94 protein-coding genes and 3 pseudogenes (1 of these 97 running past the window's edge) are annotated in these 115,343 nt (G+C 52.0%); 78 read left to right on the forward strand and 19 right to left on the reverse strand.

Annotated features, from left to right (window positions below; all coding sequences use genetic code 11):
* The first annotated feature begins 251 nt into the window (after positions 1–251).
* From FE784_RS02720 to FE784_RS02740, 6 genes are all read left to right on the forward strand, one after another.
* On the forward strand, positions 252–653 hold the full coding sequence (locus tag FE784_RS02720) for a GNAT family N-acetyltransferase (protein WP_139600597.1): 402 nt from the start codon (positions 252–254) through the stop codon (positions 651–653).
* A 527-nt stretch (positions 654–1,180) separates the two neighbouring features.
* On the forward strand, positions 1,181–1,675 hold the full coding sequence (locus tag FE784_RS02725) for an ankyrin repeat domain-containing protein (protein ID WP_246131876.1): 495 nt from the start codon (positions 1,181–1,183) through the stop codon (positions 1,673–1,675).
* Between the two features lie 54 nt (positions 1,676–1,729).
* Positions 1,730–1,936 carry an ankyrin repeat domain-containing protein gene (locus FE784_RS42580; protein ID WP_342779068.1) on the forward strand — a complete coding sequence of 69 codons (207 nt, stop codon included), beginning with the start codon at positions 1,730–1,732 and terminating at the stop codon, positions 1,934–1,936.
* A 308-nt stretch (positions 1,937–2,244) separates the two neighbouring features.
* Positions 2,245–3,033, forward strand: a complete 789-nt coding sequence (locus FE784_RS02730) for an ABC transporter ATP-binding protein (protein ID WP_139600598.1) — start codon at positions 2,245–2,247, stop codon at positions 3,031–3,033.
* A 24-nt stretch (positions 3,034–3,057) separates the two neighbouring features.
* Positions 3,058–4,038, forward strand: coding sequence for an ABC transporter substrate-binding protein (locus tag FE784_RS02735; RefSeq protein WP_139600757.1), 981 nt, complete (start codon positions 3,058–3,060; stop codon positions 4,036–4,038).
* Positions 4,035–4,805: an ABC transporter permease gene (locus tag FE784_RS02740; protein ID WP_139600599.1), complete on the forward strand. Its 771-nt coding sequence runs from the start codon at positions 4,035–4,037 to the stop codon at positions 4,803–4,805. The genes FE784_RS02735 and FE784_RS02740 overlap by 4 nt, the downstream gene beginning before the upstream one ends.
* 58 nt (positions 4,806–4,863) lie before the next feature.
* On the opposite strand, the gene FE784_RS02745 is transcribed toward FE784_RS02740, so the two are convergent.
* The gene (locus FE784_RS02745) at positions 4,864–5,316 is read right to left on the reverse strand and encodes a winged helix-turn-helix transcriptional regulator (protein WP_139600600.1); all 453 of its coding nucleotides are present in this window, start codon (positions 5,314–5,316) and stop codon (positions 4,864–4,866) included.
* Between the two features lie 140 nt (positions 5,317–5,456).
* On the opposite strand from FE784_RS02745, the gene FE784_RS02750 reads away from it, so the two are divergent.
* The 3 genes from FE784_RS02750 to FE784_RS02760 all read left to right on the forward strand — a co-directional run bounded on the left by FE784_RS02750 (position 5,457) and on the right by FE784_RS02760 (position 7,870).
* Entirely contained in the window at positions 5,457–5,990 is a 534-nt protein-coding gene (locus FE784_RS02750) for a DUF4242 domain-containing protein (RefSeq protein ID WP_139600601.1), read from the forward strand.
* Positions 5,991–6,020: 30 nt separating this feature from the next.
* The gene (locus FE784_RS02755; protein WP_139600602.1) at positions 6,021–7,109 is read left to right on the forward strand and encodes an acyl-CoA dehydrogenase family protein; all 1,089 of its coding nucleotides are present in this window, start codon (positions 6,021–6,023) and stop codon (positions 7,107–7,109) included.
* Between the two features lie 104 nt (positions 7,110–7,213).
* Positions 7,214–7,870, forward strand: coding sequence for a carboxylesterase family protein (locus FE784_RS02760; protein ID WP_139600603.1), 657 nt, complete (start codon positions 7,214–7,216; stop codon positions 7,868–7,870).
* 71 nt (positions 7,871–7,941) lie between these two features.
* Here the strand turns inward: FE784_RS02760 and FE784_RS02765 are convergent, their stop codons facing one another.
* The 5 genes from FE784_RS02765 to FE784_RS02785 form a co-directional block, all read right to left on the reverse strand.
* Positions 7,942–8,403: a hypothetical protein gene (locus FE784_RS02765; RefSeq protein WP_139600758.1), complete on the reverse strand. Its 462-nt coding sequence runs from the start codon at positions 8,401–8,403 to the stop codon at positions 7,942–7,944.
* Positions 8,403–9,197 carry a hypothetical protein gene (locus tag FE784_RS02770; RefSeq protein ID WP_139600604.1) on the reverse strand — a complete coding sequence of 265 codons (795 nt, stop codon included), beginning with the start codon at positions 9,195–9,197 and terminating at the stop codon, positions 8,403–8,405. Before FE784_RS02770 ends, FE784_RS02765 begins: the two co-directional genes overlap by 1 nt.
* Positions 9,198–9,345: 148 nt before the next feature.
* On the reverse strand, positions 9,346–10,752 hold the full coding sequence (locus tag FE784_RS02775) for an enolase C-terminal domain-like protein (protein WP_139600605.1): 1,407 nt from the start codon (positions 10,750–10,752) through the stop codon (positions 9,346–9,348).
* Positions 10,739–11,590 (reverse strand): sugar phosphate isomerase/epimerase family protein, encoded by an 852-nt coding sequence (locus FE784_RS02780; protein WP_139600606.1) that lies wholly within the window; start codon positions 11,588–11,590, stop codon positions 10,739–10,741. Before FE784_RS02780 ends, FE784_RS02775 begins: the two co-directional genes overlap by 14 nt.
* Positions 11,591–11,603: 13 nt before the next feature.
* Positions 11,604–12,587: a hydroxyacid dehydrogenase gene (locus tag FE784_RS02785; protein ID WP_139600759.1), complete on the reverse strand. Its 984-nt coding sequence runs from the start codon at positions 12,585–12,587 to the stop codon at positions 11,604–11,606.
* Positions 12,588–12,720: 133 nt separating this feature from the next.
* Here FE784_RS02785 and FE784_RS02790 point away from each other — a divergent pair, with 133 nt between their 5' ends.
* The 7 genes from FE784_RS02790 to FE784_RS02820 all read left to right on the forward strand — a co-directional run bounded on the left by FE784_RS02790 (position 12,721) and on the right by FE784_RS02820 (position 19,722).
* On the forward strand, positions 12,721–13,494 hold the full coding sequence (locus FE784_RS02790; protein ID WP_176705917.1) for a helix-turn-helix domain-containing protein: 774 nt from the start codon (positions 12,721–12,723) through the stop codon (positions 13,492–13,494).
* A 142-nt stretch (positions 13,495–13,636) separates the two neighbouring features.
* On the forward strand, positions 13,637–14,653 hold the full coding sequence (locus tag FE784_RS02795) for an ABC transporter substrate-binding protein (RefSeq protein ID WP_139600608.1): 1,017 nt from the start codon (positions 13,637–13,639) through the stop codon (positions 14,651–14,653).
* A gap of 122 nt (positions 14,654–14,775) precedes the next feature.
* On the forward strand, positions 14,776–16,434 hold the full coding sequence (locus FE784_RS02800; protein WP_139600609.1) for an AraC family transcriptional regulator: 1,659 nt from the start codon (positions 14,776–14,778) through the stop codon (positions 16,432–16,434).
* 119 nt (positions 16,435–16,553) lie between these two features.
* On the forward strand, positions 16,554–17,336 hold the full coding sequence (locus tag FE784_RS02805) for an alpha/beta fold hydrolase (protein WP_139600610.1): 783 nt from the start codon (positions 16,554–16,556) through the stop codon (positions 17,334–17,336).
* 332 nt (positions 17,337–17,668) lie between these two features.
* Positions 17,669–18,136 (forward strand): SRPBCC family protein, encoded by a 468-nt coding sequence (locus FE784_RS02810; protein WP_246131877.1) that lies wholly within the window; start codon positions 17,669–17,671, stop codon positions 18,134–18,136.
* 51 nt (positions 18,137–18,187) lie between these two features.
* The gene (locus FE784_RS02815; protein ID WP_139600611.1) at positions 18,188–18,880 is read left to right on the forward strand and encodes a DUF7002 family protein; all 693 of its coding nucleotides are present in this window, start codon (positions 18,188–18,190) and stop codon (positions 18,878–18,880) included.
* A gap of 107 nt (positions 18,881–18,987) precedes the next feature.
* Entirely contained in the window at positions 18,988–19,722 is a 735-nt protein-coding gene (locus FE784_RS02820; protein WP_139600612.1) for a class I SAM-dependent methyltransferase, read from the forward strand.
* Positions 19,723–19,809: 87 nt separating this feature from the next.
* Here the strand turns inward: FE784_RS02820 and FE784_RS02825 are convergent, their stop codons facing one another.
* Both FE784_RS02825 and FE784_RS02830 read right to left on the reverse strand, forming a co-directional pair.
* Positions 19,810–20,166 (reverse strand): hypothetical protein, encoded by a 357-nt coding sequence (locus FE784_RS02825; protein ID WP_139600613.1) that lies wholly within the window; start codon positions 20,164–20,166, stop codon positions 19,810–19,812.
* 33 nt (positions 20,167–20,199) lie between these two features.
* Positions 20,200–20,910 carry a pirin family protein gene (locus tag FE784_RS02830; protein WP_139600614.1) on the reverse strand — a complete coding sequence of 237 codons (711 nt, stop codon included), beginning with the start codon at positions 20,908–20,910 and terminating at the stop codon, positions 20,200–20,202.
* Between the two features lie 131 nt (positions 20,911–21,041).
* On the opposite strand from FE784_RS02830, the gene FE784_RS02835 reads away from it, so the two are divergent.
* From FE784_RS02835 to FE784_RS02930, 20 genes are all read left to right on the forward strand, one after another.
* Positions 21,042–23,045, forward strand: coding sequence for a GTP-binding protein (locus FE784_RS02835; protein WP_139600615.1), 2,004 nt, complete (start codon positions 21,042–21,044; stop codon positions 23,043–23,045).
* Between the two features lie 164 nt (positions 23,046–23,209).
* The gene (locus FE784_RS02840) at positions 23,210–24,214 is read left to right on the forward strand and encodes an Ldh family oxidoreductase (protein ID WP_176705918.1); all 1,005 of its coding nucleotides are present in this window, start codon (positions 23,210–23,212) and stop codon (positions 24,212–24,214) included.
* 782 nt (positions 24,215–24,996) lie between these two features.
* Positions 24,997–26,520: a spore germination protein gene (locus tag FE784_RS02845; RefSeq protein WP_139600617.1), complete on the forward strand. Its 1,524-nt coding sequence runs from the start codon at positions 24,997–24,999 to the stop codon at positions 26,518–26,520.
* Positions 26,517–27,755 (forward strand): Ger(x)C family spore germination protein, encoded by a 1,239-nt coding sequence (locus FE784_RS02850; RefSeq protein WP_139600618.1) that lies wholly within the window; start codon positions 26,517–26,519, stop codon positions 27,753–27,755. Before FE784_RS02845 ends, FE784_RS02850 begins: the two co-directional genes overlap by 4 nt.
* On the forward strand, positions 27,752–27,976 hold the full coding sequence (locus tag FE784_RS02855; RefSeq protein ID WP_139600619.1) for a hypothetical protein: 225 nt from the start codon (positions 27,752–27,754) through the stop codon (positions 27,974–27,976). Before FE784_RS02850 ends, FE784_RS02855 begins: the two co-directional genes overlap by 4 nt.
* 43 nt (positions 27,977–28,019) lie before the next feature.
* Positions 28,020–29,132 (forward strand): GerAB/ArcD/ProY family transporter, encoded by a 1,113-nt coding sequence (locus tag FE784_RS02860; protein ID WP_246131878.1) that lies wholly within the window; start codon positions 28,020–28,022, stop codon positions 29,130–29,132.
* 208 nt (positions 29,133–29,340) lie between these two features.
* A complete protein-coding gene (locus FE784_RS02865) occupies positions 29,341–29,580 on the forward strand; it encodes a YolD-like family protein (RefSeq protein WP_139600620.1) in 240 nt (79 codons plus the stop codon).
* Positions 29,581–29,902: 322 nt separating this feature from the next.
* A complete protein-coding gene (locus FE784_RS02870; RefSeq protein WP_139600621.1) occupies positions 29,903–30,922 on the forward strand; it encodes a LacI family DNA-binding transcriptional regulator in 1,020 nt (339 codons plus the stop codon).
* 124 nt (positions 30,923–31,046) lie between these two features.
* Positions 31,047–32,393 (forward strand): ABC transporter substrate-binding protein, encoded by a 1,347-nt coding sequence (locus tag FE784_RS02875; RefSeq protein WP_176705919.1) that lies wholly within the window; start codon positions 31,047–31,049, stop codon positions 32,391–32,393.
* Positions 32,394–32,411: 18 nt separating this feature from the next.
* Positions 32,412–32,873, forward strand: a complete 462-nt coding sequence (locus FE784_RS02880; RefSeq protein WP_139600623.1) for a hypothetical protein — start codon at positions 32,412–32,414, stop codon at positions 32,871–32,873.
* Complete coding sequence (locus tag FE784_RS02885; protein WP_139600624.1) at positions 32,874–33,929, forward strand: CehA/McbA family metallohydrolase; 1,056 nt, start codon at positions 32,874–32,876, stop codon at positions 33,927–33,929.
* 3 nt (positions 33,930–33,932) lie between these two features.
* Entirely contained in the window at positions 33,933–34,664 is a 732-nt protein-coding gene (locus FE784_RS02890; RefSeq protein ID WP_139600625.1) for a glycerophosphodiester phosphodiesterase, read from the forward strand.
* Between the two features lie 129 nt (positions 34,665–34,793).
* Positions 34,794–36,665, forward strand: coding sequence for a 3D-(3,5/4)-trihydroxycyclohexane-1,2-dione acylhydrolase (decyclizing) (gene iolD, locus FE784_RS02895; RefSeq protein WP_139600626.1), 1,872 nt, complete (start codon positions 34,794–34,796; stop codon positions 36,663–36,665).
* A gap of 38 nt (positions 36,666–36,703) precedes the next feature.
* Positions 36,704–37,600 (forward strand): myo-inosose-2 dehydratase, encoded by an 897-nt coding sequence (gene iolE, locus FE784_RS02900; protein WP_139600762.1) that lies wholly within the window; start codon positions 36,704–36,706, stop codon positions 37,598–37,600.
* 67 nt (positions 37,601–37,667) lie between these two features.
* Positions 37,668–38,678, forward strand: coding sequence for a 5-dehydro-2-deoxygluconokinase (gene iolC / locus FE784_RS02905; protein WP_139600627.1), 1,011 nt, complete (start codon positions 37,668–37,670; stop codon positions 38,676–38,678).
* 19 nt (positions 38,679–38,697) lie between these two features.
* Positions 38,698–40,143 carry a CoA-acylating methylmalonate-semialdehyde dehydrogenase gene (locus FE784_RS02910; RefSeq protein WP_139600628.1) on the forward strand — a complete coding sequence of 482 codons (1,446 nt, stop codon included), beginning with the start codon at positions 38,698–38,700 and terminating at the stop codon, positions 40,141–40,143.
* Positions 40,144–40,188: 45 nt separating this feature from the next.
* Positions 40,189–41,067: a class II fructose-1,6-bisphosphate aldolase gene (gene fba / locus FE784_RS02915; protein WP_139600629.1), complete on the forward strand. Its 879-nt coding sequence runs from the start codon at positions 40,189–40,191 to the stop codon at positions 41,065–41,067.
* The gene (gene iolG, locus FE784_RS02920) at positions 41,064–42,113 is read left to right on the forward strand and encodes an inositol 2-dehydrogenase (protein ID WP_139600630.1); all 1,050 of its coding nucleotides are present in this window, start codon (positions 41,064–41,066) and stop codon (positions 42,111–42,113) included. Before fba ends, iolG begins: the two co-directional genes overlap by 4 nt.
* A 44-nt stretch (positions 42,114–42,157) precedes the next feature.
* The gene (iolB, locus tag FE784_RS02925; RefSeq protein WP_139600631.1) at positions 42,158–42,973 is read left to right on the forward strand and encodes a 5-deoxy-glucuronate isomerase; all 816 of its coding nucleotides are present in this window, start codon (positions 42,158–42,160) and stop codon (positions 42,971–42,973) included.
* A gap of 81 nt (positions 42,974–43,054) precedes the next feature.
* Positions 43,055–44,062, forward strand: coding sequence for a LacI family DNA-binding transcriptional regulator (locus FE784_RS02930; protein ID WP_139600632.1), 1,008 nt, complete (start codon positions 43,055–43,057; stop codon positions 44,060–44,062).
* Positions 44,063–44,192: 130 nt separating this feature from the next.
* On the opposite strand, the gene FE784_RS02935 is transcribed toward FE784_RS02930, so the two are convergent.
* Positions 44,193–46,214 carry a penicillin-binding transpeptidase domain-containing protein gene (locus FE784_RS02935; protein WP_139600633.1) on the reverse strand — a complete coding sequence of 674 codons (2,022 nt, stop codon included), beginning with the start codon at positions 46,212–46,214 and terminating at the stop codon, positions 44,193–44,195.
* A gap of 108 nt (positions 46,215–46,322) precedes the next feature.
* Positions 46,323–46,487, reverse strand: coding sequence for a helix-turn-helix domain-containing protein (locus tag FE784_RS02940; RefSeq protein ID WP_246131879.1), 165 nt, complete (start codon positions 46,485–46,487; stop codon positions 46,323–46,325).
* 58 nt (positions 46,488–46,545) lie between these two features.
* On the opposite strand from FE784_RS02940, the gene FE784_RS02945 reads away from it, so the two are divergent.
* Positions 46,546–46,839, forward strand: coding sequence for a sulfatase/phosphatase domain-containing protein (locus FE784_RS02945; RefSeq protein ID WP_246131880.1), 294 nt, complete (start codon positions 46,546–46,548; stop codon positions 46,837–46,839).
* A gap of 415 nt (positions 46,840–47,254) precedes the next feature.
* On the forward strand, positions 47,255–47,878 hold the full coding sequence (locus FE784_RS02950; protein ID WP_139600635.1) for an FMN-dependent NADH-azoreductase: 624 nt from the start codon (positions 47,255–47,257) through the stop codon (positions 47,876–47,878).
* 814 nt (positions 47,879–48,692) lie between these two features.
* Here the strand turns inward: FE784_RS02950 and FE784_RS02955 are convergent.
* Positions 48,693–49,529: a helix-turn-helix transcriptional regulator gene (locus FE784_RS02955; RefSeq protein WP_139600764.1), complete on the reverse strand. Its 837-nt coding sequence runs from the start codon at positions 49,527–49,529 to the stop codon at positions 48,693–48,695.
* Positions 49,530–49,677: 148 nt separating this feature from the next.
* Here FE784_RS02955 and FE784_RS02960 point away from each other — a divergent pair, with 148 nt between their 5' ends.
* The 7 genes from FE784_RS02960 to FE784_RS02985 all read left to right on the forward strand — a co-directional run bounded on the left by FE784_RS02960 (position 49,678) and on the right by FE784_RS02985 (position 57,752).
* Complete coding sequence (locus FE784_RS02960; protein WP_246131881.1) at positions 49,678–51,273, forward strand: glycoside hydrolase family 43 protein; 1,596 nt, start codon at positions 49,678–49,680, stop codon at positions 51,271–51,273.
* A 647-nt stretch (positions 51,274–51,920) separates the two neighbouring features.
* Positions 51,921–53,237: an ABC transporter substrate-binding protein gene (locus tag FE784_RS02965; RefSeq protein ID WP_218103739.1), complete on the forward strand. Its 1,317-nt coding sequence runs from the start codon at positions 51,921–51,923 to the stop codon at positions 53,235–53,237.
* Positions 53,238–53,527: 290 nt separating this feature from the next.
* Complete coding sequence (locus FE784_RS02970) at positions 53,528–54,388, forward strand: MurR/RpiR family transcriptional regulator (protein ID WP_139600637.1); 861 nt, start codon at positions 53,528–53,530, stop codon at positions 54,386–54,388.
* A gap of 21 nt (positions 54,389–54,409) precedes the next feature.
* A complete protein-coding gene (gene menC / locus FE784_RS02975) occupies positions 54,410–55,516 on the forward strand; it encodes an o-succinylbenzoate synthase (RefSeq protein WP_139600766.1) in 1,107 nt (368 codons plus the stop codon).
* 69 nt (positions 55,517–55,585) lie between these two features.
* Positions 55,586–56,368 carry a GNAT family N-acetyltransferase gene (locus FE784_RS02980; protein WP_176705921.1) on the forward strand — a complete coding sequence of 261 codons (783 nt, stop codon included), beginning with the start codon at positions 55,586–55,588 and terminating at the stop codon, positions 56,366–56,368.
* Positions 56,369–56,410: 42 nt separating this feature from the next.
* On the forward strand, positions 56,411–56,533 hold the full coding sequence (locus FE784_RS42330) for a hypothetical protein (protein ID WP_281287009.1): 123 nt from the start codon (positions 56,411–56,413) through the stop codon (positions 56,531–56,533).
* A 40-nt stretch (positions 56,534–56,573) separates the two neighbouring features.
* Positions 56,574–57,752 (forward strand): M20 peptidase aminoacylase family protein, encoded by a 1,179-nt coding sequence (locus tag FE784_RS02985; protein ID WP_139600639.1) that lies wholly within the window; start codon positions 56,574–56,576, stop codon positions 57,750–57,752.
* Positions 57,753–57,810: 58 nt separating this feature from the next.
* Here the strand turns inward: FE784_RS02985 and FE784_RS02990 are convergent, their stop codons facing one another.
* The 3 genes and pseudogenes from FE784_RS02990 to FE784_RS03000 form a co-directional block, all read right to left on the reverse strand.
* Complete coding sequence (locus tag FE784_RS02990) at positions 57,811–58,845, reverse strand: ABC transporter substrate-binding protein (protein WP_246131882.1); 1,035 nt, start codon at positions 58,843–58,845, stop codon at positions 57,811–57,813.
* 124 nt (positions 58,846–58,969) lie between these two features.
* Positions 58,970–60,082, reverse strand: coding sequence for a helix-turn-helix domain-containing protein (locus tag FE784_RS02995; protein ID WP_139600640.1), 1,113 nt, complete (start codon positions 60,080–60,082; stop codon positions 58,970–58,972).
* A 132-nt stretch (positions 60,083–60,214) separates the two neighbouring features.
* Positions 60,215–61,260: pseudogene (locus FE784_RS03000) on the reverse strand (bifunctional transcriptional activator/DNA repair enzyme AdaA).
* Between the two features lie 574 nt (positions 61,261–61,834).
* Between FE784_RS03000 and FE784_RS03005 the strand changes: the two are divergent.
* Positions 61,835–64,120, forward strand: coding sequence for a PrsW family glutamic-type intramembrane protease (locus tag FE784_RS03005; protein WP_139600641.1), 2,286 nt, complete (start codon positions 61,835–61,837; stop codon positions 64,118–64,120).
* On the forward strand, positions 64,120–64,449 hold the full coding sequence (locus tag FE784_RS03010; protein WP_139600642.1) for a hypothetical protein: 330 nt from the start codon (positions 64,120–64,122) through the stop codon (positions 64,447–64,449). Before FE784_RS03005 ends, FE784_RS03010 begins: the two co-directional genes overlap by 1 nt.
* A gap of 166 nt (positions 64,450–64,615) precedes the next feature.
* Here FE784_RS03010 and FE784_RS03015 read toward each other — a convergent pair whose 3' ends face one another.
* Positions 64,616–65,245, reverse strand: a complete 630-nt coding sequence (locus FE784_RS03015) for a PadR family transcriptional regulator (protein ID WP_139600643.1) — start codon at positions 65,243–65,245, stop codon at positions 64,616–64,618.
* A 289-nt stretch (positions 65,246–65,534) separates the two neighbouring features.
* Here FE784_RS03015 and FE784_RS03020 point away from each other — a divergent pair, with 289 nt between their 5' ends.
* The 10 genes from FE784_RS03020 to FE784_RS03065 all read left to right on the forward strand — a co-directional run bounded on the left by FE784_RS03020 (position 65,535) and on the right by FE784_RS03065 (position 81,007).
* Positions 65,535–66,743 (forward strand): FAD-dependent oxidoreductase, encoded by a 1,209-nt coding sequence (locus FE784_RS03020; protein ID WP_139600644.1) that lies wholly within the window; start codon positions 65,535–65,537, stop codon positions 66,741–66,743.
* A 355-nt stretch (positions 66,744–67,098) separates the two neighbouring features.
* Positions 67,099–68,352: a nitrate/nitrite transporter gene (locus tag FE784_RS03025; protein WP_139600768.1), complete on the forward strand. Its 1,254-nt coding sequence runs from the start codon at positions 67,099–67,101 to the stop codon at positions 68,350–68,352.
* A gap of 49 nt (positions 68,353–68,401) precedes the next feature.
* Entirely contained in the window at positions 68,402–70,825 is a 2,424-nt protein-coding gene (gene nirB / locus FE784_RS03030) for a nitrite reductase large subunit NirB (RefSeq protein WP_139600645.1), read from the forward strand.
* A 26-nt stretch (positions 70,826–70,851) separates the two neighbouring features.
* Positions 70,852–71,208 carry a nitrite reductase small subunit NirD gene (gene nirD, locus FE784_RS03035; protein WP_139600646.1) on the forward strand — a complete coding sequence of 119 codons (357 nt, stop codon included), beginning with the start codon at positions 70,852–70,854 and terminating at the stop codon, positions 71,206–71,208.
* A 35-nt stretch (positions 71,209–71,243) separates the two neighbouring features.
* Positions 71,244–73,331 (forward strand): molybdopterin oxidoreductase family protein, encoded by a 2,088-nt coding sequence (locus FE784_RS03040; protein ID WP_139600769.1) that lies wholly within the window; start codon positions 71,244–71,246, stop codon positions 73,329–73,331.
* Between the two features lie 109 nt (positions 73,332–73,440).
* Entirely contained in the window at positions 73,441–74,712 is a 1,272-nt protein-coding gene (locus FE784_RS03045) for a molybdopterin molybdotransferase MoeA (RefSeq protein ID WP_139600647.1), read from the forward strand.
* A gap of 112 nt (positions 74,713–74,824) precedes the next feature.
* Positions 74,825–75,649, forward strand: coding sequence for a DUF2935 domain-containing protein (locus tag FE784_RS03050; protein ID WP_139600648.1), 825 nt, complete (start codon positions 74,825–74,827; stop codon positions 75,647–75,649).
* A 791-nt stretch (positions 75,650–76,440) separates the two neighbouring features.
* Complete coding sequence (locus FE784_RS03055; protein WP_176705922.1) at positions 76,441–77,448, forward strand: LacI family DNA-binding transcriptional regulator; 1,008 nt, start codon at positions 76,441–76,443, stop codon at positions 77,446–77,448.
* A 216-nt stretch (positions 77,449–77,664) separates the two neighbouring features.
* Entirely contained in the window at positions 77,665–78,960 is a 1,296-nt protein-coding gene (locus FE784_RS03060) for an ABC transporter substrate-binding protein (protein ID WP_139600650.1), read from the forward strand.
* Positions 78,961–79,105: 145 nt separating this feature from the next.
* Positions 79,106–81,007, forward strand: coding sequence for a right-handed parallel beta-helix repeat-containing protein (locus tag FE784_RS03065; RefSeq protein WP_176705923.1), 1,902 nt, complete (start codon positions 79,106–79,108; stop codon positions 81,005–81,007).
* A 448-nt stretch (positions 81,008–81,455) separates the two neighbouring features.
* Here FE784_RS03065 and FE784_RS03070 read toward each other — a convergent pair whose 3' ends face one another.
* Positions 81,456–83,165 carry a right-handed parallel beta-helix repeat-containing protein gene (locus tag FE784_RS03070; RefSeq protein WP_176705924.1) on the reverse strand — a complete coding sequence of 570 codons (1,710 nt, stop codon included), beginning with the start codon at positions 83,163–83,165 and terminating at the stop codon, positions 81,456–81,458.
* A 414-nt stretch (positions 83,166–83,579) separates the two neighbouring features.
* On the opposite strand from FE784_RS03070, the pseudogene FE784_RS42750 reads away from it, so the two are divergent.
* Positions 83,580–83,736 (forward strand): annotated as a pseudogene (locus FE784_RS42750) (PEP-utilizing enzyme); the annotation flags it as partial.
* A gap of 68 nt (positions 83,737–83,804) precedes the next feature.
* Complete coding sequence (locus FE784_RS03080) at positions 83,805–84,284, forward strand: DUF6530 family protein (RefSeq protein ID WP_139600653.1); 480 nt, start codon at positions 83,805–83,807, stop codon at positions 84,282–84,284.
* A gap of 78 nt (positions 84,285–84,362) precedes the next feature.
* Here the strand turns inward: FE784_RS03080 and FE784_RS03085 are convergent, their stop codons facing one another.
* Complete coding sequence (locus FE784_RS03085; protein ID WP_139600770.1) at positions 84,363–85,457, reverse strand: DUF3626 domain-containing protein; 1,095 nt, start codon at positions 85,455–85,457, stop codon at positions 84,363–84,365.
* Positions 85,458–85,823: 366 nt separating this feature from the next.
* Between FE784_RS03085 and FE784_RS03090 the strand changes: the two genes are divergently transcribed.
* Positions 85,824–86,327, forward strand: a complete 504-nt coding sequence (locus tag FE784_RS03090) for a VOC family protein (RefSeq protein ID WP_139600654.1) — start codon at positions 85,824–85,826, stop codon at positions 86,325–86,327.
* A 275-nt stretch (positions 86,328–86,602) separates the two neighbouring features.
* On the opposite strand, the gene FE784_RS40650 is transcribed toward FE784_RS03090, so the two are convergent.
* Positions 86,603–86,755, reverse strand: coding sequence for a hypothetical protein (locus FE784_RS40650; RefSeq protein WP_176705925.1), 153 nt, complete (start codon positions 86,753–86,755; stop codon positions 86,603–86,605).
* A 172-nt stretch (positions 86,756–86,927) separates the two neighbouring features.
* Here FE784_RS40650 and FE784_RS42585 point away from each other — a divergent pair, with 172 nt between their 5' ends.
* The 5 genes from FE784_RS42585 (at position 86,928) to FE784_RS03110 (ending at position 91,349) form a co-directional block, all read left to right on the forward strand.
* On the forward strand, positions 86,928–87,182 hold the full coding sequence (locus FE784_RS42585; RefSeq protein WP_342779069.1) for a hypothetical protein: 255 nt from the start codon (positions 86,928–86,930) through the stop codon (positions 87,180–87,182).
* A gap of 104 nt (positions 87,183–87,286) precedes the next feature.
* On the forward strand, positions 87,287–87,553 hold the full coding sequence (locus FE784_RS42590; RefSeq protein ID WP_342779070.1) for a hypothetical protein: 267 nt from the start codon (positions 87,287–87,289) through the stop codon (positions 87,551–87,553).
* A gap of 661 nt (positions 87,554–88,214) precedes the next feature.
* Positions 88,215–89,510 carry an ABC transporter substrate-binding protein gene (locus FE784_RS03100; RefSeq protein WP_176705926.1) on the forward strand — a complete coding sequence of 432 codons (1,296 nt, stop codon included), beginning with the start codon at positions 88,215–88,217 and terminating at the stop codon, positions 89,508–89,510.
* An 18-nt stretch (positions 89,511–89,528) separates the two neighbouring features.
* Positions 89,529–90,482 (forward strand): carbohydrate ABC transporter permease, encoded by a 954-nt coding sequence (locus FE784_RS03105; RefSeq protein WP_139600656.1) that lies wholly within the window; start codon positions 89,529–89,531, stop codon positions 90,480–90,482.
* Positions 90,483–90,515: 33 nt separating this feature from the next.
* A complete protein-coding gene (locus tag FE784_RS03110) occupies positions 90,516–91,349 on the forward strand; it encodes a carbohydrate ABC transporter permease (protein ID WP_139600657.1) in 834 nt (277 codons plus the stop codon).
* 110 nt (positions 91,350–91,459) lie between these two features.
* Here FE784_RS03110 and FE784_RS03115 read toward each other — a convergent pair whose 3' ends face one another.
* A complete protein-coding gene (locus FE784_RS03115; RefSeq protein WP_139600658.1) occupies positions 91,460–91,909 on the reverse strand; it encodes a DUF1569 domain-containing protein in 450 nt (149 codons plus the stop codon).
* Between the two features lie 287 nt (positions 91,910–92,196).
* Between FE784_RS03115 and FE784_RS03120 the strand changes: the two genes are divergently transcribed.
* From FE784_RS03120 to FE784_RS03175, 13 genes and pseudogenes are all read left to right on the forward strand, one after another.
* Entirely contained in the window at positions 92,197–93,648 is a 1,452-nt protein-coding gene (locus FE784_RS03120) for an extracellular solute-binding protein (RefSeq protein WP_176705927.1), read from the forward strand.
* 419 nt (positions 93,649–94,067) lie between these two features.
* Positions 94,068–95,375 carry an ABC transporter substrate-binding protein gene (locus FE784_RS03125; protein WP_176705928.1) on the forward strand — a complete coding sequence of 436 codons (1,308 nt, stop codon included), beginning with the start codon at positions 94,068–94,070 and terminating at the stop codon, positions 95,373–95,375.
* Between the two features lie 30 nt (positions 95,376–95,405).
* Positions 95,406–96,401, forward strand: coding sequence for a hydroxyacid dehydrogenase (locus FE784_RS03130; protein ID WP_139600661.1), 996 nt, complete (start codon positions 95,406–95,408; stop codon positions 96,399–96,401).
* 138 nt (positions 96,402–96,539) lie between these two features.
* On the forward strand, positions 96,540–98,501 hold the full coding sequence (locus tag FE784_RS03135; protein ID WP_139600662.1) for a chondroitinase-B domain-containing protein: 1,962 nt from the start codon (positions 96,540–96,542) through the stop codon (positions 98,499–98,501).
* A gap of 554 nt (positions 98,502–99,055) precedes the next feature.
* On the forward strand, positions 99,056–99,523 hold the full coding sequence (locus FE784_RS03140; protein WP_139600663.1) for a hypothetical protein: 468 nt from the start codon (positions 99,056–99,058) through the stop codon (positions 99,521–99,523).
* A 717-nt stretch (positions 99,524–100,240) separates the two neighbouring features.
* Positions 100,241–101,539, forward strand: a complete 1,299-nt coding sequence (locus FE784_RS03145; protein WP_176705929.1) for an ABC transporter substrate-binding protein — start codon at positions 100,241–100,243, stop codon at positions 101,537–101,539.
* 110 nt (positions 101,540–101,649) lie between these two features.
* Entirely contained in the window at positions 101,650–102,675 is a 1,026-nt protein-coding gene (locus FE784_RS03150; protein WP_139600665.1) for a LacI family DNA-binding transcriptional regulator, read from the forward strand.
* A 560-nt stretch (positions 102,676–103,235) separates the two neighbouring features.
* Positions 103,236–104,552 (forward strand): annotated as a pseudogene (locus FE784_RS42755) (alpha-mannosidase); the annotation flags it as partial.
* 168 nt (positions 104,553–104,720) lie between these two features.
* Positions 104,721–105,953, forward strand: a complete 1,233-nt coding sequence (locus FE784_RS42760; protein ID WP_425465527.1) for a glycoside hydrolase family 38 C-terminal domain-containing protein — start codon at positions 104,721–104,723, stop codon at positions 105,951–105,953.
* Between the two features lie 36 nt (positions 105,954–105,989).
* Positions 105,990–107,483, forward strand: a complete 1,494-nt coding sequence (locus FE784_RS03160; RefSeq protein ID WP_139600666.1) for a sulfatase — start codon at positions 105,990–105,992, stop codon at positions 107,481–107,483.
* A gap of 17 nt (positions 107,484–107,500) precedes the next feature.
* A complete protein-coding gene (locus FE784_RS03165) occupies positions 107,501–109,243 on the forward strand; it encodes a prenyltransferase/squalene oxidase repeat-containing protein (RefSeq protein ID WP_139600667.1) in 1,743 nt (580 codons plus the stop codon).
* A 2-nt stretch (positions 109,244–109,245) separates the two neighbouring features.
* Positions 109,246–113,184: a fibronectin type III domain-containing protein gene (locus tag FE784_RS03170; protein WP_139600668.1), complete on the forward strand. Its 3,939-nt coding sequence runs from the start codon at positions 109,246–109,248 to the stop codon at positions 113,182–113,184.
* Positions 113,185–113,463: 279 nt separating this feature from the next.
* Positions 113,464–115,343: the 5' portion of a glycosyl hydrolase family 28-related protein gene (locus tag FE784_RS03175; protein ID WP_139600669.1), read on the forward strand. The gene runs 412 nt beyond the window's last position; the window shows 1,880 of its 2,292 coding nt (coding positions 1–1,880); it begins with the start codon at positions 113,464–113,466; its stop codon lies off the right edge, out of view.

Below are 115,343 nucleotides of genomic sequence, written 5' to 3' on the forward strand. Positions count from 1 at the left end.
TACCGGGCAATAAATCCCGAAAGCGATACGTTGAGAAACTCGGAGCAATGTGCTCCGGGTTTTTCGTATTTTCTATGGTAATGGCAAGTGCGCCATTAACGAAACATTGAATTAAAACATTAAAGTGCTATGATAAACTTCTGCAAAATTGAACGGATGATTTCGATGTCATTGTATTCGGACCTTATCACTTGCATTAATGTTGTAATATTGAGTTAAAGGTTTTCATTTTACAATAGAAGGAGAAAAAAATGAATATTTTATATGAGGTTCCGGATGCCAAAGAGTACATTGCACTGAGAATAGCCGCGGGTATGAACGCTAAGGATGAATCGGTAGCGAAAACGGCTTTGAGCCATTCGATTTTCTCCGTGATTGTAAGGGGCGAGCATTCGGAGCTTATTGGAATGGGACGAATGATTGGCGACGGAGCTTGTTTTTTTCAAATTGTCGATATTGCCGTCAGTCCTTCTCACCGAGATCAAGAGTTGGATAAGGTCATAATCGGCGAGATCATGGATTACTTGAATCAAAATGCTCCGGAAGGCGCTGATGTTATTTTACTGACAGATGTACCGGCAATCGGTCTGTATCAGAAGTATGGCTTCGAGTTCACCTATCCAAAATCAATAAGCCTGTGTAAGACGATGTAGAACCGGATTGGGGTTCCTAGACTCATCCAATACAGATACAGATGTCCGGTTATGGACAGCTTATTGCGAATCGGCGGTTTCCTCTTCAATTAGCGGAGCTGGCGTATGTTATTGACCCGAAAAGCATTGCCGACAGCAAAATAACGGAAAACCATTCCCCTAATACGCTGTTCACTGCCCATTTTCACCCGAGAGAACGAAATAACGGAAGCCTGTGTCGTTATATTCAAGAGTGTAACGAAAATCGAGCCAATAACGGAATCCAGTGCCGCTAATTTCAGGCAACGCCATATTGAATTCGGGGTTGCATTGGGACTTAGCCCAAAAATATTTACTCCTCCAATGACGAAGTAACGATCTGGCTGCCACATGTACTTTTTATCATTTGGAGGAAGTCGAAGCATGTACCGGAACGATTGAGGAGGTTGCGGATTAGATTACGGTTTCTTTGCCTGTAGGCCAGGCGATGCGCAGATCCCTTAAAAAGCTCCTGTGCTTTGACATAATACGTTTGGAGGAGGTTGGACATGTACATTATACCCGAAGAGTCGCCGCTTGCCGTCGCCATAGTCGATGCGATCCGATCCGGCGATGTTCAAGCATTGAAGAAACTGCTGGCCGACAATCAAGGCCTCGCAACGGCGAGAATTGCCGGAAAAGAAGAAGACAAGTGCGACAAGGGCGGTATGTCGCGCACGCTTCTGCATGTAGCGACCGATTGGCCCGGCCATTTTTCGAATGGAGCGGAGACGGTAACCGTTCTGATCGAGGCGGGAGCCGATGTGAACGCCCGTTTTACCGGACCGCATACCGAGACGCCGCTTCATTGGGCTGCAAGCTGCGATGACGTCGAAGTGCTCGAGGTATTGCTCGAAGCCGGTGCCGACATCGAGGCAGACGGTGCGGTCATCGCCGGCGGTACGGCATTGGACGATGCGGTGGCTTTCGGTCAATGGCGTGCCGCGCGAAGTTTGGTCGAGCGAGGCGCGCGCACGAAACTTTGGCACGCCGCGGCGCTCTGACTGTCGGATCGGGTCGAAAGCTACTTTACCGGCAGCACTGCGCCCACGACAGAAGTGGTTACCGCCGCCTTCTGGCAGGCATGCCACGGGGGACAACAGCGAACCGCCGAATACCTTCTCGATAAGGGGGCCGACGTCGATTGGATCGGCTACGGAAGTCAGACCGCCCTCGATATCGCACGCCGTAGCAATGCCGATGAACTGGTAGAGTGGTTGCGTGACCGAGGCGCACGGTCGTCCGATGAGGTGCAGGGCAACTAACCGGGTACGTCTTGTACGCAGTACCAAGCTTTCAAGCAAGCTTCCGGGAGACGGGGGCTTGCTTTTTTCCGTTAATCGTATTGGATTCTGCATCAAGTGGATGGATCACGATGAGGCGGAGTGGATGGTTACATGGAAGCCGTGAACGGCTAAACTAAATATGATCAGGTTAATACAAGTATCCCTACAGAAATTGTATAAATTATTGGTTGTATTTTTAAACAAAGTATATTAAAATAACCATTAGTTAATTCATACTAAACAGCTTGGAAAAGTGCAGTTAATCGTGTCGAAGGGGAGGAACACCGTTGGTGCAATCGGAAGCGGTACAGGTTCTGAATGTCAGCAAAAGCTTCTCGCAGGGCAAGGAGAAGCCGGAACAGGTGCTGCGAAACATTTCGTTCCATGTAAAGAAAGGCGAGATCGTGACACTGCTCGGACAGAGCGGCTGCGGGAAAAGTACGCTGCTCAACATCATTGGCCGCTTTGAAAGGGAAGATAGCGGAACGGTGCTATTCGGCGGAAAAACCGTGGACCGACCGAACCGGAGCTGCATTATGATGTTTCAAAACTATGGACTGCTGCCCTGGCGCTCGGTGCTCGGAAATGTGGAGCTGGGCCTTGAAGAACAAGGCTTGAATGCGAAGACGCGAAGAACGCGGGCGCTCGACTACTTGCGCCTCGTCGGATTGGAGGATAAGGCCGATTCCTTTCCCCTTCAACTATCCGGAGGCATGCAGCAGCGCGTCGCGCTTGCCCGAGCGCTAGCTATCGAGCCGGAGCTGATCTTGATGGATGAGCCGTTCGCCGCGCTCGATACGTTTACGCGCTACCATTTGCAAAACGAATTGCTGCGCATCCAGAAGCAATCCAGGACAACGATTATCCTTGTCACCCACGACATTGACGAGGCGGTTTACTTATCCGACCGGATCTTGATCTTAAGCTCGAACCCCGGCACGATCCATAAAGAAATCGGCGTACATACGACCAAGCCGAGAGATCGCGGACACGGGGATTTCCAGCATTTCCGCAAGCAGATTCTCGAGCAGTTCCATTTCAACGGAGCCATATCCGCTGCGGAATTCAGTATTTGAGGAGGAACCGAAATGAGGTTTAACATGCGAAAAATCACCTTATCTGTATCCATCGTATCGTTGCTGACGCTAATTACGATTTTGACGGCATGCGGTCAAAGTAAAGAAACGGTGCAATCGAACGGCAATGAACAGAAACGAGTTATCAAGATCGGATATTTGCCGATCACGCACGCTGCTCCGTTATACATAGAAGAAGAGCTCGGGAAAGGAAAGTTTACCCATTTCGAATTGCAATTGGTCAAATTCGGTTCTTGGCCGGATTTGATGGATGCGCTGAATACCGGTAATATCGACGGGGCATCCGTCCTGATCGAGCTGGCCATGAGGGCCAAAGAGCAAGGAATCGATTTGAAGGCGGTCGCTCTGGGGCACAAAGACGGCAATGTAGTCGTGACGACCAACGATATCGAGAAAGTGAGCGATTTGAAGGGGAAAAACTTCGCCATCCCGCACAAGTTTTCCACGCATAACGTGCTGCTTTATTTAATGATGAAGCAAAATGGAATGAATTACGACGATGTGAATGTGGTCGAGCTGCCGCCTGCCGAGATGCCGGCCGCTTTATCGGAGAAAAGAATCGCCGGTTACGTCGTTGCCGAGCCTTTCGGGGCTAGATCGGTCGCCATCAAAAAGGGAAAGGTGCTGTTTCAATCCGAGCAGCTGTGGAACGACTCGGTCGATTGCGGACTCGTCCTGCGAAGCGATCTGATCCGTAAAGACCGGGAAGCCGTCAAGGAATTCGTGACGAAGTATGTGGAAGCGGGAGCGAAGGCGGAGCTCAAGGATGAGCAGGCCAAAAAAATATTGTCAAAGTATATGAACGTGGAGGATCAGGTGCTCGACTTGTCGCTGCAATGGATCAAGTATGACGAGCTGAAGCTGGACAAAGGTTCGTATGAGGAGCTGCGGAATTATATGACGGAGATGGGTTTGTCCAAAAATCCGCCGAGCTTTGAAGAGTTTGTCGACAATTCCTTTATCGAGGAAGCTTTGAAAAGATGACGAAACGACTGACGAAAACATCCAACATATTGATAGCCTTCATTCTGCTAGTCGCGGCATGGCAAGCCGCTGTGCTGATCGGACAATTCGAGGAATCCTTATTTCCGCCTCCGCTGCAAGTATGGAAGGGCATCGTATCCCTTGTGCGGGACGGCACGTTATTCATCCACCTGCAAGTAAGCCTATTCCGTTTTGCAGTCGGATATAGTACCGCGGTTATTTCAGCCGTGGCGCTAGGTCTTGCTCTAGGACTACTGCAACGGCTATGGGCGTATATCGATCCGATCATACAAGTGCTTCGTCCGGTATCTCCCATTGCGTGGTCGCCCTTTATCGTATTATGGTTCGGGATCGGCGACGCGCCGGCCATTGTCATTATTTTTTTGGCGGCCTTTTTCCCCGTGCTGCTATCGACGGTGGCGGCCGTGCGGAAGGTGGAGCCGATCTATATCAAAATCGCCCACAATGTAGAGATGACGCGCGGCAGCCTCATTGCCAAAATTATATTTCCGGCATCATTCCCGTACATTGCCAACGGGTTGCATATCGCCATCGGAACGTCATGGATTTTTCTCGTTTCCGGCGAGATGGTCGGGGCGCAGTCCGGATTGGGCTATTTAATCGTCGATGCCCGAAACTATTTGCGTCTGGATCTCGTGTTCGCCGGTATCATCTTAATCGGAATTTGCGGCCTTCTGCTGGATAAAGCCGTCGGACTGCTGGAAAGAGGTATCGAGCGGCAGTGGGGAATTGCGCCGAAGGAGTAAGCGGCACATGACAGGCAAGGAAACGGAAGCCGTCCGTCCTTGCCCGTATGGGTACGCGTCATGATTGTTGAAGCTGCAGATCGGAGGAAGCAAGCTCGGTTACTTTCAAATCCGTTACATTTTGTTCGCAGTGCGGACAGTAATAGGCGATTTGGACCTCGTGCCCGCAAGAGGCGTGTATCAGCTTCTTATAGCATTTCTGCAGGTGCTCCCGGCCCCATAGTACGAGCGAGTGGAACACGTTCTCCAAAGCTTTGCCGCTCTCCGTCGCGGTATAGCTGTAGCGCGGAGGGTGCTCGGAGTACAGCCGCGATTCGATCAATCCGGCCTCCTCCAAATATTTCAATCGCTCGGATAGAAGGCGGGAAGAAATTCCTTCCAACGATTTCTTGATTTCATTAAAGGTGGTGTGCCCTATCAGCACTTCGTGAATGATGAGCAGCGTCCAGCGGTCCCCGATAATGTTCAACGTTTGGGCGATATTGCAGGGCAAATCGTATCTGTCTTTCATGAATGTTACCTCCAAAAAACAACGTTGCTCTTATCATACCATATCTCGCCAAGGATCAAGTTGATTTTTTCTACTAAGTAAACTAATATTACTAAAGATTAGTGAGTTTTAAAAATATACTTACTTGGAGGAGAATGAACATGGCGTTGTATTTGGTAGAGTCCGCATTGAATGGTGCAGTGAAGGATCAAGAGGGGCTGAAGAGCAAGCTGGAAAGTCTTCAACGGGAGCTGGCGTCCCACCCCGTTGCCGTTATCGAGGTTCAAGTGTCGAAAGATTTCGGCAGAGCGTTTTTTATATTCGAAACGGACGAAAGGGAGCTTGTGCACGAAACGTTGCGGAATGCCGGAATACCGGTTATCTTGAGCAAACCCGTGCGGCTTGTAGGCCAAGATTTAGATGCGGTGAAACGGCAGTCCGATGCGGTTAATTATGTTGTGGAGTGGAATCTGCCCGAGCATTTGACGATGGATCAATACCTGGAGCGCAAAAGAACCAATTCGGCCCATTATGCGGAGGTGCCGGAGGTTCAGTTCTCCAGAACGTACGTATGCGAGGATATGACCAAATGCTTGTGCTTCTATGACGCTCCGGGCGAAGCGGCTGTCAAGAAAGCCCGGGATGCCGTAAAAGCGCCTATCGATTCGATAACGGAAATCATTCCGGGAAAATAAGCGCAGTTACAGATCAGGGGTTGAAACGAAATGAATAGAAGCGAGTCTGGCCACGGCAATCTCCTGAATGAAATCATTCATCGTACTTTAAAGCCAAGGATTAAAAAGATCGACGCGGCAGGATATTATCCGTCGGAGTATTTGAAGGAGCTCGGACGGGCGGGCCTGCTCCCGTCGCAGCGCGATACCGCGGCGGACATTATGTCCGGAGGCGTGCGTCTGGTGGAAGAAACGGCGAGAGCCTGCATGACCACCGCCTTCAATCTATGGTGCCATCTGGCTGCGACCACCTATTTGAGAGAGAGCGGCAACCCTTACTTGGTGCAAAATGTGCTGCCTCTGCTCGAAAACGGGGAAATGCTGGGCGGCACCGGGCTGTCCAATCCGATGAAGTATTACTCCGGACTGGAAAGTCTTTGCTTGCGGGCCGAAAAGGTCAGCAACGGGTACATCGTGACGGGCACGCTGCCAAGCGTGTCCAATCTGGGACCCGATCATGGATTCGGCATTATCGCATCCTTGGACGAGAACCGGCGGGTTATGGCGTTTGTCCCATGCTCCGCAGAAGGGCTAACATTGAGAGAAAAGTCCAGCTTTCTCGGCTTAAACGGGAGTGCGACATATGTCTGCGAATTCAACGGTGTGTTTGTTCCGGACGAATGGATGATATCGGAGCAGGCTGATGCGTTTGTGGCCAAGATTCGTTCCGTATTTTTACTGTTTCAGATCCCGCTGGGGCTTGGCGTAACAGACGCTGCGATCCGCTGCATGTACAAATCGAGGGGGAGACAGGACGGATGCAGCCGGTATATCCCGGACCAGCCCGAGACGCTGGAACGGGATCTGCAGCCGTTGAGGGAGAGAGCCTATCGGTTGGCTTCGTCCAAGGAAGCTCCTCCCGAATGGAACGATGCGGTGAATTTGCGATTGGAAGTAACTTATTTAACGTTGCGAGCCGTCCAAGCCGATATGCTTCATTGCGGAGGTCCCGCCTACTTGCAGCAAAGCGACCCGTCCCGCAGGCTGAGAGAAGCTTACTTCCTGGCCAATCTGACGCCGACGATCAAGCATTTGGAGAAAATGCGCAGCATCCAGGCTCGCGGCGGGCGAGGTTGCTAACCTTCTCATTCATCTCGATAAGTGGAAATTAGAGGAATACGCATCGTGCGGCTCGAATATAAACCACAACCAACGGCTTTATATTCCGGAAAGGGAGTGCACCGATGAGTCAATCCGCCTATCGGATGGAGAAGGAAATCAGGAAGAACGTGCAATTAAACTATTTGCTGCACTTGCCGGAACAATACGGGAAACAAGCGGGAGTGAAATGGCCACTGATCGTATTTCTTCACGGATCGGGCGAGCGTGGCGACGACATCGAGAAAGTGAAAATTCACGGTATCCCCAAAATCGCGGAGAGGGACCCAAGCTTTCCGTTTATTGCCTTATCTCCCCAATGCCCCAAAGATTCTTACTGGAATATCGAGCAGGATGGAGTTATGGCGCTGTTGGACGAGATTGTGACCGGCTATAACGTAGACACGAGCAGGATCTATCTGTCCGGGCTCAGTATGGGCGGATACGGCACCTGGAAGCTGGCTTGCGATTATCCCGACAGGTTTGCGGCCATTGCGCCGATTTGCGGAGGGGGAGACCCTTACCGGGCGAAAGCTTTAAAACATACTCCCGTATGGGCGTTTCACGGTGCCAAGGATAGTGTCGTGTCGATTGGCGAATCGGAACAAATGGTCGAGCGGCTAAAGGCTGGCGGGGGAAATGTAAGATTTACGGTCTATCCCGATGCCGACCACAATTCGTGGACGGAAACGTACGATAATCCGGAGCTGTATGAATGGATGCTCCGCCATTCGCGGACTTGAAATAAGGGGGGAGAAAGTCGCGCAACCGCGGCTTTTTTCGCGTTCCGGTGACCTTTCCAATCGATCTGTGCTCAGTTTTGAACTCTTGCTATTCCCAGCGCCAGGTGATGCCAGAGTATACTTTCGGCAAGATCGGCTTGCTGGTCTTCGCATTCCACGATCAAGATCACTTGCGAATTTTTCCCGCGTAAAAGCCGCTGGCGCTTTTTGATCACTTTGTAAACAAATAAATCAATCAGAAATCCCGATAAAAATCCTCCGCCGGCTCCGATAAGTCCCCAATAAATCGGACCCCATTTCAAAGAAAAGCCGACGCTTGCTCCAATGACGGATAGTGCGGTCCCCAGCGCCGCTCCCGTGCTGATAAGCGATACTCCATCTGAATTATGAGTGGAGTCGAATATTCTTCGTTCCACTTTGCGGTTCGTGAGGGGGACGGCAAAAATTCGTTCTTTTTTCACCCCTGCTTTTTCCAATTCCATTATCGCCAATTCCAAATAATTGGAATGTTCAAAGGTGGAAAAAACTTGTATCAACGATTTTGCACCGTCCCTTTTTTTACTTTGAAGTCGGCATGCTGATAATTGGATTTGAGAAAATCCTGTTGTTCTTTTTCAAACAATTTGTTGTTTTCCACGGTGTTGATATAGGAATCGTAAATCGCAAACCCCCACATGGAAGGCATATACAAAAGCCACTGCTTGTCCAACACGTCTGTCGCTTTCCGAATTTCTCCGAAGAAAAGAAGTTGGACGGCTTCGAGCAAATGGGAGAAATATAAGAAGGCGATCGTCCAGACCAGCGAAAAAAATGCCGTTATGATTCGATGAATATGCAATTGCCCGAGTCCCGGCATAAATATCGACCAAAAGACGGACATGATCGGACTTCGTTTGTCCAAATAGTTGATTTCCAGCGATCCGATGCTAAAGGAATTAAACGGTGCGTTTTCTTTCTCGGCGAGCAAGTACACTTTATTCATGTCGACTGCCGTGCGATAGCTGTCCCAAATGGCAAATAAATACACCGGGATGTACATAAGCATCCATCTGGAATTCAAAGCTTGCCTGGCCAGCTCAATATTGCCGCTAAAGGAATAAACCATCGCCAAATTGATTTTGGCGTTATAATTCACGAACACCTCCCATATGAAAAGGACCAATCCGCGCAAATACTTACCCAGCAGGAGATGGCCGAATCCGGGGAATGCGGCCGACCACCATGCCATAATGTACGGGTTACGCAAGTGGAATTGGGTTGTGCCGAAAATACTTACATGGGCCTTGTAGCGACGGTAAAGATTGTTTGAATTTTTATAGTTATCCATCCCGAAACGCCCTCTGTTTTTTGGTTTAGCAGCATACATGAAGTATTTCCAAATAATCGGCGTTTAAAATATCGGATTGGTTCGTATGCGAAAAGGGCTGTCCGGAGACAGCCCTTCCATAATAAGCGGACAAACCACGGGTAGTCGTTTAGGCTCCGCTACGCGGGTAGCTGACCACCGGTTCCGGAAGAGGTCTGCCGATCGCCTCCACCTTGTAGCCGAAACCGTATCCGCTTAGGCTGTCCAAAGAGACTTTTCCGTTTCTCCGCGTATATAGCCCGGGGTGAACCGCAGCTTCGTATAGGGAAGCTTCCGGATAAAATTGCATGCTGTTCGTTTCCACGCCCATGATCGTTCCGGCATGGTAGGCGAGCAGCGCATGGGGAATTTGCGCAAGCATCGGGTTCGTCAAGTCCTGAACCATCAGCGTCATGCCGTGCGCCTTAGCCCAGCATAGACTCAGCAGGGCGCCGGTCTGCGTTTTGCAGGTTTTCAAGGCGACCCCGCTCCAGCCGAGCTCCCGTCCCAGCTTCACGAGCTCCCAATCATGGGCGCTTTCGTCCATAAACAGCGGCTTTCTGGCACTGACGCTGCGGACGTCGAGCGGATTCGATTCCAGATCGTAAGGGAAGGGCTGCTCGATGTATAGAATGGATTTATAGATGTCCGGATGCTCGACCAACAGTCGATCCAGAATATCGTTGACGTAGCCGCAATCGGTAACCTGACAATTGAAATCCGCCGACAGCCATAATACCCCGTTGTCCAGTGCGAGCTGTCCCGCCTGCTGCATACGCCGGTAATCCCACTCGGGATCGTTGCCCGTCAGCTTGATTTTCAAGCAGGAAAGGCCGTCCCTGCGCATCCACTGCTCCAACGTATACGGATAGCCGTCATTCTCGTCATTCTCCGCCGGCTCGTGATCGAACAGTCGATCTTTGCCTCCGACCAGGTGCCACGCAATCAATTGCTTATGCTCCGGTATTACGAGAAAGTCGGCCGGATATTTGCCGGCAAAGGGATTGGGCTTACCGTGCAGAGACGGGAAGTAGGCGCTCAAGTCCCGGTTCATATAGTCGCCGCCATAGGTGGCATATACCGGAACCCGGTTCGCGTGGCCGTAAGCGTCGTGGATTGCGATATCGAACAGCGAGAAGCATACGAGCGCGGCCAAATAAGGGAGCTTGAGGCCGGAAGCTTGCGAGAACGATTCGGTCAATCCCGGCAAAGCCCGTTCCATGAACGAATGCCCCAGCTCAAAAGCATGTCCTTGCTCGTCCCAATCGGACAGCGCCGCCGCGATTTGGAGACAGAAGCTCTTCAAGGCTTGCTCCCTGACGCCGTATGGCAAATCGCCGGGCCATACCCACTGTACGCTCAGAGGCGTTTCGCCCCAGCCCGAGGCTGTCGCGCCATCACGATTCTCCACGTCTACGCGGACTCTGGCGCAAGTAACGGACGTCAACACTTCCGCTCCGAATTTGAGCGGCACCCGTGTCTGGACTGGCAGGAAATACAGCTCCAACCCCCGGATCCGAATGTCATGCTTGTTCATGCCGCTGCTCCTTCCCGAAAGCTTCCTGAATATAGGCCAGTTCTTCCCGCAAAGAGGCAAGATGGAGTGAGCGGTCGGAAGGATGGTAAAAAGGCTGAATGTTGACTGCGACCGGATGATCCAAAGCTCGCAGGCTTTTGCCGATATCGTGCCAATTGATAAGCCCTTCCTGACAAGGCGCCCACGACGCCGACCAGCCTTTGCCCGGCAAGCTGCGGCCTGCGGGATCTTGTCTCGGAGCGACATCCTTGACGCCGACCGCAGCCAAATAGGTCCCCAATAAGGAGAATGCCCTTCCGTAATGCTCTCTTCCTTCGTGGAACTGGTTGCCCGGATCCAGCATAATGCCGACATGCTCCGCCGGCAGACCCGAAACGATGTCCAGTGCCGATTGCGAATGCTGGATCAATTGCGAGGAGCCGTGGTGCACTTGATAAATCGCTTTCATCCCGAAGGTCGAGCATAGCTCCGCCAGCTTTTCCATCTGCGAGCGCGCTTCCGCCAATTGCCGGGACAACTCGATTGAAGGCCCATAGGGAAAATATCCGATGCGCAGAGCGTTCACGCCCAGCGACGATAAAATCCGAAGGGGATCGGGATCGTCCAGCAGCATCTTGGGCGTATACGAGGTTGTGGCGAGCTCCACGCCGATTCCATGCCCTCGCATGAACCCGACATAACGCGATGCTTCCCGTTCGAGTCCCGAGTGTGTGACCCAATAGCCGTCGCGAACGATCAAGTCCACGCAATCCGCGCCCGCCTCGGTCAACAAGCCGGCCAGCGTCTCGAGCGGTACGTCCTGAAGCAGCTTCGGGAACAAGCTGTAGACTGCTTTCATTCGAATCCGCCTCCTAAGCCATCCGCTCGAGCATATTCCAGTCCACGACCATCAATGGGCGCTTCCCGGTCACGTGAGCCTCGATGTCGGCAGCGACCTGATCGCCGATATGATAGCTCGCGCCGCCGGCAAGATGAGAGGTGTATACGACGTTCGGCAAAGAACGGATCGGGTTGTCCGGATGCGCCGGTTCAGGATCGGATACGTCGAGAAAGGCAAATAGCCGTCCTTGTTCAAGCTCGCGGATTAGCGCGCTTTCGTCAATGCAATCGCCTCTGGACGTATTGATGAAGACGCAGTCGTCCTTCATCGCTTGGAAATGCTCCGATTTCATCATCCGGTACGTTTCTTTCGTCCGGGGCGTATGAAGGGTTATCGCGTCACAGGCGGCGCACAATTCCGTAAGCGAATCGACTTTTTCTGCCCCCAGTTCCGCTGCCGCTTCACGTGTCATATACGGATCATACAGCAGCACCCGGGTCCGGAAAGGGCGAAGCAGCTTCATAACTTCCCGTCCGACCCAAGAAGCGCCGATGACGCCTACGGTCGCCCTGGCCGCGTACAATTTGTTGATCGGCTTCGCTCCCCGCACTGTCCGGTTTTGCTGCGAATTCGGAATGATTCTGCGCAGCCCGACGATGATTTCTCCCAACACCATCTCGGCAACCGTTCTGGCGATGGCGGGCGCGCACGAGGCGATGAGCAACTCCCGGCCCCGCAAATCGTCGGTGAAGAAATGCTTAACCGTACCGGCCGCATGCTCCCATAATTGCAGCTGCGGGCATTTCTCCAGTATCGCTTTTGTCGGAATCGCCGTTCCCCAGGAGCCGACAGCGATATGGCATGTTTGCAGAAAATCGCCGGCTTCCTCCTCGGTGAACGGTTTGTCCGTATCGTTCCAAATTACCTCGGCGACATTTTGCAGTCTTGCTCTGCTGTCCGCCGAGAACAGCTCCGCACACGCTTTCGATGGGATCAGTATGCCTACTTTAACCATATTGTTCACGCTCACCTCTTTGTTTTATAATACTATTACCCTATCATGAGCACGGTCGGAAGCGAATGTCAGAATCATCGGATTACTTGTCATTATGTGTGATCTCAATTCACGTCCGTCAGGGAGGATACCTATGAAATCAGCAGTGCTCTCCGTCTACTTCGGGGCCAAAACGGTTCCGTCTATCGTCGAACCGCACACGCACGAATATTGGCAGATGGAAATCGTAACGCAAGGCGTCATAGGCAGCAGTCTGCTTGGCGAAGGTCATCTCTTGGAAACGGGAGATATGCTGCTGATCCCGCCGGGCTGGGAGCACGAATTCATGTATCGCAAGCCAGGCGTCGCCTGGATTACTTTAAAGTTTGAACGGGAGAAGGACGACGATGTCGTATGGGGAGGGATCATCCGCGGCAACCAGTTCACGAACAGGCTCGTCTCTTCCTTTAAAACCGCGATTCACGGCTCGGCGAACAAGCAGTACGAAAAAGTATTCGTGAGCGGCTTCCTCGAAACGATGTTTCACTACATCCTGTCCGACGATTTCAATAAGACGGACGATGCGTCCAGTCTGATGCTCCGGCAAATCGAGGAGAAGGTGTTGAATCGGGACGGAAAAGCGGTTACCGTGAACGAACTTGCCGCCGAGCTGTCTTATACGCGAAGCCATTTATCCAAATCGTTCAAAGAGATTACCGGAGACAATTTGAAAGCCTATATTGACAAAACCCGCATCCGCAAAGTGGAGGAAATGCTCCGTTACAGGGAGCACAGCATAACGGAAATCGCCGCCGATCTCGGGTTCAACGATATTTTTTCGTTCTCCAAATTTTTCAAGAAGCATACGGGCTTCAGTCCAAAGGAATTCAAGAGAAAGGTGGCGGAGCGGAGGGACGAGTCGGATTGAGGCCGGATCGGCTTTGTACAAAAAAAATAAGCAAGATATTGATTTATCCATTGAGTTATGTCCGGTATTTTTGTACCCTCTTTACAGATAATGATAATCATTATCTGTATGCATGGCCACATGGCGGGAGGGAACTAGGTTGATGAAGATAGCAAGAAAAACCGTTGCGGCGATGGCGATGACGGCGGTTGTAGGAATGATGCTGCTGGCTTGCACGAACGGCAATACAGACGGGGGCTTGACCGGAACGGAAGCGGGAAACCGCACCGCAGCGGATACGGCTGCAAAGCAAGAAAGTCATGAACGGACGTCGTCGAGTGAAAAGGCCGCAACGCGCGTTTACAACGATTACAAGGGGCATGCGGTAACGATCCCGGCTGCGCCGAAGCGCGTCATATTCGCAGGAGAGACAACCGGCGATCTGATCGAGCTCGGTATTCCGCTGGTCGGCATTTTTGGAAATAACCTCGAAGGAAGAATATACCAGAAAGAAGCGGCCAAAATCGAAAACGTAGGCTTTCCGATCAGCTTGGAGAAAGTCGTCTCCTTAAATCCCGATCTTATCCTAGTAGCCAGCACCGATGAGAATGCATATGCCCAACTGGCCAAAATCGCGCCGACGATTATGTTCGATACGTTCGCCGGGCTCGACACGCGCATGAAGGAGCTTGGCCTTATTTTCGACAAGCAGAAGGAGACTGCGGACTGGCTCCAGAGCTATAACGCCAAGGCCGAGGAAATGTGGAAGAAGCTCTATGCCACCGTGCTGAAGCCGGGCGAGACGGCTTCCGTCTTTACTTTTTATCCGGGCGACCGGTTATTCGTAATGGCGAGAGCCGGATTGCCGCAGATGCTCTATGGAGAAGGCGGATTGAAGCCGACGGCTCCGATTCGGGAAGTTTTGGATTCGAACCAAGGCTTCAGGCAAATTTCCGCCGAAGCCATCGGTGATTTTGCCGGCGACCGCATCTTCATTCTGGACCCGGTTGCCGACGAAGCGAAGCAGTCGACGGAGAAGCTGCTGAACAGTCCGGTGTGGAAAAATCTCCCTGCCGTCAAGAACGGTCACGTGTACAGAATGTATATCCAGAAATCGGACTCGGATGCCGTTACGCGGAAATGGATGCTGGAAGAGCTGCCCAGAATGCTGGCGAAATAATACCCGGTCGCGATCGGGTGCATAAGCAAGCTTTTCAATCTTTGGGTTGAAAGGCTTGTTTTTTGTATTATATAATAGTAATTAATGATAATCATTCTCAATTGAAGGAGAGGCGTTTCGGCGTGAGCAACCCCATCATCCCTTCCATGTTCAGGCGATCCTTGCTGTTTCATTTGGAAACGGTCCGTATGCACCGGGTGCCCCCGGGAAAAGCAGAGTCGCCCGAGCCTCGGGACGCATATACGTTGTTCGTCGTATTGGAGGGAGAAACGGAACTGACCGAGGGCGGCAGACTCTTGCATATGCTTCCCGGCGCGGCATTCCTGTCAGGTCCGCAAAATCATATCGCCCTTCGAAATATCGCGGCCGGCTCGTTTGATTATTGCGTAATGACCTTTGCAGCAATAGAGGTAAGAGAACGAATTCCCCATACATACGCGGAAGAGCCGAAGGCGGGGGCGGGCTACCTGTTGGCAAGTCCGTTGAATCGCGTGCTGCGTCTAATCGAGCAGATCGTGAAGGATTCGCCGTCGCCCGGCGAAATAGACGAATATAGACGACAGGCTTGCTTTCAGGAGATGATGGCGCTTCTGATCGAATTCAATTACAAGTCGGAGAACCGCAGTGCGGCCAAGCTTGTCGACGATTCTCTCGCCTATATGCATGCTCACTATATGGAAGACATTAGCGTTCGGCAGCTTGCGAAGCTGGCCGACGTTCCTCAGCACCAGTATACGTCCGTATTTCAGCAGGCGACGGGCAAAAAACCGCTCGATTATTTAAACGGTCTCCGAATCGAACGCTCCAAAGAGCGTCTTCGGGCTTCCGATGCCCCGCTGCGGGAAATTGCCCGGCAGGTGGGTTATCGCGATGAATATTACTTTAGCCGCCGCTTCCGGCAGCTGACGGGGCGTACGCCGAGGCAATACACCCTGACGCCGCCAGAGCGCGTCAAGGTTCGGGACTGGCTGGGCAGAACCGTCGAAGTTCCGGAGAGCCCCCGCAGAATCGTTTACCATGGAGAGACGGTAGGCGACCTGCTCGCGCTTGGCGCGGAGGTGGTCGGCGGCAGCGCATTCTGGTCGCAGCGCTCCGTACTGGGAAATCTATTGCGCGATGTGGTCGATGTAGGGTTTATGATCGATGAAGACAAGCTGAGAGGGCTGAAGCCGGATTTGATCATTCTGGCGAGCAGCGACGAGAACAAATACGGCAAGGCCGCGGCTATCGCGCCGACGGTAACGTTCGATTCGTTCGCGCCTCTACGGGATAGAATGTCCGTTCTGGGCAATCTGCTCGGGCTCCGCCATTCGGCCGAGCAATGGCTGAATACTTATGAGGAACGCTCCGCCCGCATGTGGCATAGGCTGAGAGACGAGCTTGCTCCCGGAGAGAGCGCGTCGGTATTCATTGCCGACCGCTGCGGCAAGTTTTTCGTGATGGGCGCCATCGGGCTTCCCAAGACGTTGTATCACGATTCGGGCTTTCGGGCTCCGTCTTACATCGGGCAGTTGATAAGCCAGGGCAGATTCTATAAGGAAATTGTCCCTCGCGATCTGCCCGCGCTCGCCGGAGATCGGATCTTTATGGTGTTGACCTCGGAAGAGTCATCGCGGAAGGCTGCCTATGCGCTCGCGAACAGTAAGTTGTGGCAAGATTTGCCCGCCGTTCGCGCAGGCCGCGTTTACTGGGTAGAAGACGAGTCGTGGAATTACGGCGACGCTTTAACTTGCGACCGGTTGGTTGAACAGCTCCCGGCCCTGCTGCTCCAATCATCCTAATCCGCATTCGAGCAAAAATAGACGAAGACGATACAATCCTTCCACCTTCTCAAAGAATATAGTAATTCTGATACCGCTTATATGCGCGCGAGATTACGAAGCTGGGGAGTGGGACATGGATGAATAAAGTTTTCGTCAACGGCGTGAATATATGTTACGAATCGGCGGGGGAAGGATTCCCCTTGATCGGGATCACGGGGAAAGACAGCAATATGAACTGGTGGAACCCGACGATGAAGGCGGCGTTAAGCGAAAGGAACCGCTTCATCATGCTCGATAATCGGGGCTCGGGCCGAAGCGACGCCCCGACGGAAGCATACGGCATCTCGGACATGGCCAAAGATGTCGTAGGGCTGATGGACGCCTTGGGCATCGAGAAAGCGCATATTCTGGGCCAATCGATGGGCGGAATGATCGCGCAGGAAATCGCGATCGAGCATTCCGAGCGTGTGGCGAAATTAATCTTATGCTGCACGACGAGCGGGGTAACCCGGGTGGTGCCTTCTTGGCGGATGATAAAGTGGCTGTGGCGAAAAAAAGCGGGATTCTCCCCTCAAGACACGCTGAACATGCTGTTCTCCAAAGACTACATGCAACAAAATCCGGCGATGATCGCGGCACTCTTCGAACGGATGCAAATGGCGCCCTCGAACGCCAGAAGCATAGAGATTCATAAACTGGCGAACAAAAGCTTCGACTCGTATCAGCGACTCGGCGGGATCACGGCGCCGACGCTTATCCTTCACGGCGAAGAGGACTGGGTCTTCCGTCCGAAGCACGCCAAAATTTTGAACCAGCGTATCGCAGGCTCGGAACTGATCCTGTTTCCTCACGCGGGCCACGGCGTCTTCTCTCAGGAGCATCGCAAGGTGCTGGAGGAGATCCGCCGTTTTCTCGATTGACGCGTGCGGCTTTGATCGTAGCTCATGGCATATGTTTCAACTCGCTTAGTTACATGAAGGCTGCCTATTTGCAGAGCAGTCTTTTTTGTTTTTGTCGGAACGGGCACTCCGTACGCTTATCCCGAGATGGACCAAGGACACAGGGGATGCGCTAAACGGCGGGAAGGAATGCCTTTATCGCGTGCTTAACGTTTTTTGCGGAAATTCATCTTGGGTTTGCAATGGCGCAGTTCGATTTAGCGAAATTGAATTTTCTGTGGCGTCAAGAAATACTAACCCGCCGTAACATGGTATAATATAGGAAACACTTTATTATGAAAGGATGAATCCAAGTGGCTATCCTGAATCAAGTACCGATTGTAAAAGTAGAAATGCTGATACGCAAACCGGTTAACGAGGTGTTTGAAGCTTTTATCGACCCGGCGATTACTACCAAATTTTGGTTTACCAAAAGCAGCGGGAAATTGGAGACCGGCAAACGCGTCCAGTGGGAGTGGGAAATGTACGGCGCCTCCGCTGACGTGGATGTAAAAGATATCGTGCCAAACAAGCGAATATTGATCGAATGGTCGCCCAACAACACGGTGGAATGGATTTTTGCTCCCAGAGCGGATAACGAAACGTTTGTCACGATTACGAACAGCGGCTTTGAAGGAGATGGGGACGACATCGTAAATCAAGCCTTGGATTCAACGGGTGGCTTTACGATGGTACTATGCGGCCTTAAGGCGTTTCTCGAGCACGACATCGTCTTGAATCTCGTATCGGACAAAGCTCCGGACGCCCATGTGAAGCGTTAACAATCGACACTATGTTTTTGCGGAATATATCTACGGGTAAGGAGAAGGACAATGCGCGAAGATATTGTGGCGGCCATAACAAAAACAACGAACAGGCGTTCCTTGTTCCACTTTACAAGGGCTGACAATTTGCTGGCCATTGCCCGTCTCGACTCGTTGTTGTCCAGCAGCCGAATCGATCCCGGTCTGACAGGTGAGCGGCGACTGCAGGCGATGAAAGTAACGTCCGATAAATATTCCATTACTATAAATGCTCATTTGAAAATTCCCGACATCATGATGGACGCTTCGATTACTCAGGAGCAATTTCGGACATGCCTGGACCGGCATGTCTTTTTTTGGCCGACGCTCAAGGATTGTCGGAAGATGATGGATACGTACGCCAGAAGAGAACCCGAAGAAAGGTTCGCCGTGCTGGAATTTGATGCATATTTTTTGATGACCGGTCATTTTTCCGCCGTGAAGTTGTCCAAATACGATTCGGGGAGTGCGCCACGCTTTCCAAAAACATGCTCCTATAGGAAAAGCTTGGAGATGTTTCTGCCCCTGGATCAATTTAAGCTAGTATCGGGCAGCATTGTACCCACGAAGGCATCCGAAATACGCGAGGTACTGATCGAAGATCGGGTTATGAATGTCTCAGACTATTTGCAAGCGGTTTACGTCGATCGTTGTGAAGATGCGCCAATGCTTTGGAGGAAATGGATTCGGCCGCTAGCGGAATTGAGGGACAAGGGTAGGTGATTCAACATAAAAACCTCCAACCTGAGACTTTATCTGTGCTCGAGTTTCATTTTCTCGATTGCTTCTTATAAATTCTAAACAGATCAAATCAGGAGGCGTCGGTTGTTATGAAACAGAATAAATATGACGATCCCGGATTCTTCGAGCAATACAGCCGGATGCCTCGTTCGATCGGCGGGCTGAATGCTGCGGGGGAATGGCACGAACTCCGAGCGTTGCTGCCGGAGCTGCGCGATAGGCGCGTTCTTGATCTTGGCTGCGGCTTTGGTTGGCATTGCCGATATGTGCGCGAACAGCAAGCCCGATCGGCAGTAGGGGTCGATCTCTCGGAGAAAATGTTAGCCTATGCCCGTGAGAACACCAACGATTCCGCAATCGAGTATCGTCGGCTGGCAATCGAGGACATCGACTTTGCCGCAGGGGAGTTCGACGTGGCGATAAGCTCGCTTGCCCTTCATTATGTGGAGCGCTTCGACTTCGTTTGCCGCAAAGTTCATCATTGTCTCGTACCCGGAGGCACGTTCATACTGTCGGTCGAACATCCGGTCTTTACCGCTCTCGCTGCACAAGACTGGCATTATGGTCCGCAGGGCGAGCGGTTGCATTGGCCTGTAGACGACTACCAGAATGAAGGCGTGCGGCAGACAAGATTTCTGGACAATGATGTCGTCAAATATCATCGAACGATCGCAACCTACATCAATACGTTGCTTGATTCGGGATTCACGATAACGAAGCTCTCGGAACCTCAGCCGACGCAAGAAATGCTCGCCGCCAATTCCGAGATGCGAGACGAAACCCGGCGTCCCATTTTTCTCTTGATCGCAGCGGTCAAAAATTAGGGTTGCGCCAAAAGACCGCTTAGCGCATAACACGCGCAAGCGGTCTTTTTGGTATGCAGGTCAGGCGGAGAGAATGCCCGGCATTCGTCATTTCGACCAGTCTGCGCATTTGTCGCAAGTGGAGTAATCGTCCGGTATATACTCGATGCGCGATCCTGCATAAATTCGCAGTAGCCCCAGTTCCGCATCATAGTCGACCGGTCCGTCCTTCACGTAATACCAGGTCTTCAGCGTAGGCGCCTGTTCGTATTCCTGGAAAATAAAAACATTCAATTCTGTCTTGTGCCTCAGCAAGTGACTTGCCGGTTCGCCCGGGGGCAGCTCTACATCGAATTGCCAGCCTTCCCCTGAAGGAGAAACCGAGTAAGGAACCGGATCTACGCGTGTATCCACGTACACCATTCCGCCCACCGCATGTTTGATCAACAGCGTTTGTCTCATCATTTATCGTCTCCTTACATTAGCACCGGCCGGTTTCTACAGATCAATCAGCATGAAGAACGCATTTGCTTCCGCTGTCAGCTCAAGCCGCCGCTGGCTCTGCGCCTGCAAAACCTCCGATTCGGCAATCGAGGTTCGGTTTCCTTCGGATGGCAGGACGGCAAGCCGGCCTGAGATCATATACAGAAAATGTTTGCGCCCCGGTTCGGATTCGTAAGTTAGCGACCGTCCCGGTTCGAGCTTGCCCAGATAGATCGTCAAATCTTGGGCAATCGTTGCCGAGCCCGGAAGAGACTTGCCGGATACTACGGGCAGCAACGCGTTGGCCAATCCGTCAGGTTCGTAGCGGGAAGTTTCGTAAGAGGGGAGCAGGCCTCGTTCCCTAGGCATGAACCACAGCTGCAGCAGTCGTAGCTGTTCCGTATCCGAATCGTTAAACTCGGTATGAATGATTCCGCTGCCCGCCGTCATACGCTGTACTTCGCCGAATGAGGCCACAGCCCTGTGTCCCAGGTTGTCTTCATGGCGTATCCGGCCGTTCAGCACGATCGTAACGATCTCCATGTCGCTGTGCGGATGAGCGCCAAATCCGGTGTCCGGCGCCAGTATATCGTCGTTGCAGACGCGCATGACCCCGAACCCTTCGCGATCCGAATTCTGATAAGACCCGAATGAAAACACGGGTCTGGACTGCAGCCAGCCCAGGTCGGCAGAATGCCGTGCCGCTGCGGGGAAAATTTCGATCATGTGTCACACCCCCGATTTCCATTTTCCTCATTATAGCTTATGTCGTCACGTATCTCCACAGCGTGATGCGGGGCTGCGCGGAGAGATCTATGGTACAATGGGCGTACATGAACCCGGAGGTAACGCCATAAATGAACGAAGCACATCGGAATCCGATTCGAAATGTCGGTATTTTTGCTCACGTCGATGCAGGCAAAACGACGACGACCGAACATATATTGTTTGAGAGCGGTCGCATCCGCTCGCTTGGCAGCGTCGATACGGGTACTGCCCAAACGGACCGGATGGAGGTTGAGCGGGAGCGCGGCATTTCGGTCCGCGCGGCGGTGACCCGTTTCACCCGCAATGGCGTTCAGGTCAACTTGATCGATACGCCCGGACATGTGGATTTCCTCTCCGAGGTTGAACAGTCTCTCCGCGTCATGGACGGAGCCGTGTTGATCGTCTCGGCGGTCGAAGGCGTGCAGGCTCAGACGGAAGTCATATGGCAGGCGCTTCGCGATCTAGACATCCCGACAATCTTATATGTGAACAAGCTCGATCGGATCGGTGCTGATCCATTAGGCGTATTGACCCGCATTCGCAAGCTGATGTCCGCCCGGTCCGTACCGATTCAGGCGCCGATCGGAGTGGAAGAACAATATGTCGGAAACAACGATCTATTGATGGCGGAAAAAACGGATGAAGGTCCCATTGAGACACAATCGTACCGGGATCTCCTCGCTGAGACTATAGCAGAACGCAGCGATACGCTGCTGGAGAGTTATATCGAGAAAGGATGTCTGCACGCAGTCGAGCTGTTGCCCGCGCTCGAGGAGGGGATTCTCCGTTCGGAGCTCTTCCCTGTGCTGTTCGGCGCATCGAACAGGGGGTTAGGCATTCAACAGCTGATGGATGCGATCGTGCGATGGCTGCCGGGCCCTTCGGGGGATGCCGATTCTCCTGCGGCCGGTATCGTATTCAAGCTCGAGCGCGATCCGGATATGGGACGGATTGCTTATATGCGCTTATACAATGGTACGCTGCGCAATCGGGAGCTCGTACATAACTCGACGCTGGATATTCACGAGAAGATCACCCAAATTCGCAGGATCGACTTGGGTAAAGCCGAGGATATCGGTATAGTAAAGGCCGGCAATATTGCGGCGGTGTACGGAATGAATCGGACTCGCGTCGGCGACATAATCGGAGCGTCCTCCGGGGTCCCGGGGGAGAGAAGACTGGCAGTACCGCTATTAACCGTACAAGTCCGCTGGAACGATGTCGCCGACTCCCCGAAGGTGGTAGCGGCCTTTCAAGAGCTGGCCGACGAAGACCCGCTGCTTGACGTGCAATGGCTTCAAGAGGAAAGGGAGCTGCACGTGAAGGTCATGGGTCCCATACAAGTGGAGGTTTTGGTCTCGGTGCTGAAAACCCGTTTCCGGTTGGATGTCCGCTTCGACCCGCCGTCGGTTATATACAAGGAGACGCCGTGCGGCGTTGGAGAAGGCTTCATTGCATACACGATGCCTAAGCCGTGTTGGGCGATCTTGCGCTTCCGGATTGAACCCGGGTTAAGGGGGAGCGGTCTGCAGTACGTTTCCGATGTCAAATCGGAACGCTTGCTCGAGAGTTATCGGAACGAGGTTGCGCGTCGAGTGCCCGAGGCGCTGCAGCAAGGTCTGCACGGCTGGCAGGTGACCGATTTGAAGGTAACGCTGGCGGATGGCGAGCATCACGTTTGGCATACGCATCCGCTCGATTTCGTCATTGCGACTCCAATGGGCATTATGAACGGGCTCGCAAATGCGGGAACGAAGCTGCTCGAGCCGCTGCTGAGGTTCCGCTTGTCCGTTCCGGAGGAATTCGGCGGCAAGGTGATGAACGAGCTGATCCTGATGCGCGGCGAGTTCGACTCCCCCGTCATTCGCGGGGGGCGGTTTGAGATTGAGGGGGTATTGCCTGTAGCGACATCGATCGATTTTCCCGCCCGACTCGGTTCGTTGACAAAAGGTCGGGGAATCTTATCGACAATGTTCGAAAGTTATCGGGAGTGCCCTCCTGACGTTAAGGCGGAGAGGAAGCGAAGAGGCGTCAATCCTCTCGATCAGGCGAAATATATTTTGGCGGTACGCAATGCGCTGACCCAATCTTAATGGGAATTTTATCATTAATTAACCTTCTACATAATTTGTAGTTAATATAATAATTCGTATAATGTTAATATATTTTCACTACTTCTAATTATGTATCGGACGCATTAGAATAGGTGACAGAACGAAGGGGAGTAAATCGATAAGCGGGAGGCATGACTAATCCGATGAATAGTATTCCCGACAGCCAAATTCGGATAGCACCGGACGTTTTGAGAGATTTCGTATCAAGTCTTGCCCTTAAATCCGGGATGAAGACAGACAATGCCGAATTATTGGCCGACCTGCTCGTCAAAAATGATCTTCGCGGCGTCTACAGCCACGGTTCCAGACAGATTGCCACTTATGCGCGCATTATGCGTAACGGTTCGATTAATCCGAACCCCGAGACGCATATGGTGAGCGATAGCCTGACGACGTTTGTCGTGGACGGAGACGGAGGCCTTGGATATTTTCCCGCCTACAGGGCGGCCAAGGAGCTGATCGGCCGTTGCAAAAACAACGGGGTCGCCGTAGCCGTCACCCGAAATCACGGTCACATCGGAGCGGCAGGTTTATATTCCCGGATGCTTGCGGAGCAAGGGCTGATCGGCTATGTCACATCCGGGCACCAATTAGCCTTGAGTCCCGGAGATTCAGTTATGCGAGCGGCGGGAGGTTCGCCCATGTCGTTTGCCGTACCGTCCGGCAACGCGCCGGATATGGTTCTCGATTTCGGTGCGATGCATGATTTATATGAACAGTCGCCGCATGTGGACGAATTATTCCGATTGGCCCCCGGCCTCGTTTTTCGCAGTATGGGATTAGGCTTTATGTGTCAGGCTTTGGGTGGGTTCCTGGCAGGCGTGCCGGCCGAGCAGGAACGGGCCGTTCGGCAATATGAAGGAGCCAATCAAGGCGCAATGATTATCGCCTTGGATATTTCCCGATTTACGCCAATCGAATCGTTCAAGCAGGAAATGGACGCTTATATGCGCTTAACCCAACAAATGCAGCCCATGCCCGGGTACGAGCGCGCCACATTACCGGGAGTGCTGGAATCGGAACGGGAACGGGAGTGGAGCGCTGCCGGCATCCCGTTGGATCACAATCATATAGAAATTTTGAAATCGATAGCTGTCGAGTTGGGCACGGAACTCCCCTCCGGCCTGAATGCGCATTCCGACCAGTAAATGACGACCCTCTCCGCATTTCAATCCATGCGGAGGGGATTTTTTTTCGAACCGGTCAGTCCGGCAGGGATAAATCCGTATGCTTTGTCCCACCAGCAAGTCATGCAGCTTCAGCGAGGAGCGGGAAACAATGTAGTCGAACGTTTGTTCTCATCCCGATCTCGCGGGTATACCGCTATGACCGCCCCCGGACTTGTGATCCAGCGAGTAACGCTCAAAAACGCCACAAATGAATTCGACGTCGATGATAATGAACTATAGCATCGAATCAACAGGTATGCGACCGATTTGATGAAAACGGACGACATGACCAAGCGGCGTATGACAACCCGGTCGAGTATCAATTTTACTTGGAGGCGCATAGTCAATTTTTGATGGATTTGATGAGCGGAGCCAAATAGCAAATATATCGGTCGAAGCGGCCCCCTATTCTTGATAGGGGGATTTTGATCGTGAGCCAATAAGCCTTATTCCACTGTCGCAAATAAGCGCAAGTCTCGGCGTCAGTTCGGATGGAGGAGAAGATTTATATATCGTTATATTTTCCCGCTGAACATTGCACGAGGAGTGCGTTTCATCAACGGATGCGGAATAAGCCGGCGACCTTTGCAGGTCGTCTTTTATTGTAGGCATATACGATGGTAAACGGTCCGGAAATGCTCCAGTATCCGGGCGGAGAATAATCTCCGGTCCTTTTGCCAAAAATAGCCTTACTTTCATAATCCGGTTAGGGCAGGTGCGACTCTGCGGTGAAACACGCTAAATCAGGAAACGAAGGAAGTATGCGCGGAGAACTTGTTGACAATCAGCTGGATGCACCGTTATCGGAAAGCTTGGATTCCAACCTATCGGTATTGAAATCCGCTTTTGAAAATTGCTCGGACGTCATTCTTCATGCCTTCCGGATCGGCGGCTTAACAAAAGCCGTATTGGTCTATATTGACGGTTTGTCGAATATGGAGCTTCTCGATCAAAATGTACTGCTGCCGTTAATGAGCAAACAATGTCCGGCGGGGAGCGAGGGGCAGCAAATCAAGGACATGATAAACGTCTCGCAAACGATGGAAGTGAACACGTTTGCCGAACTGATCCTGCAAGTCTCATCGGGAAACCCCGTTGTTCTGAATGAGAACAACCCTAAGGGAATCGCAATCGGGCTGGCCAAATGGGAGCAACGGGGTATTGACGAGCCGATGGCGGAATCCGTAGTTCGCGGTCCCCGCGAAGGATTTACCGAGACGTTGGTGATCAACACGTCCATGCTTCGCAGAAAAATCAAAAGTCATCGGTTCAAAATGAAATCCGTTCTGGTAGGCCGGTACACGCAAACGAGGGTCATTATTGCCTATATCGACGGAATTGCCAATCCCGAGTTGATAGAAGAAGCTACAAGACGGATACGGCGTATCGAAATCGATGGCGTGCTTGAAAGCAATTATATCGAGGAGATGATCGAGGATAACCCGTACTCTCCGTTTCCCCAGCTCTCGACAACCGAACGGCCGGATGTGGCCAGCGGTGCCTTGTTGGAAGGCCGGGTGTTGATTATGGTCGAAGGAAGTCCCTTTGCCTTAATCGCCCCGACTACTATATTCGCCTTGCTGCAGTCTCCGGAAGATTACTATCAGCGCTATATGATCGGTTCCGCCATTCGCTGGCTGCGTTACTTTTTCGTAGGAGTCGCGCTGCTCGCTCCCTCTCTTTACGTCGCCGTCGTTACGTTCCATCAGGAAATGATCCCTTCCAATTTGCTGCTGACCTTGGTCAAATCCCGGGAGGAGATTCCATTTCCCGCATTGGTGGAGGCATTGCTCATGGAGATAACGTTCGAAGGCTTGAGGGAAGCCGGTGTTCGGCTGCCGAAGCAAGTGGGGGCGGCCGTAAGTATAGTCGGAGCGCTCGTGATCGGACAGGCGGCGACGGCGGCAGGGCTCGTTTCGTCGCCGATGGTGATGGTCGTTGCCATTACGGGTATCGCTTCTTTTATGATCCCGCAATATTCGGCGGGAATTGCGCTGCGCTTGCTGCGCTTTCCTATCATGCTCTTGGCGGGTATGCTCGGGTTGCTCGGTTTAATGATCGGGTTTATCGTCATTTATGTTCATTTATGCTCGCTTCGCTCGTTCGGCGTTCCTTATTTGTCCCCGATCGCACCGATGAAAAGCGGCGATATGAAAGATGTGCTGATAAGGGCGCCTCACTGGATGATGCGCACCAGGCCAAGTCTGAACGGAGAGTTCAACAAGATCAGACAACCGGCCGGACAAAGACCGAAATCGTCCGAAGGGGATGAATCTGCGCGATGAGATCGGGAAAAGAGAGGCTGCCTCGATCCGCAGCGACGAGATTGTTGCTGCTTCTGTTCCTGCTTATGGGCACGACGCTGGCAGCCGGCTGTTGGGACCGCAAGGAAGTCAATAATTTGTCGGTTATTATGGCTACGGGGATTGATAAAGCTGGAGAGGATCAAATCGAGCTTTCCGTGCAGGTGTATAATCCGAGAACCGCGGGAGGCGGTCAGCAGCAAGGGATGAAGGAGAGCGGCAACGGTGGCGGGGTCGACGGACAGACGATCGTAAGATCCGAAGTGGGAACCACCATCGCGGATGCGATGTCCAAGCTTCAAGAAAAGCTGTCGAGGCAAATCTTTTGGGGACACGGTGAAATATTCATTATCGGCGAGGAGTTGGCGAAAAACGGGCTTCGCGACCATATCGATTTTCTTCTTCGAAGCCCCGAAGTGAGAGACAATGCGGATATTCTGATAAGCAAAGGACCTGCAAAGCGCGTCCTCACTTTACACATTCCGCTGGAAAGGGATTCTGCCGAAATGCTGCATAACTTGACCGATCTTCATCTCGGGATTGCGACTACGATCGTGGATTTGAGCCGGATGTTGGTCAGTAGAGCAGGTGCGGCCGTCCTGCCGCTAGTCAAGTACTCCCAGTCGGAGGAGCAAAATGGCGGGTCGGGCAAAATTTCTTATCTTAGGGGAGCCGGCATTTTGAAGAAGGACAAGCTGGTCGGCTTTATCGATAGCGATATAACGCGCGGTGTGATGTGGATCCGAAACGAAATCGATAGGGCTACGGTAACCGTTACTCCAAAACAAACGGAGAGCGGATTCGTCACTGCCAGGTTGATCCGCAGTCAAACGAAGCTGATTCCTTCGATCGAAGGCGATGAATGGACGATAACCGTGAAGAGCGTAGCGGAGGGAGACTTGATTCAAAATACGACATTGCTGGATTATGGGAAGCCCGAGCTGGCCAAACAATTGGAGAAGGACTTCGGTGAGCAAATCGACGCCAAAATAGCGGCTGCCGTAGCCGCGGTCCAACAAAATATGAACGCCGATATTTTGGGCTTCGCCCAAGCTTTCCACCGGAAATATCCTAAGGAGTGGAACCGGGTAAAGGACGAATGGGACGAAAAGTTTCCGCAAGTAAAAGTCACTTTTGAGAGCGATGTCAAAATAGAGAGACAGGGGCTTTCCTCTCCCTCGGCTCTTCGATCGAATCAAGGAGGGCGTTCCGAATGAAAGCCGGCGAAATAATAGGGATAACATTGCTGGTCGTCGTCATTTTTTTATGGGATTGGCCGAAACTTTCTCGTCAGCCGGCGACCTTGCGCACCGCTTTTATAGCCGTAACGGTGTTGGGATGGGTGCTGGCCGTGCTGCTAGTGTTTTTCCCGGAGCTTCCCGGTCCAACCCAATTGGTGGACACGATTTTCAAGCCGCTGGGTAAAACTTTGGAGTAACAAACCTCCGGGCGTCAGCTGCGGACAAGCGAGGACAGACATCGTGATCGAACTAGGAAAAGTATCGTCTTTTCAAATGGCGATGATGCTATATTCGATGCCGGTAGCGACAGGTATCGTTATACTCCCGGCCATCACGGCGAGACAGGCCGAGCAGGACTTGTGGCTATCGCCGATTATCGCTTCCCTGGTCGGATATATGCTTATTTACATCGCCTATCGATTGGATAAGCTATATCCCAATAAGACCGTGATGGAATACTGTATCGAAGTGGCCGGTCGCATTCCGGGAAAGGCGCTCGGGTTCGTTTTCGTATTTTTTTATTTGCATTTGAGCGGTATCGTAATTCGGCAGTACGGCGAATTCATCGTCGGCAATTTTTTTCTGAAAACTCCGATGATCGCCATAACGGGAGTGACGGTGATAGCCTGTGCCATAGCGGTCAGATGCGGTCTGGAAGTACTGGGCAGATGCTCGCAGTCGTTCATCACCCTGTTGATCGTACTGGTCCTGATCGTAACCGTGCTGCTCCTGCCGGGAATGAACCCGGAGAACGTGTTTCCGGTCATGGAACGGGGATTTGTCCCCGTACTCAAAGGAGCCGCATCGCCGATGGACTGGTTTTCCTCCTACTTTGCCGCTCTATTTCTGTTTCCGTTTCTGAGCGATAAAAGCAAAGGGATGAAATGGGGGATGATCTCGGTCTGCGCGGTGATGCTGACCATGGTGATTACCAACCTCGCGGCTCTATTGCTATTTGGCGAATTAACGGCCGATCTCAGCTATCCGATGATGGTTGCCGTTCGGCAAATCAGTCTCGCCGGTTTTATCGAGCATATCGAAGCCGTTGTCATGTCGATATGGATATTGGGAGCTTTTGTCCAAATCTGCATGCACTATTATATTGCGGTAGTCGGAACAGCCCAGTGGCTGGGAATGAAAAGCTATAAGCCGCTTGTATTTCCGCTCGGGTTTCTACTGTTGGTGCTAAGCGTATGGATAGCACCGGACTTGCAGGTGTTGTCCGGCTTCTTGGGCACGTCGTTCGCTTTTTATGCCTTGGCGATCCGCTTCATGATTCCATTGCTGCTATTTTTGGTTGCGCTTCTGCGCAAGAAACGGGGGAAGTCGCGGGCTAGCGGGTCTAACGGCTAACGCACAGCTTTCAGGGCCGGACAACCCGCCCGGACTCCGGTGTAAGCTTGGGCGAGGCACTATGAAATGAATAACATCGTTCATCCCCTTTATCTTATAGACTCATGGAGTGGAAATCGTTGGATGCGGGATGGTATGATGGACAAGAGCGATGAGGAAACTCGGTAACGGCATTTTTTGAATTTATGAGAGCGAGTTGGAGAAGTGTATGGCAAAGCATAAGCAGAAGCGACCGACAAGGGATGAATTTGAGCTGGAAGAACTGGGAAACCAGTTGGTTGAAGCCAAGGATGAGGAAATGGAAGTCATTCTGACCGTATGGGGACAAACGGATCCGGTAATCGGTCGGATCGTAGCGTTGGATGCACGGACGCGGCTCGTACACGTCGAGCAGCAAGACTCGCTGACCAAGGTGCCTTTTCTGGATATCATGAAAGTAAGCTCTTAGCAGTCGCCGATTCTGGATGGCAAACGATCCCGAACGGATGTCCATTCGTAGACGGCGGACGGGCAAGCGATAAAGAACCCAATGTGCCACTATCGTCATCATCCGGTTCATAAAGGCTGCGCAGCTGTTGCGCGGCTTTTTTAACTTGTTTCGGTGATCATGAATCAGGCAGAATAGGAGTTTTAATAGTTGCACAATTCCGAAAAAAAGCTATTGTCAAGCAAATGGCGGTTGGTATATATTGTATTTGTAGCAGATGAAGCGCTTAACCCCCAATAACCGCTTCATAAGAAGCCGATACGGAAAGGCAGGGCGGTTTCTATTGAACTATACGATAATAGATATAGCCGTACGGGCAGGGGTTTCCAAATCGACCGTCTCACGCGTCGTTTCCGGTAACGGCTATACCAGCCCCAAAACTCGCGAGAAAGTGCTGAATGCCATTCGGGAGCTGCAATATAAGCCTAATGCGGTAGCCAGAGCGATGGTGTCCCAACGTACGTTCAACATAGGCGTCATCATTTATCGCAAAGATTTCCCGATCGTGTCGCATCCCATTTACGGAAAAATACTGGATGCCATTTTGGCGGCGGCCGAGAGCTTGGGCTTCTCGGTATTTGTTTCCACGGATAAGGAGATGTCGCTCCGTTCGGCCGACTATATGCTGGAGAAAAGAGTGGACGGACTCGTGCTGATCAGCCGGCTCAGTCAGGAGGCGATCGGATACATCGACAGCTTTAACGTTCCGTATTTGATGGTTAACGGCACGGCGGAGAATGAGCGCGTCATCCAGCTTGTTAACGACGACCTTAAGAGCGGCATGTTGGCTGCAGACCATTTGTACGAATGGGGCCACCGGAGGATTGCCGTCCTTGCCGGTCCGCAAAATCACAGAAGCCACCATCTGAGGTATGAAGGCTTCTGTCAACGGATGAAGGAACTGGGAGTCGTCATTCAGTCGGAATACGGCTATTTCGCTTCAACCTCCATGTTCGAGGACGGACTCGCAAGTTTCCGATCGATGTGGGAACGTTCCCACAATGACTATCCGACCGCCATTTTCGCTACGAACGACATGCTGGCTCTGGGCGCTATTGCAGGCATTCAGGAGAAGGGCTTGCGGATTCCGCACGATATTTCGATTATAGGCTCGGACAATATCGATTTCGCCGGCTTCTCGACTCCTCCGTTGACGACCGTCCATACCGATAAAGAGCGCATGGGGCAAGACGCGGTGTATATGCTCGATCGATTGATTCAAAGGCTTGAATTAAGTCCTTCCCGGATTGAATACGAACCTAGATTGATCGTTCGAGGCACTACGGGGCCTGTCTTGCAATGAGACATAACGGTCCGTGCCGTTCAAGCCAAAGGAAAGGAGGTGGTCACGATGTAACCGCAAAGAAGTCTCGGTCGAATCGGGGATGGTTGTTTGCAAGTCCATACAATCTTATGGAGGGGATTGCATGAAAATGAAGCAAGGCTTATCGATGTTGGCGCTGCCTCTGCTCGTCATGACGATGGCCGCATGCGGGGGCGGGAAGGAGGCGCAAGAGACGCAAGGGGACGGCAAGGGGCAAAAGGCGGAAGAGGCGAAGCAACCGGCGAAGCCTCCCGAACCGGTCACGTTGACCATTACGAACCATAAGAGTGTAGGATTCACGGAAAAGGATTTTCAGACCTATTTCGTCGAGCCGGTAAAGAAAAAGTACCCGCACATTACTCTGGAATATATAAAGCCGGGGGATGGCTCACAGCTCGAGGATCTCATTTTGGCCAACAAAACGCCCGATCTCATATTCGCCAGCAACGGCTATTTCGCTTTGCTGAAGCAGCTCGACATTATGCAGGACTTGAACGAATACGTGAAGAAATACAAAGTCGATTTGTCTATGTACGATCAGCCGATTTTGGAAAGAATCCGACAGGCGGGCGATAAGGGCGAACTGTACTCGATTCCATTCTCGCTGAACTATGGCGTCATGCTGTACAATAAAGATATTTTCGATAAAGTCGGAATCCCCTACCCCAAAGACTTGATGAGCTTCGAAGAAATACTGCCTGTCGCCAAAAAAATCAACCGCGTGGAAAACGGCATGCAATACATCGGCTTCGAGCCACAGCACGCCGACACGATCGCCGGTCAGCTGGGCATTCCCGCCATAGGAAGCAACGATCAGCCCAATTTCAACTCTCCCGAGTACAAAAGAGTGTTCGAGTTTTTGAAGCAAGTGTACGAAATTCCAGGTCAAATCGGACCGAACGGCAAACATAACTGGGGCCGGAACGGCTTTCTGAAGGACCAGAACGTTGCGATGTTTCTGGAATGGACGAACGATGTCGCCGCTCCGCTGGAAGAAGCGATGAAAGCCGGATTTACGAGCTGGGACATCTCTGCGCTGCCCAACTTCCAGGATAAGCTCGGCAACGGCCGAACGGTCGATTCGCACATGACCTTTATTTCCAAAACGAGCAAGTATAAGGATGAAGCATTCCAAGTGCTGCTGGAGTCGGTTTCCCGCGAGACGCAAATGAATGTAAGCGCTAACGCTCGCATCAGCTCCATTCCGGACAAGGCGATTCAGAACAATTACGCCAAAAATTTCGAAAGCTATAAAGGCAAAAAAGTTCAGAACATCTTCTTGACGAAGCAGACTCCGTCGCAAAAATCTTCGATTTACGGCAGCAAAGCATCGAGTATCGTGCGCGATGAACAAAAAAATATGGCTTTGGGACTTAAGGACATGAACACCGCCTTGTCGGACGCACAGGAAAAGGCGTTGAAAAACGTGCAGGAAGAGAAAGCGAAATAAGAAGAAGGTGGAGGGACCATGAACCGACTGCTTGACGTCGAAGCGATGCTGAAGGCGACCCAAACCCGGACGCATATCGTGTATTCCTTCTCCGTTTCCGAGATGTGCCGCAGACTGCATATCGATTTCCGGTATTCGCCGAAGACGCTGGACGATGAAGCATTAGCGATGGACATCGTTCGTCAAAGTGTGCATAAGTACGGTGCCCGCAGCGAGCAGAGCATCGCGGACGGTTTGAAAAAATGGCTGCCGTTGAAAAATTTGATAACCGTTTCGGTCGATGATCCGTCCGGCTTCCGGGGAGCATGCCACCGGCAACATGCCGAGCAGCATCTGTTTCTGGCCGCCGATTCCGCTTCGCCCGGTCTGATGCCCGGTCCTTTGCAGGTAGGGAATTGGTCTATAACGTTGAGTGTCCATGCGCTTGTCACCGACCTGTGCAGCTATAGGCTGACGGTGCGGGAAGAGAAGGAGTGGTAAATGTTGCAGTGGCTTCCTTATGAACTGCATACGCATACGTTCCACAGCGACGGAGAGCATTTGCTGCTTGAGCTGGCGAGAAGCGCCAAGGAGCTGGGCTTGTTCGGCATCGCCATGACCGATCATAATACGATGTCGCCGCTTCTCGAAAGGAAGCGCATTCAAGAGGAGACGCGTCTCCATATTGTACGCGGCATGGAATGGACGACCTTCTACGGTCATATGCTTGCGGTAGGAATCGGCGAGTACGCGGATTGGAGACAGCTGGGAATCGAGGATATCCATCAAGGGATCGAGCGTGTGCATCGGCAAGGAGGAATCGTCGGCATCGCCCATCCGTTCCGCATGGGAAGTCCGCTATGCACGGGCTGCTATTGGGAATACGACATTACCGATTGGCATGACATCGATTATATCGAGGTATGGTCCGGCATCTTCCCATCCATCATGAGCAGCAACCAAACCGCTTTCCGACTATGGACGGACAAATTGAACGAAGGATATCGAATAGCAGGACTGTGCGGCCGCGACTGGCACGTGTCCTCGAAGAAGGAAAGCGAACCGATCGCGGTTGCTTACCTGGGTCTCGCACACGGAGATATCGCCGTCGCCGGAGAGTTTGCCATGGAGCAAACGGTTGTCGACGCGATCCGCGGCGGCGCGGTCAGCGTGACGATGGGTCCGCTGCTGGATTGTACGGTATGGCACGAGCCGACTCGTCGCGTGTACCGAATCGGAGAGGAAATCTCCCTGCATGAAGAGTCGGAAGCCGGCTTGATCCAGGTCGAGGTCGATTTCTCGGCGAGGAAAGAGCATTGGCAACTGGACGATCAGGAGCTGAAGGTGCGACTGACAAGCAACGCGGGACTATTGGGAGAGCTGACCGTAACACGGGATCGACCCTCTGCCACGGTTGCCGTCAAGCTGGATGGATTGATTTGGCTCAGAGCGGAGTTGTATGGAGCATTGAGCGGTATCAGAACGATGATTGCCTTCACCAACCCCATTTACGTTCGGCAACCGTCGTTACTATCAGACGGGCGCGAGGAGGAATAAACGATGACCGACAGACCGTTTCCGTTGATTGCCGCTCATACCGGTTGCAACGACACGCCCTACAACACGGTTGAATCATTCATGGAGGGGATCCGGCTGGGAGCGGATATCGTGGAGGTCGATTTGAGAATCGTCCGCGACGGCACCGTCGTACTGCTCCATGACGATTCTCCATATATCCATGAATACGATTTCGGGCAGTTGAACGAGCCGGATGTCCGGTCGAAAATTGACGCTCTGTACGTTCGGCACGAGATCGTACGGCTGTCGGATGTTTTGGAGCTTGCGATGAAGCATAATGCAAGACTGAATCTCGATATCAAGACGGAAGCAGCGATAGAACCCATCATTCGGCTCGTCAGAGAGCACGAAGCAGTAGAGCGGGTCTACATTACCGGATGCAGCGAGAATATTACGAGCCGACATAGCGATATCCGGGTTGTACTCAATACCCCAACCAAGCTTACACCCGATGAGCGGGACAGCTACCGGTCATTTGCGGAAAAAGTATGCCTGGAAGGGACCAGGGGCCGTTATTACGGTCTCAATATGCACGTCGACACGTGCCGCCCCGAGGTGGTGGAGCTTGCGCATGAGTGCGGTCTTGCGGTATGGGTATATACGGTGAACGATCCGGATGCGATGCGGAGATTGATCCGATGCGGAGTCGATGCGATTACGACGAAGGATGTCGCCCGGTTGGGCGAGCTGAGAGCGGACTTTGTAACGGGATAAAAGCCCGATGCAGCGTTACTCGAGCCAAGATGAAACGGTGTCCAATTAAGCGCTTAACCCAATTAGGGAAGCGATTTTTCTATGATGGGTTAAGCGCTATACCCGACTGGTGGAAAGGAGCTTGAGCGAATGGCGGAAGGCAAGATTCGTCTTACGATGGCACAAGCGCTGCTCCGGTATTTGGATTGTCAGTATGTATCGGCAGATGGCAGAGAAACGAAATTCGTCAAGGGTGTAATGGGTATATTCGGGCACGGCAACGTGACCGGGATCGGCGAAGCGCTGGAACGCAGCGCCGGAGAGCTGACCTTCGTGCAAGGCAAAAATGAACAAGGCATGGTTCATGCGGCTACCGCTTTCGCGAAGCAGAGCAACCGCATGCAAATATTCGCCTGTACATCCTCGATCGGCCCGGGGGCACTGAACATGGTGACGGCTGCGGCAACGGCGACGGTCAACCGGCTGCCTGTTCTGCTGCTTCCGGGTGACAATTTCGCTTCGCGTCAGCCCGACCCGGTACTGCAGCAGCTGGAGGTGGCCGGGGATTACACGATTTCAGCGAACGATCCGTTCAAGGCGGTCAGCAAATATTGGGATCGCATCGAACGTCCGGAGCAGCTGATCGCAGCGGCAAGCAGGGCGATGCGAGTGCTTACAGATCCGGCCGAGACCGGAGCGGTCACACTATGCCTGCCGCAGGATGTGCAGGCGGAAGCCTATGATTATCCGCTGTCTTTCTTCGAGCGGCAAGTCCATTACGTCGACCGCCGTCCGCCGTCTCCTGATGCGATACAACGTGCCGCGGAGCTCGTCCGGACGAAAAATCGTCCGCTGCTCATTTCCGGCGGCGGAGTACTGTACGCCTCGGCGGCGGAACAGCTGGCCGCATTCGCGGAAGCCTTCGGCATTCCGGTAGCGGAAACGCAGGCGGGTAAAGGCGCGCTGCCATGGAAACATCCGCTCAATGTCGGGGCGGTCGGGGTGACGGGTACGCTCGCAGCCAACCTCCTGGCCAAGGAGGCCGACCTTATTATTGGCGTCGGTACGCGTTATTCGGACTTCACGACTTCCTCCAAATCGGCGTTTGCCCATCCCGAGGTGCGGTTTTTGAACTTGAACATAAACGGCTTCGATGCCGCGAAGCTGGGCGCTGAGGCTATCCCTTGCGACGCGCGGGAAGGACTTTCGGCGCTGACCGAGGCACTCCTTGCAAGCGGCTACCGCAGCGGATACGGCACGACCGAAATCGCCGGACATAAAAAACGCTGGAACGGCGAGGTGGACCGGATGTACGCGCTGGAGCACGAAGCCGGACTGGCACAGACCCGCGCGCTCGGGATCATCAATGAAACGATCGATCCGTCCGCCGTCATCGTGTGCGCGGCAGGCAGCCTGCCGGGGGATTTGCACCGGCTGTGGAGAGCCTCGCAGCCACGAACGTATCACATGGAATATGGTTTCTCGTGCATGGGCTACGAGGTAAGCGGCGCTTTCGGAGCCGCGTTGGCTGCGCCGGACCGGGACGTATTCGCGATCGTCGGAGACGGAAGCTACCTGATGCTTCATTCCGAGCTTGTGACGAGCTTGCAGGAGGGACGCAAAATAACGGTGCTGCTGTTCAACAACAACGGCTTCCAATGCATTCACCAGCTGCAAAAGGGTCATGGGAGCGATGGCTTCGGCAATGAATTCCGCTATCGTTCCTCCGCTACAGGCCGGTTGACAGGCGGATATATGCCGATTGATTTCGCCGCCCACGCCCGCAGCTTGGGCGCCAAAGCATACAAAGCGACCACGGCCGCGGAGTTGAAAGAGGCTCTCGGTCAAGCGAAGCGGGAATCGATATCGACCTTGATCGAAATTCCGGTCGTACCGGGTACGGGCACGACCGGCTACGAATCGTGGTGGCAGGTCGGCGTACCGGAAGTGTCGGCAAGCGGCAGCGTGCTGAAGGCATACCGGGAGATGGAAGCGCGAACCCGCGACATTAGGCTGATTTGACCGATTTCATGGTAAAGGGGGAGGAAGAGATGTCCAAACTGGCGGGGCTACCCTTCAAGCTAGGCATTCATCCGATCAACTGGGTGGGAGAGGATGTCCGGGAGCACGGAGAGGATACGACCTTCGAGCAAATCGTCGACGATATCCAGTCTCTCGGTCTGAACGGAACGGAAATGGGACGCAAATTTCCGACCGAGCCGGCCGTATTGCGGGAAGCATTGTCCCGGCGAGGGATTCGGCTGGTGTCGCAATGGAAGTCGGTGCTGTTCTCCGATCCGTCGGGAAGGGTGGAGGAGCTTCTCTCTTATCGCAGACATGCGCAGTTTTTGCGGGAAATGGGCAGCGAGGTAATCAGCACATGCGAGATCGGAGGCTCCCTGCACTTCGACCCTCGCCGTACTCCGTACGAGAAGGAAGTGGCGCGGCTCGACGAAGCGGGCTGGCTGAGTCTGGCCGAAGGGCTGAACATGGCGGGGGCAATCGCTAACGAATACGGCTTGAAGCTCGCTTATCATCATCATGGCGGCACCGTGGTGGAGAGACCTGAGGAAATCGGCCGACTGATGGAGCTGACCGACCCGGCCCTTGTCCATCTTCTGTACGATACCGGTCATGCGCGCTATGGCGGAGCGGACCCTCTCCGGCTGCTGTGCGACCATTACGACCGTATCGCCTATATTCATTTAAAGGATATACGCGAAGCCGTTCTGGATGAGGCGCGGGCGGAAGGTGCCGACTTCATCGCCTGCATTCGCAAAGGCGTGTTCACGGTTCCGGGCGACGGCTCTCTCGATTTTCGTCCGATTATCGCCGAGCTGGCTAGTCGCGGATATAAGGGCTGGGCAATGCTGGAAGGCGAGCAGGACCCGGTTTTGCATCCCGCACGGGAATACGCCTCAAGATCGCTTGCTTATCTGGAGGGCTTGCTGCGTTGAAGGAGAGCGGCCGAGTTTGTGCGACGATTATACATTTACTTGAACATAGAAAGTGGGAATGGGTATTATGACGTATATTTCTTTTCCACCGGATCGTGCGTTCGACTTTACCGCAATCGGACGACTGTGCATTGATTTGAATGCGAACGAAATCAACCGCCCGATGGAAGAAACGATGACATTCACCAAATATGTAGGCGGTTCCCCCGCCAACATAGCAATCGGCATGGCCCGGCTCGGGCTCAACACCGCGTTTATCGGCAAAGTGGCGGACGATCAGATGGGACGCTTTATAACCGGTTATATGCAGCGTCAAGGGATTGACACCGACAATGTGGTGATCGACCATACCGGCGCGGTGACGGGACTGGCTTTCACGGAGATCAAAAGCCCCGACGACTGCAGCATTCTCATGTACCGCGACAATGCCGCCGATCTGCTATTGAAGCCCGAAGAGGTGCGGGAGGAGTTGATCGCCGCCTCCAAAACATTGCTCATCTCCGGTACGGCACTGGCCAAGAGCCCTTCCAGGGAAGCGGTATTTCAGGCGCTCGGCTATGCCCGCAAGCATGGATGCATCGTCGTTTTCGATCTGGACTACCGCCCGTATACGTGGTCATCGCCCGAGGAAACGGCGGTCTATTACAACTTGGCGGCGGAAAAATGCGATATCTTGCTGGGTACCCGCGATGAGTTCGATAGGATGGAACGTTTCGAGCCGAACCCGGATAGGAGCGATCGCGTGACAGCGGCAAAATGGTTCGATTTTTCGGCGGAAATCGTCGTGATCAAGCACGGCAGGGAAGGCTCCATCGCCTATACGCGCGACGGTGCCAGCCATCAGGCCCGGAGCTTCCCGGCGAAGGTGGTCAAAACGTTCGGCGCAGGCGACGCTTACGCTGCCGGATTTTTGTACGGCGTCATGCACGGATGGACGTTGGAACAAAGCATGGAGTTCGGCAGCGCCGCAGCCTGCGTCGTCATTTCCAGCCACAGCTGCTCCGACGCGATGCCGACGGCAGACCAAGTCCGCGACTATATCGAACGGTGCGCCCGCGGCGAAATAACCGCTTCCTGACCGGAGAGGAGAGACATCGATGGTGCAAAGGTTGAAAAACTGGATCGGCGGAGAGTGGCTTGACGCTTCTTCCGACCGTACCGAGCCTGTATACAATCCGGCGACGGAGGAACTGCTGGCGTATGTTCCGCTGTCCGCGAAGGAGGATGTGGAGCTGGCGGCAAATTCCGCCAAGGAGGCTTTCCGTACATGGAGCCGTACGCCGGTTCCGAAGCGGGCGCGCATCCTGTTCAAGTACCAGCAGCTGCTCGTCGACCATTGGGAGGAGTTGGCCGGATTCATTACGCGCGAGAACGGCAAAAGCTACAACGAAGCCCACGGCGAAGTTCTACGAGGCATCGAATGCGTCGAATTTGCCGCCGGTGCTCCCTCGCTCATGATGGGCAAACAGCTGCCGGATATCGCGTCCAATCTGGAATCGGGCATGTACCGCTATCCGGTCGGCGTTGTCGGAGGCATCACTCCGTTCAACTTCCCGATGATGGTGCCGTGTTGGATGTTCCCGCTCGCCATAGCCTGCGGCAACACGTTCGTGCTGAAGCCTTCCGAGCGCACTCCGCTCTTGGCCAACCGGCTGGCGGAGCTGTTCCGGGAGGCGGGGTTGCCGGACGGCGTTCTGAACGTCGTCCATGGAGCGCAAGATGTAGTGAACGGTTTGCTGCATCATCCGGATATAAAAGCCATATCGTTCGTCGGCTCGCAGCCGGTGGCGGAATACGTGTACCGGACGGCGGTGGAGCGCGGCAAGCGGGTGCAGGCGCTGGCGGGGGCAAAAAACCATTCGATCGTGCTCCCCGATGCCGATCTCGATTTGGCGGTGAAAGAAATCGTCAACGCCGCGTTCGGCTCGGCCGGCGAACGCTGCATGGCCTGCTCCGTCGTGGTGGCGGTCGGGGACATCGGCGACGAGCTGACTAGACGGTTAACCGAAGCTGCCGACCGGCTGACAATCGGCAACGGTCTCGACGAGGGCGTCTTCCTCGGTCCGGTCATTCGAAACTCTCATAAAGAGCGGACGTTGTCGTATATCGAAGCCGGCGAGCGCGAGGGCGCACAGCTGATCCGCGACGGCCGTCTTGATACGGCTGTAGACGGTCGCGGCTATTTCGTCGGCCCGACGATTTTCGATCGCGTGCATAGCGGTATGAAAATTTGGCGGGACGAGATTTTCGCCCCGGTGCTGTCCCTCGTCCGGGCGGCGACGCTCGAGGATGCGATCGAACTGGCCAACGAATCGGAATTTGCGAACGGCGCCTGCTTGTTCACGCAGAACGGCGGCAGCGTGCGGCAGTTCCGCGAAACGATCGATGCCGGCATGCTCGGGATCAATCTCGGCGTCCCCGCGCCTATGGCGTTTTTCCCTTTCTCCGGCTGGAAGAAATCGTTCTACGGCGATTTGCATGCGAACGGCGCGGACGGAGTCGAGTTCTACACCCGCAAAAAAATGGTTACCGCCCGTTGGTAGGCGCAACTCGTCAATCAAATTTTTGTAGCCGGGAGAGGATGCAAGGTGCCGCTCGTCTCGATGAAACGAATGCTGCTGCACGCTTTGGACGGCGGTTACGCCGTCGGACAGTTCAATCTGAACAATCTGGAATTTACGCAGGCTATCCTGCTCGCGGCGCAGGAGGAACAGGCTCCTGTCATTCTCGGCGTCAGCGAAGCCTATATCCCTTATATGGGCGGTCTTGACTGCATATCCGGCATCGTCCGTTCTTTGATCGGACACTACGGCATTTCGGTTCCGGTAGCCCTTCACTTGGATCACGGGACATCCTTCGATCTATGTGTCCGCGCGCTGCATGCCGGATTCACCTCGGTTATGATCGACGCTTCCCATCAGCCTCTCGAGAGAAATATCGACGTTACCCGGCGCGTCGTTCAGACTGCGCATGCACTCGGCGCCACGGTAGAGGCGGAGCTGGGACGCATTACGGGGAGGGAGGACGATCTGGTCGTGGAAGAAGCGGAATCGAGGTACGCGGTCCCGGAACAATGCGCCCGTCTCGCGCGCGCGACCGGTATCGACTGTTTGGCTCCGGCACTAGGCTCCGTCCATGGTCCGTACCGCGGACAGCCGCGGCTCGGCTTCGCGCGGATGGAGGAAATTCGCCGCTTGACCGGCCTGCCTCTCGTACTGCACGGCGGAAGCGGGCTGCCGGATGAAGAAATTGAAAGGGCGATTGCGCACGGCACGTGCAAAATCAATGTCAACACGGACAATCAGACGGCGTTCACCGCAACGGTCCGGCAATTTTTGAATGATCACCCCGGCACCTATGATCCGCGCGATTATTTTGTCCCGGCGCGGGAGGCGATAAAAGCGGCCGTAAAAGCCAAAATCGGACGCTTCGGCTGTGCCGGCAAAGCGGGAGGGAGCGTTACATGACAACAATCCGAATCGGCATCATCGGAGCGGGACGAATCGGCAAAATTCACGCCGACAACCTGTTACGCCTGCCCGGCGCTTCCCTTGTCGCGATCAGCGATCTGTTTGCTGGTCCCGAGCTGGAACAATGGGCCGCTGAAAGAGGCATCGGTCGGGTAACCAAGAGCAGCGAAGAGTTAATCGGTCATCCGCATATCGATGCGGTGTTCATTTGCAGCTCGACCGACACGCATGCCTCGCTCATCAAGCTGGCGGCTCAAGCCGGCAAACATATTTTTTGCGAAAAGCCGGTCAGTATGGACATCGCCCTGACGGAGGAAGCGGTCGAGGCGGCACACCGAGCCGGAGTCAAGCTGCAGGTCGGGTTCAATCGCCGCTTCGACCACAACTTCAGGCGCGTTCGCGAACATGTGCAAGCCGGCACGGTCGGCGAGCCGCATATCGTGAAAATCACCTCGCGCGATCCGAGTCCGCCGCCAGCCGAGTACGTCAAAGTATCGGGCGGCATCTTCATGGATATGATGATCCACGACTTCGATATGGCACGCTTTCTGTGCGGCAGCGAAGTCGTGGAAGTTTACGCTCAGGGGAGCGTGCTCATCGATCCGTCATTCAAGGAGCACGGGGATATCGACACGGCGATGGTCACGCTTCGTTTTGCAAACGGTGCGCTCGGCGTCATCGACAACAGTCGTCAGGCGGTATACGGGTACGATCAGCGGGTGGAAGTATTCGGCTCCAAGGGAAGCGTGACCGTCGTCAACGACCATCCGAACACGGCGGAGGTCAGCACGTCGGAAGGAATATGGCGGGATAAGCCGCTGCCCTTTTTTCTGGAGCGCTACAATGCCGCCTATTTGGAAGAAGCCCGCCAGTTTGTCGATTGCCTTCTTCGCGACAAGCCGCCTGCAGTCGATGGTTACGACGGGCTGCAGGCAGAGCGGATCGCTGCGGCCGCCAAATTGTCGTTCCGTCTCGGACGTCCCGTGAAACTTGCGGAAGCGATCGAGTCCGCTCATGCGCCAGACGCGATTCGTCATAGTTAATTTAGCCGTAAACATATGCAAGCAGGGAGGAGAGGATCGAGCTTATGTCAAACCTGATCGTTATGCCGCGGTCAACCCCCGATCGTGAAGGAGTTGTGCTGACGGTCACGCCGGAGTCGGCCGGCTGGACATACGTCGGCTTCGAGCTCGTACAGCTGTCGGCAGGGCAAACGTTTCGACGAAACACCGGAAGCCGCGAAGTTTGCATCGTACTGTTGAGCGGCATTGCCGAGGTCGAGACAGCCAAGTCGCAGTGGAGCGGAATCGGCGAAAGGATGAGCGTCTTCGAGCGCTCGAAGCCTTATTCCGTATACGTCCCGGACGGCGATTTCTATGAAATACGCGCGGTCACGGAGCTGGAGCTTGCGGTATGCTCCGCACCGGGAAACAGCCGCAACGAGGCCCGCTTGATCGCGCCTGACCGTGTCGGGTCGGAAACCCGGGGCTACGGCGCGCTGGAACGCCGCATCCATAACATTTTGCCGGAATCGGAGTCGGCGGACAGCTTGCTTGTGGTCGAAGTATTTACGCCTGCCGGGCATTGGTCCAGCTACCCGCCGCACAAGCACGACCGGAACGCGCTGCCTGCCGAATCGCTGCTGGAGGAAACGTATTATTACCGCATTCAGCCCGAGCAAGGCTTTGCCGTGCAGCGCATATATACCGACGATCGTACGCTCGACGAGACGGTCGTCGTGGGGAACGGCCAGACAGTGCTAGTTCCGAGGGGGTACCATCCGGTCTCGGCGCCGCCAGGGTACGAGGTGTATTACTTGAATGTGATGGCAGGCCCGATCCGAACGTGGAAGTTCCATAATGATCCCGATCACGAGTGGATCATGAGCAAGCCGCAAGGATGAGAAGGCCGGTTGCAACTTTTTCCCGAACTATTCATAATAGAAGGAAATGAACTTTAGCGACGACGGAAAAGCGGGGAAAAGATGAAGGCGACGATTTATGATGTAGCTCGCGAAGCGGGCGTTTCGATCGCGGCCGTATCTCAGGTCATTAACGGCAAAGGAAAAATAAGCGAAGAACGGCGTCAGGAAATCATCCGGGTCATGGAAATGCTCCATTACCAGCCCAGCCGGATCGCCAGCGCTTTGACGGGAAAGAAAACGTATACGATCGGCTTGCTCGTGCCGGATATATCCAATCCCTTCTTTGCCGAAATCGCCCGGGCGGTCGAGGAGCAGGGTCATCAGCTCGGCTACAGCCTGATCATTTGCAGTACGGAGAACAAGGACGAGCGGGTGGAGCGGTATATATCGCTTCTTCAGCAAAAAAGCGTGGACGGCATCATCATCGGAACCGGCATTGACAACAAGAAGATGCTCAAGCCTTTCCTCGATAACGAAACTCCGATCGCGATGATCGCCAGGGAAATGCCGGGCCTGGACGTAAAGACCGTAATCGTCGACGATTACGTCGGAGGCCGCATGGCCGCCGAGCATTTGCTCGCTCTGGGCCATCGCCGGTTGGCCGTGCTGACCGAGAATCCCAAGCTGAGCAGCAGCAAGGAACGAATTCGCGGCTTCCGGGAAGGTGTGGAGCTGTCGGGCGGCGAATTGCCGGACTCCCGTATTAAGGCATGCGGCGACGAGCTGGTCAAGGAAGGCAAACGTTTAGCCGCCCAACTGCTGCAATGCGAAGATCCGCCCACGGCGATATTTTGCTGCAACGACCTGCTGGCGATCGGCACGCTGCAAGCGGCCAAGCAGCTCGGAATGAAGGTTCCGTCCGATCTTTCCGTCATAGGGTTTGACAATACGATTCTCGCGTCGGTGACGGACCCACCTTTAACGACAGTGGCTCAGCCTACCGAGCGAATGGGTAGAACGGCCGTCGACCGATTGATCGGACAGCTCGACAAAGCGTACGACGGAGAGCTGCGCACGGTCATGCAGCCGAATCTGGTTGTCAGAAGCTCGACGGCGGCGCCATTATAGACATTGGGATAGAACTCCGCCAGACAGGTTTGGTAATTGAAATAGAATACACCGAAAGCCCCTACCGTACGCTTTGACGGAGGGGCTTGTTCAACGACTTTTCGAGACGAAGTATCCCTCAATTGCTTCTTTACTGTTGCAGCGCTTGCTGGAAAATGCGTTTGACCTTCTTCGTTACATAACCGCTGCCTCCCCGGCCTTTCACGTCCTCGACCATGATGGATAGCAGCAGCTCGGGATCCGCCGAGTCGAACCCGACAAACCAACCGTTTTCCTTGCCGTTCTCCTCCTTGCTCTGCTTCAATTCCGCCGTTCCGGTCTTGCCCGCGATGGAGGCGCCCGGAATATAAGCGCCGTAACCGGCTCCGCCGGGAGTGCTGACCGCCCGGATCAGATCGTTGCGCAAGAGGGCAGCCGTTTCCGCCGTCATCGCCTGCCGCTTCCATATATTCGAATGGTTCGAGCCATCCTCGTCCGTCAATACGGGATATACGATATTGCCGTCATTGACGAGAGCCGAGAAGATGAGCGCCGCATGCAGCGACGTTATGATCACTTCCCCTTGCCCGTACCCGGAATCCGCCAGCTGAATATCGTTTTGGATGCCTTTGTTGGACAGCTGGGATTTCTTGAACGGATACGGGATCGGCAGTTCCTCGCCTATGCCGAACTTGCCCGCTGCCTCGGCAAACGTCTTCGTACCGATTTTTAGCGCCGTTTGGGCGAAATAAATGTTGTCCGAGTGGACAAGCGCATCCATTAAACGGACAGGATTCGTATCGTGAACGCGTGTGATGTAATAGTTGCCCCATGAACGATCCAAGGTCCAAGCGAGTCCCGTTATCGGCCGGGCTTCGGCGGGATCGAGCGTTTTTGTATCCAAGCCGATAGCGGCCGTGACGATTTTGAAGGCCGACCCCGGCGAATAGCCTTTGGAGAAGCGATTCAGGAAAGGCTTCTGCGGGTCGTTGTTCCATTGATCGTATTGCTCGCGGGATATTCCGCGCACGAACGCATTAGGATCGTAAGACGGGCTGCTGGCCAATGCGGCAATTTCGCCGGTGAGGGGCCGGATGGCGGCCGCCGATCCCGCATCCTTCCCGAACTCGTCGTAGATGCTCCGCTGCAGTTCCGCGTCGATCGTCAGCTTGATCGTTTCTCCAGTCATTGCTTCCGTCCGGGCCAGGACCGCTTTCTCTTTGCCGTCCGCGCCGGTAATAGCAATACGTGCGCCGTCCTTGCCTCTCAATCGTTCTTCGCACAGCTGCTCCAAGCCTGCTTGGCCGATCCAGTCGCCGGCTTCATATTGCCCGTCCTTTCGTTTGGCCAGCTGCTCCGCGCTGATTTCCCCGATATAGCCGGTCAAGTGGGCAGCCGCCTCGGCGTAAGGATATACGCGGATCTTTTTCTTCTGGTAGTCCGTACCCGGGATTTCGAGATAACGGTTCGCTTCCTCTTCCGGAACGAATGCAAGCGGGACGAAAACATCCGGCTTGACCCAGGAGGCGTTCAGCTTTTTGTCGATGTCGCCCTTGGCCATTTTCAGCATGCCGGCCAGCTTCTCCTTGGACTGCTCCGCGGCATCGCCCAATTTTCCCGGAACGACCCCGATCTGGATGCCCGCTCCGTTAATGGCCAATCCTTTGCCGCTGCTGTCCAATATTTCGCCGCGTTCTCCTTTGGTCGACTGCACACGGACTTTATCGCCTTCGCCCAACTGAGGGAAGAGGAGGGAAGGGTCCCATTCGACCTTCCATTCGGTTCGTTTGTCGACCTTCGTCTTGAGCAGCTTCATTCGATGGTCGAATCGGAGTGTCCCCGCTACCGTATCCATTTCGACATGATAGTCTAATGCGATTTCGGCTTCGCTTTTACCGATTTCCTCGAGATCCCGATATGTATTCGTGACGGCAAGCTGCTTGGCCTCGATCCCGTCATAAATGTTCCGGTACCGTTCGGCGAAAGTTTCCCGCGTGATCCTGGCTTGCGCTTCCGGAGTCAACCGGTCATACATGGCCTCCAAGTTTAGCTGCTGCCAATCGGTCAAATATGCCTTGAACGCTTCCAGGGGCGGTTCTTCCTGTTTGTCGCACGCTGTCAGCGCCACGAATAGCAGCAGGACGGGCATGTGCCACTGCCGTTTTCTCATCATATGCTCACCCTCCGGTACAATCATCGAGCAGAACCAAAACGTCTCGATGTAAAGTTTCTGCCCGATTCATCATAGTGCAGCGCCGGACTCGGTTCAATAAACGATCGATCATAATTGCCTGATAAAGAAATGATGGTTCCCCGGATCCTGCTGCGCGACGAAAGCGGTAGGGGACATGGAAGTCATCTTCCTGAACATCCGGTAGAAGTAAGAAGTATCGTAAAACCCGAGATAGTCGGCAATTTCGGTAATCGTAAAATCGGTATTCAGCAAAGGGGTCAGCCTCCGGCCCATTCTCGGCGGCGAAAGCCCGACAGGATGGCGCAAGTCGATGTATTACCGGTACTGGACGCATTTGTCGGAACATAAAGTATACGCCCATTACGGCCTTCGGACGGAGCAGTACAAGCTTATTTATTATTACGCGGATGCGCTCGGCACGTCGGGATCGGAGGACGAGCGGAAGGAGCCGGAATGGGAGCTGTTCGATCTGAAGAAAGATCCGTACGAAATGATCAATGTCTACGCGGATCCGGACTACTCACGCGTCGTCGCGGTTTTGGAGGAAGAGCTGTATCGTCTTCAGGAGGAAGTGAAGGATGAGAAGTACGAACGGGTCGGTTAATAGTTGAAATCGAATCGGCCGAGAACGCCGAACAATAACGGATTGACAAAAAAAGGCGGGAAGCGGCAACAATATTTCAACAAGGGACTAGACAAATGAGTGCAAAACGAATATTATGTGCTTATGACAATTGCAGTATAATACTGCAATTTATTTTAATCATAACTGTGCTTTTATGAGGCACATATAAAAACGATCCAATCCTGCAATATACGATGCAAGTGGCACGATCGGACAAACAGTCATGAATTACGCTCCACAGAGTCACCTGGATGATCATTCCTTGGGGGAGGTGCAGCTTATACGGGAATGAAGCCATACAAGATCGTGTGAACTCAACTGCATTCAAAACTGTGCACATTTCCACATAGTAATTAGCCGTCTCAAGAACATAACGATAGGGAGAGAAACCATAATGGCCAACGTGCTGTTCGTAAAAGCAAATGATCGTCCCGTAGAGCAAGCGGCAAGCGTCAAGATGTATGAAACCTTTCTGAACGCTTATAAAGAAACGCATCCTTCCGATGTCATTACGGAGCTCGATCTCTATAAAGAAGAGCTGCCTTATTACGGCAATAATGCCATTACAGGGAACTACAAGCTGAGCCAAGGCTATGACCTCACAGAGGAAGAGAAGAGTGCCGCAGCGGTCGCCACTCGGTATTTGGATCAGTTTCTTGCAGCCGACAAAATCGTTATCGCGTTTCCGCTCTGGAACTTCACCGCTCCCGCACCCTTGATCAACTATATGGCTTACATTACCCAAGTAGGCAAGACGTTTAAATATACGGCGGAAGGTCCGGTAGGCCTTGTAGGGGACAAAAAAGTCGTTCTGCTGAACGCTCGGGGCGGCATATATTCCGTAGAGCCCATGTCGTCGATAGAATCAGCGGTAAAGCCGTTGAAGGCCACGCTCGGATTATTCGGCATTCAGCCGCTAGAAGTCATTATTGAAGGCCATAATCAATTCAAGGATCGTTCGGAGGAAATCATTTCAGAAGGATTGAAGGAAACCGCCAAGTTAGCCGCCAGCTTCTAAACGAAATTATTTATTTCCGCACCCGTCAAGGCCACCTTGACGGGTGCCCTTTTCGATCGCTGCTTCAAAATAATGGAATTCATTGCAATCGTTCGATGCTTAGCAAAAAGAGGAGATGATCGCAGTCGGATGAATGCTGCTACAGCCGTCGTCAAGCGTACAGGTGGGCATAAGATCAAGCCATCGGCGTCCGTCATCAGGTTGACGCCTTTCCGTCTGACCGGCAACAAACCGATGGCGATCAAGAGAAAGTTGGGGGAGAAAGCAGGGCCAATCACATGCGCAGAATAAACGCCACCTTCGGGTGGCGTTCGTTGTTTGCATGGCTGTGTTGCGGGGGGCGAAGCAACAAGAATGGTAACCCGGAAAACAAACATAAGTTATGACATTAATATTTAATGGAATTAATTATTAAGGTACTAAAAAAGTGACCTTGAACAGCGAAAAGGCGGAAGAGAATCGCCTTGCAAACGAGGTTTTGAAGAAATCAGACAAATAACATCAATTTTTGGGTGAAAAGGACGTCCAGATTCAAGGAAAATGGTGCTTGCATGTTCTATAATAGGGGCGTTTCCAAATGGAAGGGGAGCTATCGATGGCTTAAGGCTTCATAAAATCGGAGCAGGAGCAACGGGCGATGTCGCACGTTTCACCACCGTTCATACCGGATCGCAGTCCCGCTCGCCGATCTCGGAGAGATCGACGATGGTATCCGAAGCAATGCGGTGACGTTTACCCGCTCAATCCGGGCGTGCTCCGAAGCGGGAGGGCCGGAGCGGTGAAGCTGTGCTGAGCCTATCAGGATGAGTTGATCTCAGCTGTGCTTGCGGTAGCGCAGCGGTGAAAGTCCGGTCATTTTCTTGAAAATCCGATTAAAGTGGGCGATATGGTCGAACCCTACCTGCTCGGCGATCGTCTGCACTTTATCCTTCGACTGCTTGAGCCGTTTCTCCGCTTCTCGGATGCGCACGACTTGTATATATTCGCGGAAGTGAAAGCCGGTCAGCTTCACAAATACGCGGCTGAGGTAAGACGGGCTGATGTAGAACGTTTTGGCTACCGACTCGAGGGTGATCGGCTCATGGTAATGGTCGTGTATGTGGGCGGCGATTTCGGATATTTTGTGATGCATAGGATGGTCGCCCGCTTTCGGAGCCTGCTGAAGCTTCTCCGCCCGCCGGATGCAGACGAGCAGCTCGAGCATCGAAGCGCGGACGCACGTTTCGAAATCCAACTGCCGTTCCTCGCACTCCGTCAATATTTGACCCAGCAGCCGTTCGATGCGCGTCTGCTCCTTGATGGAGAAACGAATGAGACCGGAAGGTCTGGAGGCCAGCAAGTCGGGTGTTCTCGTTTCAGTACCGAACAGGAATGCCGGAGAGAAATGGATCAGCATCCGTTCAAACTCGAGTACCTCCGAGCTGGCCGTCGAATGCAGGTCTCCCGGGTTGACGAAGACAAGATCCCCTTTCTGAACGAGATAGACGCTGCCGTTCATGAAGTAGACGCGCTCCCCGTTAAGCAAATAATAGAGCTCGTAGAAGTCGTGAACGTGCGGACGCGCCATTTTCGAGTAACCGGAACGCTTCATCCGCTGGACGGCGTATTCGTTATCGCCGATTTCGTACTTGGGGGGAGTATCCGTGTTCATCATCGATCTACTCCTTTCGAAAAGACAAATTAAATCAATTTTTTCATGTATGGCTTCATGAATCAAGAGAAACTTTACTTCAATGCCGATCCCATATACTTACAACGCAATAAAAGTCGTCGCTAAAAGAATAAGGAGGAGCCGTAGAATGAGCATGAACGATCAAGCATACCGCGAACAGCCGTGGGTGTCTGACCAACGGGACGGCACTTTTGTAAATCCGGTGCTGCACGCCGACTATTCCGATCCGGACGTTATCCGGGTCGGGGGAGATTTCTATATGACAGCCTCCAGCTTCGGGCATATCCCAGGACTGCCGATTTTGCACTCGAAAGACTTGATCAACTGGAAGCTGATCAATCACGCCATCCGAAACATGGAGCTGCCCGGCTATGACAAGCCGCAGCACGGAAACGGGGTATGGGCGCCGAGCATTCGTTACCACGCAGGCACGTATTGGATATTTTATGGAGACCCGGACATAGGGATCTTCATGACTACGGCCGAAGACCCGGCGGGAGAATGGTCGCCTCTGCATCTTGTGAAGGAAGGCAAAGGATTGATCGATACGTGCCCGTTCTGGGACGAAAACGGCAAAGCGTACCTCGTCCATGCTTACGCAAACAGCCGCTGCGGGATCAAGCACAAATTGCGCATATGCGGCATGTCTCCGGACGGGAAGCAGCTGCTGGACGAGGGGATCGTCGTCTATGACGGTATCGGCGATCATCCAACGTTGGAAGGTCCGAAAATGTACAAGCGCGGCGGATACTATTACATTTTCGCTCCCGCAGGCGGCGTGTCGACGGGCTGGCAGACGGTTTTCCGCTCGAAGAGCGTGTTCGGACCCTATGAGGACAAGATCGTAATGCACCAGGGCGACTCTTCCGTCAATGGACCGCATCAAGGCGGATGGGTCGAGCTGGAGTCCGGGGAATCATGGTTTATGCATTTTCAGGATAGGGGAGCCTATGGCCGGATCGTTCATCTTCAGCCCGTACGCTGGATGGATGATTGGCCGTTGATAGGAGAAGACAGCAACGGGGACGGAATCGGCGAACCGGTACTGCGCCGGAATAAGCCGAATGTCGGACGCGAACATCCGATCGAAACCCCGCCGGTTTCGGACGAGTTCGCAGGAGCTTCACTCGGATTGCAGTGGCAATGGCAGGCCAATCCGGATCCGGGCTGGTATCGGCTAGGCGCGAGGCCCAGCCACTTGCGGCTATATGCTGCGAAGGCTCCGCAAGATGCGGGGGGCCTATATACGGCGCCTCAACTTCTGATGCAGAAATTCCCCGCACCGGCCTTCGAAGCGACCGCGAAGCTTGACGTTGCCTCCTTGGCAGAGGGCGATCTCGCCGGACTCGCCGTATTCGGATACGCCTATGCTTATATGGGCCTCCGCCGTCTAGAGGCGGGGACCTTCGCAGCGGTCTTCGCCACAGGAGATAAGTCCGGTGAGACGGAGCGGTGGAGGAACATTTTGACTGCGGACGTGCAGACGATCTATTTACGCGTAACCGTAGAAGAAGGCGCCCGCTGTTCGTTCTCCTACAGTCCGGACGGTACTTCGTTCCATTCGGATGAATTGCCTGATTTTACCGCGCAAAAAGGCCACTGGGTCGGCGCCAAAACGGGTTTATTCGCATTATGCTCAAATCCGGAGTCCGAAGTCGGCGGATACGTCGACGCGGATTGGTTCAGAGTGACGCCGATCCGCACAAAGGGAACGGCCACCTGAGGCATGTGAGTCCGCAACATTTAAGGGTTAAAAAAGTAGGAAGAAAATGGACGGGATGTCTTTTGGTCAACAGTCCATTTTCTTTTTTTGCTCCGCATACGACCTCCGAAGGCCTATTGATGAAGCGGGTGCAACATGTTGCCGTAAATAGAGGAGCTGATTTCCGTTATTGTTCCGGATCTCGTTGCACTCCTGAATATAACGGCACTGGGTTCCGTTACTTCGATCTTTCGGACCTCAAATGGGTAGTGAGCAGCGGAATAGTGGAGCGGTTATCCGTTAATTTTCTATCTACCTGATAATTTGGTCAATAAGATACGCCGGTTCCGCTATTTTATAGACTCACGGTCTCGCGAGCGCCGTCAAAGGCGGCAAGCCTTCACCGATCTTACGACACTTGTACTAGTATTTTTGTCAATTGATTGATGAGGACAAATAAAATCAAGTTTATATCCATCTTGACATCGAATCGCAAAGATCATTGCATTTTCGTGCGATATAATGAAAGCGGTAACAAATTTTGCGATTTGCTCTTGCCTATGGCAGAGCGACTTATCCATGACCATTTGTCCGAAGGTAAGCGATTTCCCCTTTCATCCGGAGTATCAGTGCGCAAATCGTGTTTTCTCAAAAAGGAGGGTTACATGTTGTCCAAAAAACGTTTATTCGCAGTAAGCGTATCGCTCGTTTTGCTGGGGACGGCGTGCAGCGGGACGAATGGGCAGTCCTCGCCGCAACCGGCGCAAACGAAAGCGGCTGGCAAGGAGCCGGTGGAGTTGGTGCTGTATTCGACAGCCGCAACCTCGGATGAAGAAGTCAAACAGAAGCTTTCGGACCCGATCGAGAAGAAGTTCCCGAACGTTAAAATCAAATATATCAAAAAAGGAAACGGCACGAATATTAACGAATTGATCGCAGCCGGCCAAACGATCGATCTTTATTTTGAAAGCGTCAACTTTTTCAATACGGTAACGACTTATCAGCTTGCCTACGATATGACGGAGCTGATCAAAAAGCATGGAATCGATTTAAGCGCCTTCGAAAATACGATGATCGATTATGCGAGGTCAATGTCGAATAACGGCATTTACGGCCTTCCCGTATGGACGGAAAACGTCATCTTGTTTTACAACAAAGATCTATTCGATAAATTCGGGGTCGCTTATCCGAAAAACGGGATGACATGGGACGAATTGACCGAGCTCGCGAGAAAGATGACCCGAAACGATGGCGGCAAGCAATATATGGGCTTTGCGGCTTCTCCTTCGCATATGCTGCGGGCCAATCAATACGCGCTGACCATGCTCGACCCGAAGACGGATAAAGCTATTATCAATACCGAACCGAAATGGAAGCAGCTCTTTCAAACCTACTTCATGAATACATCGGACGACACGGGGTATCGCAACGTCATGACCTCCGTTCTGAAGAACAAGCTTCCCTATAAAGATCCTATCCTGAAAGACCAAAGCCTGGCGATGCTCGCCTATTTGTCCCAATTGGACTGGGCGGCTTCCGGCCCCGGTGGAATGAATTGGGATATCGCGGCTTTACCGACATTCAAGGAATTGCCGAACGTGGGTTCATCGGCTTATCCGTTCTACTGGGGCGTCACGGCACAAAGCAAATATAAGGACGAAGGCGCGGAAGTGATCAAATTTTTGACAAGCAAGGAATACCAGACGAGCCAAGCCCGCAGCGGCACGATGACGACTCTGAGGGACGATGCGGTCAAGAAGCAGCTGGCGCAGGACAGCAAGCACAAGGACAAGAACATCTCCGCCATCTTTTACAATCAATACGCGCCCATGCCCAAAAAGTCGGCGTTTGAAGGAGACGCTCAAAAAAGCTATGAAGATGCGGTTCACGAAGCCGCGCTTGGAAGCGCGGACATAAACACGCTATTCCGCAAAATCGAAGACGGGGCCAACAAAGCGGTGGACGAGGCCAAAGTGAAAAAATAGCGGACCGTACTCATTCGACCATACTTCTCAGATGGCGGAAATTCGCCGATTCGGGGCCGCTGCATTCATAATGGAATAGGAGTCAACAGCCGAAAGAGAGATCTTTCGGCCGTTTTGTTTTCGATTGATTCGGGGAATGGCAATCCGATGACGGGATGAACAAAATTTATGAGTAGATATTCCCAACTTTCAGGGGGTGTGGTATAAATAAAGCATACCATTGAATCAAATGATTCAAAAAATCAAAATGGTGTAATATAAAAATCATAGTCGAGAAGGAGACCCATTCCTTGAAGTCCGAACCAACTACGATCGAACAGCTTGTAAAGGGAGAATTTGACGGTTTATCCGCCGCTCAGAAGAAAGTTGCCGAGTATTTGCTGCTTCATCCTGACGAATGCGCGTTATGGACAGCCAAACAGATCAGCCGGGAGGCCGGTGTTAGCGAAGCGACCGTCATCCGGTTGGCTTACGCGCTCGGATTCGGCAATTTTTCCGATATGCAGCAGCGTCTGAGGGAAAGAATGCTGAGAAGCAGCGCTGCAGCCTGGAGCGTGCCCTCCGCAGCCAACGCCGCCCCGGATGAAGGGAATCGATTGGCTGGCGTAATCGAGAACGATATCGCTATTTTGAAGCAGCTGCAGCAGCAGTTGGATATGGAAGAGCTATGGAGAGCGGTGGACTCTCTTATCCGGGCAGACCGTGTTCTGGTAGCGGGATATCGGGCATCCCATGCGACAGCTTATTGGTTTGCATTGATGCTCGAGATGACCCGCGACAATGTTCTGCTGTGTCCATCGGGAGGCGACGAGTACGCCAAGCTGTTTCAGCTTACGGAGAATTCGGTAGCGGTCGTAATATCGTTTCCCCGGTATTCGAGGGAAATCATAGCCTTGACCCAGTTGGCCAAACGGCAGAATGCCAAGATCATAGCGGTAACCGATCGGCTTTTGTCGCCTGTCGGGCGCATATCGGATATTGCGCTTACCACGGAAGTGAATGCGGAAACGGGCATGATCTCGATCTCCTCCGCGATCAGCTTATTGAATCTTCTCCTATACGGGATCCAGCTGAAGGATCAGCAGCAGTTTCAGATCCGGCAGCAGCGGTTGGAGCAATTTTACACGGTGTCTGAACAGTATATAGAATAGGCGGAGAAAGGAATGGCGGGAATGAAAATAGATCGGGTAGAGCTACGGTATTTGCAAGTTCCTTTAAAAGCTCCGTTTGAAACGAGCTTCGGTCGTTTTTCCGTAAAAGATTGCATATTTGTAAGCGTACATAGCGAGGGGGCGACAGGATATGCCGAAAGCGTCGCGTTTCCCGCCCCATACTATAACGAGGAAACGACGGAGACGGTATGGCACGTGCTGGAACGTTTCCTTATACCGAGACTGATAGGCCAGGAGCTGGAGCTGCCCGAGGAGGTATCGGCCCTCCTGTCGCCGATACGCCGCAATTATATGGCAATTTCCTCGTTGGAGGGTGCCGTCTGGGATTTGTATTGCAAGCGGAAGGGGATATCGCTGGCCGAGGCTCTGGGAGGCAAGAAACGGGAGATCGATGTCGGGGTAAGCATCGGTATCGAGCCCGAGGTGGACATGGTGTTGAGAAACGTCGAGCGATTCGTGGAACAAGGGTACAAAAGAATGAAGGTCAAAATTAAACCCGGCTTCGATATCCGTCTGTTGGAAGCGATTCGCAAGCGATTCGGCAACGAGCTTCTGTTGATGGCCGATGCCAACTCCGCGTATACGTTGGAGCAGATCGATTTATTGAAGCAATTGGACGATTACGATTTGATGATGATCGAGCAGCCGCTCGCCCACGACGATATCGTCGATCACGCCGTATTGCAGAAACGGCTGCGCACGCCGATATGCCTCGATGAAAGCATTCATACGGCGGAAGATGCGCGTAAAGCGATCGAGCTCGGGAGCTGCCGCATTATGAATATCAAAATCGGCCGGGTTGGCGGATTGACGAATGCGAAAGCGATACACGACTTATGCATGCGGCACGACATCCCGGTCTGGTGCGGAGGAATGTTCGAATTGGGCGTGGGACGCGCCCATAATATCGCGCTGTCCTCGCTCCCCAATTTTACTATGCCGGGAGATACTTCCGCTTCGGACCGGTATTGGACGCAGGATATCGTAGAGCCTGCCGTTGCATTCATTCGACCGGGGACACTTGCGGTACCGTCCGGACATGGAATCGGCTATGAGATCAACCATAAAGTGCTGGATCGTTTGACGGTCAGGAAGTCGATATTTTGACAGCAGTACCACATTGGAGGCGCTATCCGTATGACGATCGTGTGCGAGATTGTAAAGGAAGTAGAAACCATGAACCAAATCGTTCGGCTCCAAAAAGAAGTATGGGGAACGGATGCGGTGACCTCGATGCCGCAAATGATTGCGGCCGTCCATCACGGAGGCGTGGTGATCGCGGCTTTCGACGATGGCAAGGTCGTCGGATTTTGTTACGGCTTTCCCGGTGTCAAAGACGGAGCGGCGTATATCGTTTCCCATATGATGGCGATCCATCCGGACTACCGCGATTCGGGCTTGGGCCAACGCCTGAAGGAGCTGCAGCGCAGCTGGGCTCTTGCATCCGGCTACGACAAGGTGGTATGGACATTCGATCCTTTGGAGACGAGGAACGCTAATTTGAACCTGAATAAATTAGGAGGGACCGCCAAGGTCTACATCGAGAACTACTATGGGGAACTGGACGATCCGTCGAACGGGAGCATGCCGACCGACCGATTTCTGGTGGAATGGGAGCTGCGTTCACCTCGTTGCGAGAACGCTATCAGCGGCAAAACGCCGGACGTTCCTCGTTGGTCGACCTACGCCAGTCTGTTCGACTGGGAGCTTGAAGGCGAGTTTCCCCGACCGGTCGCTGCGTCATCCGGTCCAACGTCCGACGCTTGTCTTGTTCCCGTGCCGAAAGCAATCCGCGATATGAAGACGAAGAACCCGGAATTGGCAAAATTATGGCGCTTCGAATTGCGCCGTCAGCTTACGCGCTCGTTGGCGGACGGATATTGCGTGGTCGGGTTATGGCGGACCGAGCAGCCCGTACACTATTATGTGCTGGAACATGCGGAGCGGTTCGTCAGGTAGTCTTGCCTTTCCCTTCCTCCGTTGTTCATCGAGGAGGATGCTATGACGTATTCGATTTGGAACGATACAAAGAACGATTTGGCGGCGCAACAGACATGGATTCGCCAAACTTGCGCTGATTTGCCGGATTTGGCACGATGGAGACGGGCGGCTCCGGTCAGTTGAATGTACGGCAGTCCAAGGGAATGGGGGAACGGACATACTCATGCTTGAAAAGTTAAAGGATTGGACGGCAGCCAATCGGCTGCTGCTCGAAACGACATATAGCGAGCTTCATCGGAGGGCGGAAGCGAGTTGGAAGGAAGCGGACACGAATGCGTTTCTTTGCGCAGAGCTGGAGCGTATGGGCATTCCTTTCCGCACTTTTGACGACCAGACGGGAATTGTCGCCGTGTGGGACGAAGGCGAGCCGGGGCCTACGGTCGCCCTCCGGGCGGATATGGACGCCCTGCCTCACGAAATTAACGGGAATCGCCGGATGATCCATTCCTGCGGTCACGATGCCCATATGACCATTGCGCTGAACGCTGTTCGCTGCTTGCGTCAAAACGGTTTTTGTCCTCCCGGGAAGCTGAAGCTGCTGTTCCAGCCTGCCGAAGAGACGGGGGAAGGGGCTTTGTCCTTTATCCGGAAAGGAGTGACCGACGACATCGATTTCATGCTCGGCATCCACCTGCGACCGATTCAGGAGCTGCCGCTCGGCAAAGCGTCGGCGGCCATATACCACGGAGCGGCCGCCCAGCTCCGCGGGGAGATCCGGGGTGTCCAAGCGCATGCGGCGAGGCCGCATCTGGGGGTCAATGTTATCGATTCGCTAGCTGCGGTCATCCATGCGGTTAATGCCGTCAAAACGAATCCGTACGTCCCCCAATCGGCAAAGGTGACGCAAGCGTCTGCTGGCAGCGGGTCGCTCAATACCGTACCCGATTATGCGGTCTTCGGCATAGACCTGCGTTCTCAAACGAATGAGGGGATGGACGATCTGATCCGACGCGTCCGGCACGGGGCAATATCGGCGGGAGCGGCAAACGGCGCAGATGTGACGCTCGACACCGCCACCCGGACGGTCGCGGCATCGCCGAATCCGCAGCTCGAGACGATCGTCGGCGATGCGATTCGCGAGGTGCTCGGTGCGGAAGGGTGGAGCCCGCCCATTGTAACGCCGGGAGGAGAAGATTTTCATTATTATTCGCTCGGCAGCGGGAAGCTGTCGGCGACGATGATCGGTCTGGGTGCGGGACTGCGCCCGGGCTTGCATCATCCCGAGATGACATTTGATTTGGCCGCCATGCAGCATGGCGTTGCCATCGTTGCGGCGGCGACGGCGTTGTTGTTCGGTAGAGGAGGGTCTTCTTCTGCAGGGAGAACCGGTGAAAGGATATGAAATGTGAAGAGAGATATGCGCTTGTCCAGACAGCTGGATAAGTACATATCTCTTTTATTTAATTCCCGGTTCGCTTCGCCAGCATGTCTGCCGCTTCCTTCATCGTTTCGCGGATCGTAATAATGTCCACCCCGTAATATTTATCCGTATCGATAAAATGAAGATTGCTTTTCCGGACGGCAGGAAGGTTCCTCCATATGGCCGAGTTTTCGATTTCCTTGAAAGCGGCCTGATCGTCGCCCTGGCCGCGAACGATAATGAACATATGGTCCGCCGCATATTCCGGCAGCTTCTCGAGCGAAATCTCGACCGCGGAACCATATTTGTTTTTGGCTATTTCCGCGGCCACGGCGGCGGGCGCCTTCGTTTGCAGCGAGGTTCTGACCATATACCCGGCAAAATTGCGGTTTAAGTAAATGCGCAGACGTCCTTTTTCTATCCGGAAGACGGATACGGTTTCGTCGCCTATGGCCGATTTTACTTTCTCGCGCGAGCGCTTCATCTCCTGCTCGTAATCCTCGATCCACTTCTTCGCTTGTTGGGGCTTGCCGACCGCATCGGCGATTTTCGGAAACGTCTCGTAAATCGGGTCTTGCTCGAACGAAAAATAAACGACCGGCGCGACCTTCTCCAATTGCTCGACAACCTTCGGGTAAATGTCGTGAGCGACAGTTGACATGACGATCAAATCCGGACTCAATTGCAAAATTTTCTCCGCGTTTGGCGGATCACCGATCGAATCGACTCCGGCGGCCAATTCATTTTTGATGAACGTGATTTTGAAATCGTTGTTTCCGGCTGCAATCGGTTTTACCCCTATGGCCATCATTTCCGCGGAAAAGTCGCTGACGATTACACGCGTTGGAGTTACGGGAATCTCGACTTTGCGACCGAGATCGTCGGTAAACGTGCGCATCTGCGGTTTTTCCGCTTCGACGGAGCTGTTCTTGCCGCTTGCCGGCTCCTTACTTACTGCTTGGTTTATTCCCGGCGCGGATTCCGTCCCGCAGGCCGCGAGGAGCACTGCCAGCATGATAGCGGCGATTGCCGACAAGAAGACGGACCCGCTTTTTTGATGTACGTACTTGTTCATAACACCCTCCATTATGATAATGATTCTCGATATCATTAAAAGGATAACATCGCACCCTATGACGAACCATAGAGCGATATGATGGAAAGGATGGATTTTTATGCGCGTACACCGTCATATAAAACTATTGCCGTTCCTTCAGCACCAGCGAAGCGGCCTCGTCCATTTGTCCGGCAATCGATGCCGGATCGTATGCCAGCCAACGTCGGACATCAACCTCGTATACGTTGCCGCGGCGAACGGCCGGATAGTTGCGCCATATATCCATGGCTCGAATCTGCTCCCAATAAGTCTGTGTAGAACGATCCGGCTGCAGGACGACGAACAGATGATCGGCCTCGTAAAAGGGCAGTTCTTCGGGAACAATGACGCTCGAATGAAAATGGCGGTTGCATAGGCTTTGCAGCTTTATTTTCTCGGGGGGATCGAACAAGAGGGAGCGATATAACGGATAGCCCATATTCATCATTCCGTATATTTGCAGCATGCTGCCCCTGATTCTCAAAACCGCTGCCGTATTGCCGACTCCCGCGGAAGCGAGCCTATGCCGCAGCAGGGAGGACCGCTCTTCGTAAGCCTTTATCCATTGAGCGGCATCGTCCGCTTTGTCCGTCAGCCCGGCGATAGTCGCCAGTTGATCGTATACGGGATCTTTGTACATCTGCAGTACGACCGTCGTGCCGATCGCGGACAAGGCCGGCTCCAACTCCTCCTCTTCCGTAACGATCAGGTCGGGCTCCAGCTTGCGAAGCCGTTCGATATCGAGCATGCTTCCTGGACCGTAAACATCGGTGGCCGTTTCGGTCCAGTCGGCAAAATATCCGCTTACTTTGCAGCTGTTTACACCGACCGGCTCGATACCGAACATGCGGAAATATTCATAATAGTCGAGTGCGACAATCCGCTTCTGCCGATGCAGCCGGTATAAGGAAGGAGAAACGCCGACAGCTTGCTTGAAGCGGCGGCTGAAATAATAAGGGTCCACAAAGCCGACTTGACGGGCTATTGCGACGATCGATAGATCGCCTTGCCGAATAAGCGATTTGGCCCGCGTAATCCGCAGCTCGGTCATGTAGTCGATCGGGCTTGTCCCGATATATTTGCGAAACAATCTAGAGTAATGCTCCGGATTCATATCGGCGAGCGCCGCCAGTGTTTCTCGGGTAACGGGCTCATTCAGATGACGCTCCATATAGGCTGCTGTTGCTTCGATTCGTTTGCGTGCGTCTGCCGCCATAGCGGGGCCCCCTAATCGCTGATTTCGAAACCGAATTGAGAATTGTTATCATTCAGTATTAGTATAGGATAGAAAGAGAACGGATTCAATTAAAATACCGTTCTCGTAATAGTCGGAGGGCGGGTAAGCCCGTTACCGCCCTTGATTTTCATGATTAAGCAGCCACTGCTTACGCGTTATGCCTCCGCCATACCCGCCCATATCGCCATTTGCGTTGATGACGCGGTGACAGGGGATAACGATGGCAAGCTGATTAGCGCCGTTAGCCTGTGCCACGGCACGAAAGGCATTTGGGTTTCCAATCGCGGCGGCTATGTCCGAATAGGAACGGGTTTCCCCCGGCGGTATTTTTATCAATTGGTTCCAGACACTCTTTTGAAAAGGCGATCCCAGTAAAAAAAGCGGAGTTTGGAATTCGGTTAGTGTACCGTCAAAATATTGCGCCAGTTCATGTTCAATGGACCGAATCGGATCGGACATACCGGGTATAATCGCAGATTTGCCTCTTTGCCTGAGGCGTTCAATCTCGCGCTCGAGACCTCGGCGGTCAACAAATTCCAGAAGATAAAGCGCCTCCTCGTCGGCGATCGCAATCATGGGGCCGAGCCGCGTATCCAACCATGATGCTTTTAGAGGAAGTCGATCTTCCAGCAAAGTAGGCGCCGCTCCCATAATTCGGGAAAACGCGTCCCGGAAACCACTGCCGGAGTCATAGCCGCTTGAAAGCTGGCATCGATTACGGTTTGACCCGCTCTAATGTTTTTCAAGGCAAGTCCCATGCGGCGTGCTCGCGCGTATTTAACAAACGTCATGCCGAATCGCTTTTTGAACTGACGACGTGCCGTCGATGCATCAACGGACAGATTCCGGAAATCTTGATCCTTCCACCGTTTCTCCGGGTTTTCCTCCACAGCCTCTACCATCAGACGGACAACCTCTGAGACTTGGTTGGGATGGGACAATGGCCGACAGCGTTGACAAGGTCGAAAGGAAGCTAGAAGCGCCTGCTCGGCGGTCTCGTAAAATTCGCAGTTTTCAAACTTCGGTTTCCTTGCCGGACATGTCGGGCGGCAAAACACGCCTGTTGTCTTGACTCCTACAAAAAAAACACCTTCATATTCCGTCTTTTTCTCTAACAGAGCGCCATAATATTCTTCTTTACGTTCGGCTGGTATCATTCTTGCCTCCTTGAATGTTGGTTACGCTCCTAATTATAGAGCTTTCCGCAAAAAGACGCCGCCGAAAATCAGGCATTGATTTTATTCTCATAAAGAATGTTAAATAAAACTAATCTCTGTAATATAGCACCACCCTGGAATGAATTTGTATGGCAATACTATCCCAAAATCCGACATCATAATCCGAATTACAACTGATGGCCTATTGATGAAGCGGGTGCAACATATTACCGTAAATAGAGGAACCATTTTCCGTTATTGCCCCGAATTCCGTTGCACACTTGAAGATAACGGAACAGGCTTCCTTTTTTCTCGATCTATGAGGGTGAATGATCGTGAACAGCATAGTAGCGGAACGTTCTTCCGTTATATTGCTATCGAAATGGGGACACGGGTCTATTACGTTCATCGGTTCCGCAATATTATGGATTCACAGTCCCGCACGCAGGCAAGGCGGCTAGCCTTCACCGATCAAGCGGTATATGAATTTCAATACACGATGAATGATGCCGTCGTAGAAAAAAATGCGGCGAATTGCCATCAAACCTGTTTAAGGACTATGGCAAGCTGGTGAATGTATACTATATCCTTTGGGTGCGATCCGAACCGTTATCCCATCCATGACCGGACCGCCGTCAAACGGAATGCGGCGCGCCTGCACGGGGCTGTCCGCCAAGAGGAGGCTACCGTAACGAATACGATTTGGCTCATTCGCACCGGAATCCGGGATCGGCTCGAGACCATTTACCGGTTATGCCAAGCATGGAATGCGAAGTATCCGTTCATCCGGATGGCGTATACGATTTTTTCATGGATTTCGTTGACCGTGTTTGTTTTAAGCCTGTTTTTTCTTAAAGACTCACGAACCATGATGATTCAATATTTATGGTCGTTTTATGTGCTGCTGCAATTCTGGTTCCTGTGCCGAAGCAAAACGCTGGCGTGGAAGCCTGTCGTGCTGTTCGTCCTGGCGGGCGTCTTTCTTGTCGTGCCGTTCACGGCCCTAACGGTCAATGCCGTCCATGCGCTCTTCGGCGGGAAAACATCCGACACATGGTCCGTTGCCGTCATCACGCCGATTTTCGAGGAACTGTGGAAGCTCCTGCCGCTTGGCGTCTTTCTGCTGTTCTCGCGTCGCGCTTCCGCCTTGAGCTTGAGCGATTATACGTTGATCGGCGCGGCGACGGGAGTCGGCTTCCAATTGATGGAGGAGCTCTCCCGCCGATGGCTGAACTCCGGCGTTCTCTCGGATAGGTACGGGTACAGCTTTACGATATTTGGCGGAGAAACGATCCACTGGGACTTGTTCGCGTTATTTCCCGGTCGTTTCGAAGAAAGTCAGCTGCCGTCGGTAATGTGCGTCGGCCATCCCGTACATACGGCCATGATCGCTCTTGCCTGCGGAATCGCCTATAGACTGCGGACAAAGCTTACGAAATGGATATTTCTGTTCCCGGCACTGATTCTGCTCTGGTCCATCTTGGACCATGCCGCCTATAACGGCCAGAACAAGCTTCCCGATTGGGTGTTTGCTATCCATAAATGGGACGGAAACGGATATAAGACCCAGCCGGCGTTTCTAATCATGCTTGCGGCAGCGCTCGTTGCCGATTACTGGTCGCTGAACAAAGTGCGGCGCCGACTTCCGGCGCTGCCGAACGAGACGCTTCTCAATCCGTTCTCCGAGCTGTGGAACATGCTCTACGCCCTTTTCCGCGACAGGGGGAAATTCGTTTTTTGGCTCGGCTTCTACCGAAAGCGGCGGGAGCTCGGGTTTCATTTTCTGTACGGAAACGAGGAAGCGGCCGGCAGGCAAGAGCAGGTCCGGGAACGGATGAAGCTGTTCTACGGGGCGCTAACCGGAATCGCGGCAATATTGCTTGTTGCCGGTCTGTTCGCGGGGATGGAGGCTTACGCTGGCGGCGATGGAACGGTTTGCTTCGCCTGTATGTTCGATTCGTTGCAAAACTGGTGGGATCGGCTGGAATGGTATGAGCAAGGAGCGATCGTGTTAGGCGCACTTGCGCTATCGTTGCTGTTCGTCGGGTTCTGGCCGGCTGTCGGCATCGCGCTGACCGCGGCGGGAATAGCGGGCAGCGGACATGAGATCGCAGGCTATATCCGCGATCCCAAAAAGCTGCTGACACCGGAGAATGCGCTCGCCGTAGCGGCAGGCATTATACTAAGCCGGATTCCTTTCGGGAGGGCATTGGGATGGGCAGGGAAGAAAGCGCGCGGCTACGTGCGCAGACTCCTCGACAAGTTGAGCTCCCGGAGACCGGATGTCGACGTGCCGGATAAACCTCCGAAGCACGACGGTACAGGCCCCGGCAAACACCCGGAAGATCCGGATAATCCGAAGAAGCCGGATGACGATGCGCCGGATAAAGATAAGCATAAAGCGGATGACGAGAACGACGATAGGGCAACAGTGGCAGGTAACAAGTACAGCGAGGTCGAAATTGTCGATCATCGGGGAAATCCGCTTGGCGAGTTCGATGAAATCGATTTGGAGAACCGCATTTTCTATGAAGACAAGACGGCCAAAGGGCTGGATCGCGTCAATCCGCGAACGGGACAGCCCGCGCAGACGCCTCAGGAATTTACCGACAAGCAATTACTCGGGAAGACGCGGACGCGTATTCATAACTTGATGGAAAATGCCGCCTCAACCCGACCGACGCCTAACGGGTCTCCCGAAGTGCCCGATTTGGAGGAGATCAAATCGATCCGCGACTTCGTATTCCGGCTGGATGGCGACACGCCGGAGCTCCGAAGCGCCGCCGAGAATAGTTTGAACCAGCTCAGAGCCGAATTTCCGGATTATACATTCAACATTTTGTTTGGGGGAAAACCTTGATGTCCATTAGCGCTTTTATACCCGATCCGACCAATGATTTCGAACGGCAATACAACGTACCCGTCGCCGCGGAGGCGTTCTTCGCGGAATGCTGGGAGCCTGCCGCGGAAGCTTTAGGCTTGAAATGGGTGCCCCTTTTTTCGACCGGGATCGACGTCATGAGGGAAGATTTGCCGGCAGTGCTCGATGAACTTGCCCGACTGAAGCAGTGGGCCTTAAGCCAAGGGGGCGAGGAACGAACGGCAAAGCTGGCGAGCCGGATCGAATTGCTGCTGACCGAGTTGCCCAAAGCGCTGCAACGGGATGGAGTCGTCGTCTATATCGGGTGATGCGCCGACCGTAGCAGTGTGATTCGTTCTCCGAAGTTTGGTTCATTAGCGTCACCGCAAGGTCGTAAAGAAGTGCCTTAGCCGCAAAAATGAACCCTCCCTGTTCTTGTAAAGCAGAACAAGGGAGGGTTTTTGCAATGGATTCATCCGAGTCCATACTCCTTGGCTATGAATCGGTATGTCCGTGGGAAGGTTCTTTGTATGTTACATTCCAGACGATCTGATCGTCCTTCCGTTCCGTTATGACCTCATCCTCAATATCCTCCATCAACTGTCTAAGCCAGTTCTGCTCGGCTTCGAGCAAAGCAAGGGAATACTCCTGTTCGATGACGAATACGCGGTCGATTCCCATTGCCATTGTAGCCTCCATGGAGGAGCGGATGTCTTGAATTTGCTTGACGAGCGCTGCGGCCCGTTCCTTCAAAAGATCAAGTGCAACACGAGGCGACAAATGACCTAAAAAAGAAAGTCCGGCCGCAAACTGCGGATATTCTTTCACAGGCGTGCGCAATAAAGATTGCAACCATTCGAAAAACTCCGCGTTGCCAGCCCCCGTAGGCTCGTAGATCGTCCGCTCGGGATGTTTTCCCTCACGCTCCGTCGCTATCGGCTGAATCAGCTTGTTCTTCATTAAAGTCTCGATCACGGCGTAAAGTGAGCCCGTGTTCAATTTGATACTGTCGGAAATGCCTCGTTGGCGCATCGTGACCCCGATTTCGTAAGGGTGCATGGGGCGCTCATGCAGCAGGGACAGGATGGCCAGAGCGAGCAGATTACTCCGCTTTGGTTTGGGCATGCCGCTTCAGCTCCTTTCTGTTTGATTCAGAAAAGTTAACTTCGCTAAAACGTTAAAGCGAAGTGCGAGTTTCTGAACCAAGAAAAACTTCCTCTAAATCGCGGTCGCTCTTCTTTGAAATACGTCGATAGACGTTTTTCTTACAACAACAATGATAGTTGGAGATATGGACTTTTACTTATTATAGCCCATTTTGATTATATGGAGAAACAATAGTTGACTTAACTTAGTTTAAATAATATAGTCTAATTAAACTAATCGTTTGTAAATAATGAAAGGAAGATGACAGATGGAACCCATTAGTAATCGGGCCAAAAAAGCTTTGATTATCGGCTGCGGGATCGCGGGACCCGCAACGGCGCTTTTTCTGAAGAAGGCAGGGATCGACCCCGTCATCTACGAAGCGGACGAACGAACCGACGATTATGCCGGATTGTTCCTCAATTTGGCGCGCAACGGGCTGCAGGTACTGAAGGAATTGGGAATAGACGCCCAAATCCGCCAAGAGGGCATTGCGATGTATACTATGAAGATGCTCAGCGGCAAGGGCAAGCTGTTGGGCAATGTCGGCCAAATGTCCGGAGAACCCCAAGGCTACACGATTAAAAGAGGGATTCTGCACAAAGTATTGCGTGAGGAAGCACTGCGTCAAGGGATTTCGATCGAATACGGCAAGAAGCTCAAAAGCATAGAAACAAATGAGCCTGATCGAGTGAAGGCTGCTTTCGAGGATGGAACATTTGCATCCGGGGATTTTCTGATTGGCTGCGACGGCATTAATTCCCGAGTACGAAAAATTGTCATGCCTAGTGCGCCTGCTCCAACTTACACCGGATTAATTAGCTTTGGCGGGTTTCTGCAAAGCACGGCGATTGCTTACGAACCGGGAATTCAGACGATGGTCTTCGGAAAACGGGCGTTTTTCGGTTATTTGGTCAGAAATGCCGAAGAGATATACTGGTTCGGCAATATGAACTATCCCGGAGAGCCAACCCGGCGGGAGCTGCAGAACATCCCGCAGGCGGAGTGGCGACGAACGCTAAACGGTCTATACGCCGATGATATCGCGCCTCTTCCGGAGATCGTGCGTTCGACGGAGGAGGAGATCGGCGTTTTCCCGATCTACGATATGCCGTCGTTGCCCGTTTGGCACGAAAAGTCTGTTGTTTTGGTCGGTGACGCCGTCCATGCTACGTCGCCCAATGCCGGACAGGGCGCCTCATTGGCGCTTGAGGATGCGATTGTGCTGGCCAAGTGCATTCGGGACTTCCCGGATGCGGGACTGGCATTTTCCGAGTTTCAGAAATTGCGCCGCGACAGGGTGGAGCGGATTGTGCAGTATTCCAGGAGCATCGGACAACGCAAGCATGCGACGAATCCGGTGCAAGTGTTTTTCCGCGATTTGATGATGCCGATGTTTCTCAAATCGGCCAATAAGGTTTCGCATAGTTGGATGTATGATTACAAGGTCGATTGGAACGGGAAGGTCGCGCAATAGAAGTTCGGGGAAACCCGCTACGCCGGATATGCACTTGCGGGGCAGGACGACCAGAAGGGTGAATACACGAATGAATGTAACAAGAAAATGACATAATGAGTCATGTTTAATCCGTTATTTCGAATGATTTATTGAAATTAAGAAAATCTGCGTCATTATTGTTGACATCGCGTTCGATGTTGCGTACAATTTACTTATCAACTATCACAAAGCAGTGATATTTTCCTAATCAAATAAGGGACACAATGCCGTGTCCGCTTTGGCAAAGAAGCCTATCCCACTTTACGATGATCGTATCGGGGATAGGCTTTGCGTTTTTCAAAACCGGAAAACAAAGAGAGGGGAATGCGGGATGGTGGATCGGAAGTCTTTCTTGAATAGCGGTCACAAGGGGTCTTTGTTCAGCGCATTTTTGTACTTTGACATGAGCTTTATGATCTGGGTCATGCTTGGCCCGCTGGCGGTGCTGATTGCCAACGATTTCGAAATGGATGCGGCTCAAAAAGCGAATTTGGTCGCGCTTCCGGCACTGGGCGGCTCGATTTTACGGCTCGTGTTAGGTTATTTGACAGATAGAATCGGTCCGAAGAAAACGGGTGTCATCGGGATGACGCTGACGATTATCCCGCTGCTGGTCGGCTGGAAACTGACGGATTCGCTTGCGGACATCTATTTCGTCGCTCTGATGCTCGGCATTGCCGGAGCCAGCTTTGCCGCAGCTCTGCCGCTCGCCAGCCGCTGGTATCCGCCCGAGCATCAAGGACTCGCGCTCGGCATTGCCGGTGCGGGCAACAGCGGAACCATTTTCAGCACCTTGTTCGCCAATCGGTTGGCCCAGCATTATGGAGACTGGCATGTCGTGTTCGGCTTGGCGATGATTCCGCTGGTTCTCGTATTTCTCATTTTTCTCTTCACGGCCAAAGACAGCCCCAATCAGCCGGCTTCCAAAAAGATGGCGGACTATGCCAGGGTATTGAAGCAAAAAGATACATGGCTGTTCTGTCTTTTCTATATGGTGACCTTCGGCGGTTTTTCCGGCATGGCCAACTACCTGACTATATTTTTCAATACGGAATACGGTTTGAACGCGGTCGCGGCCGCCGATTTTGCGACGATCTGCATTATCGCGGGCAGCTTGTTCCGTCCGATCGGGGGCTGGTTATCCGACAAGGTGGGAGGTATCCGGATGCTAATGCTGCTCTATGCGGTCATCGGGCTGATGCTCGCCGCGGTCTCGACTTTGCCGGCGCTGGCGGTCACCACCGTGCTGCTGTTCATCGGCATGATGGGAATGGGGATGGGCAATGGAGCGGTGTTCCAGCTTGTGCCGCAGCGATTTCCCGAAGAGGTCGGCATCATTACCGGCATTGTCGGGGCGGCGGGCGGCTTGGGCGGATTTTTCCTGCCGAAAATTTTAGGCAACCTGAAGCTGTCGACGGGATCGTTTACCCCGGGTTTCCTTGTTTTGTCCGGAATCGCCCTGTCATGCATCGTTATCATGTATTTGGCCCAGCGCGAATGGAAGCGTTCCTGGATCGGAGAAGGCGGCAAGGTAGGGACGAGCGCATACATGGACGGCGGGCTGACCGCGGATGCGCCCAAAGCATAGAAGCGGCAGCAAGCGAAGGGAACTATACCAAGAAAGGAATGTGACGGATATGGGGCGGAGAGAAAAACTGGTACTTATCGGCAACGGGATGGCGGGGGTCAACACCATTGAGCATTTATTGAAGCTGGCTCCAACCAAATATGAGATTACGATTTTCGGCTCGGAGCCTTATCCCAATTATAACCGGATTCTGCTTTCTTACGTGTTGTCCGGCGATTCCAAGGTTGAGGATATTTTCATCAACACCTACGAGTGGTATAAATCGAACGATCTCAAGCTGTATGCGGGTCATACGATATCCGGCATTGATGCCGAGGCCAAAACCGTAACGAGCGATCATGGCGTCACGGTGTCATACGATAAGCTGATTTTCGCCACCGGCTCGAATCCGTTTATGCTCCCGCTGCCGGGTGCGGATAAGGAAGGCGTTATGGCTTACCGGACGATTCGCGATTGCGAGCTGATGATCGAAGCCTCCGCAACCTATAAGAAAGCGGTAGTTATCGGCGGCGGCTTGCTCGGTCTCGAAGCGGCCAGAGGGTTCCTGAACCTGGGCATGAAGGTCGATGTCGTACACATTACCGATACGATCATGGACCGCCAGCTTGACCGGACGGCCTCGAAAATGCTGCAGGAAGCATTGGAAGCGCAGGGCATGAATTTCTTGCTCGAGAAGCAATCCGCGGAAATCGTCGGAGACAAGCGCGTGACAGGTCTGAAATTCAAGGATGGCACCGAGACCGAGGCCGATCTGATCGTGATGGCGGCCGGAATTCGTCCGAACGTATCGCTCGCGCAGAGTATCGGGCTCGAGACGAAGCCCGCCATCCTGGTTGACGACTATATGGAAACGAGCCTGCCGGGCGTTTACGCCGTCGGAGAATGCGCGATGCACCGCGGCATTGTCTACGGTCTCGTCGCTCCGCTATACGAGCAGGGCGCCGTGCTGGCCAAGCGCTTGGCCGGCGTCGAGACGCCGCCCTATGAAGGGTCTGTCGTTTACACGAAGCTTAAAGTTTCGGGCGTCGATGTATTTTCCGGCGGACAGTTTATCGAGAACGAAGGAACGAAGGCGATCCGCGTTCATGACGAATTTTCCGGGATTTATAAGAAAGTGCTTATTCGGGATAACAAAATCATCGGGGCGGTGCTGTTCGGGGACACGGCGGACGGTACCCGTCTGATGCAAATGATACGGAGCGGCCAGAACGTCAGCGGAATGGAGAAAACGGCCATACTCCGCGATTCCTCCTCGTCCGATCACGTTGGTGGCGGCGTGGCGGAAATGCCTGACGACGCTATTATTTGCGGCTGTAACGGAGTCAGCAAAGGTACGATTTGCTCCGCCATTCGAGAGCAGAGCCTGACGAGCGTCGAAGAGGTGAAAAACTGCACCAATGCTTCGCGCTCCTGCGGCGGCTGCAAGCCATTGGTAAACGATTTGCTCGGTTACACGCTCGGCGACGGCTTCGCTGCGGGTCCGGTCAAGGAAACGATTTGCGGCTGCACCGAGCATTCCCGCGAAGAGGTCGTGTCGGCAATTCGCGATAAAGGCTTGACTCACATTCGCGAGATCATGAATGTGCTCGATTGGAAAAATCCGGAGGGCTGCTCCAAATGCCGACCTGCGTTGAACTATTACCTGGGCATGATTCATCCGAAAACATACGGCGACGATCCGACCTCGCGATTCGTCAACGAGCGGATGCACGCCAATATCCAGAAGGACGGCACGTACTCGGTCGTTCCAAGGATGTATGGGGGAGTTACGACACCGTCCGATTTGAAGAAGATTGCCGAGGTCGCCGAAAAATATAACGTTCCGACCGTAAAGCTCACCGGCGGACAGCGCATCGACCTGCTCGGAGTGAAAAAAGAAGACTTGACCGCCATGTGGTCCGACCTCGACATGCCTTCCGGCTACGCCTACGGCAAAGCGATTCGCACGGTGAAAACATGCGTCGGCGATGACTATTGCCGGTTCGGCACCGGAGATTCGATGGGTCTCGGCATTGCCATGGAGAAGCGCTTCGAGCGGCTGAGCACGCCGGCCAAGGTGAAGATGGCCGTCTCCGGCTGCCCGCGCAACTGCGCGGAATCCGGTATCAAAGATCTCGGCGTCGTCTCGGTCGACGGCGGCTGGGAGCTGTACGCCGGCGGCAACGGCGGCGTGAAGGTCCGCGTCGGCGACTTGCTCGCCACGGTCAAGACCGAGCAGGACGTTATCGAATATACGGAAGCGTACCTGCAGTATTACCGTGAAACCGGCAATTATGGCGAGCGCACCTCGGAATGGGTCAACCGACTGGGCATCGAGCATATCCGCGAGGTCATGAAGGACTCCGAGCAGCTCGAGGCGCTTCGCCAGCGGATCGACACCGCTCTCTCGGTGACGAAGGACCCTTGGCGGGAAGCGATCAACAGTGAAAAAATTCAAAAAGACCTGTACGAAGTCGTCGAGCTGAACAGATAGACCGAAATGCAGAGGAGTGAATGGACATGAGCAACTATGAAGTAGGCGTCGAGCTGCGGTGGGTGGACGCTGTCGGTTATGAAGAACTGACCATCAACACGGGAAAAACGATACGTTATCAGGAAACGGAAGTCGCGCTGTTCCGGTTCGGCAGCGGCAAGGTGCACGCGATCCAGAACCGCTGCCCGCACAAGGACGGCGTACTGGTGGAAGGAATCGTTTGCGACGAGCACGTGTTCTGCCCGATGCACGACCGCAAAATTCACGTCCCGTCAGGGCTCGTTCAGAAACCGGACAACGGCTGCGTACGGACCTATGCAACCAAAGTGGAGAACGGCCGGATTTACATCGGATTTCCGAAGACAGAGGAGCTTGCCAGCTGATTAAGCATGCGGAGGTGAAGAACGTGACTGTAGAGATGAACCTGTCGCCTGCGCTTGCTTCCTCGACGCACTGCTGCTTCTGCAGCATGCAGTGCGGTATGGAACTGGTTGCCAAAGGTCCGGGTTTGGCGATAAAGCCGAGCCCGGACTTTCCGGTAGCTACGGGACGCTTGTGCCAGAAGGGGCTCCATGCGCTGGACCACGTCATTCACGAGGAGCGCATTGTCCGGCCTTCCCGGCGGATGAATCGGCATGAGCTCTGGGAGCCGGTTGAATGGACGGATGCGCTGTCGCATATCGCTTCCGGAATTAAAGAAATCCAGAACCGATACGGCAACGATGCGGTTTGCGTCTACGGGGGTGGATCGCTGACCAACGAGGTCTGTTACTTGCTCGGCAAATTTGCCCGGGTTGCCTTGCGCTCCAAATATATCGATTATAACGGGCGTTACTGCATGTCCTCCGCCGCTGCGGCCAGCAATCAGGCGTTTGGCATCGATAGGGGCATGACGATGCCGCTCTCCGAAATCCCGAAGGCGAAATATTTGATTTTGTCCGGGACGAACATTGCCGAGTGCCAGCCGACGATGATGCCGTATTTGCTGGAAGCGAAAAAAAACGGTGCCGTCATCGTGACGATCGACCCCCGCAACACGATGACGTCCAAAAGCGCGGACATTCATGTCCGGCTCCAGCCCGGCTTCGATTCGGTGTTCGTCAACGGACTGCTGCATGTGATCGTTGCGGAGAAGCTCTATGACGAAGCTTTTGTCCGGGAGCGGACGAATGGCTTGGAGCAGCTGGTCGAGGCGGTAAAACCGTTCACCCCGGCCAGGGTGGAGGAGCTCACCGGCATACTCGAGGCGGTAACCAGAACGATCGCACGCGGTTTTGCCAAGGCGGACACCGGGATCGTGATGACGGCCCGCGGCTTGGAGCAGCAAGTGAACGGTGTGGAGAACACGTTGAATTATATAAACCTTGCCCTGATTACGGGCAAAATCGGCAGGCCCGGCTGCGGCTACGGGGCGGTCACCGGACAGGCGAACGGACAAGGCGGACGAGAGCACGGGCAAAAGGCGGACCAGCTGCCGGGCTACCGGTTGATCGAAGATCCGGCCGACCGCGAGCATGTCGCGAGCGTGTGGGGCATCGATTCGGCGGAGCTGCCGGGCAAAGGCGTATCCGCCTACGAAATGCTGCAAAAAATCGACGAAGGCGAAATCAAGGCGATGATCGTGCTGGGCTCCAATCCGGTCGTCTCCAGTCCGAACAGTCTGATGGTAGAGCGGGCGCTGAACAAGCTGGAGCTGCTGGTGGTCGTCGATCTGTTCGAAACGGAAACGGCGCGGTTCGCCCACTGGATGCTGCCGGGCTCCTCCTTTCTGGAAGGCGAGGGTACATTGACCAATCTGGAGGGCAGAGTATTTCACAGACCGCAGGCGCTGCCGCTCCCTGGCGCGTGCAAGCTGGACTACGAGCTGATCTGCGGGCTGGCGGAGGAACTGGGCCGCGGCGCTTATTTTCAATATGATTCGATCGAGGATGTATTCAATGAAATGCGCAAAGCAACGGCTGGCGGAAAAGCCGATTACAGCGGCATAACGTACGGGCGCCTTAGGCGGGAGAAAGGAATCTTCTGGCCTTGTCCCTCGGAGGATCATCCGGGCACGCCGCACTTGTTCCGGGAACGGTTCGCCCACCCCGACGGTAAAGCGAGGCTGAAGGGCATCACGCCGAAAATGCCCGCGGAGCCGATCGACGAGGAATATCCTTATATATTGACGACGGGACGGCTGGGGAACCATTATTTAAGCGGTGCGCAAACCCGCCGCACACCCGGGCTCCTCAAAAAAGCCCCGGTGCCGGTAGCCGAAATTCATCCATGGCTGGCAAGCAAAATCGGTCTGGGTCTGGAAAGCAAGCTCCGCATTACGAGCCGCAGAGCTTCGCTCGTCTTTCATGTCAAAATTACGGAAGGCATTCAGCCGAGGACGATCTTCGTTCCTTTTCATTGGGGCGAGGAGCTATCCGTCAATAGATTGACCGTCGATGCCTTGGATCCGACAAGCCGCATGCCCGAGTTCAAAATTTGCGCGGTGAAGGCGGAGCGGTCCGACTGAAGCTCGATATGAAACCGATCAATCATGAAATGGCGAATGTGCTGAACCGGGAGCGGCTTCAACATACGCCGACAGGAAGACGGATGTCGCAAATCGGGGGGGTAATCGGATGGACATCGCGATGCACAAAGAAGCACGCCTGACACGGCATGCCGTTCAGGTCGCCCAGGCGCAAGGGTTGATCAAGCCCTATATCACGCCTCTCGAATCGAAACGGGTTCCGCTTGAGCAGGCCTATGGCAGCTATTTGGCGGTGAACATTGCCGCCTCCCACCCGCTGCCGCATTTTCGACGCTCGGGCATGGACGGCTTCTCGATCCGCACGGAAGATTTGAGAGGAGCCTCCTCAGAGACGCCTGTACGGCTGAAAGTGATTGAACGCATTCCGTGCGGCGCGGTTCCGAGAAAACGGCTGGAGAGGGGGACGGCGGCACGGACAATGACGGGAGCCATGGTTTCGGAGGGGGCCGATGCGGTCATCCGTATGGAAATGACGCAGGAGGCGGTCATCGGAGGCATTTCGCATATTATCGTCACAAAACCAATCCAACCGGGCGCCAATGTGTCAGAGGTCGGATCGGAATTGGAGGAAGGAGCGGGAATAGTAGGGCAGGGGTGTAAAATCCGATCCGGCGAAACGGCTTTATTGGCTATCTACGGGTTTCACCATGTGCCGGTATACCGCTCGCCGGTCGTCGCCATCCTATCCACCGGTGAGGAGCTATTGCAAGTGGATGAACCTTTGCAACCGGGCAAAATCCGCAACAGCAACGCGCCTATGCTAGCCGGTTTGGTTAGGCGGGCTGGCGGGATTCCCCATTGGATCGGAAAAATCGGAGATGATTTGGACGAAACGCGACAGCGGGTCCAAGAAGCTTTGGCGTCAGCCGATCTCGTGGTCAGCACAGGGGGAGTTTCCGTCGGGGACTATGATGCGATGGCGGACTTTTTCCTGCAATGGGAAGGGAAAACCTTGTTTAACAAGGTGGCCATGAGGCCCGGCAGCCCGACGACCGCCGGCGTTCTGGACGGCAAATTAATTTTTGCGTTATCCGGCAATCCCGGCGCCTGCTTTGTCGGGTTCCACCTATTCGTCCGTCCGGTTCTTCTGGGGATGCAGGGAAGCGTGGAACCCCATCTTCCTGAAATCAAAGCATTTTTGCGGCAAGGCTATGCCAAAACCGATGCATATACAAGGTATGTACGCGGAAGAATCGTTTTTTCAAGCGATGGGCGGGTATGTGTGGAGCCGGCGGGACAAGACAAATCCAGCATCGTAACCTCGATTAAGGACTCGGATTGTCTGATTTGCATTCCGCCGGGGAAAGAGGAGACCGTCCCGGGCAGTCTGGTTTCCGTATTATGTCTGGATAAGGAATAAAGCCTCACAAATAATAAATTAAATAAATTAAAGAATGTCAATAGACAGATGACCAATCGGGGCATTCGCACATATGGTAAGGAGTAAATGCTATCCCGAGAGGAGTTTCAAAATGTCAAATGAGTTTGTAGCGCGTTCTTTGGATGAAGTAAGATTTTGGTCGCGGATCATGAAGGAGCATTCGCTGTTCCTCAAGTTAGGATTCCGGTGCGAGGATACTCAATTAATTCAAGAAGCCAATCAGTTTTATACAACATTCGAAGCGATCGAAAATAAGGCGAATGCTTTCACCATCGGGACGGATCCGCAGACGATCAAAAAGTTTAACGAGGAAGTTCATATTGCGGTTTCCTACATCTGGATGTTCAAAAGAAAAGTGCTCGGCTTGATATTGACTTGCCAACTGCCGGGCGCGAACAACTTCCCGCTTTTGGTCGATCATGTGAGCAGGGAAGCCAATTACTTCAGAAATCGGTTGACGGAACTAAATACGGGCAGGTTGGAACCGCTGCCTGACGCCATTATCGACGAAAACGTATTTTTCCTCAGAATTATGGCGGATCATGCCAAGTTTATCAGTCACCTGCTTGACCCTTCGGAACGGAAGTTGGTCGATCAAGCCAATAACTTCAGTCAAGAATTCGACCAATTGTTATTTCAAGCGCGAGACTTGGATTCCATGCGTCCGCAATCGCAAACGTCGCCGCTTCTTGACCAGTTTCTCGACCAGAATCGGGTGTCCGTTACATCGTTGCGCGACTTTAAGAAAACAGCTCGCGAGCTGATTGAGGCATGCCGGATCAAAAGTATCATTCATCCGCTTTTGGCGGATCATGTATTTCGTGAAGCCGAAAGATTTTTGGCCATTATCGACATGTTTGAAAACAGCTTGACGGGAAAACCCGCGGCTCCCCTTCAAAGCCTGATGCTGGACTGAATAATAACGGTACGTCAATCAAGAATCCGCGTAAATCGCGGTTTTTTTTTCTATGACAGCATAATCCACATACAAACAAGGGGGCGTTTGATGGACGTGATATAGTGTTGCCCGTGCATAGAGGAACTACATTCCGTTATGGCCCCGAATTTCGCGACTCGCCTGAAAATAACGGAACAGGCTTCCTTTATATCGAGATTTCGGTGTGAAACTAATCGTGAACAGCGGAATAACGGAACGGTGTTCCCTTATTTTGCACTCGACACGAGGGCTCGGGCCAATAGCGTACTCCAGTTCCGCTAATTGTTGGACCTGCGGTCCCGCAAGGCGCCGCCCGGCAGAGGCAGCGAGCCTTTCACCGAATCTGGCGCTGCACCCATTATCCGCACTTGTACGCGAATTATGCTGTCGTAGTTTTTTTACGACTGACCATTAAACGCACAAACTTTGTTCTCAATCTGTTTGAGATTCCCCGACCATACTTCGTAGGTTTAATCGACCCTGTATAGTCACTTCGACCCTCATATTCGACTACTCCTCGCACCTTCGATCGTTCGCCTTCGCCCGGCTCACGCTTGGCGTTCGTGGCGAGCCCCTTCCGCGCAGCCGCAATTCGCTGTACGTATCGTTATTTTTCTCTCTTCGCTTGCAATCGGTTATAATATGGAATAAATAGACGAGGAAGTTGATTCCTATTACAATCGTCGATCAAAAGACATGGAATTCCGGCATCAAAACCAATGTCGGGAATTTTTTGCTGGAAAGAAAATTGTAGGGGGATATTTTGGGAAATGAAGAATCCTATGAAAGTAACGATAAAGGATATTGCAAAAATGGCCGGCGTGAGCCATCCAACAGTTTCGAAGGCTCTTAACGATGTTCCAGGGGTTGCGGAGGAGACGCGCAATAAAATATTATCCATCGCCAAGCAGATGAATTATATGCCGAATATGGCGGCTAAACGACTTTCGGACAAAAAGTCTAATTGTATCGGGCTTATCTGGCCGGTTGCAGAAAGTCTGTTTTTCTACAATCTTTGCATGCTGATCCATGCAGAGGCGGGAAAGAGGGGGATAAATGTCATTACTTCCCTTGTCGCCCCGGTCGAAGCGATGCGTACGTTTAACCAACATTTCGTTGATCATATTATTTTTTGGTGTTACCCTCGCTGGGTACCGTCTATCGAGTTTTTGAAAGAAAAAGAACAATTCCATGGAGAACTTTTGCTTGTAGGCGGGGGCAAAATGGATGGAGCCCATTGTATATCGATCGACAGAATAACGGGTATATATAAAGCCGTTGATCATTTCGTTCGGCTGGGACATCGCCGTATTTCGTTTATAGGAGAATCTTCGGATAAATTAACGGGTTTTACTCAAGCTTTTGTCGAGCACGGACTCGAATATCATCCGGACTATGTCGTTCGCACCGATGATCGTAACTTGGATTTCGATCAGAAGATTCGCGATTTGCTGGTAAATAATAATAATAAGCCTACCGGGATCCTTGTCGATAGTCAGGCTGTTTTGTTCCGGCTGGTTCGATTATTGAGAATACTAAAAGTTAGCGTTCCCGATGATATTTCCGTTATTGTTTACGACGATATTCCGGAGATGGAGCGTTTTGAAATTCCATTCACGACAGTGGGACCTTCCATAGAGAAGTTGGCTAAAACATCGATCGAAAGTTTAACGAGAGGACCCGAGACGAATGGCAGTTGGATTAACGTAGAAATCAAATCAGAGCTTACGATTCGTCATTCCACCAAGCCCGCAATCGACTCGACAACCAGCAAGTAACAACTTCATCCGGCAGGGACCCAGTAGCGCGCTTCGCAAAAGCGCGTTATTTAAGTTGCGTATTTACTTTATGGTACACGTGTAATATAATTTTCTTGTAAACGTTTTATAATATGTTTTTTGAAAAATGAACACGTGTAATATTTAAAAGTTGGACGTGAATGAAACGAATTGAAAGCGTTTAATATTTCCCGTGTTTTAGAAAAGGAGGAGCCTATGACTTGGAAAAATAAAAAAACATGGTTGTCCGCCATGTTAGCTGTATGGCTAACTGCTTGCAGCGGAGACAATACGGCAACCGAGAAGGATGACAAACCGGAGAATGTCCCGGAGAAACCCGTCACGTTGACTTTGTATAATGCGGGTACCTCAATTGGCTTAGAGGACATGATCGAGAAGTTGGTAAAGGAAAAGTTCCCCCATATTACAATAAATACGATTAAAAGGGGGGAAGGCATCAACATCCAAGTTTTGCTTTCGCAAGGTACAATCCCCGACTTGATTTCCAACCCGATTGGCGGCGTTTGGGGGTTGAAAGACGATCGCCTCTTGTCTGATTTGACTCCGCTCATCAAGAAACAAGGATTCGATCTGGGAAGACTGACTCCCGGCATTGTCGAAAATGTCAAAGCGCACGATGACAACGGGGAATTCATTTTTATGCCGTTCGAATTGAATAATAACGCCTTGTTCTACAACAAAAATATTTTTGATAAATTCGGGGTTACTTACCCGACGGACAATATGACCTGGGAACAAGTATACGAGCTGGCGAAAAAAGTGACCCGAATGGAGAACGGCATACAATACAAAGGTTTTTTGTACGACGAGACGAGTTTGGTACACAAAAATCAATTAGGTCAGACATACGTGGATCCGAAAACGCAGAAAGCTGTCGTGAACAACGATCAATGGAAAAAATGGCTCGAAGTCATGACCAGCTTTTATCAAATCGAAGGAAATCAACTGGCTAAAGGAGAGACGGAAAAAGATCTGTTCTTGAAAAGTCAGACATTGGCAATGCGCACGGGTCCCAATTTCTTGACCGAACTGCCCGAGGCCGAAAAAAGAGGAATGGAATGGGACGTCGTTTCATTGCCGCATTTCACCGAAGGATCGGGGCAAGGCTCCCAGATGAATACACCGATTTATGGCATTCCGTCGATAAGCAAGTATCGAGAAGAAGCATTTCAAGTCATTGCTTACTTGCTGTCGGACGAGGTCCAAAGCATTATGGCAAGACAAGGAAGAATACCGGTACTGAAAAACGAACAGGTGCTAAAGGAGTTTGGCGCTGGACTGGAGGGACTAAAGGGGAAAAATTTAGCCGCTTTTTTCAAAGATACGATCGCCAAACCGATCTTGCTCTCGAGATATGACGGCATTTCCAAAGTCGCGATCGTAAACAAAGGAATCCGGGGAATCGGGATGGAGAAGAAAGATCTCAATACCGCCCTGAGGGAAGTTGAGGAAGAAATCAATAAGGGGATCGAAGCGGCTCTGAACAAATAAGGAGGTGAGGCCCGCCCGCATGAGGCCGACTACACTTGCATAAAGCTCCAAGCTTCTTTGTGAACTGCCTGCACTCAAGATTCACAATACGTTAGAAATGGAAGATGGACGGATATTAAAGTGTAAATTGGAGGCGAATTCGTGTATGAATACGGACACTAACGAGAAGGACAGTAAGCTTATCAGCAGAAGAAACTTGATTATTTCGGCCGGCTTGGCGAGTGCGGCTTTGGCAGCGGAAGGTGTACTCGGAAACATCCGGGTAGCAAATTCATCCCCGGGGACAGTCGCTCAATCGGTATATGGGGACAGCGCTCTTAACGGAGTTTCAACAATCGTTCCTGTATCTATCGATGAGTTAAGGAACAATACTACGCCGGATAGCGATGCAAGGTACTACATAACGGATATAGAGAAGCATGGATTTTTCTATTATGACTCCAATGATACAACAACCCCGGACAATACGGGGACGGTTGTAGTTTCCACATCCGGAGCAAGATTCAAGAGGATCGTCGAGGGCATCTATAATGTCGTCTGGTTCGGCGCCAAAGAAGATGCCGCATTCGATAATAAGCCGCCTATTCAAGCGGCCATCGATGCTGCAGTCGCGGATGGAGGAGGTACTGTTTTCTTTCCTCCAAACCGTTTCCGTATTACGCAAAAAATTAACGTCTCTGGATCGCTTCAATTGGTCGGCGCACCCGGATCGATTATAGATTATGATTATAATACGGGTCATTGTATCGAAGTTTCCGCCGACAATGTCTTGATTAAAGGTCTTTCTTTTGAAACGGAATACGCTTTCCAATGCGGACAGGTGACCATATTATCCAAAAACGTCACCATAACGGAATGTCGATTTAACGGCCGCGGGTGGGCGGGAGTTCTCATGAAAGACACCGCCGGAAGCACGGTTATCGATCATAATTTTTTTAAAGACTATGCTTTTATGGTGTGCGGTCACGGTTCCCGAAATAATATCATAACGAACAATCATTTTACCGGAGGCTCTACGGAAGGAGTTCCGAACCAAAATGGTTGGGCTACTGAGCCGGTTGGGGATGGAGTGAAATTATCGTCCTCGACCGGAAGCTACGATCCGCAATATTTCGGTCCGCAAGATAATGTAATAGCCAACAACATATTTGACAATTGTTACAGGGATGCAGTGGACATGTTTACGGACGGATCCTATACCATTGTCACCGGCAATGTGATTCGAAATCTCGTTACGACCGGACTTGATATAAAAACGATATACCGAGATTCTCCATACGAGGGCGGCACGAGTATCCCAAATGTACGTCAGATTAGTCGTATAGTAGTTTCCAACAACTTGTTTAAGAATATCGGGATTAAGCCGGACTCGAATTTTATTAACATCAACCATCAAGAATACCGTTCCGGCGTCACTCGCGATCCGGCTAACGGGCCAAAGTTAATTTCCATAATCGGCAATTATTTTGAAACATGCTCGGGAAATGGAATCGATATCATCGCAAGTATCGGGGTAATGATTCATAACAACATCCTTCGGGATGTTACGAAAAGGGGTATTTCCGTAACAGGAAATTGCTCCGACATTACCATTCAGGGAAATGACGTGGAGTCCAAGGAGCATGGAATTACTTCCACTAGCGCTGGGAATAAAAATGTTACGATACTCGACAACAGAATTACAGCGGGCATCGCCAATAGCAACTTTTCCGCCCTGCTTGTGGTAGGAGAACGAAACCAAGTTTCAGGCAATCATATTAAATCATTCGCAAATGGCGTATTTGTATCCGGAGCAACGAAAACGCTTGTTCAAGGGAACCATATCAACAATTGTTCATCCACCGGTATCAGGTTTGAGAGTACGGTAGCTACCTCTTCGATTATGAACAATCAAATGTCCGACTGTCCTACAGCGATCCGGTTTGACAGCACTTGCAGCAAAATATCCGCCTTTAATAACGTGGGGATCGATAGCCCGAACGGTTTTGTAAATACGAACCTAGTTACCGGTTATACAGAAGCAAACAATGTACTGGTAACAAGCTAATTGTATCAAATTTATCAAATAAATCGGCGATCGCTTCCAGTCTGGAATCGATCGTCTTTTTTTAACGTTTCAAAATTTTTAAGTTCGCTAAAGCGACACAGCTTCAAAGCAATGCTTCTATAAAGCGAACTGCGAAATTGTGAACCAAGAGAAACTACCGCTAAATCGCGGTCGCTCATCCTTGAAATACGTCGATAGACGTTTTTCTTATGAGACGGATTTAAGCCAAGTGCGACAGTTCTTCCATTCGCAGATCGTCATTAAGCAAACGAAAGGTTGCCTTCATTCTACAATTCTTCGAAAGTTTTTATAAGAGCAGTGCAACCCAAAAACGCCCGACATTCCCTTGTGGGGGAAGTCAGGCGTTTGACGACGGCCATGAAACAATCGTTTGTGCAAGGATGCTTGCAGCCAGTATGGCTAGTTGAAGCGGGAAACGAGCATCATATTACATGGTAATCCAAGCCGTGCCGATACTGAGAAAGCTTCGGAATTCACCTGCATCAGTCAAAACGACCGTGCAGCCGCCGTCGATCGTCTCCGAACCGCTTGCGGTGATTTGTACCGGGTTCGTTCCGGAATCCGCCTTCTTGATCGTGAATTTCATTCCGTTTACCGTGGATGCCGGAGGCATACTCACGATGACAGGCTGCGCCGAGGCATCCACGATTAGATGGTTGTCTCTCCCATCGAGTGTCGTATCAGCGTTCGCGTTCCGGTATGGCAGCTTTAAATTCGGCACTGCGGCTGCCGGCGGAAGCGTCAACAAGACGTCTTCTATCGCTCCCAGGTTCGCAATCGTCCCGCCCAATCGATTCAAGCCGACCGCGCCGGTGGATATTTGGGGATAACTGGCAGATGCGGTCTGTTCCACCCGCACGTTGCGCGTGTGTGGATCGAACTCGAACGGACTTACCGTGTGGCCGACCGATTCACAATCACGGTACACAAGATCCGTGATCGTAAAGCCTTCTAGAGCGTACGTAGCAAATCCTCTGCGGATAAACGACGGAGTTCGGTCGTCGATGGAGCGGCAATTATAGAAATGTGAGTTGCCTGCGCTCGACCTGGCTTCCGAAGCGACCGTGCTGATGAAGAAAGAGGCGGCGTACGATAAAGCGGCTTCGGTCCCATTGTTCGTATTGCAGTTATACGCCGTGCATCGGATATAGGTCGTGCGGACGCTGTCGGCCGAGCTGGACAATTCGAAAAACCCGGACCATTTCTCATATTCGGCGAGGCAGTCGATATATTTTACTTCTCCTTGTGCGGCATCGGTGCCGTCTTTGCCGTAAACGGTCGCAAATCCGAAAGCATTGTTTCGGGAAACGCAGTTTTGGAAGATAATATCGATACGTTCGCTGGCGGTGCTTAATTTCTTTATCATCGACACGAATCCGCGTCCTTTGTTGCCTTCCGATACGCAGTTTATGAGCCTGATTTTTTTCAACCGATCGGTAGGTCCGTTTGGTTCGATATCCACTCCGGCCTGTGGATTCGTTCCGATCGTATTCGTGAATGTGCAGTTTTCGACGAGCAATCCGTCGACGGATATGACGGACAAGCCTTGTCTCCGGTTATTATCCGCCCGGCAATCCCGCAACACGATGTTGCGGCAATAGCTGTTCGTCGCCTGGTAGTTGCCGATATAAAACCCGTCGCCGCCCGAGTCGTTCGCGTTCACTTGTTCGATCGTAACGTTATCCGACCCGCCGATATCGAATATATGAGCCTGCTCTCCCGCCGGGTAAGCCGATTTGTTCATCCGAAACACGGCGCCATTGCCGACAATGCGCACATTGCTCACATTAAGGATGCGAATCAGCCGCTCATAGGGGGCCGTCACCCGAAGCGTATCAACCGCTTGGATAACGGTACCCGGGGCTAATTCGAGAACGATATTGCCGGGAATATACAACTGGCCGGTCAAGTAATGGGCGCCTTCCTGCTTGGGAACATACAGCTTTTTCCCTGACGCTGCATTCAGCGCCGCCTGAAACGCCGCCGTATCGTCAGTCACTCCGTCTCCTTTCACGCCGAACCAGCTTGCCGAAAGCACCGTAACCGGGGAATTGGTCGCGTTCGCTTCTTCCCATCCATGTCGGTCCAGTATTCCCTCTGAAGCGACGGCGACACCCGCCACTCCGACTTTTGTCATCGGCGCTCCTCGGCTTGCTTGCTTATCAGTCATGTTATCGGTCATTGTATTCGGTTCCCCCTATCATTTTCCCGCCTTGGCCGCTTCGATCTGATCTGATTGATATCTTCAGCCGTTTCCCGCAGCACCGTATTGACGTCTTTGCGTTCTATGCCATGCCCCGGATTCCTTTTTTGACGAGCGACACTTTGGCCAATGATTCGTAAATCGTGGTAGGCGACCAGTTTGGCGACAGTATCTTGGTTTCACATTTTTCGGGAACCGTATCGGTTCCTTCTTAAATATGCTGGATACGTGCTGCGTTAGCTACATAACTTTTCGTGATAAAGTTATGTTTTTTGCGTAATTTCAGGCAGAGCAAGAAGTTCCGGTATGTCAATTGTCTGAGTAAATGTCACTCTAACTCGTCTATGAAAAGGCTTAGTGACGGAAGTCGGCGGGATGATGACGCATGACGCCGTCATTGCGAGCGAATACGATCTTCCGTGGTGGAAGCCTTAAAAATGAATAAAGGACGGGTAAAAAGAACCGAGTGAACGGAACGGAAGGGTATGTCGAAATCATGGATTGACTAACGATGAAACAGAGAGTATTATTTAGTAAATTAGTAATTTAGTAAATTTCAAGAGAGGGAGTACAATGAAAATACCAACAACATTAAAACATAAGCCCGTAGTCGTGTCGGATAACTATGAGCAGGTAGATGGCCGTTATGCCCGGAACACGGATGCAAAAGGACTGTCCCTCGGATTGGCCCAGTGGAACGATAGGGGAAAGGTCGATATTTCGGCCAAAGTATGGAGATACACGGGCGAGAAATGGTCCAGACAGTCGGAGGAGCTGCCTCTTCATCGCGTTCTCGATTTGTCCATTCTGATTTGCAGGTCCATGGCGCATTTTCGCGAAGCCTACAGATACGAGCATTTATATGATCCGCAGGAGCCTATCATCGACCGGGTGGGCCTGCAGGGGGATGCCATGACCGTGGCGGTATGTACGGATAATGACAAGATCAATGAAGACATCAAGCTGTTCAACCAAGCTTTGAGCGATGACGATGAGCTGATCGGGGAGCGGCTGCGCGCCTTATCGAGAATTTTAAAGGATATGGGGTATTAACCGTTGGTTATCCGATGCGACGGGACAACATGGCAGCGGCAGAAGAAGCCGGCATTTCAGGAGGTCTGCCGCTGCCATTCATTTAAAGTTTCGAACCGGCTTTCCGCACCTCACCAAAACATGCCACAATAGTTTTAGCTCCTGAAGCACTTCCGTATACGTTCCGCGATCGCTCCAGGCGACCGGATCGCGCTTCAAATCCATTGCGGCGGACCCGATCCTGCTCGCATCGATACAATCATCTCGTGCGATGCGCTTGGCCAAGGAAGGCATCGACGGACCTCTAAAATCCGAGGGAACTTCGTCTACCAACAGCACAAAGCCCATATGCCAATAAAGATCGATCGAATATCGCCTACATATTTGCTCCAGGGATCGCCCTGTTTGAGTGTCCTTGAAGGAAGGATCCGCTACAAGCACTTCCACGTCTTCCTTAAGCGAAATATCGCCATGAACCTGGGCTTCGATATAGTGGTTAAGATTGCGACTCGGCTCTTTGTTGGCAGGGTCGGTGATTGGCCTCTCGAGATTGACTAACAAATGACGGGCCAATTTTCTCGGGGTCAAATTCATTTCACCTAAAGCGAAATCTCGATTAAACGCCTCCTTCAAGAGAGCCGCCATTATGACGGTAAACTCCTCGTACGTCCCCTTATCCTTCGGGTCTTGATGCGAATCCGAATACGTGAATGTGCAACGTCTGGACACCTCCGGAGCCAGAAGAAAGTAGCACGATCCAAAACGCGGAGCCGGTCCGTCCGGATACAGCATTAAATCCAGTGCGCCATATTTGGGACGCTGACTGTCAGTCGAATCCTTCCGATGATAGGCCCCTCCAAAAATCCCTTTCTCCCAAAGGTCCCGTTCACCGCCAGGGTACGCCGATACGCTGCCGTTGGACAACAAGGTTTCAAATTGGCTCTTATAAATTCCATGTTCAAGCAGCGCTTCGGCTACGCTGTTCATTGTCGCCGGAACCGGTCTATCCGGATGGAAATGGAGGGCGACCTTTGCGTGCGCTTTCAGCTTGGCGACGGCCTCTTCAAATGTTTTATTCGAGAGATCGGACATTTGAAGGATTTCTTGAATCGCTCGCTCAGCTTCATTTTTTTGACTTCTTGCGTACGCGGTAATGTGCGCTATAGCCAATAATTGCGACCTTGACAAATTCATGGGCAGATGAATCTCTCCTTTGAAATTCATGATATCACAACGTTTTTCACCCGACAAAGGATCAGTCGGACACCGGCACTTTTCTACTCCTGGATAGCAATCCAGAAGAAACGCGACATATACGGTCAAGTTATAATAAGCTAGTACAATTCCAACCATAGGATATCTGCACAGAGTTAATCGAAATAGGACAAAGAAGGAAGGTAATTATGAAAACATCCCGATCAAAAGACGGCAATGTTAGCTTATGATGTATATGGAAACGGACCTGCGCAACCCCGAGGTATTGCTGCCCATACTCTCGGGCTTTCTGAAACAGTAGTCTCTTGATCTTCGTAACGCTCGAAAAATAAAGGAGGAAGTAATGTGAACAACAAAATCCAAAAAATTACACCGAACTTGTGGTTCGATACGCAAGCCGAAGAGGCGGCAAAGCTGTACACTTCCATTTTTGATAATTCCAAAATCGGCAAAATTGCTCGTTATGGAAAAGAAAGGCATGAAATCCACGGGATAACCGAAGGAACGGTAATGACCGTGGAATTTCAACTGGATGGACAACAATTCGTAGCACTAAATGGAGGTCCTCAATTCAAATTCACTGAAGCGATATCCTTTATCGTCCATTGCGAGGATCAAGAAGAATTGGACTATTATTGGGAAAAGCTGTCCGAGGGCGGAGACGAAAAGGCTCAAGTATGCGGTTGGCTGAAAGATAAGTTTGGCGTATCGTGGCAAGTCGTTCCTGCCGCATTATCCGAGATGGTAAGCGATCCCGATTCAAGGAAATCGGAAAGAGTCATGAAAGCATTGCTCCAAACGAAAAGCAAAATCGACATCAAAGCCTTATTGCAAGCGTATGAGGGGTAGGCTTGCATTAAGCTGATACTACACCCTGGTGTTACGGGCTACCGCAACGGGTATGCGCTTAATCCGTTTTCATAGCAATCAAAAGGGGAGGGAACCAATTGTTGAAGAAAAGGTTGTCCATCGGTATGATGGTGCTGTTGTCCGCATGCATGTATGGAAGTCGGGCGAAAGCGTTAAAAAAGCAGAGGGACATGCGCCTACCGGCACAAGACCTCTGCTTTTCTGTACACTAACACGAGATTACACGACAAGCCTGATGGTTATCCGTCAAATATTTATAGCTTGTCTTGTTCTTCATCCGGTGCTACCGGGATATATTGCTCTTTTACTCGGCTTTCTGCATAAGCTTGCTTATCTTCAACTGCCTCGATTGCAATTTTATCTTCCGCCAATTGTTGAAGTTTAGCTATTTGTTGGCCTTTGTTCAACAGGATCGCCTCCATTCCTTCCTTAATGTTCCCATATTGAACTGAAATCATGCAGATCTTTGTGTTGAAGGGGATTGCGCCGCAAACGTCAGAAGAGGCAGTGACAATGAATATTATTATAGTTATTTATAATGGATTAAGGTAAGTTAGTGGTAAAGGGGGATATTACAAGGTGAATGAAATACAATACAATTTGCAATTTGATAAGCTATGCGAGCTTATGCAGCTTGGTGAGTTAGTCGGTATGCCTGAACCGGTGTCGGGTGGGTTTTTACACAAAATGTATGCTATTGAAACCACCCGAGGGAAATATGCAATTAAAGCGTTAAACCCTCAAATTATGCTTAGACCAACAGCCAAACAGAACTATATCAAGTCGGAACGAATTGCCAATATTGTGGCAAATCATATACCTGCTCTGGTCTGAGAATGAATCAGGCGACATTAACAAAGATAAATTTCGGGCTTTTATAGCCGGTTATAAAAAGAGATACGGTATACTGGAAGCGAATTGGAGAACGGTATTGGAAAATGAATGGATTTTCGGGAAAATTAGGTTGGCTGGAATATAGTTTAAAACGGTCCTTACGGATTGAATGTACGAACGAAGAAGAACAGCAGATGGGGACTGAGCAAGTAACAGGAACGATAAATGCCATTAGACGTTATGCAAATAACATCTCCGAATTAGAAAAGTGGCTAAAGGATGAGATGTTAGAGAGAGCACCTCATTCAGTCGCTTTGCGAATGAATGGGGTGCTTTCTTGTGCGGATCGAATCGCATATTTTACGCAATGACTAACGAAATCTTAAGAATTCTTCATAATTTTGTTGGATGCTTCTTCAGGATTGGATTCTAAACTGTGAGTATGGAATTCATCATTGGGAGGAAGCGGTTATGGAGTGGATTTCATTCATCAAGCAATATGTGCGTATGCCGAGATTCGTAGGAGCGATCGTACCCAGCTCCAAGTACCTCGCAAACAAAATAATCGAGAACATCGACTTTCGTCATGCTCGGTATATCGTGGAATATGGACCGGGCACAGGCGTGTTTACGGACAAACTGTTATCTCACAGGAAGCAGGGAACGATAATATTGCTCGTCGAAGTTCGATCGTGTCCGACCCATAAAATGCTCGCACTTGTCCCGAATCCTGCAGATGGTGAGACAAGTTGGTTTGTTGAACGGACGGAGCTTCCTTGCTGCGAAGGGAAGCTCTTTTCACCATTCCAACGCAAGGTTGCAGCCATTCCGAATGGGAATGATCTCAAAATAAATTGTTCATCACATTAACTAAATCATTAAGATAACTATTGATCCAATAGTTGAACAGGTATATAATACAGACGAAACGGAAAATATTGTGTGATTGCCAAGATGATAGCGCTTTTACGACGGATTTTCGCTTTTATTTAACTTAATCTTTAAGATAATAAATCAATTGGAGGGATTCAAGTGAAAGGGAAAACCGGATGGAGAGTCATCGTCGTTTCATGCTTGGCATGCAGCTTGGCGGCGTGCAGTTCCGGAGGGACTAAGGATGGAGACAGTGCGAACGGTCCGTCATCCTCAGCCGCTTCCGGCAAGAAAGTCCAGCTGAAATGGTGGTATGCCGATTCCAAGCAGCAGGACGTAATCGAGAAAATAGCCCAGAAATTTAACGACGACCACCCGAACATCAAGGTGACCGCGGAAATGAACGCCGGAAGCCAATATTACACCAAGCTGCAAACCGTACTGGCGGCCAACAGCGGCCCCGATATCATGTGGATGGACGGCCCCGATTTTCCGAAGTTTCAGTCCAAAGGCTTCCTCCTGGCTTATAACGACTTGATCAAAAAAGACAATTTCAGCATGGATAACTACCCGAAATCGCTGGTCGATTTGTACTCGATAGACGGTAAAATGTATGGCATGCCCAAAGACTTCGACACGATCGGACTTTATTACAACAAAGAGCTGTTCGACAAAGAGAACGTCAAGTACCCGGACGCTTCATGGACGTGGAACGACCTGCTCGCCGCTGCGAAAAAGCTGACGCTGCAGGAAGGCGGCAAAACGGTGCAATGGGGCTTCGCGGCGATGAGCAACACGCAGGAATCGATCTATCCGTTTATGGTGCAGAATGGAGCGAAGCTGGTTAGCGCGGACAAGAAAACGACCGATATCGGCTCGGATAATGCGGTCGGAGCGGTACAATTTCTGTATGACCTGATGTACAAGGAGAAAGTATCGCCGGACGGCAAGTACATGATCGACAACAAGCCGGGCCCACTGTTCAAATCCGGCAAGGTGGCGATGATTACCGGCGGCTCGTGGAATGCCCGCAGCTATTACGATGCGCTGAAGGAGAAGCTGGATGTGGCGGTGCTGCCCAAACAGAAGCAGGAGGGCAACATCATTCACGGTATCGGCTGGACGATCAATGCGAAGACGAAAAATCCGAACGAAGCTTGGGAATTCGTCAAATGGCTCGGCTCCAAAGATGTCGCGATGATGCAGGCGAATGCGGGCGCGGTCATCCCGGCGTTCAACGGTACACAGGACACGTGGGTAAAGTCGCTGCCATATAACCTGAAGGTGTTCATCGATATGACGAAATCGTCTACGCCGTACCCGATATCCAATAACGTGGAGTGGGAAGATCCGGTCGGCGCGCATATTTCGAACATATGGCTGGACAAGGAGAAAGCGGCCGACGGCATGAAAGCGGCACAGAACGAAGCGAACAAAATTATGGCTGGCAACTGACATGGCGGAGGGATACCGATGAGAAGGGCGTTATCAGGGAGCTTGCCGAAATTGCCGTATAATTCTCGCTGGTCCAGGCTGATGCAAAATGAGAGGTTATGGGGCTATTTCTTCATCGCTCCCGTATGTATCGGACTGATCGTGTTCAGCATCATTCCGCTCCTGGCATCCTTGGCCCTCAGCTTTACAAACTGGGACGGCTCGGACGCGATCAGTCTGGTGTGGCTCGACAACTTCACGAAGCTGTTTCATGATAAAGTGTACCTCAAGTCGATCCGGACGAGCGCCATCTATGCTTGCGTGACCGTTCCGTCCTCAATCGGCTTGTCGATCGTCGTCGCCGTTCTATTGAATCGCAAGATGCGGGGCAATTTAGCTTACCGGCTTATTTATTTCCTGCCGTCGGTGACGATGCCCGTCGCCATCGCAGTCGTATGGAAATGGCTCTACAATTATGACAGCGGTATGATTAACTATGCGCTCAGCCTCGTGGGGATCCAAGGTCCCCACTGGTTGGCTGACGAGCATGTCGTGCTCTGGAGCGTAATGATAATTGCCATATGGACGGCGATCGGCCATCATATGATCATTTTATTATCGGGACTTCAGGGCATTCCCGAATCGTATTATGAAGCGGCGGCGATTGACGGAGCAACCGGCATTCGCCGTTTCTGGCACATTACCGTGCCGCTGCTGACGCCTGCCATATTTTTCGTGCTCGTCACCAGCATGATCGGTGCCTTCCAGGTATTCGATCTCGTCTTCATGCTCACGCCGGTTACGGCCGGCGGCGGAGCGGGCGGCGTATTGCAGGATGCGACGCGTACGGCGGTGTTTTCCATTTACCAGAACGGTTTTCAATGGTTTAAAATCGGTTATGCCTCCGCGCAAGCGTGGGTCATGTTCGTAGTAATTTTCATAGTCACTATGATACAGATGTATTTGCAGAGGAAATGGGTTCATTACGAATAAGCGATTGCCGGACGAAAGGAGGACGATGAACCGATGGGCGAGAAACATACTGGAATTTTGGCGCGACTTAGCATCCATCTATTTTTGCTGATCGGCGCCGCAAGCATGCTGTTTCCGTTTTTTTGGATGATCCTGACCTCGATCAAGACGAATGCGGAAGCCGATCATATACCGCCGATCTGGTTCCCCAACGAGCCGCAATTCTCGTGGTACTTGGACATATTCGAGCGGATTCCGTTCGGTCAATATTATATGAATACGATTGCCGTGACGGTCGGCCGCACGTTGCCGCAAGTATTTCTATGCGCGATGGCGGCGTTCGGATTTGCTCGGCTGAAGTTTCCGGGACGGGACATTATCTTCGTATGTATCTTGGCGATTTTAATGGTTCCTTCGCAGGTACTGCTCATTCCGCACTTTTACCAGGCAGTGTTGTTCGGTTGGGTGGATAGCTACAAAGCGCTCATCATTCCCGGCATCTTCTCCGCATACGGCACGTTTTTGCTGCGCCAGTTTTTCCTTTCCTTGCCGAAGGAGCTGGAGGATTCTGCGAAAATCGACGGATGCAGCTATTGGACGATTTTTTGGCGCATAATGCTGCCTCTGACGATGCCCGGGCTGGCCGCTCTGACGTTTTTCTGCATATTGTCCAGCTGGAACGACTTTATGTGGCCGATGGTCGTGACGAACAGCGACAACATGAAGGTGCTGTCGGTAGGGATCAACTCCCTGCAGGGCATATACGTATCCGAGCAGCCGCTGCTCATGGCGGCATCCGTTATGGCTACCGTGCCATTGCTCTTATTTTTCCTACTGATGCAGCGGTTTATCATTAAAGGAATCGCGTTTAGCGGAATCAAAGTGTGAATACATGGGACGAAGGAGAAGGAATGGAAAAAAGGGCGGTGCGGCTTGATTGCTGCGCCGTCCTTTTCCATGTGCAGCCAGCTGCAGAAAGAAAATAAAGTGTTAAATGACTAAACTCCAAACTGTTTTAAATGATGGTCCAGGTGCTTGTAAATTCCTTTTCCCCATTGCTCCGAGGTAAGTTTTCCGAAAAATGGGTGGGGATGCGTTGTACACCTCTCCGGCCCATTATTTTGGAACGCTATAATAGATTGTTTCAATATTTCTCTTTCCTTTTCAAATTCTCTTTCGTCTGCAATTAATGTAGTTGGAATAGTGGACATATTGCGGGTAAGCGGCTTGTCATTGTAAAAAAGCGGTTTTACAAACGTTCCAATTAGTATCCCTAACCAACCTCTGATAGGGAAAGAATTTCCCAATGCAATGTCTTGGAACGAAGAGCAGTGAGCCAGCATTTGGGCGACATCCATTTGCCCCCATTGCGGTTGTGAATCAGGGCTTAATTTGTCGATGCGGCTTAAAATTTCCCTTGTATGTATAGGATTATAAATATTTTTCATTGTGGCAAATCCCCCATTTGCATTTGGTTTAGGCCGTATTTTTAAACACTTTATTCCACTATAGCTTATGCATTTTCATTGATTTCTTTTCGATTGCTAAGTTTTGATCCTATTCAACTATATATTTTACTATTCCCGGTCGAGATGTCCAATCGGATATCGAGGATGCGGCCGTGAATACGACTGTCTTGCCCTCGTTCTTGCCTGTGCATTTCAGGTATATCTGCGTTATAATGAGAAGCGGATGCGAACGATTGGACATTTGAATGGATATGAGGAGAGCTTACATGAAATCTAGACCTGCGCGCAAAACGTTCCGTCAGCGTCTCGAGCATATGGTACAAGAACTGCGTAAAGAGATTGCGGCGGGCAGCTTCAAGCCGGGACAGTTTTTGCCTTCGGAGGAGGAGCTGGCCAAGCTGTTTCAGCTGAGCAACAAATCGGTCAGACAAGGGCTGCACGTACTCGTCGAGGAAGGGTTGATCGAGAAGCTGCCGCGTATCGGCAACAAGGTAACCGAAGCAGCCGGAACGGTCAAAACGGCTGTTACACTTGCTTGCCGCACCGTGCTGATCGAACAGGCGCGGCTGGATTTGATTTTGGAACGCTTTCGCGCGAAATACCCGCATATCGAAGTAAAGCTGATTACGCTGGACTACAACAATTACACTCAGGCGACCAAGCAGCTGATGGAAAGCAAGGCGCTCGACATCATCATGCTTAACCATATGGATTTTATGCAGATGGCGGAATGCGATGGACTGGAGCTGTTGGAGCGTTTTCCGCCCGATCCGAACGCGTACCCGTTTCTGAACGACCTATTTATGCAGGAGCAGCAATTGTGCGCGAAGCCGTTCGCTTACTCGCCCGTTATTCTCTGCTACAACAAACGGCATTTTCAGCAAATGGGTATGGCCGATCCCGACAGCAGCTGGACATGGGATACCGTCCAAAGTCAGGCGGAACTGCTCTCCAACCGCGACCGGTACGGATTTTATTTCAACATTTTGTCGGATAACCGCTGGCTTGTGTATTTGCTGCAAAGCGGGCTCACGTTCGCCAGGGACGAGCGGGGACGGTATACGTATTCGGAGCAGAGGCTGAAGGAATGCTTGCGCGTTTGCCGCAGTCTGATCGCGAACAAAAAGTCGTTCCCGAGCTACATGGCGGAAAGCGAAAGGGATGTGCAGGAGTTGTTTCTGCAGGAAAAAGTGTCGATCGTCATGACGACCTATTTCGCCCTCAACAATTTGTCCGGCGCGGCATTCCCGTACGACATCGCTCCACTGCCTTATACCCATGCGCCGGCAACGCTGCTGCAAGGTATAGGGTGGGCCGTAAACAGGCTGTCCCCGGAAAAGGAAGCGGCCAAGCTGCTCGTCGATTTTCTGACCTCCCACGAAGGACAGACGCTGATAGAACGACATACGCTAAGCTTGCCGGCGCTGAAAATGGCTGAGACGGAAACGAACGATACCGCCGAAACCGAAAGTGAATCCTTATCCGGATCGCTTCGCAAACCTACACGATATCAACTGTATAAGGAAATCATTCCTAGCTTCACGCCGATTTCCGACCTCAACTTGCCGCTCGCCAAGCTGACGCAGTTGAAGCAATGTCTGAAATATTACTGGTTTCAAATGGAGGACGAGGAGCAGGCGGTTCGCAGAATCGAGGAAATGCTGAACGCCCCCTTGTCTACCGATTCGTACCGGACCGTTCAAGCGCTGCCGGGTTGAACGCGGAAATGCGATTACTTGCCGTTTTGAACGGCAAGTATTTTTTGTCGTTCAGGAAAATTGCGCGAACCAAATTCTGTTGTTAACAGGGGACATTATGGCAATCAGTAGCGCATTTTATAATGTATATCAAATGTATAATATTCTATTGACACTACTTTATTGGCAGTGATATATTTTATTTGGTCAAAGAAATAACTCTGTTATACATTAGATTAAGCCAATCCTGCTGATTCGACCGTTCGACATTCCGTTCGCGTTCCATGCTTGCCGGACATGATCTGTTTCTACTCTCGAATGAAAGCGCATTCTGGAATGCGTGCCGAATCGGTACGCGCAAACGAACAATCGGCATAACAATTTGGTTGAAAATGTGCAGAGTACCGCTTTGTCCATGTCAATTTAACTGGGGGATAGCAATGAAAACGAAAAAGTGCATGTTCATCGGTTTAATCGGGTTAGTTTCGCTGTCGGCGTGCAGCAAAGGCGACTCGGGAGGTCAGGGGAGTAAAGAAACGGAAAAACCGAAACAACCGTATACGATGATGATCCATGGCGGAGGCGTGTCGGCGGAGGAATTCGATCAACGGTTCAGGTCGGTGATTGAAAAGAAGTTCCCGCACATTACGTTCGAGTATGCAAGCAACGGCAAAGGGACAAATATGACCGATCTGGTCTCCGCCGGCAACGTTCCCGACATCGTCCGAACCGACACCCCGACGCTGCGGACGGGTTATCTCGATCTCGGTCTCGGTTACGATTTGACCGAATTGGTCAAATCGTTCAACTACGACACAAATCGCTTCAACAAAATATTCATGAACGAAATTTACGAGGCAGGAGGCTCGAAGGCGTTATACGGACTGCCGGTTCCCCCGTATTTTCCCCACGTGCTGTACTACAATAAAGATATTTTCGATAAATTCGGCGTTGCGTATCCGAAGGACGGCGTGACCTGGGACGAGGTATACGAGCTCGCCAAAAAACTGACGCGCACGGACAACGGTACGACCATTCGCGGATTCAGCTTTAATGCGATGTCCGCGCTGCGCGACAATACATATTCGTTGCCGATTTTGGACCCGAACGAGGACAAGCTGGCGAATATGGATCAATGGAAATCGATCTTCGACAACTTCAAGCGTTTCTACGAAATACCGGGCAACAAGCACGAGAAAACGGTGTCGCTTGAAAACACCGCCTTCAATAAAGGAAATGTGGCTATGCAGGCGAACCAGCACAGTCCCTACCTGAACCTGCCTGCGGAGCTTAACTGGGACTATGTCGCCTATCCGACCATGCAGGGCGGCCTCAAGCTCACGCCCCAACGCGGTCCGGCCTATTGGGCCATCTCTCAGACGAGCAAGCATAAGGACGAGGCGTTTGAGGTTATCATGGAGATGCTGTCCGACGAGGTGCAGTTGGCCGACTCCAAGCGGGGCATGCCTGCCACGGTGAACAAGACGGAGATTCACGACGCTCTGGGTCAGGACAATCCGGTTTTTAAAGGGAAAAACATGAAGGTGATCCAATACTATCCGCCCGCCTCGTATTCGCCCAAACGGAAAAACGGTCTGGTCGACGTTCCTCTGGCTACTCAACAAAGAGTGATCGGAGATACATTCGTCGATCTTGTAAGCAACGGGACTGACGTGAACACGGCTTTGCGCAAGCTGGATGAGCAGCTGAAGACGGAGCTGGCAAACGAAAAGGCAAAGGCGAAATAAAGATGAGGAAGCATCCGAGGAGAGAGACACGTGACCATTAACATAGCCATACTGCCCGAACCGAAAGTCCAGCATAGAATTTTTGCCGATGCGCATTGGAAGCAATGGGAAGCGCTCGGGAGAGTGGCCATCAACCGGCTGCCCGGCCGGCCGACCCCCGAGCGCGTAAGAAGCGTAATCGAAAATGCCGACATAGCCGTAACTTCATGGGGCTGCGGTCCGCTTGCGGGAGAGATTTTGGACTGCGCTCCACGATTGCGTGCGGTCATCCACGCGGCGGGTACCGTCAAAGGGATTGTCACTCCCGAGCTGTGGGAGCGAGGCATTCGGGTTTCGAGCGGCAATGGGGAGCTCGGAAGAGGGGTGGCGGAGACCGCCTTGGGCATGACGATTGCCTCGCTCAAAAACATGTGGCGCTTAACCGGCTCGACCCGGACGGGAAGCTGGTCGGAAGGAAAAGAACAGGTGCGAGAGCTGTATCAAGTGACAATCGGCGTTGTAGGGGCGGGGAAAGCGGGCGGCCATTTCATCAAGCTGCTGAAGCAGTTCCACGTCGACATTCTCGTCTTCGATCCCGGACTTACCGCCGAGCAGGCTCATGCATTGGGGGCGACCAAAACCGAACTGGACGATCTTCTGACGCGCAGTGACGTCGTTTCTATTCACGCACCGGCTATACCGGCCACTTACCGGATGATAAACGCGGAACGATTGGCCCGCATGAAGGACGACGCGATTCTGATTAATACCGCGCGCGGCTCGATTATAGACGAAGCGGCGCTGCTTGACCAATTGCGCCAAGGCAGATTGTTTGCCTGTCTCGATGTAACCGATCCGGAGCCGCCGGATCCCGACCATCCGCTGCGTAGTCTGCCCAACTGCGTCATTACGCCCCATCTGGCAGGGGCGGTCAACAACGGCGCCAAGCGGCTCGGACAATTCGCGATCGACGAAGCAAAGCGACTGATCTCCGGCGAGCGGCTCGATGGCGAGGTAAGGCCAGAGCAGATGAGCACCATGGCTTGACTCACATAAGCAGTCCATGCGCATCCCGCCGAGATAAGCGTTCCTCGGCAGGATGTTTGCGTAAACGGGAGGTGGGGGGATGTGATGCCAGACGGCCCTTGCATTGCCAACAAAATATAAAACCAGGGAGGGATACGCTTGCCCAGTCTACTTGCTTGCACGACCGCAATCCGAAATGCACTGTTTGTCGTTTTGTTTATGTGGATCGGCTTCGTCATATTTAGTCCGCAAGCCAAGGCCGCAGACCACTACGTCGCTACGCCGAGCCAACTGACGACCGCTCTCGCCGGCGCGTTGCCGGGCGACACGATTACGATGCGAAACGGCACGTGGAGCGACTTGTACTTACGCATTAACGGCAATCACGGTACGGCTGCAGCGAATATTACACTGCGGGCGGAAACGCCCGGTGAAGTGTTTCTGACCGGGACGTCCCGTCTGCGTATCGGGCGAGATTATTGGGTGGTCGACGGACTTGTTTTCAAGGACGGCGCCCTAGGCTCGGGCATGGGAGACGTGATCGAATTCCGGGACGGATCGAGCCGCCTCGCCAACCATTCCCGGCTGACGAATTCGCAAATGCTATACTTCAACCCCGTTGACGATACGGCATACAAATGGGTATCCCTGTTCGGTCAATACAACCGTGTCGACCATTCCCATTTCGAAGGAAAAAGCAATCCCGGGGCACTCCTTGTCGTATGGCGGTACGGCGATACGTCCGATCACGAGGACCATCATCGGATCGATCATAACTACTTCGGGAAAATCCCGCCGCTCGGTGCGAACGGGGCGGAGGTGATCCGGATCGGCACGAGCCAGTATTCGCGAGGAGACTCGTTCACGACCGTCGATTACAATTATTTCGAGGAATGCGACGGCGAAGGGGAGCTGATCTCGGTCAAAGCCGGACGCAACAACATCCGCTACAATACGATTTTCAACTCCGAGGGCGGAATCGTTCTGCGGCACGGAGACTACAGCAACGTGAACGGCAACTTCATCTTCGGCAACAACTATTCCACGCTTTCCGTAGGCATCCGCATCATCGGGGAAGGGCACAAAATTTACAACAACTACATTTCCGGCATTTCCGGCACTCCGTCCAGCTCCTTGCGCGGAGCGATCATCGTCATGAACGGGGACGCGGATTTCGACGAGGACGACAGCGACGGAACGTTGCTGCTCCATACGTACAAGCCGGTCCGAAACGTAAAGATCGTCAACAACACGCTCGTCCATAACGGAAGAAATATTTTGATCGGCTCGGGAAGCTATTCGGTGCCGCCGGATCAGCTGACATTCGCCAACAATCTCGTATACAGCCCGAGCGGTACGGTGTTCATTCCATATTCGACGGCGACCGGTACGATTTATGAAGGAAATATGATGCTCGGCGCATCGTTTGGCCTGTCGCCCGTGCCGCCAGGCATCGACACGTCGTCGGACCCGTTGCTCGGATTAAGCGCTCTGAACCTGTATAGACCGTCCTCGGCAAGCCCGGTTGTAGGAGCGGCCGGAGGGACATACACGTTCGTGACGGAAGATATGGACGGTCAAAGCCGGACAGGCGCGGCGGATATAGGAGCGGACCAGCTCTCCGCGGCAGCGGTCGTACGCAAGCCGCTCGCTCGCGGCGACGTGGGCCCTGTTTGGCTGATCGCGCCAACCTACTATGCCGATCCGGCCAGACCTTACTATTATTTGGAAGCGGAAGGGTACAGTTCCATAAGCGGCGGTTTCTCGGACGCGCTCTGCGATGTTTGCTCGGGAGGAGCTTACAGCCACGTACCCGACGGCAGCGGCGGAGCCCCGGCGACCGATGTTCTGAATTACAGGATCGAGCTGACGACAAGCGCAACCTTGTATGTGCATTTGCTCTCAAGCGGAATCGACACGTCGTCGGACAGCTTTAATGTTTCGGTAAACGGTTCGGCGTACCAGACCGTCGCCACGACAAGCGACGGAAGCTGGATGTGGAAGCGGCACGCGACGCCGTTTTCACTCGTACCGGGCTTGAATACGATTTCGATCCACTTTCGCGAGGACGGTACGAGAGTCGACCGTTTGGCCTTAAGCAGCTTCTCTGCGGCGCCTTGAAGCGGCTTTCGAAGCCGAGTGTGCAGATAGCATGACCGGCAACGATGCTGAAGCGGCTTGCGAACAGGCCGCTATCCCGAACCTGGAGCCGGTCCTCGCGGAAGCGCTGCAAAGGGCAACGCGACGGTTACTGCCTTTACCGGGTCGGTTCGGGCGACTACAGATTCGCCGCACTTATCGGGTTGGGGAGTCTTCTGGAATGGATGACCATCGATAAAAACTAATAAATGGGATTATTTGAAAGTCGCTCCTTGAGCGACTTTTTTTTGTGCGAGCGCTTAACCAGCTTTTATATGCTCTCGTGCTTCCGCTAAATCGCGGTCGCACATCCGCAAGTTGCTTGGGAGTATCGAACTACTTGGGTACATCCATTACAAAATTGGTGACATAGAATCACTAGCGGAAAGGACGGAATTCCCCTAAGATGATGGAGGCAAAGAACGGTCGAACGACATCGAAGCTACGTGTCCCTTCGCGATGTTAGCCGGTAATGCCGCAAAGAAATGCATTTCTGACCGATGAGTTTGGGAACAGAGGAGAGGCAGTGACAGATTATGACTAATAAACGCTATATACTTATAGCCTTAATCGCGTTGGCGGTAACGATACCGGCCACCGGTTGCGCCGGAGTCGCGGTGAAAGAAAGCACGGAGGACAAGGGCAGTGTGACCATCAAGACGGATGGGGGAAAATCGGTTACGCTTTCCAGCGAAACGGAGATTCCCAAGGGCTTTCCGACGGATATTCCGCTGCCGGTTGAAGTTGGCGTAGTCTCGTCGTTAAAAAGCAACGACTCTTACACTGTAGCAATCGAAACGAAGCTGCCCATGGATAAGGTCGTGAAGCTGTACCAAGATTACGCGGACAAGGCCAATTACAAGGAAGTGTTCAAGATGTCGGAGGAAGGCTTCTACAAGTACTCGGGTTCGAAAGGTAACGAGCTGTTTGCGTTTAACTTCCAGCTTGACTTGGACAATAAAAAGACGGTGACCGGCACTCTCGTGTACGAGAAGAAGCCGTAGTTGACGCGACCGGCAACGCATTTCGTATACATGCTGTTACAAATCACCCCGGATTCAAATCGGCCTGGGGTGGTTTGTTTTGCATTCGGCAGGGAAGTCAGCTTATGCCGGAATGAAAGCGTACCATATTGTAGACATACAACAATAATATTGCTATAATGACCTTACAGCTCGAGTAACACGTGTTATAAGAAAATTCATACGGTTTCGGGGGAGGCAGAGTACGAAGCTTGCGGGGCAGATTTTCGTGATCAGCAGGCTTTCGAAAACACGGCGTTATTTGAAACGGTTAGTGCAAGAGGTAGGTAGAGGGGGAGTAACGGTTCGGCTGCTGTGAACGACTTTTCAGGCAGCCCGGCTGAAGGGGAAGGAGTACGGAGGAAATGAGATCCGATCAGAAACGGGTTATGACGATCGGAGTGCCGGCACATCCAAACGACTTCGCAAAGTCGTCGACATCGCATCGGATTACGATCGAGAAAGCGCTATACCCATCTTGCACGTTCTACTCTAACATCTTGCGGATGGGGTAAGAAGCGGATTGTGCGAGACGAAGCGACAGGAGAGCGCGACAATATCGAGGATCGTCAAGGAGCATGCCGAAAAGAGTCATAAAAGTCCACGCTGCGGAAACCGAACTATCCGACGGGGATGACTGGAACCGTGCCGGAAGTCAACGTACTCAAACAAGTCAAAACTAAATGGAGGGACACGAGAATGATGAAACATCGATTGTTAACGATAGGCGCCGCTCTCGTATCGATTGCTGTCATAGCGGGATGCGGAGAAAAAGCTGCGGATAAGACCGCCGAAAAGGTCGATCCGGTCAAGAGCATCAGCACGGAACCGGTTACGCTAAAAGCGACTTCCAGCGGTATTTCGATTGATGAGAATTACCTCAATACGATGAAGGACCTGATCAAAAAGCATCACCCCAACATCACGTTGGATTTTATCCAGCCGGGGAAGTCCAATGAATTGACGGATATGATCGCCGCCGGCAATACGCCCGATCTTGTGTTCACTCATACCGGTATGATCGTTCCCCTGCAGGCAAACGGGATTTTGTATGATCTGAATCCGCTGGTGAAGCAGCATAAAGTAGATTTGAACCGATTTGATAAGCCATATTTGGACGACGTCTACATGACTTCGACCAAAGGCGAATTGTTTGCGCTTCCACTTTATTCGAAATATCATGCGCTATACTATAACAAGAGCTTATTTGATAAATTCGGCGCTCCTTATCCAAAAGACGGTATGACGATGAATGAAACGGTCGAGCTGGCCAAGCGAGTGTCCCGAGTTGAAGGGGCGACTACTTACCGGGGATTGAATACGGGCAGCAATATTATATGGATCGCCCAGCCTTTATCCTTATTTACCGTCGACGGCGAAAAACCGATCGTGAATACGGACGGATGGAGAAAAATGTTCGACTTTGGCAAAACCATTTATTCCATACCCGGAAATAGCTGGACCAGCGTAAGCCCGAGGACGCAGTTTTTGAAAGAGCAGACGTTATCGATGTTCCTTTTCCAAAATTTGCTTGACGAATTAAGCACGCCCACTCAAGAAGGCTTGAATTGGGACGTAGTCCAATATCCGAGTTTTCCTGAAAATCCGAACGTATATCCTTCTTCCAGTACGGATGTTGTCATGATTACAAGCACCAGCAAATATAAGGAACAGGCTCTTCAAGTGCTCAATGTTCTTACATCGGATGAAATCCAGCTGATGCGATCGCGTCAAGGGGTTATCACGGTACTGAGCAACCCGGAAATAAAGAAAGCCTTCGGCACGGAGATCAAATTTGCGGAAGGTAAAAACTTGCCGGGCATACTGAAAAGCAAGCCCGCTCTGTCTCCTCCCATTTCGGCCTACAGACAGGCGGCGGAAGGAATCGTCAGAAGGAAATTCGAAGATTATTTGAATAATGTCGCGGACGTAAATTCCATCCTGCGGATGGCCGAGGAAGAAATCAATAAATTGATCGCCACGGAAAAAAGCAAATAAATCGGCACGATCCATACGTCTCTGCGTTGCTTCTTCAAACACAGCGCATGCCTCCCTTTATTTGCCCTATTTAATAACACGTGATATCCTTGTGGTGGGAGGTGTTCGATTTGAAGAAGCGCGTAACCAGCTTTGACGTCGCCGAGAGGGCAGGGGTTTCACGAAGCATCGTTTCCGCCGTCATTAACGGTACGAAAGGGATCGGCGTCAGCGAAGAGAAGAGACGCATTGTTCTCGAAGCGATTAAAGATTTAAATTATCAAGTCGATGCCAACGCCCGCGGAATGAGAACGGGGCGCAGCCGGTGTCTGGCCGCATATGACAATTTTGAAAGCAAGTTTTTCTTGCCCATATTGCAAGGGTTGAAAAACGTATGCACGAAAGAAGGCTATTACATTCTCCTTTACGATTCCGGAGATGCCGAGAAAGATCGCGAGGGACTTGTCGAGATGTATTTGCAGCGCCGGATCGACGGGATCATCACAAAGGATTCTACCAGCTTCGTCGATTCGGACTGGGCTCATGAAATTCACAGCAGAGGCGTTCCCTATATTTCCGTCGAGGGGTATCCGGAAAACAATCAAGTGCCTTCCATCCTGATGGATTATGCCGGCAGCATTGTAATGGCTCTCGATTATTTGCAGGAACGGGGCACTCCGCCCCCCCTCTATATCGAAATGTATACCGGTCCTGCCTACAGCCCGAATTGGGGAGATCGACAGCGCCGGACTTCATACGAAAACTGGATGAGCATCCGTGGACATAAACCGCAAGTAGTATCCGTACAAGATGACAGCTGGGAGCAGTGCGGCGCTCGGTGGGTAGAATGGCTCCGCGCCCAAACGTTGCCGATAACGCTATTAACCAATTGGTCTCGCGGCTCCATTAATATTTACAAAGCCGCTTATCAACTGGGGCTTAGGGTCGGAAAGGATCTGTTTGTGATGGCGGCGGACAACACGGAGCAGGTGAACGAGCATCTGATCCCTTCTTTGACCGCTGTCGAAGTTCCTTATGAGAAGATGGGGGAGCTTGCAGCCGAACGGATGCTGGAATATATCGAAGGCTCGCGGAAGCTATCCGACACGAGCAGCATCACCGTTTCGCCCAAACTGATGCACAGGGAGAGCACTTAGGCAAAATTAAGGGGGAATTCCCGAAAGCGGAGTAGTCGCCTTCGATGACCGTTTTCGCTTTCGGGAGGCCCTATAGGGAGAAGCAGAATGATGTGGTGGACAGTCGAGAAATTGGAGGCGCGAACGAACGAATTAGCCGCCTTTCGGTATACGAAATTGGAATTGACGAGTTTGCATTTCAGGAGGATGTTGCAGGGGATATCGGGGCATACCCGCCGGATTCGGGAGAGTGGCGGACGATCCGGCTAGGCGATATTTGGAAGGGAAGGGATCGCTATATATGGCTGGCTGCCGACTTTGACCTGCCGGCGGCATGGCGCGGCAAAAAAGTATTGGGTCTTTTCGATTTCGGACGCACGGGAGGAGGAAACAACAGCGGATTTGAATCGCTGCTGTTTCTGAACGGGAAGCCGTATCAAGGAGTCGACTCGAATCACAGGGAAGTATTTCTGCCATCCGACATCGCCGAGCCGACAGTACGCCTCCGATTCCGTTTGTGGTCGGGCTTGAACGGTTACGAGGCTGCGGCAGACATCGAGCATCGGCTAGTCTTGGCCAAGATGTGCTGGCTCGACGAGGCGGCCGACGATTTATACTACACGAGCAGGGCGATTCTGGAAACAATCTCGACCTTCGATGCCAATCGTCCGGAGCGGGAAGATTTGCTCGGCTTGCTGGATCGCGCGTTTCTAGGCATCGATTGGTCCGATCCGCGTTCAAACGACTTTTATGCTTCACTGGCCATAGCGCGTGAGACGCTCGATCATGGTCTTTCCAGTTTACATAAGATACATTCTGTAAACATAACTTGCGTTGGCCATACCCATATCGACGTTGCTTGGCTGTGGAGACTTAAACACACGAGAGAGAAAGCCACCCGGTCCTTCTCTACGGTGTTGCGGCTGATGGAGCAATATCCCGAATATAGGTTTCTGCAAACCCAGCCTCAGCTATACGAATATATGAAACAGGATTATCCGCAAATCTATGAAACTATTCGCCAGCGTGTGAAGGAAGGACGTTGGGAGCCGGGAGGCGCCATGTGGCTGGAAGCGGACTGCAATCTGCCTTCCGGGGAATCGTTGGTTCGCCAGATCGTGTACGGCACCCGATTTATCAAATCCGAATTCGGCCTGGAATGCAACTACTTATGGCTGCCGGATGTTTTCGGATATTGCTGGGCATTGCCTCAAATATTGCGCAAATCGGGTATTGAAGCGTTCATGACGACCAAGATCAGCTGGAACCAGTACAATCGAATGCCCCACGACACCTTTCTATGGAGGGGGATCGACGGTTCGGAGATCGTGTCCCATTTCATTACGACACCGAATAATAAGCAAGACGAGGAATCGTTTTTGTATACCTACAACGGGGACATCACGCCTCATTCCGTACAAGGGATTTGGAACGGATACCAGGATAAAGCATTAAACCGGAATTTGCTGCTCGCATACGGATATGGCGATGGCGGGGGCGGCCCCAATCGTGAAATGCTGGAAATGCGCCGCCGAATCGAACGAATGCCGGGCTTGCCGAATGTTGCGACAGGACGGGCGGATGACTATTTCGCCAAGCTTGCGGAAGAAATGAATACCCACGATCGCTACGTTCCCGTCTGGGACGGGGAAATCTATTTGGAAACTCATCGCGGGACGTATACGAGTCAGGCATACAACAAGCGAATGAACAGGCGTCTGGAGTTTCTTTATCGCGATACGGAATGGATCAACATCATGCACTGCATATGGAAATCTGCATGGAACGAATATCCGGACCGGGATTTGCTGGCGGGTTGGAAAATCATATTGAGAAATCAATTTCACGATATTATTCCCGGCTCGTCCATCAGAGAGGTGTATGAGGACAGCCGCAAGGAGTACGCGGAAGCATGGGAGCTAGGGAGCCGGCTATGGAATGAAGCCGCAAGCTCGCTGATTTCCATCAAAGAAACGAGACGGGACAGTGAGGCAAGAGCCTATGCGCTATTCAACAATGCGAACTGGAAACGCTCGGACCTGGTGCGCATTCCGGCGGACGACGGCATGGACCGGGGATTATGGCGCGACGCCGCGGGACTGCGAATGGCCGCGCAACGGACCGGCGACAGCTGGTGGGTGCGCGTAACCGACCTGCCTTCGATGGGAGCGGCCAATATATCTTTTCATCCTACGGAGGAACTCATAGAACCGGGATATGGTGAGGGAGAACGGACGAGCGTCGTATCCGGCTGCATCCGATACGATAACGGGATGCTGGATACGCCGTTTTATCATATCGAATGGAACGAGAAAGGAGCGCTTACGGCCATATATGACAAGCGGTCGCGACGAAACGTATTGGCGCCCGGGGCCGAAGGCAACGTATTGCAGGTATTCGAGGATAAGCCGAAAGGACGGCATGAAGCTTGGGATATCGATATTTTTTACAGCCAGAAAATGCGTATCGTAAACGAGCTTGTCTCGGTACGGCCCGTTGAATCCGGTCCATTGCGCTTCGTTGTCCGTTTTCATTGGAAGTACGGCCATTCCGTCATCCTACAGGACATGATCGTATATGCAGACATTCCCCGAATCGATTTTCATACGCAAGCGGATTGGCACGAACGCAGGCAATTGCTGAAGGTCGCCTTCCCGGTCGATATCCGGGCAACCGAAGCTACGTATGACGTGCAATTCGGCAATGTCAAGCGGCCGACGCATTGGAATACGAGCTGGGACTATGCGCGATTCGAGACGGTAGGACACCAATGGGCCGATTTGAGCGAGCACGGCTATGGCGTCAGTCTGTTGAACGATTGCAAATACGGGTACGACATCAAGGATAACGTCATGAGACTGTCGCTTATCAAATCGGCCATGGTTCCGGACGAGCAAGCCGATGTCGGACCGCATGAATTTACTTATTCGCTGCTGGCGCATCGCGGCGACTGGCGAACCGCCGGTACAGTGAAGGAAGCTTGGGCGTTGAACAACCCGATTGCCGCAGTCCCGGGCGAGCTGGCCAAGCCTGCGTCCTCCCTGTTCAGCATCGATGCCGATCATGTCATGATCGATGCGGTGAAGAAGGCGGAAGAAAGCGATGCCGTCATTATCCGCCTCCACGAATACATGGGGGCTCGCGGAACGATAACGATAACGAGTGATTTCGAGATCAGCGCTTGGCAAGAAACCGACCTGCTGGAACGGTCAATAGGCGATTTGTCCACGGAAGGCAAAATTCGGCTCGAGATTCGGCCGTATGAAATTAAAACAGTGGCGATTGTAATCGTGAAGTAGTTCGAAACCGTTAACAAAAGACTGGAGAGATGGCTCTTGAAAGCGATCTTGGTTTTGTTCGATTCCCTTAACCGTCATATGCTTGAGCCTTATGGCTGCGACTGGGTGCATACCCCGAATTTCAAACGGCTGTCCGAGCGCACGGTCAGATTCACCCGGAGCTATGTCGGCAGTATGCCATGCATGCCTGCCCGCAGAGATTTGCACACGGGCAGACTGAACTTTCTGCACAACAGTTGGGGCCCTTTGGAACCGTTTGACCGTTCGGTGCCTGAACTGCTGAGCCGGGCGGGGACGTATACCCATCTTGTCAGCGATCATTACCATTACTGGGAGGCGGGCGGAGCTACCTATCACACGAAATACGACTCTTGGGAATTCAGCCGGGGACAGGAAGGCGATCCTTGGAAGGGGGAGGTGAAGGATCCGGTTCTGACCGGGCACTCGGACCGGTTTAACGGTCATGCGCTGCGACGGCTTCGACAAGACCGGATCAACCGAACCTACATGCAGAAGGAAGAAGACCACTCGCAATCGCGAACATTTCGAGACGGGATCGAATTTATCGATACGAACCATTCGGAGGACAATTGGTTTTTGCAAATCGAGGCTTTCGACCCGCATGAGCCGTTTTTCGCGCCGGAGTCATACAAAAAACTGTATTCCCATGTTTACGAAGGACCCGATTTCGACTGGGTGCGACCGGGACCCGTAACGGAAACGCCGGATCAGGTGAACCATTTGCGGCATGAATATGCGGCTTTGGTCAGTATGTGCGACGCCCAATTGGGCCGGGTAATGGATCGAATGGACCAGTACGGCATGTGGGAGGACACGATGCTGATTGTCGCCACGGATCACGGGTACTTGCTCAGCGAGCACGATTATTGGGGCAAGAACGTGATGCCGCTATACGCCGAATTGTCCAACACTCCCCTGTTTATTTGGGATCCGCGTACCCGACAGGCAGGCCGCACCTGCGACGCTCTCGTGCAATGGATCGATCTGGCGCCGACCTTGCTGGGCTATTTCGGCGTTTCCGTACCGTCCACCATGCTCGGGCACGACCTGGTTCCGGTCTACGGTTCGGATGAAACAAAGAGGGATGCGATTTTGTTCGGTTACCACGGCGCTCACGTCAACTGCACGGACGGGCGTTATGTATATATGCGGGCTCCCGTTCGCGCGGATAATACACCGCTGTACGATTACACCTTGATGCCGTCCCATATGAATGCCATGTATACGGTCGAGGAGCTGCGGCACATCGAATTGGCGGAACCGTTTTCCTTTACCCAAGGCTGCCGAACGATGAAGATCGCGGCAAGCAATGCCATACAGAGCCATACGATGGGTACGCTGCTGTTCGATCTGCAGACGGACCCCGGACAGCTGTATCCGTTGTCGGACGAGCGGATCGAGCAGCATATGCGGCAGTTGATGATCAGGCTCATGCAACAGAACGATGCGCCGCCGGAGCAATACGAGCGTTTGGGATTGGTTCCGGATTCCATCGTCCGAACAAATTGAACATGGAGGCGAAGTCGATGTTAACCCAAAAGGATTTGGTCCGGGACCTGGAAAATAGATGGGATACCTTAAAAGCTTTCGTGATCGGCGACCCGGAGAGCCATTGGTACGGGACATTAGACCCCGCGACCGGCAAGCAGCAAGACATCATCAATCTTGCCGCCTGCCTTTACTGTCATTCCGAATCAAGATGGTACAAAAAACCGGCCATGCTCGAAGTATTGGAAAAAGCGATAAACTATTTGCTGCGCAGCCAACTTCCGAGCGGGTGTATCTCTTTGGAGAACTGCAATATCGACTCGCCGCCCGATACGGCCTTTACCGTGCATGTCGTATCGCTCGTATACAAATTGGTGCGGCATGTGAAATTTCAGGAGCTAGTTCCTGCAGAGCGTCAGATCGAACTGTTTTTGCGTCGGTCGATCGATGGTTTGCTGCATGGAGGATTCCATACCCCCAATCACAGGTGGGTCTTATGCGGAGCGCTCGCTTTGCTATACGAACTATTTGATGACAAACGCTTGAAGGACAGAGCCTTTCAGTTTTTGAACGAGGGCTTCGACATTACCCCGGACGGCGAATGGACCGAACGAAGCAATGGGACTTACAATCCGATTTGCGATTTGTTGCTGTACCATGCAGGAACCGCATTCGGGCATGAACAAGCATTTGCGGCGATTCGCAGCAATCTGAATATGATGCGTTATTTGCTGCACCCGGACAATAGCGTGGCGACCGAATATTCGAGCAGGGGCGATCGGGATCAGGTCGTCTATTTGAATGGCATGTACAACGCTATATACAGATTGATGGCCAATCGCGACAAGAACGAGACCTTCCATCGTATGGCGGCTATTGCAAGCGAAACGGTTTCATCGGTTGATCCGATTTTGCTGCTGTACTGGATGCTATACCCCGCCGACATGGAATTGAACGAATCCGTAGGTCCGTTAGCGGACAAATATACCGTATTATTGCATGACAACCATTCCGTTGACGTTCCGATGTCCATTAACAATACTGGCCGGCAGGAACCCGATTTGCATGGCGCTTCCATTCTTCGGCATCGAAGAGGCAAGCTGAGCGTAACCTTGATGGCCGGACAACAACATTTTATGTATATCCAGTACGGCAAGACGAGAATGGTTGCCGCCAAATTGGCGCTGGGTTGGTTTGGAATCGGAAGCGTTTCGTTTCCTGCCATTCGACGAACGGGCGAGAACGAATACGAGCTGCATGTCGAGCCGATTGGATCTTACGGGGGGATACTTACCGAAGAACAGCTGCTCGCTAACGCCGGAAATCTCTCGCATGTACCGTATCAGCTTCGGGAGAAAACCAATGTATTGGTGTTGCCGATCCGCATGAAGATCACGATAGCGGAGTCGGCGATCCGATTGGAGGTGTCGACAGACGCCATTCCTCATTTATTCGCCCAGATGTTGTTTGCGTTCGATTCCAAGGGAGAGATAGAAGGGAGCGGACTGCGTCAGGCGACTCCGCAATTCTATCATCTGACCGAAGGGGAAGCGACTTACAGGTGCGGACCGGATCGTCTGGTTGTTTCGCCGGGCATGAACGAGCATCGATTCGAGACGATGCGCAACGACAAGCAGATAGAGGGAGCGATTGCATTAGGCATCAATTGCGTAACGCCTTTAAACAAGACATTTCAGATTTCTTGGGGCGAGGACGGTACGGAAGAGATCCTGCTCACGGAAGGCGCGAATATGCCGAACAACGAGGGGGTTGGAATATAACCATGAAGTTCGAACAGAAGAAGAGCATACGATTTGAAAATGATTATACGTTCCATATAAAGGACAGTTTGAAACATAAGCTCTTTTGGTGGCCGGAGACTTTATTGACCTACCCTCTGGACTTTGGCGAAGATCAGGTTTTAGCGGACGATCTTGCCCTATATGACTCGCGAACAAACGAGCAGGTTCCTTTTCAGCTCTCTAATCTTAAGGAGGATAGCTCGGGCAGACTGTTGTCCTCCGACCTAAGCTTTTTAACAGACCTGGGCTCGGGGGAAGAACGGAGTTTCGTGCTAAAAAAAACTGCTCCGAACAAATTTGAAAACCCTATAAACATAGTAAAAACCGAAAACGGCTTATGGATCGATAACGGTATCTTCTCGGCGCGGATTCCTCTCTCGCAAATTTATCCTGTACAAATTCCCGGACCTATTATGCAAATCAGCGCTAACGGAATGAAATACGGCAATTCTCAAATAGAAACAGGAAAATTGCGGATTTTGGAAATCGTTACGGAATGTCGCGAGCATGGACCTATTTTCGCTGAATATACAGTCAAGTATGTGTTTGACGGCGGAAAAACTTACGAGGCTATTCTGAAGTTTGTTAAAAATATGGAGTTTATCGAATTTACTGAAACTATCGAAAATATTTCGGTAAACGATGACGCCTCATTCAAAATATATTGGTCGGGGCTCGCTCCGACACATAGGCATGCTCCCAATAATCCTCCCGTAATGGAGGGCGATTGCGAAACCAAGTATGAAGACTTTAATTGGTGCAAAATAGATGAAGAAAACGTAGGCGGATATAATCATCCTGTCGGCATGTGGTCGAATAGGGCGGATGGTCAAATTCCGTTCAGACTTTCTTTATATGAGCCTCAAGCGGCCGTTGTTAAAGTGAATTCCGCCGCATTCTGGAATGAAACGTCCGGACAATCGATCGGAGCTTTTATAGTAGACGAATCCAAATGGGATAACAGGAGGTACGATTTATTTTGTTCCTGGGACGGCTTTGCCGTAACTTTCTTCTATAAAAACGGCTTGATGTGGTGGAATTATCCAATCATCAGCGGAACCAGAACAACGGCAATAGCCGTATACGAGCATAGGAAGGACAAACAATATTTTGATCGGGTAAGACCCGAGCGGGAGCCGGAAACAAAATACTTGGCCGGCGGCACGAGGGCAAGCCTTCACAGCTCAAGCTACTGCATGTTTTTGCAGAACAGGTACAGTCTTCTCTCCTTAAACACGATCAAAGACTACGTTCTCGACTATCCGGAAGTCTCAAAACGTTGCATTGTCATTTTCGATGAATGCCCTTATAAAGACTATGAGAGTTTTGAAGATTTTTTAATGAATTATATACTTATAAGCAAGCTTCCGACCCATGGACAAAGAGAAAATGCAGGTTTCCATTCTGTCCCGTATAGAAGAATGACAGGTTTTGCCGCGGCTTATAACCGATTCAAAGATCAAATGCCATACGAAAATAGAAAACGAATAGAAGCTATGCTGCTGCTATTGACATACTTGGCGGCAAGCGAGCATGTCGTACCGCTAATTCATATGCTCGGGGGGCCGCCCAACTTGCAGGGAGATGTGCGGAGAACGTTAGGATATATCGCGACGCTCTTCCCGGAGCACCCGGAAGCAGGGAAGTGGAAGGAAATTTTCGCTAAGTTCGTTGAAACCTCGCTCAGACTGTATACCAGGCCGGATTTGAAAGGACTCCGATTGGAGGGTGGCAGATGGGCTGAAAATATAGGCACCTACACGTGGGCATTTTTAATCCCGGCACTTAAAACGGCCATGTTGGTGGAAGAGCATGGCGAATTTAGGAATGTTTTTGCCAGCAAGCATTCCGCACTGCTTGGCAAGTGGCTGGTTCATTGCATGACGGCCCCTTTTCAAGGAGAAAATGAAAAATCCGTCAAGCTTACGAGCGAAGACGGACATCATTGGGGGTGCTTTGCCGAGGGAATGGGGCCTCATCGGGTCTATTTGCCGATAGGAGCGCACGCTGCAAGAAGAACTACTCCCTCCTCCATGAGAGATTTTGCAAAACATCTCGAACGATACGATCCAATCCTCGCAGAACATATACATTATGTCTGTTCCGACTTGCCAGATGATTTTGAATCCAGGAAAAAAGAACAGTCGAAGGGAATCGCCGATCAGGATCGACTGAAGAAAGGTACTCGTCCGGATTTTAAAACTACCGCTTTCACCGGGTTCGGCATCATGTTGCGAAATGGCGTCTATACGCCTGAGGAAGTATCCGTATTTTTGCAGCAAATAGATGAAGGTCCGAACTACAGATGGGGTACTGCCGGAGCCGGCGGCAATGGGAACATTTACTACTATGCCGACGGAAAAGCATATAGTCACAACGGCAAGGAGGACGCAGGAGATAGAAAAATTAATGACTGCGAAGTAGGCTGCAATTTTGGAGTTTGGAAAAACAATAAGTATACGTCAATCGGACAAAATGTGATTATGAATGCGTATCATGCTCTTGGAACTTTCCAGTATACGTCCATTGAATCGGAAAAGGACGACAAATCATATTCCTATCCCGAATATTTGGAAAGAAATGTACTGCTTTCCGGAACGGATTATATTTCCATTTACGATAAAGCGGGTACTCCCGCCATAAGAAACAGATTCGTCTGGAGCGTATCCAGCTTCGATCAAATGCCCTCTATTCATATGATTTCCGATTTCGAATACACGAGCAAGCTTACTACGGGAAATAAGACGGGCAGTATCGACTCCGTCTGGTATGAAGGGAAAGGAAACGGTTTTGCAATCGTTAGCCATAGGGACGATTTGCGAGTAGAAAAACGCAGCTATGGCGCTATCGTCGCTTCGCCAGAATTCAAGGATACGCTTTTTCGAAGCAATAGGAAACTCAAGGGCGAATTCGACGGCGTCCAATTCGAAGGAACCGCAGGGGCGATAAGAGAATACCGCACTGGAGATTACGAGATTGCGCTTATTCACGGATACAGTCTCAACGCCAAGGGCATAACTCTTCGATCGGAAAATGGCAAAACGGGGATAAGCCTTAGTCGGACGCAAGCCGGAGAATGGAAAGGGTATATTTCCAGTCTGCATGAAGATCGAATAGCCGTAACATGCGAGGGAAATAAGGACGCACGCCTGTATATGGACTCGATTCCGTGTAAGCCGGATGGAGATGGAATGTACGAAATATCAAGCGGAGAGTACACGTTGGAACTGTTGCATAGCAGCGATATGCCGATTCCTGCGAAACCTGTCATTACGAATATTGTTCAAGGAAACGGGATTTGCGAAGTCGATTTTCATGCCGTGGCCGGAGCGGACTGCTATCAGATTCAAATAAGCCAGGATTTCGGCGAGACATGGAATACCGTAATCGAAACAAAGGAAGTCCGATGCCTCGTTGAAGGATTGGTTAATGACGTTAAATATTTCGTTAGAGTTTGTGGCAAGAATGATAGCAAGAGCGGTCCGTATTCCCATGAGTATCCCGTCTATCCGTCAAATGAAAAGCCATTATCGCCGGAAGGACTGGATGTCATCATTAAGGGTGACGACCTGTATTTCTCATGGGGCAAGGTACTAGGTGCCGGAAGCTATCGGTTATATAAAAAGGACAGTAATGGCGGTACCCAAACCGTATATTCGGGAGATGAATCCGGCTTTGCTTGCAAAAGAGCTTGCGACGGAGCGATAAGCAGCTATGCCGTGTCGGCTGTAAATCTTTGCGGAGAAGGGGAACCGAGTCCCTTTGAGATTAATGACGACCCGGCTTCTTTAAGAAATTACAAGCCGCTAATCGATAGTTACTTTAATAGAAACTCATTGTACGGACATCACCCTTTTAAACTGCAGAACACGCATAAATATAGGGAAGTCCCCTCCTCTTATCCGGAGAGCACCATTTAATGAGTACCATAAAATTCCGACGTCAAAATCGATCATAGTAAGTCTAGTACGTCAGATTAATTTGAAAAGATGAATGAAAGGATGGCCGGCGGGCTCCGATTGCGGAGTCCGCTTTCTGTTTTGCGCGATTCGGTATATCTTTCGGAAGTGGCCTGGCATCATGAAGCAATTTTATAGCCAAATAGTGAATCTCGCTATCAGATCTATATAGGCATCCAAAAGAAATACGTCCTATAATCAATTCAAATATAGAAATCGCTTTCAAGGGAGGAATGAAAAGTGAACAACCAATCGGACGGCAATCCGGACCGAACCGAACAGGAGCAGTATACGGAGAAACCATCATCCACGGAAAAGGAGGGGGCTGCAAAGCTCAGCCGGCGCAAGCTGCTTGCTTCTCTCGGAATTACTGGAGCTGCCGTAGCATCTGGAGGTTTAATCCACACTTTGAACGGAAGCGCTTCCGTCCTCAATTCCGTTTACGGAAATCCCGATACTGTCGGAGCGGACGAAGTCTCTTATCAGTACGCGGCCAACTTGACGGAACGCACGGTAGGCGCAAAATTACGGGAGTCTATGTCCGTTCTTGACTTTGGGGCAGCAGGCGACGGCATTGCCAATGATGCTCCGGCGATTCAAAGCGCGATTGATCATGCGGCCGGGAATGGAGGGGGCGTTATCTTTTTTCCAAAAGGTTCGTATCGCTTGGCAGTCCAGGTGAAGCTCCCTTCCAACATTACGCTTCAAGCCGAACCCGGAACGGTAAAAATAATCATGAACGGAACGACACTGAAAGTCCCGTTCATCACGGCGGTTCATTGCAAGACGGATCATTTCTTGTTTGCGACGAATATCCATCTGTACGGTCTCGATTTTATCAATGAGGCCAATCTGGTCGCAGGAATTCATTATGTGACCTACTGTGCCTGGTACAGCATCAACGTCAGAAACGTATCGATGAGGAGATGTACGTCTCACAACATGGGGCTGCAATATATGACCCATGCTGTCAGGCAATGGGGAACTTACAATCAGGCCCTTGCGAGCAACACCGACCCGAATATCGATCCGGCCGTGTCGGCGGGTTTATCTGCGACCGGCGGAGACTTGAACAAGGACTTTCTGTTTGCGGACAATCGGACTTATACACAGGATGGAGCGCTCGTGCAAATGTTCCGCTACGAGTTTTGCGAGAAAGGGCTTATCCATGCAAACGACTCCGTTCGGGGATCGATCAGCGGCTGGGGCGGCGCCGCCGGGAAGGTGGAGGGTGGCAATCTGCAGCACTATCGCCGGTGCCGCCACGTGAATCGTACCCAGAATCGGCTGTATGAGCCGAATGCGCTCTACATTATCAATGGTTACATGTGCAACGATACCGGGAATTACGTCGAGCGGGGCATCGATCTGGGCATTGACTACGAAGGCTGCTTTTACTGTACGGCGGAGCATAATACCGTGAAAAACTCGGGTAACGGCTCGCTGGCCATCTTCTACGCATCCGTCGGCAATAAATTTATCGGAAATACTTGCATAGAGGACGGATCGGCACAGAACATCAACGATCTGTTTCAACTGGGAACGAAATGGGACCCGAGCAGCGGCAATTATTTGTTCGTCAACAAAGGGTCGGGATTTACGAATATCGCGGGTACGGATGAATGCGTGTTCATCGGCAACGAATTTATTTGGTTGGGGGAAACCGGAGCGGGCATTGTCGATATCGGCGATTTTTCACACTACGCGTTGCGCGACAATAAGTTTACGAATGTCGTCATCGATATGAATTTTAACAATTCGGGAAACAGTCTGCTGTCCCATAATGAATTCCATATTACCCGGGATGTAAGGAAGAGCATTATCGACATAGGAGACTTGTCGGGTGCCGTTGCTCAATGGACCACCATCGAATATAACGATTTTTATATCAAAGCGCAGCAATCGAGTGGAACGAGTGCGATCAACTTATTTAACGACGCGGGTCAGCCCGTGAAAACATACGTGATTGGCAATCGAATCTATGATTTCAACAATTATATCGAATCCGACATCTCCTATGAAGGAGCGTCTGCGTCGGCGGCAGGCATACATATATTCGTAATCCGGGACAATTTGCTGAAAAATGTGCGTCATAAAAGCGCGAAGCTGGCCCGAGTTCT

The sequence above is a fragment of the Paenibacillus hemerocallicola genome (genome assembly GCF_006265175.1).
Taxonomy (GTDB): domain Bacteria; phylum Bacillota; class Bacilli; order Paenibacillales; family NBRC-103111; genus Paenibacillus_AB; species Paenibacillus_AB hemerocallicola.

What these genes read in the sequence shown, in the direction of transcription:
- FE784_RS02720 (WP_139600597.1), top strand. Translation starts at nt 252, where the DNA reads ATGAATATTTTATATGAGGTTCCGGATGCCAAAGAGTACATTGCACTG.
- FE784_RS02725 (WP_246131876.1), top strand. Translation starts at nt 1,181, where the DNA reads ATGTACATTATACCCGAAGAGTCGCCGCTTGCCGTCGCCATAGTCGAT.
- FE784_RS02735 (WP_139600757.1), top strand. Translation starts at nt 3,058, where the DNA reads ATGCGAAAAATCACCTTATCTGTATCCATCGTATCGTTGCTGACGCTA.
- FE784_RS02740 (WP_139600599.1), top strand. Translation starts at nt 4,035, where the DNA reads ATGACGAAACGACTGACGAAAACATCCAACATATTGATAGCCTTCATT.
- FE784_RS02745 (WP_139600600.1), bottom strand. Translation starts at nt 5,316, where the DNA reads ATGAAAGACAGATACGATTTGCCCTGCAATATCGCCCAAACGTTGAAC.
- FE784_RS02750 (WP_139600601.1), top strand. Translation starts at nt 5,457, where the DNA reads ATGGCGTTGTATTTGGTAGAGTCCGCATTGAATGGTGCAGTGAAGGAT.
- FE784_RS02755 (WP_139600602.1), top strand. Translation starts at nt 6,021, where the DNA reads ATGAATAGAAGCGAGTCTGGCCACGGCAATCTCCTGAATGAAATCATT.
- FE784_RS02760 (WP_139600603.1), top strand. Translation starts at nt 7,214, where the DNA reads ATGAGTCAATCCGCCTATCGGATGGAGAAGGAAATCAGGAAGAACGTG.
- FE784_RS02770 (WP_139600604.1), bottom strand. Translation starts at nt 9,197, where the DNA reads ATGGATAACTATAAAAATTCAAACAATCTTTACCGTCGCTACAAGGCC.
- FE784_RS02775 (WP_139600605.1), bottom strand. Translation starts at nt 10,752, where the DNA reads ATGAACAAGCATGACATTCGGATCCGGGGGTTGGAGCTGTATTTCCTG.
- FE784_RS02780 (WP_139600606.1), bottom strand. Translation starts at nt 11,590, where the DNA reads ATGAAAGCAGTCTACAGCTTGTTCCCGAAGCTGCTTCAGGACGTACCG.
- FE784_RS02785 (WP_139600759.1), bottom strand. Translation starts at nt 12,587, where the DNA reads ATGGTTAAAGTAGGCATACTGATCCCATCGAAAGCGTGTGCGGAGCTG.
- FE784_RS02790 (WP_176705917.1), top strand. Translation starts at nt 12,721, where the DNA reads ATGAAATCAGCAGTGCTCTCCGTCTACTTCGGGGCCAAAACGGTTCCG.
- FE784_RS02795 (WP_139600608.1), top strand. Translation starts at nt 13,637, where the DNA reads ATGAAGATAGCAAGAAAAACCGTTGCGGCGATGGCGATGACGGCGGTT.
- FE784_RS02805 (WP_139600610.1), top strand. Translation starts at nt 16,554, where the DNA reads ATGAATAAAGTTTTCGTCAACGGCGTGAATATATGTTACGAATCGGCG.
- FE784_RS02815 (WP_139600611.1), top strand. Translation starts at nt 18,188, where the DNA reads ATGCGCGAAGATATTGTGGCGGCCATAACAAAAACAACGAACAGGCGT.
- FE784_RS02820 (WP_139600612.1), top strand. Translation starts at nt 18,988, where the DNA reads ATGAAACAGAATAAATATGACGATCCCGGATTCTTCGAGCAATACAGC.
- FE784_RS02825 (WP_139600613.1), bottom strand. Translation starts at nt 20,166, where the DNA reads ATGATGAGACAAACGCTGTTGATCAAACATGCGGTGGGCGGAATGGTG.
- FE784_RS02830 (WP_139600614.1), bottom strand. Translation starts at nt 20,910, where the DNA reads ATGATCGAAATTTTCCCCGCAGCGGCACGGCATTCTGCCGACCTGGGC.
- FE784_RS02835 (WP_139600615.1), top strand. Translation starts at nt 21,042, where the DNA reads ATGAACGAAGCACATCGGAATCCGATTCGAAATGTCGGTATTTTTGCT.
- FE784_RS02840 (WP_176705918.1), top strand. Translation starts at nt 23,210, where the DNA reads ATGAATAGTATTCCCGACAGCCAAATTCGGATAGCACCGGACGTTTTG.
- FE784_RS02845 (WP_139600617.1), top strand. Translation starts at nt 24,997, where the DNA reads ATGCGCGGAGAACTTGTTGACAATCAGCTGGATGCACCGTTATCGGAA.
- FE784_RS02850 (WP_139600618.1), top strand. Translation starts at nt 26,517, where the DNA reads ATGAGATCGGGAAAAGAGAGGCTGCCTCGATCCGCAGCGACGAGATTG.
- FE784_RS02855 (WP_139600619.1), top strand. Translation starts at nt 27,752, where the DNA reads ATGAAAGCCGGCGAAATAATAGGGATAACATTGCTGGTCGTCGTCATT.
- FE784_RS02865 (WP_139600620.1), top strand. Translation starts at nt 29,341, where the DNA reads ATGGCAAAGCATAAGCAGAAGCGACCGACAAGGGATGAATTTGAGCTG.
- FE784_RS02875 (WP_176705919.1), top strand. Translation starts at nt 31,047, where the DNA reads ATGAAAATGAAGCAAGGCTTATCGATGTTGGCGCTGCCTCTGCTCGTC.
- FE784_RS02880 (WP_139600623.1), top strand. Translation starts at nt 32,412, where the DNA reads ATGAACCGACTGCTTGACGTCGAAGCGATGCTGAAGGCGACCCAAACC.
- FE784_RS02885 (WP_139600624.1), top strand. Translation starts at nt 32,874, where the DNA reads ATGTTGCAGTGGCTTCCTTATGAACTGCATACGCATACGTTCCACAGC.
- FE784_RS02890 (WP_139600625.1), top strand. Translation starts at nt 33,933, where the DNA reads ATGACCGACAGACCGTTTCCGTTGATTGCCGCTCATACCGGTTGCAAC.
- iolD (WP_139600626.1), top strand. Translation starts at nt 34,794, where the DNA reads ATGGCGGAAGGCAAGATTCGTCTTACGATGGCACAAGCGCTGCTCCGG.
- iolC (WP_139600627.1), top strand. Translation starts at nt 37,668, where the DNA reads ATGACGTATATTTCTTTTCCACCGGATCGTGCGTTCGACTTTACCGCA.
- FE784_RS02910 (WP_139600628.1), top strand. Translation starts at nt 38,698, where the DNA reads ATGGTGCAAAGGTTGAAAAACTGGATCGGCGGAGAGTGGCTTGACGCT.
- iolG (WP_139600630.1), top strand. Translation starts at nt 41,064, where the DNA reads ATGACAACAATCCGAATCGGCATCATCGGAGCGGGACGAATCGGCAAA.
- iolB (WP_139600631.1), top strand. Translation starts at nt 42,158, where the DNA reads ATGTCAAACCTGATCGTTATGCCGCGGTCAACCCCCGATCGTGAAGGA.
- FE784_RS02930 (WP_139600632.1), top strand. Translation starts at nt 43,055, where the DNA reads ATGAAGGCGACGATTTATGATGTAGCTCGCGAAGCGGGCGTTTCGATC.
- FE784_RS02935 (WP_139600633.1), bottom strand. Translation starts at nt 46,214, where the DNA reads ATGATGAGAAAACGGCAGTGGCACATGCCCGTCCTGCTGCTATTCGTG.
- FE784_RS02945 (WP_246131880.1), top strand. Translation starts at nt 46,546, where the DNA reads ATGTATTACCGGTACTGGACGCATTTGTCGGAACATAAAGTATACGCC.
- FE784_RS02950 (WP_139600635.1), top strand. Translation starts at nt 47,255, where the DNA reads ATGGCCAACGTGCTGTTCGTAAAAGCAAATGATCGTCCCGTAGAGCAA.
- FE784_RS02955 (WP_139600764.1), bottom strand. Translation starts at nt 49,529, where the DNA reads ATGAACACGGATACTCCCCCCAAGTACGAAATCGGCGATAACGAATAC.
- FE784_RS02960 (WP_246131881.1), top strand. Translation starts at nt 49,678, where the DNA reads ATGAGCATGAACGATCAAGCATACCGCGAACAGCCGTGGGTGTCTGAC.
- menC (WP_139600766.1), top strand. Translation starts at nt 54,410, where the DNA reads ATGAAAATAGATCGGGTAGAGCTACGGTATTTGCAAGTTCCTTTAAAA.
- FE784_RS02980 (WP_176705921.1), top strand. Translation starts at nt 55,586, where the DNA reads ATGAACCAAATCGTTCGGCTCCAAAAAGAAGTATGGGGAACGGATGCG.
- FE784_RS42330 (WP_281287009.1), top strand. Translation starts at nt 56,411, where the DNA reads ATGACGTATTCGATTTGGAACGATACAAAGAACGATTTGGCGGCGCAA.
- FE784_RS02985 (WP_139600639.1), top strand. Translation starts at nt 56,574, where the DNA reads ATGCTTGAAAAGTTAAAGGATTGGACGGCAGCCAATCGGCTGCTGCTC.
- FE784_RS02990 (WP_246131882.1), bottom strand. Translation starts at nt 58,845, where the DNA reads ATGAACAAGTACGTACATCAAAAAAGCGGGTCCGTCTTCTTGTCGGCA.
- FE784_RS02995 (WP_139600640.1), bottom strand. Translation starts at nt 60,082, where the DNA reads ATGGCGGCAGACGCACGCAAACGAATCGAAGCAACAGCAGCCTATATG.
- FE784_RS03005 (WP_139600641.1), top strand. Translation starts at nt 61,835, where the DNA reads ATGTATACTATATCCTTTGGGTGCGATCCGAACCGTTATCCCATCCAT.
- FE784_RS03010 (WP_139600642.1), top strand. Translation starts at nt 64,120, where the DNA reads ATGTCCATTAGCGCTTTTATACCCGATCCGACCAATGATTTCGAACGG.
- FE784_RS03015 (WP_139600643.1), bottom strand. Translation starts at nt 65,245, where the DNA reads ATGCCCAAACCAAAGCGGAGTAATCTGCTCGCTCTGGCCATCCTGTCC.
- FE784_RS03020 (WP_139600644.1), top strand. Translation starts at nt 65,535, where the DNA reads ATGGAACCCATTAGTAATCGGGCCAAAAAAGCTTTGATTATCGGCTGC.
- nirB (WP_139600645.1), top strand. Translation starts at nt 68,402, where the DNA reads ATGGGGCGGAGAGAAAAACTGGTACTTATCGGCAACGGGATGGCGGGG.
- nirD (WP_139600646.1), top strand. Translation starts at nt 70,852, where the DNA reads ATGAGCAACTATGAAGTAGGCGTCGAGCTGCGGTGGGTGGACGCTGTC.
- FE784_RS03040 (WP_139600769.1), top strand. Translation starts at nt 71,244, where the DNA reads ATGAACCTGTCGCCTGCGCTTGCTTCCTCGACGCACTGCTGCTTCTGC.
- FE784_RS03045 (WP_139600647.1), top strand. Translation starts at nt 73,441, where the DNA reads ATGGACATCGCGATGCACAAAGAAGCACGCCTGACACGGCATGCCGTT.
- FE784_RS03050 (WP_139600648.1), top strand. Translation starts at nt 74,825, where the DNA reads ATGTCAAATGAGTTTGTAGCGCGTTCTTTGGATGAAGTAAGATTTTGG.
- FE784_RS03055 (WP_176705922.1), top strand. Translation starts at nt 76,441, where the DNA reads ATGAAGAATCCTATGAAAGTAACGATAAAGGATATTGCAAAAATGGCC.
- FE784_RS03060 (WP_139600650.1), top strand. Translation starts at nt 77,665, where the DNA reads ATGACTTGGAAAAATAAAAAAACATGGTTGTCCGCCATGTTAGCTGTA.
- FE784_RS03065 (WP_176705923.1), top strand. Translation starts at nt 79,106, where the DNA reads ATGAATACGGACACTAACGAGAAGGACAGTAAGCTTATCAGCAGAAGA.
- FE784_RS03070 (WP_176705924.1), bottom strand. Translation starts at nt 83,165, where the DNA reads ATGACAAAAGTCGGAGTGGCGGGTGTCGCCGTCGCTTCAGAGGGAATA.
- FE784_RS03080 (WP_139600653.1), top strand. Translation starts at nt 83,805, where the DNA reads ATGAAAATACCAACAACATTAAAACATAAGCCCGTAGTCGTGTCGGAT.
- FE784_RS03085 (WP_139600770.1), bottom strand. Translation starts at nt 85,457, where the DNA reads ATGAATTTGTCAAGGTCGCAATTATTGGCTATAGCGCACATTACCGCG.
- FE784_RS42590 (WP_342779070.1), top strand. Translation starts at nt 87,287, where the DNA reads ATGAATGGATTTTCGGGAAAATTAGGTTGGCTGGAATATAGTTTAAAA.
- FE784_RS03105 (WP_139600656.1), top strand. Translation starts at nt 89,529, where the DNA reads ATGAGAAGGGCGTTATCAGGGAGCTTGCCGAAATTGCCGTATAATTCT.
- FE784_RS03110 (WP_139600657.1), top strand. Translation starts at nt 90,516, where the DNA reads ATGGGCGAGAAACATACTGGAATTTTGGCGCGACTTAGCATCCATCTA.
- FE784_RS03115 (WP_139600658.1), bottom strand. Translation starts at nt 91,909, where the DNA reads ATGAAAAATATTTATAATCCTATACATACAAGGGAAATTTTAAGCCGC.
- FE784_RS03120 (WP_176705927.1), top strand. Translation starts at nt 92,197, where the DNA reads ATGAAATCTAGACCTGCGCGCAAAACGTTCCGTCAGCGTCTCGAGCAT.
- FE784_RS03125 (WP_176705928.1), top strand. Translation starts at nt 94,068, where the DNA reads ATGAAAACGAAAAAGTGCATGTTCATCGGTTTAATCGGGTTAGTTTCG.
- FE784_RS03140 (WP_139600663.1), top strand. Translation starts at nt 99,056, where the DNA reads ATGACTAATAAACGCTATATACTTATAGCCTTAATCGCGTTGGCGGTA.
- FE784_RS03145 (WP_176705929.1), top strand. Translation starts at nt 100,241, where the DNA reads ATGATGAAACATCGATTGTTAACGATAGGCGCCGCTCTCGTATCGATT.
- FE784_RS42760 (WP_425465527.1), top strand. Translation starts at nt 104,721, where the DNA reads ATGGACCGGGGATTATGGCGCGACGCCGCGGGACTGCGAATGGCCGCG.
- FE784_RS03165 (WP_139600667.1), top strand. Translation starts at nt 107,501, where the DNA reads ATGTTAACCCAAAAGGATTTGGTCCGGGACCTGGAAAATAGATGGGAT.
- FE784_RS03170 (WP_139600668.1), top strand. Translation starts at nt 109,246, where the DNA reads ATGAAGTTCGAACAGAAGAAGAGCATACGATTTGAAAATGATTATACG.